The sequence below is a fragment of the Nocardia sp. NPDC051030 genome, from assembly GCF_040683015.1.
Classification (GTDB): domain Bacteria; phylum Actinomycetota; class Actinomycetes; order Mycobacteriales; family Mycobacteriaceae; genus Nocardia.
On record NZ_JBFBCD010000003.1, the window covers coordinates 394,434 to 505,426 of the forward strand.

120 protein-coding genes and 5 tRNA genes (1 of these 125 only partly in view) are annotated in these 110,993 nt (G+C 66.0%); 82 read left to right on the forward strand and 43 right to left on the reverse strand.

From position 1 onward, the window contains the following. The 4 genes from AB0N05_RS10965 to AB0N05_RS10980 form a co-directional block, all read left to right on the forward strand. Window positions 1-640, forward strand: partial view of an Lrp/AsnC family transcriptional regulator gene (locus AB0N05_RS10965; RefSeq protein ID WP_364690742.1) — the 3' portion only. Its footprint begins 416 nt before the window's first position; only the last 640 of its 1,056 coding nucleotides appear in the window; its start codon lies beyond the left edge, outside the window; the stop codon is at window positions 638-640. 39 nt (window positions 641-679) lie between these two features. Beyond that, window positions 680-1,078 carry a hypothetical protein gene (locus AB0N05_RS10970; RefSeq protein WP_364690745.1) on the forward strand — a complete coding sequence of 133 codons (399 nt, stop codon included), beginning with the start codon at window positions 680-682 and terminating at the stop codon, window positions 1,076-1,078. Window positions 1,079-1,186: 108 nt separating this feature from the next. Next, window positions 1,187-1,981, forward strand: coding sequence for a DsbA family protein (locus AB0N05_RS10975; protein ID WP_364690748.1), 795 nt, complete (start codon window positions 1,187-1,189; stop codon window positions 1,979-1,981). Beyond that, window positions 1,978-2,814, forward strand: a complete 837-nt coding sequence (locus AB0N05_RS10980) for a cytochrome c biogenesis CcdA family protein (RefSeq protein ID WP_364690751.1) — start codon at window positions 1,978-1,980, stop codon at window positions 2,812-2,814. Before AB0N05_RS10975 ends, AB0N05_RS10980 begins: the two co-directional genes overlap by 4 nt. Here the strand turns inward: AB0N05_RS10980 and AB0N05_RS10985 are convergent. The 8 genes from AB0N05_RS10985 to tkt form a co-directional block, all read right to left on the reverse strand. Further along, entirely contained in the window at window positions 2,758-3,624 is an 867-nt protein-coding gene (locus AB0N05_RS10985) for a hypothetical protein (protein ID WP_364690754.1), read from the reverse strand. The two genes, AB0N05_RS10980 and AB0N05_RS10985, sit on opposite strands and share 57 nt — an antisense overlap. Before the next feature lie 75 nt (window positions 3,625-3,699). Continuing rightward, a complete protein-coding gene (locus tag AB0N05_RS10990; RefSeq protein WP_364690756.1) occupies window positions 3,700-4,494 on the reverse strand; it encodes a hypothetical protein in 795 nt (264 codons plus the stop codon). Window positions 4,495-4,713: 219 nt separating this feature from the next. Continuing rightward, complete coding sequence (locus tag AB0N05_RS10995; RefSeq protein WP_364690759.1) at window positions 4,714-5,529, reverse strand: methyltransferase domain-containing protein; 816 nt, start codon at window positions 5,527-5,529, stop codon at window positions 4,714-4,716. 162 nt (window positions 5,530-5,691) lie between these two features. Then, window positions 5,692-6,426, reverse strand: a complete 735-nt coding sequence (gene pgl, locus AB0N05_RS11000) for a 6-phosphogluconolactonase (RefSeq protein WP_364690762.1) — start codon at window positions 6,424-6,426, stop codon at window positions 5,692-5,694. Beyond that, a complete protein-coding gene (gene opcA / locus AB0N05_RS11005; RefSeq protein WP_364692286.1) occupies window positions 6,419-7,327 on the reverse strand; it encodes a glucose-6-phosphate dehydrogenase assembly protein OpcA in 909 nt (302 codons plus the stop codon). The genes pgl and opcA overlap by 8 nt, the downstream gene beginning before the upstream one ends. Continuing rightward, complete coding sequence (gene zwf / locus AB0N05_RS11010; RefSeq protein WP_364690765.1) at window positions 7,324-8,856, reverse strand: glucose-6-phosphate dehydrogenase; 1,533 nt, start codon at window positions 8,854-8,856, stop codon at window positions 7,324-7,326. The genes opcA and zwf overlap by 4 nt, the downstream gene beginning before the upstream one ends. A 32-nt stretch (window positions 8,857-8,888) precedes the next feature. Beyond that, window positions 8,889-10,022, reverse strand: a complete 1,134-nt coding sequence (gene tal, locus AB0N05_RS11015) for a transaldolase (RefSeq protein ID WP_364690768.1) — start codon at window positions 10,020-10,022, stop codon at window positions 8,889-8,891. A gap of 5 nt (window positions 10,023-10,027) precedes the next feature. Continuing rightward, window positions 10,028-12,169: a transketolase gene (gene tkt, locus AB0N05_RS11020; RefSeq protein WP_364690771.1), complete on the reverse strand. Its 2,142-nt coding sequence runs from the start codon at window positions 12,167-12,169 to the stop codon at window positions 10,028-10,030. Between the two features lie 492 nt (window positions 12,170-12,661). Here tkt and AB0N05_RS11025 point away from each other — a divergent pair, with 492 nt between their 5' ends. Next, window positions 12,662-13,651: a heme o synthase gene (locus AB0N05_RS11025; protein ID WP_364690774.1), complete on the forward strand. Its 990-nt coding sequence runs from the start codon at window positions 12,662-12,664 to the stop codon at window positions 13,649-13,651. A 120-nt stretch (window positions 13,652-13,771) separates the two neighbouring features. On the opposite strand, the gene AB0N05_RS11030 is transcribed toward AB0N05_RS11025, so the two are convergent. The 4 genes from AB0N05_RS11030 to AB0N05_RS11045 all read right to left on the reverse strand — a co-directional run bounded on the left by AB0N05_RS11030 (window position 13,772) and on the right by AB0N05_RS11045 (window position 19,924). Then, the gene (locus AB0N05_RS11030; protein WP_364690777.1) at window positions 13,772-15,190 is read right to left on the reverse strand and encodes a tetratricopeptide repeat protein; all 1,419 of its coding nucleotides are present in this window, start codon (window positions 15,188-15,190) and stop codon (window positions 13,772-13,774) included. 116 nt (window positions 15,191-15,306) lie between these two features. After that, complete coding sequence (locus AB0N05_RS11035; RefSeq protein ID WP_364690779.1) at window positions 15,307-16,377, reverse strand: YncE family protein; 1,071 nt, start codon at window positions 16,375-16,377, stop codon at window positions 15,307-15,309. Window positions 16,378-16,554: 177 nt separating this feature from the next. Then, window positions 16,555-18,093, reverse strand: coding sequence for an NERD domain-containing protein (locus tag AB0N05_RS11040; RefSeq protein ID WP_364690781.1), 1,539 nt, complete (start codon window positions 18,091-18,093; stop codon window positions 16,555-16,557). Between the two features lie 313 nt (window positions 18,094-18,406). Next, window positions 18,407-19,924 (reverse strand): FAD-dependent monooxygenase, encoded by a 1,518-nt coding sequence (locus AB0N05_RS11045; protein ID WP_364690784.1) that lies wholly within the window; start codon window positions 19,922-19,924, stop codon window positions 18,407-18,409. Window positions 19,925-20,011: 87 nt separating this feature from the next. Here AB0N05_RS11045 and AB0N05_RS11050 point away from each other — a divergent pair, with 87 nt between their 5' ends. Continuing rightward, on the forward strand, window positions 20,012-20,617 hold the full coding sequence (locus AB0N05_RS11050; RefSeq protein ID WP_364690787.1) for a TetR/AcrR family transcriptional regulator: 606 nt from the start codon (window positions 20,012-20,014) through the stop codon (window positions 20,615-20,617). 25 nt (window positions 20,618-20,642) lie between these two features. On the opposite strand, the gene AB0N05_RS11055 is transcribed toward AB0N05_RS11050, so the two are convergent. Then, window positions 20,643-22,502 carry an SEC-C domain-containing protein gene (locus AB0N05_RS11055; RefSeq protein ID WP_364690790.1) on the reverse strand — a complete coding sequence of 620 codons (1,860 nt, stop codon included), beginning with the start codon at window positions 22,500-22,502 and terminating at the stop codon, window positions 20,643-20,645. Between the two features lie 370 nt (window positions 22,503-22,872). After that, the gene (locus AB0N05_RS11060; RefSeq protein ID WP_364690793.1) at window positions 22,873-23,838 is read right to left on the reverse strand and encodes a quinone oxidoreductase; all 966 of its coding nucleotides are present in this window, start codon (window positions 23,836-23,838) and stop codon (window positions 22,873-22,875) included. 81 nt (window positions 23,839-23,919) lie between these two features. Between AB0N05_RS11060 and AB0N05_RS11065 the strand changes: the two genes are divergently transcribed. Beyond that, window positions 23,920-24,270 (forward strand): hypothetical protein, encoded by a 351-nt coding sequence (locus tag AB0N05_RS11065; protein WP_364690796.1) that lies wholly within the window; start codon window positions 23,920-23,922, stop codon window positions 24,268-24,270. A gap of 61 nt (window positions 24,271-24,331) precedes the next feature. After that, complete coding sequence (locus tag AB0N05_RS11070; RefSeq protein ID WP_364690799.1) at window positions 24,332-25,039, forward strand: GntR family transcriptional regulator; 708 nt, start codon at window positions 24,332-24,334, stop codon at window positions 25,037-25,039. An 82-nt stretch (window positions 25,040-25,121) separates the two neighbouring features. Here AB0N05_RS11070 and AB0N05_RS11075 read toward each other — a convergent pair whose 3' ends face one another. Continuing rightward, window positions 25,122-25,571 carry a PTS glucose transporter subunit IIA gene (locus AB0N05_RS11075; protein WP_364690802.1) on the reverse strand — a complete coding sequence of 150 codons (450 nt, stop codon included), beginning with the start codon at window positions 25,569-25,571 and terminating at the stop codon, window positions 25,122-25,124. 5 nt (window positions 25,572-25,576) lie between these two features. Beyond that, entirely contained in the window at window positions 25,577-25,807 is a 231-nt protein-coding gene (locus tag AB0N05_RS11080) for a PTS glucose/sucrose transporter subunit IIB (RefSeq protein ID WP_364690805.1), read from the reverse strand. Window positions 25,808-25,919: 112 nt separating this feature from the next. On the opposite strand from AB0N05_RS11080, the gene AB0N05_RS11085 reads away from it, so the two are divergent. Genes AB0N05_RS11085 through nagB form a run of 5 tightly spaced genes read left to right on the forward strand, consistent with a single transcriptional unit; the run spans window position 25,920 to window position 30,978 of the window. Beyond that, window positions 25,920-27,146 (forward strand): PTS transporter subunit EIIC, encoded by a 1,227-nt coding sequence (locus tag AB0N05_RS11085; RefSeq protein ID WP_364690808.1) that lies wholly within the window; start codon window positions 25,920-25,922, stop codon window positions 27,144-27,146. Then, the gene (locus tag AB0N05_RS11090; RefSeq protein ID WP_364690811.1) at window positions 27,143-27,400 is read left to right on the forward strand and encodes an HPr family phosphocarrier protein; all 258 of its coding nucleotides are present in this window, start codon (window positions 27,143-27,145) and stop codon (window positions 27,398-27,400) included. The genes AB0N05_RS11085 and AB0N05_RS11090 overlap by 4 nt, the downstream gene beginning before the upstream one ends. After that, the gene (gene ptsP, locus AB0N05_RS11095) at window positions 27,390-29,045 is read left to right on the forward strand and encodes a phosphoenolpyruvate--protein phosphotransferase (RefSeq protein WP_364690813.1); all 1,656 of its coding nucleotides are present in this window, start codon (window positions 27,390-27,392) and stop codon (window positions 29,043-29,045) included. Before AB0N05_RS11090 ends, ptsP begins: the two co-directional genes overlap by 11 nt. Further along, a complete protein-coding gene (locus tag AB0N05_RS11100; RefSeq protein WP_364690816.1) occupies window positions 29,042-30,208 on the forward strand; it encodes an amidohydrolase family protein in 1,167 nt (388 codons plus the stop codon). The genes ptsP and AB0N05_RS11100 overlap by 4 nt, the downstream gene beginning before the upstream one ends. After that, window positions 30,196-30,978, forward strand: a complete 783-nt coding sequence (gene nagB, locus AB0N05_RS11105; RefSeq protein ID WP_364690819.1) for a glucosamine-6-phosphate deaminase — start codon at window positions 30,196-30,198, stop codon at window positions 30,976-30,978. Before AB0N05_RS11100 ends, nagB begins: the two co-directional genes overlap by 13 nt. On the opposite strand, the gene AB0N05_RS11110 is transcribed toward nagB, so the two are convergent. Further along, window positions 30,972-31,955: an AraC family transcriptional regulator gene (locus tag AB0N05_RS11110; RefSeq protein WP_364690822.1), complete on the reverse strand. Its 984-nt coding sequence runs from the start codon at window positions 31,953-31,955 to the stop codon at window positions 30,972-30,974. The genes nagB and AB0N05_RS11110 overlap by 7 nt on opposite strands. Window positions 31,956-31,988: 33 nt before the next feature. Here AB0N05_RS11110 and AB0N05_RS11115 point away from each other — a divergent pair, with 33 nt between their 5' ends. From AB0N05_RS11115 to AB0N05_RS11125, 3 genes are all read left to right on the forward strand, one after another. Next, complete coding sequence (locus AB0N05_RS11115) at window positions 31,989-32,360, forward strand: DUF4345 domain-containing protein (RefSeq protein ID WP_364690825.1); 372 nt, start codon at window positions 31,989-31,991, stop codon at window positions 32,358-32,360. A 57-nt stretch (window positions 32,361-32,417) separates the two neighbouring features. After that, the gene (locus AB0N05_RS11120) at window positions 32,418-32,657 is read left to right on the forward strand and encodes a hypothetical protein (protein WP_364690828.1); all 240 of its coding nucleotides are present in this window, start codon (window positions 32,418-32,420) and stop codon (window positions 32,655-32,657) included. 362 nt (window positions 32,658-33,019) lie between these two features. Next, complete coding sequence (locus tag AB0N05_RS11125; protein ID WP_364690831.1) at window positions 33,020-33,241, forward strand: hypothetical protein; 222 nt, start codon at window positions 33,020-33,022, stop codon at window positions 33,239-33,241. Between the two features lie 73 nt (window positions 33,242-33,314). On the opposite strand, the gene AB0N05_RS11130 is transcribed toward AB0N05_RS11125, so the two are convergent. The 5 genes from AB0N05_RS11130 to mptB all read right to left on the reverse strand — a co-directional run bounded on the left by AB0N05_RS11130 (window position 33,315) and on the right by mptB (window position 38,341). Then, window positions 33,315-34,244 (reverse strand): heme A synthase, encoded by a 930-nt coding sequence (locus AB0N05_RS11130; RefSeq protein WP_364692289.1) that lies wholly within the window; start codon window positions 34,242-34,244, stop codon window positions 33,315-33,317. Between the two features lie 121 nt (window positions 34,245-34,365). Continuing rightward, on the reverse strand, window positions 34,366-34,824 hold the full coding sequence (locus AB0N05_RS11135) for a limonene-1,2-epoxide hydrolase family protein (RefSeq protein WP_364690834.1): 459 nt from the start codon (window positions 34,822-34,824) through the stop codon (window positions 34,366-34,368). Between the two features lie 114 nt (window positions 34,825-34,938). Next, window positions 34,939-35,718 (reverse strand): ABC transporter permease, encoded by a 780-nt coding sequence (locus AB0N05_RS11140; protein ID WP_364690836.1) that lies wholly within the window; start codon window positions 35,716-35,718, stop codon window positions 34,939-34,941. Then, window positions 35,715-36,647 carry an ABC transporter ATP-binding protein gene (locus AB0N05_RS11145; RefSeq protein WP_364690839.1) on the reverse strand — a complete coding sequence of 311 codons (933 nt, stop codon included), beginning with the start codon at window positions 36,645-36,647 and terminating at the stop codon, window positions 35,715-35,717. The genes AB0N05_RS11140 and AB0N05_RS11145 overlap by 4 nt, the downstream gene beginning before the upstream one ends. Continuing rightward, on the reverse strand, window positions 36,644-38,341 hold the full coding sequence (mptB, locus tag AB0N05_RS11150) for a polyprenol phosphomannose-dependent alpha 1,6 mannosyltransferase MptB (protein ID WP_364690842.1): 1,698 nt from the start codon (window positions 38,339-38,341) through the stop codon (window positions 36,644-36,646). Before mptB ends, AB0N05_RS11145 begins: the two co-directional genes overlap by 4 nt. A 133-nt stretch (window positions 38,342-38,474) precedes the next feature. On the opposite strand from mptB, the gene AB0N05_RS11155 reads away from it, so the two are divergent. The 5 genes from AB0N05_RS11155 (at window position 38,475) to AB0N05_RS11175 (ending at window position 41,885) form a co-directional block, all read left to right on the forward strand. Next, window positions 38,475-38,930 carry a DUF5990 family protein gene (locus AB0N05_RS11155; protein WP_364690845.1) on the forward strand — a complete coding sequence of 152 codons (456 nt, stop codon included), beginning with the start codon at window positions 38,475-38,477 and terminating at the stop codon, window positions 38,928-38,930. 110 nt (window positions 38,931-39,040) lie between these two features. Then, on the forward strand, window positions 39,041-39,634 hold the full coding sequence (locus AB0N05_RS11160) for a TetR/AcrR family transcriptional regulator (protein WP_364690848.1): 594 nt from the start codon (window positions 39,041-39,043) through the stop codon (window positions 39,632-39,634). Between the two features lie 42 nt (window positions 39,635-39,676). Then, window positions 39,677-40,696 carry an alcohol dehydrogenase catalytic domain-containing protein gene (locus AB0N05_RS11165; RefSeq protein WP_364690850.1) on the forward strand — a complete coding sequence of 340 codons (1,020 nt, stop codon included), beginning with the start codon at window positions 39,677-39,679 and terminating at the stop codon, window positions 40,694-40,696. 95 nt (window positions 40,697-40,791) lie between these two features. Next, window positions 40,792-41,349 carry a TetR/AcrR family transcriptional regulator gene (locus tag AB0N05_RS11170; protein WP_364690853.1) on the forward strand — a complete coding sequence of 186 codons (558 nt, stop codon included), beginning with the start codon at window positions 40,792-40,794 and terminating at the stop codon, window positions 41,347-41,349. After that, a complete protein-coding gene (locus AB0N05_RS11175; protein WP_364690856.1) occupies window positions 41,346-41,885 on the forward strand; it encodes a hypothetical protein in 540 nt (179 codons plus the stop codon). The genes AB0N05_RS11170 and AB0N05_RS11175 overlap by 4 nt, the downstream gene beginning before the upstream one ends. 123 nt (window positions 41,886-42,008) lie before the next feature. Here the strand turns inward: AB0N05_RS11175 and AB0N05_RS11180 are convergent, their stop codons facing one another. Continuing rightward, window positions 42,009-42,851 (reverse strand): NAD(P)H-binding protein, encoded by an 843-nt coding sequence (locus AB0N05_RS11180; protein ID WP_364690859.1) that lies wholly within the window; start codon window positions 42,849-42,851, stop codon window positions 42,009-42,011. A 57-nt stretch (window positions 42,852-42,908) separates the two neighbouring features. Between AB0N05_RS11180 and AB0N05_RS11185 the strand changes: the two genes are divergently transcribed. The 11 genes from AB0N05_RS11185 to AB0N05_RS11235 all read left to right on the forward strand — a co-directional run bounded on the left by AB0N05_RS11185 (window position 42,909) and on the right by AB0N05_RS11235 (window position 52,169). Continuing rightward, complete coding sequence (locus tag AB0N05_RS11185; protein WP_364690862.1) at window positions 42,909-43,478, forward strand: peptide deformylase; 570 nt, start codon at window positions 42,909-42,911, stop codon at window positions 43,476-43,478. Between the two features lie 159 nt (window positions 43,479-43,637). Continuing rightward, window positions 43,638-44,468 carry a metalloregulator ArsR/SmtB family transcription factor gene (locus AB0N05_RS11190; RefSeq protein WP_364690865.1) on the forward strand — a complete coding sequence of 277 codons (831 nt, stop codon included), beginning with the start codon at window positions 43,638-43,640 and terminating at the stop codon, window positions 44,466-44,468. Then, window positions 44,465-45,901 carry a Fe-S cluster assembly protein SufB gene (gene sufB, locus AB0N05_RS11195; RefSeq protein ID WP_364690867.1) on the forward strand — a complete coding sequence of 479 codons (1,437 nt, stop codon included), beginning with the start codon at window positions 44,465-44,467 and terminating at the stop codon, window positions 45,899-45,901. Before AB0N05_RS11190 ends, sufB begins: the two co-directional genes overlap by 4 nt. Next, window positions 45,901-47,079, forward strand: coding sequence for a Fe-S cluster assembly protein SufD (gene sufD / locus AB0N05_RS11200; protein ID WP_364690870.1), 1,179 nt, complete (start codon window positions 45,901-45,903; stop codon window positions 47,077-47,079). Before sufB ends, sufD begins: the two co-directional genes overlap by 1 nt. Before the next feature lie 62 nt (window positions 47,080-47,141). After that, a complete protein-coding gene (sufC, locus tag AB0N05_RS11205) occupies window positions 47,142-47,912 on the forward strand; it encodes a Fe-S cluster assembly ATPase SufC (protein ID WP_364690873.1) in 771 nt (256 codons plus the stop codon). A 10-nt stretch (window positions 47,913-47,922) separates the two neighbouring features. Further along, window positions 47,923-49,176: a cysteine desulfurase gene (locus AB0N05_RS11210; protein ID WP_364690876.1), complete on the forward strand. Its 1,254-nt coding sequence runs from the start codon at window positions 47,923-47,925 to the stop codon at window positions 49,174-49,176. A 3-nt stretch (window positions 49,177-49,179) separates the two neighbouring features. Then, window positions 49,180-49,668 (forward strand): Fe-S cluster assembly sulfur transfer protein SufU, encoded by a 489-nt coding sequence (gene sufU / locus AB0N05_RS11215; RefSeq protein ID WP_364690879.1) that lies wholly within the window; start codon window positions 49,180-49,182, stop codon window positions 49,666-49,668. Next, window positions 49,661-50,038 carry a metal-sulfur cluster assembly factor gene (locus tag AB0N05_RS11220; RefSeq protein ID WP_364690882.1) on the forward strand — a complete coding sequence of 126 codons (378 nt, stop codon included), beginning with the start codon at window positions 49,661-49,663 and terminating at the stop codon, window positions 50,036-50,038. The genes sufU and AB0N05_RS11220 overlap by 8 nt, the downstream gene beginning before the upstream one ends. A gap of 119 nt (window positions 50,039-50,157) precedes the next feature. After that, window positions 50,158-50,820, forward strand: a complete 663-nt coding sequence (gene lexA, locus AB0N05_RS11225) for a transcriptional repressor LexA (RefSeq protein WP_364690885.1) — start codon at window positions 50,158-50,160, stop codon at window positions 50,818-50,820. 98 nt (window positions 50,821-50,918) lie between these two features. Beyond that, the gene (locus AB0N05_RS11230) at window positions 50,919-51,374 is read left to right on the forward strand and encodes a DUF4189 domain-containing protein (RefSeq protein WP_364690888.1); all 456 of its coding nucleotides are present in this window, start codon (window positions 50,919-50,921) and stop codon (window positions 51,372-51,374) included. 171 nt (window positions 51,375-51,545) lie between these two features. Then, entirely contained in the window at window positions 51,546-52,169 is a 624-nt protein-coding gene (locus tag AB0N05_RS11235) for a hypothetical protein (protein ID WP_364690891.1), read from the forward strand. Window positions 52,170-52,230: 61 nt separating this feature from the next. On the opposite strand, the gene AB0N05_RS11240 is transcribed toward AB0N05_RS11235, so the two are convergent. Then, window positions 52,231-52,770, reverse strand: coding sequence for a putative immunity protein (locus AB0N05_RS11240; protein ID WP_364690894.1), 540 nt, complete (start codon window positions 52,768-52,770; stop codon window positions 52,231-52,233). Between the two features lie 81 nt (window positions 52,771-52,851). Between AB0N05_RS11240 and AB0N05_RS11245 the strand changes: the two genes are divergently transcribed. After that, on the forward strand, window positions 52,852-53,595 hold the full coding sequence (locus tag AB0N05_RS11245; RefSeq protein ID WP_364690897.1) for a MerR family transcriptional regulator: 744 nt from the start codon (window positions 52,852-52,854) through the stop codon (window positions 53,593-53,595). Here AB0N05_RS11245 and AB0N05_RS11250 read toward each other — a convergent pair. The 4 genes from AB0N05_RS11250 to AB0N05_RS11265 form a co-directional block, all read right to left on the reverse strand. Then, window positions 53,581-54,057: a hypothetical protein gene (locus tag AB0N05_RS11250; protein ID WP_364690899.1), complete on the reverse strand. Its 477-nt coding sequence runs from the start codon at window positions 54,055-54,057 to the stop codon at window positions 53,581-53,583. The two genes, AB0N05_RS11245 and AB0N05_RS11250, sit on opposite strands and share 15 nt — an antisense overlap. A gap of 36 nt (window positions 54,058-54,093) precedes the next feature. After that, window positions 54,094-54,669, reverse strand: coding sequence for a GNAT family N-acetyltransferase (locus tag AB0N05_RS11255; RefSeq protein WP_364690902.1), 576 nt, complete (start codon window positions 54,667-54,669; stop codon window positions 54,094-54,096). A 74-nt stretch (window positions 54,670-54,743) separates the two neighbouring features. Then, window positions 54,744-55,664 (reverse strand): Ku protein, encoded by a 921-nt coding sequence (locus tag AB0N05_RS11260; protein WP_364690905.1) that lies wholly within the window; start codon window positions 55,662-55,664, stop codon window positions 54,744-54,746. Between the two features lie 442 nt (window positions 55,665-56,106). Next, complete coding sequence (locus AB0N05_RS11265; protein WP_364690908.1) at window positions 56,107-56,700, reverse strand: HD domain-containing protein; 594 nt, start codon at window positions 56,698-56,700, stop codon at window positions 56,107-56,109. A 210-nt stretch (window positions 56,701-56,910) separates the two neighbouring features. Between AB0N05_RS11265 and AB0N05_RS11270 the strand changes: the two genes are divergently transcribed. Beyond that, the gene (locus AB0N05_RS11270; RefSeq protein WP_364690911.1) at window positions 56,911-58,140 is read left to right on the forward strand and encodes a hypothetical protein; all 1,230 of its coding nucleotides are present in this window, start codon (window positions 56,911-56,913) and stop codon (window positions 58,138-58,140) included. A gap of 131 nt (window positions 58,141-58,271) precedes the next feature. On the opposite strand, the gene AB0N05_RS11275 is transcribed toward AB0N05_RS11270, so the two are convergent. Further along, window positions 58,272-58,814 carry a hypothetical protein gene (locus AB0N05_RS11275; RefSeq protein ID WP_364690914.1) on the reverse strand — a complete coding sequence of 181 codons (543 nt, stop codon included), beginning with the start codon at window positions 58,812-58,814 and terminating at the stop codon, window positions 58,272-58,274. 122 nt (window positions 58,815-58,936) lie between these two features. Here AB0N05_RS11275 and AB0N05_RS11280 point away from each other — a divergent pair, with 122 nt between their 5' ends. Next, entirely contained in the window at window positions 58,937-59,296 is a 360-nt protein-coding gene (locus tag AB0N05_RS11280; RefSeq protein ID WP_364690917.1) for a hypothetical protein, read from the forward strand. 94 nt (window positions 59,297-59,390) lie between these two features. Here AB0N05_RS11280 and AB0N05_RS11285 read toward each other — a convergent pair whose 3' ends face one another. After that, window positions 59,391-60,155 carry a hypothetical protein gene (locus AB0N05_RS11285; RefSeq protein WP_364690920.1) on the reverse strand — a complete coding sequence of 255 codons (765 nt, stop codon included), beginning with the start codon at window positions 60,153-60,155 and terminating at the stop codon, window positions 59,391-59,393. A 106-nt stretch (window positions 60,156-60,261) separates the two neighbouring features. On the opposite strand from AB0N05_RS11285, the gene AB0N05_RS11290 reads away from it, so the two are divergent. Both AB0N05_RS11290 and AB0N05_RS11295 read left to right on the forward strand, forming a co-directional pair. Then, window positions 60,262-60,825 (forward strand): hypothetical protein, encoded by a 564-nt coding sequence (locus tag AB0N05_RS11290; RefSeq protein WP_364690923.1) that lies wholly within the window; start codon window positions 60,262-60,264, stop codon window positions 60,823-60,825. Window positions 60,826-60,956: 131 nt separating this feature from the next. Beyond that, window positions 60,957-61,361 (forward strand): hypothetical protein, encoded by a 405-nt coding sequence (locus AB0N05_RS11295; protein WP_364690926.1) that lies wholly within the window; start codon window positions 60,957-60,959, stop codon window positions 61,359-61,361. A 148-nt stretch (window positions 61,362-61,509) separates the two neighbouring features. On the opposite strand, the gene AB0N05_RS11300 is transcribed toward AB0N05_RS11295, so the two are convergent. The 4 genes from AB0N05_RS11300 to AB0N05_RS11315 all read right to left on the reverse strand — a co-directional run bounded on the left by AB0N05_RS11300 (window position 61,510) and on the right by AB0N05_RS11315 (window position 63,841). Next, window positions 61,510-61,782: a hypothetical protein gene (locus AB0N05_RS11300; protein WP_364690929.1), complete on the reverse strand. Its 273-nt coding sequence runs from the start codon at window positions 61,780-61,782 to the stop codon at window positions 61,510-61,512. 39 nt (window positions 61,783-61,821) lie between these two features. Then, window positions 61,822-62,202 carry a hypothetical protein gene (locus AB0N05_RS11305; protein ID WP_364690932.1) on the reverse strand — a complete coding sequence of 127 codons (381 nt, stop codon included), beginning with the start codon at window positions 62,200-62,202 and terminating at the stop codon, window positions 61,822-61,824. A gap of 71 nt (window positions 62,203-62,273) precedes the next feature. Further along, entirely contained in the window at window positions 62,274-62,702 is a 429-nt protein-coding gene (locus AB0N05_RS11310; protein WP_364690935.1) for a DUF4189 domain-containing protein, read from the reverse strand. Window positions 62,703-63,376: 674 nt separating this feature from the next. Beyond that, window positions 63,377-63,841 carry a hypothetical protein gene (locus AB0N05_RS11315; RefSeq protein ID WP_364690937.1) on the reverse strand — a complete coding sequence of 155 codons (465 nt, stop codon included), beginning with the start codon at window positions 63,839-63,841 and terminating at the stop codon, window positions 63,377-63,379. 113 nt (window positions 63,842-63,954) lie between these two features. Between AB0N05_RS11315 and AB0N05_RS11320 the strand changes: the two genes are divergently transcribed. Together AB0N05_RS11320 and AB0N05_RS11325 are read left to right on the forward strand one after the other, a co-directional pair. Then, a complete protein-coding gene (locus AB0N05_RS11320) occupies window positions 63,955-64,314 on the forward strand; it encodes a hypothetical protein (RefSeq protein WP_364690939.1) in 360 nt (119 codons plus the stop codon). A gap of 102 nt (window positions 64,315-64,416) precedes the next feature. Then, window positions 64,417-65,004, forward strand: coding sequence for a hypothetical protein (locus tag AB0N05_RS11325; RefSeq protein WP_364690942.1), 588 nt, complete (start codon window positions 64,417-64,419; stop codon window positions 65,002-65,004). Here the strand turns inward: AB0N05_RS11325 and AB0N05_RS11330 are convergent. Then, window positions 64,991-65,197, reverse strand: coding sequence for a hypothetical protein (locus AB0N05_RS11330; protein WP_364690945.1), 207 nt, complete (start codon window positions 65,195-65,197; stop codon window positions 64,991-64,993). The two genes, AB0N05_RS11325 and AB0N05_RS11330, sit on opposite strands and share 14 nt — an antisense overlap. Window positions 65,198-65,276: 79 nt before the next feature. Between AB0N05_RS11330 and AB0N05_RS11335 the strand changes: the two genes are divergently transcribed. The 10 genes from AB0N05_RS11335 to AB0N05_RS11380 all read left to right on the forward strand — a co-directional run bounded on the left by AB0N05_RS11335 (window position 65,277) and on the right by AB0N05_RS11380 (window position 69,226). Further along, window positions 65,277-65,651: a DUF4333 domain-containing protein gene (locus AB0N05_RS11335; RefSeq protein WP_364690948.1), complete on the forward strand. Its 375-nt coding sequence runs from the start codon at window positions 65,277-65,279 to the stop codon at window positions 65,649-65,651. A 220-nt stretch (window positions 65,652-65,871) separates the two neighbouring features. Beyond that, window positions 65,872-66,354 (forward strand): hypothetical protein, encoded by a 483-nt coding sequence (locus AB0N05_RS11340; RefSeq protein WP_364690951.1) that lies wholly within the window; start codon window positions 65,872-65,874, stop codon window positions 66,352-66,354. A gap of 84 nt (window positions 66,355-66,438) precedes the next feature. Further along, a complete protein-coding gene (locus tag AB0N05_RS11345; RefSeq protein WP_364690953.1) occupies window positions 66,439-67,023 on the forward strand; it encodes a TetR/AcrR family transcriptional regulator in 585 nt (194 codons plus the stop codon). Next, on the forward strand, window positions 67,020-68,234 hold the full coding sequence (locus tag AB0N05_RS11350) for an NADH:flavin oxidoreductase (protein WP_364690956.1): 1,215 nt from the start codon (window positions 67,020-67,022) through the stop codon (window positions 68,232-68,234). Before AB0N05_RS11345 ends, AB0N05_RS11350 begins: the two co-directional genes overlap by 4 nt. A gap of 63 nt (window positions 68,235-68,297) precedes the next feature. Next, window positions 68,298-68,741, forward strand: a complete 444-nt coding sequence (locus AB0N05_RS11355) for a hypothetical protein (RefSeq protein WP_364690959.1) — start codon at window positions 68,298-68,300, stop codon at window positions 68,739-68,741. 82 nt (window positions 68,742-68,823) lie between these two features. Continuing rightward, window positions 68,824-68,907 (forward strand) — tRNA-Ser (locus AB0N05_RS11360). 18 nt (window positions 68,908-68,925) lie between these two features. Next, window positions 68,926-68,999, forward strand: a tRNA-Ile gene (locus AB0N05_RS11365). Window position 69,000: 1 nt separating this feature from the next. Further along, window positions 69,001-69,074, forward strand: a tRNA-Ile gene (locus tag AB0N05_RS11370). A gap of 2 nt (window positions 69,075-69,076) precedes the next feature. Next, window positions 69,077-69,153, forward strand: a tRNA-His gene (locus AB0N05_RS11375). Then, window positions 69,154-69,226, forward strand: a tRNA-Asn gene (locus tag AB0N05_RS11380). It abuts the tRNA gene before it with no gap. 27 nt (window positions 69,227-69,253) lie between these two features. Here the strand turns inward: AB0N05_RS11380 and AB0N05_RS11385 are convergent. Then, window positions 69,254-70,765, reverse strand: a complete 1,512-nt coding sequence (locus AB0N05_RS11385; protein WP_364690962.1) for a PucR family transcriptional regulator ligand-binding domain-containing protein — start codon at window positions 70,763-70,765, stop codon at window positions 69,254-69,256. Between the two features lie 162 nt (window positions 70,766-70,927). Here AB0N05_RS11385 and uraD (AB0N05_RS11390) point away from each other — a divergent pair, with 162 nt between their 5' ends. From uraD (AB0N05_RS11390) to AB0N05_RS11430, 9 genes are all read left to right on the forward strand, one after another. Continuing rightward, window positions 70,928-71,455 (forward strand): 2-oxo-4-hydroxy-4-carboxy-5-ureidoimidazoline decarboxylase, encoded by a 528-nt coding sequence (uraD, locus tag AB0N05_RS11390; protein ID WP_364690965.1) that lies wholly within the window; start codon window positions 70,928-70,930, stop codon window positions 71,453-71,455. Next, complete coding sequence (gene uraH / locus AB0N05_RS11395; protein WP_364690968.1) at window positions 71,452-71,751, forward strand: hydroxyisourate hydrolase; 300 nt, start codon at window positions 71,452-71,454, stop codon at window positions 71,749-71,751. Before uraD (AB0N05_RS11390) ends, uraH (AB0N05_RS11395) begins: the two co-directional genes overlap by 4 nt. A gap of 3 nt (window positions 71,752-71,754) precedes the next feature. Next, window positions 71,755-72,627 (forward strand): factor-independent urate hydroxylase, encoded by an 873-nt coding sequence (gene pucL, locus AB0N05_RS11400; RefSeq protein ID WP_364690970.1) that lies wholly within the window; start codon window positions 71,755-71,757, stop codon window positions 72,625-72,627. 16 nt (window positions 72,628-72,643) lie between these two features. After that, window positions 72,644-73,516: an FAD binding domain-containing protein gene (locus AB0N05_RS11405; protein WP_364690973.1), complete on the forward strand. Its 873-nt coding sequence runs from the start codon at window positions 72,644-72,646 to the stop codon at window positions 73,514-73,516. After that, the gene (locus AB0N05_RS11410; protein WP_364690976.1) at window positions 73,516-74,010 is read left to right on the forward strand and encodes a (2Fe-2S)-binding protein; all 495 of its coding nucleotides are present in this window, start codon (window positions 73,516-73,518) and stop codon (window positions 74,008-74,010) included. Before AB0N05_RS11405 ends, AB0N05_RS11410 begins: the two co-directional genes overlap by 1 nt. Next, window positions 74,007-75,356, forward strand: a complete 1,350-nt coding sequence (locus AB0N05_RS11415) for an 8-oxoguanine deaminase (protein WP_364690979.1) — start codon at window positions 74,007-74,009, stop codon at window positions 75,354-75,356. The genes AB0N05_RS11410 and AB0N05_RS11415 overlap by 4 nt, the downstream gene beginning before the upstream one ends. Continuing rightward, a complete protein-coding gene (locus AB0N05_RS11420; RefSeq protein WP_364690982.1) occupies window positions 75,353-77,686 on the forward strand; it encodes a molybdopterin cofactor-binding domain-containing protein in 2,334 nt (777 codons plus the stop codon). Before AB0N05_RS11415 ends, AB0N05_RS11420 begins: the two co-directional genes overlap by 4 nt. Before the next feature lie 134 nt (window positions 77,687-77,820). Then, the gene (locus AB0N05_RS11425; RefSeq protein ID WP_364690985.1) at window positions 77,821-79,260 is read left to right on the forward strand and encodes an NCS2 family permease; all 1,440 of its coding nucleotides are present in this window, start codon (window positions 77,821-77,823) and stop codon (window positions 79,258-79,260) included. Between the two features lies 1 nt (window position 79,261). After that, a complete protein-coding gene (locus AB0N05_RS11430; protein ID WP_364690988.1) occupies window positions 79,262-80,365 on the forward strand; it encodes an XdhC family protein in 1,104 nt (367 codons plus the stop codon). Window positions 80,366-80,379: 14 nt separating this feature from the next. Here AB0N05_RS11430 and AB0N05_RS11435 read toward each other — a convergent pair whose 3' ends face one another. Beyond that, entirely contained in the window at window positions 80,380-81,141 is a 762-nt protein-coding gene (locus tag AB0N05_RS11435; protein WP_364690991.1) for an IclR family transcriptional regulator, read from the reverse strand. Between the two features lie 25 nt (window positions 81,142-81,166). Here AB0N05_RS11435 and AB0N05_RS11440 point away from each other — a divergent pair, with 25 nt between their 5' ends. From AB0N05_RS11440 to alc, 13 genes are all read left to right on the forward strand, one after another. Beyond that, entirely contained in the window at window positions 81,167-81,463 is a 297-nt protein-coding gene (locus AB0N05_RS11440; protein ID WP_364690994.1) for a thiamine-binding protein, read from the forward strand. Continuing rightward, complete coding sequence (locus tag AB0N05_RS11445) at window positions 81,456-81,851, forward strand: helix-turn-helix domain-containing protein (RefSeq protein WP_364690997.1); 396 nt, start codon at window positions 81,456-81,458, stop codon at window positions 81,849-81,851. Before AB0N05_RS11440 ends, AB0N05_RS11445 begins: the two co-directional genes overlap by 8 nt. Before the next feature lie 191 nt (window positions 81,852-82,042). After that, window positions 82,043-82,540, forward strand: coding sequence for a 2-oxo-4-hydroxy-4-carboxy-5-ureidoimidazoline decarboxylase (uraD, locus tag AB0N05_RS11450; protein WP_364691000.1), 498 nt, complete (start codon window positions 82,043-82,045; stop codon window positions 82,538-82,540). Further along, window positions 82,537-82,872 carry a hydroxyisourate hydrolase gene (gene uraH / locus AB0N05_RS11455; RefSeq protein ID WP_364691003.1) on the forward strand — a complete coding sequence of 112 codons (336 nt, stop codon included), beginning with the start codon at window positions 82,537-82,539 and terminating at the stop codon, window positions 82,870-82,872. The genes uraD (AB0N05_RS11450) and uraH (AB0N05_RS11455) overlap by 4 nt, the downstream gene beginning before the upstream one ends. A gap of 8 nt (window positions 82,873-82,880) precedes the next feature. Beyond that, the gene (gene pucL, locus AB0N05_RS11460) at window positions 82,881-83,786 is read left to right on the forward strand and encodes a factor-independent urate hydroxylase (protein ID WP_364691006.1); all 906 of its coding nucleotides are present in this window, start codon (window positions 82,881-82,883) and stop codon (window positions 83,784-83,786) included. A gap of 18 nt (window positions 83,787-83,804) precedes the next feature. Further along, window positions 83,805-85,202, forward strand: coding sequence for a nucleobase:cation symporter-2 family protein (locus tag AB0N05_RS11465; RefSeq protein ID WP_364691009.1), 1,398 nt, complete (start codon window positions 83,805-83,807; stop codon window positions 85,200-85,202). Between the two features lie 124 nt (window positions 85,203-85,326). Beyond that, entirely contained in the window at window positions 85,327-85,707 is a 381-nt protein-coding gene (locus AB0N05_RS11470; RefSeq protein ID WP_364691012.1) for a gamma-glutamylcyclotransferase, read from the forward strand. Further along, window positions 85,704-86,501: a TIM barrel protein gene (locus AB0N05_RS11475; protein WP_364691016.1), complete on the forward strand. Its 798-nt coding sequence runs from the start codon at window positions 85,704-85,706 to the stop codon at window positions 86,499-86,501. Before AB0N05_RS11470 ends, AB0N05_RS11475 begins: the two co-directional genes overlap by 4 nt. Then, window positions 86,498-87,373, forward strand: a complete 876-nt coding sequence (locus AB0N05_RS11480; RefSeq protein ID WP_364691018.1) for an NAD(P)-binding domain-containing protein — start codon at window positions 86,498-86,500, stop codon at window positions 87,371-87,373. The genes AB0N05_RS11475 and AB0N05_RS11480 overlap by 4 nt, the downstream gene beginning before the upstream one ends. After that, window positions 87,370-87,543: a hypothetical protein gene (locus AB0N05_RS11485; protein ID WP_364691021.1), complete on the forward strand. Its 174-nt coding sequence runs from the start codon at window positions 87,370-87,372 to the stop codon at window positions 87,541-87,543. The genes AB0N05_RS11480 and AB0N05_RS11485 overlap by 4 nt, the downstream gene beginning before the upstream one ends. A gap of 1 nt (window position 87,544) precedes the next feature. Then, a complete protein-coding gene (gene gcl, locus AB0N05_RS11490) occupies window positions 87,545-89,347 on the forward strand; it encodes a glyoxylate carboligase (protein ID WP_364691024.1) in 1,803 nt (600 codons plus the stop codon). Beyond that, the gene (locus AB0N05_RS11495) at window positions 89,344-90,510 is read left to right on the forward strand and encodes a glycerate kinase (protein ID WP_364691027.1); all 1,167 of its coding nucleotides are present in this window, start codon (window positions 89,344-89,346) and stop codon (window positions 90,508-90,510) included. The genes gcl and AB0N05_RS11495 overlap by 4 nt, the downstream gene beginning before the upstream one ends. 20 nt (window positions 90,511-90,530) lie before the next feature. Next, the gene (gene alc, locus AB0N05_RS11500; RefSeq protein WP_364691030.1) at window positions 90,531-91,559 is read left to right on the forward strand and encodes an allantoicase; all 1,029 of its coding nucleotides are present in this window, start codon (window positions 90,531-90,533) and stop codon (window positions 91,557-91,559) included. Between the two features lie 99 nt (window positions 91,560-91,658). Here alc and AB0N05_RS11505 read toward each other — a convergent pair whose 3' ends face one another. Further along, window positions 91,659-92,768, reverse strand: coding sequence for a lycopene cyclase family protein (locus AB0N05_RS11505; protein ID WP_364691033.1), 1,110 nt, complete (start codon window positions 92,766-92,768; stop codon window positions 91,659-91,661). Window positions 92,769-92,859: 91 nt separating this feature from the next. On the opposite strand from AB0N05_RS11505, the gene AB0N05_RS11510 reads away from it, so the two are divergent. Beyond that, window positions 92,860-93,795, forward strand: coding sequence for a hypothetical protein (locus AB0N05_RS11510; RefSeq protein ID WP_364691036.1), 936 nt, complete (start codon window positions 92,860-92,862; stop codon window positions 93,793-93,795). A gap of 69 nt (window positions 93,796-93,864) precedes the next feature. Here the strand turns inward: AB0N05_RS11510 and AB0N05_RS11515 are convergent, their stop codons facing one another. Next, complete coding sequence (locus tag AB0N05_RS11515) at window positions 93,865-94,629, reverse strand: SDR family oxidoreductase (RefSeq protein WP_364691039.1); 765 nt, start codon at window positions 94,627-94,629, stop codon at window positions 93,865-93,867. Window positions 94,630-94,714: 85 nt separating this feature from the next. Between AB0N05_RS11515 and AB0N05_RS11520 the strand changes: the two genes are divergently transcribed. From AB0N05_RS11520 to AB0N05_RS11535, 4 genes are all read left to right on the forward strand, one after another. Beyond that, window positions 94,715-95,344, forward strand: coding sequence for a TetR family transcriptional regulator (locus AB0N05_RS11520; RefSeq protein WP_364691041.1), 630 nt, complete (start codon window positions 94,715-94,717; stop codon window positions 95,342-95,344). Further along, window positions 95,344-96,867, forward strand: coding sequence for a glycosyltransferase family 39 protein (locus AB0N05_RS11525; protein WP_364691044.1), 1,524 nt, complete (start codon window positions 95,344-95,346; stop codon window positions 96,865-96,867). Before AB0N05_RS11520 ends, AB0N05_RS11525 begins: the two co-directional genes overlap by 1 nt. 57 nt (window positions 96,868-96,924) lie before the next feature. Next, complete coding sequence (locus AB0N05_RS11530; RefSeq protein WP_364691047.1) at window positions 96,925-97,746, forward strand: crotonase/enoyl-CoA hydratase family protein; 822 nt, start codon at window positions 96,925-96,927, stop codon at window positions 97,744-97,746. Window positions 97,747-98,121: 375 nt separating this feature from the next. Beyond that, a complete protein-coding gene (locus AB0N05_RS11535; protein ID WP_364691049.1) occupies window positions 98,122-99,456 on the forward strand; it encodes an MFS transporter in 1,335 nt (444 codons plus the stop codon). Here AB0N05_RS11535 and AB0N05_RS11540 read toward each other — a convergent pair. From AB0N05_RS11540 to AB0N05_RS11550, 3 genes are all read right to left on the reverse strand, one after another. Continuing rightward, window positions 99,453-100,370, reverse strand: coding sequence for an alpha/beta hydrolase family protein (locus tag AB0N05_RS11540; protein ID WP_364691052.1), 918 nt, complete (start codon window positions 100,368-100,370; stop codon window positions 99,453-99,455). The genes AB0N05_RS11535 and AB0N05_RS11540 overlap by 4 nt on opposite strands. Before the next feature lie 92 nt (window positions 100,371-100,462). Then, window positions 100,463-101,059 (reverse strand): DUF6875 domain-containing protein, encoded by a 597-nt coding sequence (locus AB0N05_RS11545; RefSeq protein ID WP_364692292.1) that lies wholly within the window; start codon window positions 101,057-101,059, stop codon window positions 100,463-100,465. Window positions 101,060-101,157: 98 nt separating this feature from the next. Further along, the gene (locus AB0N05_RS11550; protein ID WP_364691055.1) at window positions 101,158-105,129 is read right to left on the reverse strand and encodes an amino acid adenylation domain-containing protein; all 3,972 of its coding nucleotides are present in this window, start codon (window positions 105,127-105,129) and stop codon (window positions 101,158-101,160) included. A 361-nt stretch (window positions 105,130-105,490) separates the two neighbouring features. Here AB0N05_RS11550 and AB0N05_RS11555 point away from each other — a divergent pair, with 361 nt between their 5' ends. Continuing rightward, window positions 105,491-105,679, forward strand: coding sequence for a hypothetical protein (locus AB0N05_RS11555; RefSeq protein ID WP_364691058.1), 189 nt, complete (start codon window positions 105,491-105,493; stop codon window positions 105,677-105,679). Between the two features lie 117 nt (window positions 105,680-105,796). Here the strand turns inward: AB0N05_RS11555 and AB0N05_RS11560 are convergent, their stop codons facing one another. Continuing rightward, window positions 105,797-106,126, reverse strand: coding sequence for a hypothetical protein (locus AB0N05_RS11560; RefSeq protein WP_364691061.1), 330 nt, complete (start codon window positions 106,124-106,126; stop codon window positions 105,797-105,799). 217 nt (window positions 106,127-106,343) lie between these two features. Between AB0N05_RS11560 and AB0N05_RS11565 the strand changes: the two genes are divergently transcribed. The 5 genes from AB0N05_RS11565 (at window position 106,344) to AB0N05_RS11585 (ending at window position 110,545) form a co-directional block, all read left to right on the forward strand. Continuing rightward, the gene (locus AB0N05_RS11565) at window positions 106,344-106,853 is read left to right on the forward strand and encodes a DoxX family protein (protein ID WP_364692299.1); all 510 of its coding nucleotides are present in this window, start codon (window positions 106,344-106,346) and stop codon (window positions 106,851-106,853) included. Next, on the forward strand, window positions 106,850-107,536 hold the full coding sequence (locus AB0N05_RS11570) for a DsbA family oxidoreductase (protein WP_364691063.1): 687 nt from the start codon (window positions 106,850-106,852) through the stop codon (window positions 107,534-107,536). Before AB0N05_RS11565 ends, AB0N05_RS11570 begins: the two co-directional genes overlap by 4 nt. 82 nt (window positions 107,537-107,618) lie before the next feature. Continuing rightward, window positions 107,619-108,095, forward strand: coding sequence for a cupin domain-containing protein (locus tag AB0N05_RS11575; RefSeq protein ID WP_364692302.1), 477 nt, complete (start codon window positions 107,619-107,621; stop codon window positions 108,093-108,095). Between the two features lie 46 nt (window positions 108,096-108,141). After that, complete coding sequence (locus AB0N05_RS11580; RefSeq protein WP_364691066.1) at window positions 108,142-109,356, forward strand: hypothetical protein; 1,215 nt, start codon at window positions 108,142-108,144, stop codon at window positions 109,354-109,356. Between the two features lie 64 nt (window positions 109,357-109,420). Further along, window positions 109,421-110,545 (forward strand): TfoX/Sxy family DNA transformation protein, encoded by a 1,125-nt coding sequence (locus AB0N05_RS11585; protein WP_364691069.1) that lies wholly within the window; start codon window positions 109,421-109,423, stop codon window positions 110,543-110,545. Window positions 110,546-110,993: the final 448 nt, after the last annotated feature.

Sequence of the window (110,993 nt, forward strand, 5' to 3'; positions counted from 1 at the left end):
CATCGTCACGCACTGGTTCGCCGAGGGCGGCAGCTGGCGCATCGACGCCCTCGCCCCGGATCAGCGTGACCGCCTGCGCGTCCCGGCCGTCACCGCCGCCGCGGACCGCGATCGCCGCCGCGTCACCGCCCTGGATCGGGCCATGATCGAGCAACTCGCCCGCGATGGCCGCGCCTCCTACAGTGCGGTCGCCGCCGAACTCGGCACCAGCAACTCCACCGTCAAACGCCGCGTCGACGAACTCACCCGTCTCGGCCTGCTGAGCTTCCGCTGCGATTTCGCCCGCCCGCTCGGCGGCTGGCCGGTCGCCGTCACCTACTGGGCGACGGTCCCCACCGCCGCCCTCCCCGAGATCGGATACGCCCTCATCCGGCAGCCGCAGACCCGTAATTGCGCCGCCGTGAGCGGCCCGCACAATCTGGTGATCCAAGCCGGGCTGCACTCGGTCGCCGAGGTCACCCGGTTCGAAAACCAGCTCGTCACACTGCATCCCGAGCTCACCATCGCCGAACGCACCATCACCCTCCGCCATGAGAAGCTGCTCGGCCGAATCCTCGACCGGCACGGCCGATCCCGGGCCGTCGTCCCGCCCGATGTCTGGCACAACGCGGTCCCGGTGAGTCGAGTCGGCAAAAGCTGAGTTACTGCCAAGCGGAATTGATCGGGTAAGGTGCCGGTCGTGACCGCCCTCCCCGACGTGCCGCCGCGACGGCTCCAGCGCCGGAGGGCCTTGGTCGCCGTGGTGCTCGCCCTGCTCGGGCTGGTGGTCGGGATGATCGCCGAGGGCGGTCCGGCGTCGGAGGCATCGGCGACCGGTCAGCCGATCGCCCACGCGGCCTTCGCCGACAAGAGCTCCGTCGGTCAGTCGCCGCGCTGCAATCGAAACGATGGCACCGATGCGGCCGGAGCCGTCGTCCCCGCCATCGCCCCGCGCGAGGGCGGCAATCTGCCCCTGGCCATGCGTGCCGCACAGCTCGAAGCGGACGCGGCGTACTGGACTGTGCCGAACGCGGAAGGGCAGGGTTCGCCGGATCGGCCGCTGTCGGCCCCGCATCTCACCACGGTCCTGCGGATTTAGACGACCCACCGGGACACCCCTCTCGATTTCCAGCACGGTGCCCGGTCTTGTCGTGCCCATCATCCGTAGAGCCATGCCCGCATCACCGGCGGGTGTTCAGGAGTACCCATGTCTCGCCGAGTCGATTCCGCTCGTCCCTCGAAGAAGTCCCGCACCTCGAAAAAGCCCGCCCCGCAGCCGAGTTCACGCCTTCGCAAGGTCCTCGGCGTCCTGGCCCTGGTGGCCGCGGGCGGCTTGCTGCTCACCGCCATCATCCAGATGAACAGCGGCAATGACATCAAATCCGCCACCGGCAAAGAGCCCGCCGCCACCGGCCAGGAGGCGACCTACCGCCAGCTGGCGAAACTGGCCCGCCGCAGCGCGACCGACCCGACGGGCCTCGGCAAGGTCGACGCACCCGTGGTCATGATCGAATACTCCGACTTCCAGTGCCCGTACTGCCGCAAGTTCGGCCTCACCATGGAACCGGACCTGATCGCCAAATACGTCGACACCGGCGTGCTGCGCATCGAATGGCGCAACTTCCCGATCTTCGGCGATGAATCCCAGACCGCCGCCCGGGCGAGCTGGGCGGCCGGGCAGCAGGGCAAGTTCTGGGAAATGCACAAGGCGCTGTTCGAGAACGGCCCTGAGAAGAAGAACACCGGCGTCTTCACACCCGAGCGCATGGCCGAGATCGCCCGGCTGGCGGGCGTCCCGGACCTGAACAAATTCCGCGCAGACCTGGACTCGGACGCCGCGAACAAGGCCCTGGCCGCCGATACCAATGAGGGCTACAACCTCGGAATCACCTCCACCCCGGCCTTTTTGATCAATGGCAGGCCCGTCCTCGGCGCGCAGCCTCTCGACCAGTTCGAGGCCATGATCGAAGCCGCGGAGCAGACCGCGGACCACACCGAATGACCGGCGGCATCAGCTATTTCGCCGCCTTCCTCGGCGGCCTGCTCGCCCTGCTGAGCCCATGCAGCGCACTGCTGCTGCCGAGCTTCTTCGCGTATTCGTTCAGTTCGCACGGAAAGCTGCTGGGACGCACCGGGATCTTCTATCTCGGGCTCGCCACCACATTGGTTCCGCTGGGTGCGGCCGGGTCGTTCGCGGGCCGACTGTTCATCGGCCACCGCGACCTACTGATCGCCATCGGTGGCTGGACCATCATCGTGCTCGGCGTCTTGCAGATCGTGGGCCGCGGTTTCGCGGTCGGCTTCGCACAACGCGCCGCGACCCGGACCGGTCGCCCGGAACAGGCCGGTGCCGTCTACGCGCTGGGCTTGGTCTACGGCCTCGCCGGATTCTGCGCCGGGCCGATCCTCGGCTCGATCCTGACCGTGGCGGCCGTGGGCGGTTCGCCCGTGCAGGGTGGCCTGCTGCTCGCCGTGTACGCGCTGGGCATGTCGGTGCCGCTGTTCGTCCTCGCCTTGCTGTGGGACAGATTCGATCTCGGCAAGAAGCGCTGGCTGCGCGGCCGGTCGATCAGTGTCGGCCGCTTCGAATTGCACACCACCTCACTGATTTCCGGCCTTTTCTTCATCCTGCTGGGCGCACTCTTCCTGATCTATGACGGCGCGTCCGCCCTGCCCGGATTCATCGGCACCGATACCGAATTCGAGCTGGAGAACAAGGTGAAGGCACTCGGCGACGCCGTCTCCAACACCACGGTGCTGCTCCTGGGCGGTGTGGGTCTACTCGCCGGGGCGGCGTGGTGGCTGTTCCGCGGTGAGCGGGATCGCACGCGCTGACGAGGTGAGCCGGGCTACAGCTCGGCTCACCACGGTGGGCCGCAGCTGCGCATGTGTCAGCCGCACATCCGCATAGCGGAACAGGCCATCCTCGAGCAGGGTGTTGAGCCGGGGCTCGGCGAGCAGCTCCGCCGAAACTCGGTACAGCCGAGTCACTTTCGGCAGCAGAAGACCGTAATCGATCAGGCGTGCCAGTCGGCCCTCGGTCGCGAGGATCTCCGCCAGCGGCACCCGGCTCAGCGGATAGACCATGGGAAACGCATTGTGCAGGTCGAGGAAGACCCGCACGGATCGGCCGCGCGGGTCGGCAACTCGCGGACCCAGCGGGGCGAATCGGCCGACCGCGATCCTCGGCTGTTCGGCCAGCAGATGCGTGAACAGAACCCGGGACAGCGTGACATTCATGAGGAAGCGCTCGGACTCCTCCTCGGCGGCGGCCAGATGTTCGCTGTCGAGGTAACCGGAGACGACGCTGCGATTGTGGGCGCGATACCAGGTGCGCGGTGAGGGGGCTGCCAGGAAGTCCCGCCAGAACACCGCCCCGGTGGACGGTGTCTCGTTCTCGGCCGCCTCGGTTCCGGCCTCCAGCTTGTCCATCAACAGCCGATCATTGACCGCCTGCCACCACGGGCTGCCGGACACCGGATGCATGACGCCCCGGTCGATTTCCCACCGCAGAAAGGTCGCCTCGGCCCGCCCGAACTCCCGCAGATGCGGCGGATAGAACTTCAGCGCCAGCGCCACCCGCGCGTCCGGATCCTCCCGCACGGTCTCCACCTGCTGCCGCGCCCATTCCCGTACCGAACCCACAGCCGATGACTCTACGACAGTCGTAGCGGTCAGGTGATTCGTGGAAAATCGGTGGGCGCGGCCCGGATTCGGCCGTCAGTAGTTGGCGTTCAAGTAGTCGGCGGCGTGGGTCGTCCACAGCACGCCGGTGCCCGGCATCTCGTGACCCGAGTAGCGGACGTGCTCGCCGTCCGGCCAGGGTGTGAGGTAGCCGAGCAGACCGCGCACCGCGGCCGCGTACCGGTCGATATTCGCGACCGGGTCCGCGAGCAGGAACTCCAGGAGCTCATGGAACAGCAGCGGCGTGAGATCTCCGATGCGCGCACCCTCCACCAGGGAAAACGGTGAAATCCCGGCGTCGATGAGGCGCAGCGGCGAATTCCCGGGGGAGGAGGTGATGATGTCGTTCGGATTCGCGTACTCGCGCACATCCACTCCGGCAGGCCACAGCCCGCGCTCACGATGCAGCCCGTAAGTGTCGCTCGGGCACAGGTTCCCGACCGACTGTCCGCGCCGCCGCATGGGATTGGCGATATTGACGATGAAGGCGATTTCGAGTGGCGACCCGTCGAGATTGGTGTACCGCCCGGCCCGGACTCCCTCGAGAATCGTGCTCGCCACGATCCCGCCCAGCGAATAGCTCAGCAGCGCACACACATTCGGCGAATCCTGGATGGCCTGCACTCCCGCTGCGATGCCCCGCCGCACCGAGGTGTCCAGCGACGGTCCCCAGAGATCCGGAGTCGGCCCAATGGACGCGGGCCAATCCGGTTCCCACAGATTGAATTTATCGGTGTCGAGAAGCTTGGCAACATCACGGAGCATCCCCGCCGGTGTTCCATCGCTATTGCGCTGCTCCCCGGTCCCGCGCAAGGTGACGATATCGATCATGGCTTTCCCCTCGCCGCCGAGCCTTTCGGCGCTCGAAAGGCCAGGTTAGAGCCGTGCGCACCGCGATTCGCGAGTAGTGCACTACCCGATCGGGGAAGTAGCCGTCGGTCGCAATCACGGCGACTAAGGCCGAAAGTCCTTCGCCACCAGCGCCGTCTACGGCCAGGACGGCCGCCTGCTGGGCCGCTCCGAGCAAATCTGGATCCGCATCAACTGAGGTCAGTTCGCGGGATTGTGCGCCACGACGGCGAACATGGTCACCGAGAAGTGGTAGTCGCCGGTCGCGATGCCATGCTCGAGCTCGCCGACAATCTGGTCACGCTGGGCCTCGGTGATCACCCCCTCCTCCACGTTTCCTTCGAGGAAGATCGTGAACATCGGCATGATCGCCTCGGGGCTCCAGATGACGGCTTCGGATCCGATGTCGTCGATAATGAACCCGGCCTCGGTCAGCAATCCGCGCAATCGTCTGCCGGAGTTGCGATTCGGGCTCGCCGATTCCATCTGCCGCTGGAGGATGGCGACAATGTCCGGGTCGCCGGGATGAGTGATCGAGGTCGACCAGTCGCTGTCGATCAACACCACGCGCCCGCCCGGCTTCAGCACCCGGGCGAGTTCGGTGGTCGCCTTCTCCGGATCATCCAGGTGCTGGTAGACCCGTTCGCATCGGGCCACGTCGATCACGGCATCGCCCAGCGGCAGCGCATACGAGGTGCCTTCGACGAACTCCGCCGACGTCCCCGCGGCCCGCTCCCGCGCGATCGCGAGCATCGTGGGATTGGGGTCCACACCCATGGCCCGCCCGGTCACGCCGACCAGCTCCGCGAAGGCAACCACCTCGGACCCGGTCCCCGACCCGATGTCCAGCGCGCTCTCACCCGGTTGTACCGCCAGCGCATCCAGGGCCCATCGGCGCATCCGCACCACGCCCGGTAAGGCGGCCTGCATATCCAGGACCTGGGTGATGAACCCGTGATCGGCCGTATGCACCTGATCGACGTGGAAGGTCGGAACACCCTGCTGCTGCTCACTCACGCGGCCTCCTAGGCCTGCCGAAGAAGAAGGCTATCCCTCATCCTTTGTACTCCGAGTGGATGTCTGGCCGACCCCACAGACGCTTCTGGGTCCTTGCTCGTCCGATTGGATGAGCAAGGACCCAGAAGGTGTGCGAAGTCAGGGCGTGCCCTACGACCCGACTCAGCGGGGGAGATCGGTGGCGGCTGTTTCGTCGAGCAGCCAGGTGGTGGACTCGGTGCCGATGGCACCGGCCGCCGGGATATCCAGGGGGGATGCGCCATTGAGGGCCGCGGCCACCGCGGCCGCCTTGGCCTCGCCCGAGACGATGAGCATGACGTGGCGCGAGCGGCGGATGGCCGGGAGCGTCAGGGTGATGCGGACGGCCGGGGGCTTGGGCGAATGTGTTTCCGCCACAACGAGTTCGTGTTCCTCACGGGTGGCGTCCGTGTGCGGGAACAGGGAGTTGATGTGGCCTTCGCCGCCCATGCCGAGCAGGTGCAGGTCGAAGGAGCCGTGTTCGGCCAGGTAGGCGTGGACGGCGGCGGAGTACTCGCCTGCGGCCTCGAGCGGGTCCGGGTAGTCGCCACTCGACGTCTCGGTCGGGTGTACCCGGGCGGGGTCGACCGGGACGTGGTCGAGCAGGGCCTGACGGGCCTGGAGCTCATTGCGCTCCGGGTCGCCGGTGGGGACGAAACGCTCATCGCCCCAGAAGATGTCGAGGTTGGACCAGTCGATATCGCCGGGGGCCTTGCGGACCAGTTCGAGCAGGGCGATGCCGGTGCCGCCGCCGGTCAGGACCACCGAGGCGGAGCCGCGCAGGCGCTGCGCCTCGACCACCTGGGCGACGAAGCGGGCGGCCGCGGCGGCGACGAGATCGTCTGTGGTGGCGAAGGTTTCGACGGAGGGCTTACTCATAGGTCACCCTTTCGATTCCGGTGAGGGCCTCGGCGTAGATATCGTCGGCATCGAGGTGGCGCAGTTCCTCGGCCAGGCAGTCGCGAGTCTCGCGGCGGGCCAGGGCGAATCGCTGATCGGGCTCACCGGTGCGGGTCAGCGTGGCGGTCCGGCCGTGCTGCGGGCGGGCGATCGAGATTGACACCGAGGAGCGGTGCATCTCCACCTTGAGCTCACCGGTGCGGCGCACCACGGGGCAGTCGAGGCGGGCGGCCAGCCATCCCGCCAGCATGTCCAGTGCGGGTTCGTCGCGCAGACCCGAAACCGTCACGGAGTCAACGGCTTCGAACGGGGCCTCATCGAGCGCGGCGGCGAGCAGGGCACGCCAGTACGTGATGCGGCTCCACGCCAGATCGGTGTCACCGGTGGCGTAGGAGTTACGGCGCTTCTTGATGGTCGCCTGCGGGTCCGAGGCGAAGGTCGCATCGGTGATGCGGCGAGTCGCCAAGCGCCCCACCGAATCCTTGGACGGGAAGTCCGGGGCCCCACGCGGCCACCAGGCCACCACGGGGGTGTCCGGCAGCAGGAAGGGAATCACCACACTGCTCTCGTGCGCCACCAGATCGCCTTGCAGCCGAAGCACTATCACCTCGGCCGCCCCGGCATCGCCGCCGACGCGGATCTGCGCATCCAGGCGCGTCGGGACGGTCCGGTCGCCGCGAGCCAGCACTATCACACGGCAGGGGTGTTCCCGGCTGGCGTCATTGGCGGCGTCGATGGCGTCCTCGGCCTCGGAGCTGTCCAGGGTGCACACCACCAGGGTGAGCACCCGCCCCATGGTGACCACGCCATTGCTTTCCCGAAGCTGCACAAGGCGTTTCGATACCTCGCGGGTATCGGTATCGGGCATGTCGATGATCACGGTCGCCGCCATTCCCGCCCGCTGCGCGCGAGCATCTCGTCGGCGGATTCCGGACCCCACATACCGGCCTCATACGGGTCGGGTTTACCGGTCGCCGCCCAGTGTTCGAGCGCGGGATCGAGGATGCGCCAGGACAATTCGACCTCCTCGTTGACCGGGAACAGGGACGGGACGCCGAGCAGCACATCGAGGATGAGCCGTTCGTACGCCTCGGGGGAGTCCTCGGTGAAGGCCTCGCCGTAGCTGAAATCCATATTCACATCACGCACTTCCATGCTGGACCCGGGCACCTTGGACCCGAATCGCATGGTGATGCCCTCATCCGGCTGTACGCGGACAACCAGCGCGTTCTGACCGAGCTCCTCGGTCATGGTCTGGTCGAACGGCAGATGCGGGGCGCGCTTGAACACGACCGCGATCTCGGTGACGCGGCGGCCCAGGCGTTTTCCGGTGCGCAGATAGAACGGCACACCCGCCCAGCGCCGCGTCTCCACGGCCAGGGTGATGGCGGCATAGGTCTCGGTGCGCGAATTCGGGTCGAAGCCCTCCTCCTGCGCCAGCCCGACGACCGGTTCGCTGCCCTGCCACCCGGCGGTGTACTGGCCGCGCGCGGTGGTCTCATCCAGGGGTGCAACAAGTTTGGTCGCCGAGAGCACCTTGATCTTCTCGATCTGGAGCTGCTTGGGCTGGAAGCTGACCGGTTCTTCCATCGCCGTCAGCGCCAGCAGCTGCAGCAGATGGTTCTGGATGACGTCGCGGGCCGCGCCGATGCCGTCGTAATAGCCTGCGCGACCACCCAATCCGATGTCCTCGGCCATGGTGATCTGCACGTGGTCGACGTAGTTGGCATTCCAGATCGGATCCCACAGCTGGTTCGCGAAGCGCAGCGCCAGAATGTTCTGCACCGTCTCCTTGCCCAAATAGTGGTCGATGCGGAATACCGACTGCTCCGGGAACACGCCATTCACCAGGGCATTGAGTTCCTGGGCGCTCTGGAGATCGTGTCCGAACGGCTTCTCGATGACCACGCGCCGCCACGGCTTGGGCTGCCCGGCCGAGGAATTCGGCTGTGCCAGACCGTTCTTGGAGAGCTGATCCAGCACCACCGGGAACTCGGTCGGCGGAATCGCCAGGTAGAAGGCGTGATTGCCGCCGGTGCCGCGGTCGCGGTCCAGATCCTTGAGGGTGGTGGCGAGCCGGTGGAAGCCGTCATCGTCCTCGAAAGTGCCTTGAACGAAACGCAATCCGTCCTTGAGCTGCTGCCACACCTCCTCACGGAACGGCGTGCGCGCCGAGGAGGTCACCGAATCGTGCACGATCTCGGCGAACTGCTCGTCGGTCATCCCGCGCCGCGCGAAACCGATCAGGGCGAACCCGGGGGGCAGCAACCCCCGGTTCGCCAGATCGTAGATGGCCGGCAGCAGTTTGCGCCGCGACAGGTCACCGGTTACTCCGAATATCACCATGCTGCACGGTCCAGCGATACGAGGAACCCGGCTGTCCCGCCCATCGCGGAGCGGGTTCCTCATCGTGACCGTCGTCGCCGCGCCGGTTGCCACCGTCAGTTCCCTCCCGCGCCCTCGAGCGTCTGGGCGGTGGCCTCGAGCAGTTCCTGCCAGGAGGTCACGAACTTGTCGACGCCCTCGGTCTCGAGCACCTGGAACACGTCGGCCAGATCGATGCCGACCGCGGTGAGCTGGTCGAAGATCTCCTGCGCCGCCGCGGCGGTGCCCGACATGGTGTCGCCGGTGATCTCGGCGTGATCGGCGGCGGCCTCGAGGGTCTTCTCCGGCAGCGTGTTCACCGTATTCGGGGCGACCAGCTCGGTGACGTACATGGTGTCCGGGTAGTCCGGGTTCTTCACACCGGTCGAGGCCCACAGCGGACGCTGCAGGTTCGCGCCACCGGATGCCTTGAGCCCCGCGAACACCGAAGTGTGCGCACCGCCGTCGAATACGTCCTGGTAGGCCGCGTAGGCCAAGCGCGCGTTGGCGATTCCGGCCTTGCCGCGCAGTGCCAGCGCCGCATCGGTGCCGATGGCCTCTAGGCGCTTGTCGATCTCGCTGTCCACGCGGGACACGAAGAACGAAGCGACGGAATGGATCTTGGCCAGATCGTGCCCGGCGACCTGCGCATTGCGCAGCCCGTCCAGGTAGGCGCCCATGACCGCGATGTGCCGCTGCACCGAGAAGATCAGCGTCACGTTCACGCTGATGCCCTCGGCGATGGTCCGGGTGATGGCCGGGAGACCGGCCTCGGTGGCCGGAATCTTGATCAGCAGGTTGGGCCGGTCCACGATCTTCCACAGCTCGATCGCCTGCGCGACCGTGCCGTCGGTGTCGAAGGCCAGGCGCGGGTCGACCTCGATGGAGACGCGGCCGTCGACGCCCTTGGAGGCGGCGAACACGTCGGCGAACAGGTCGCAGGCCGCGCGCACGTCATCGGTGGTGATGGTGCGGATCGCGGAATCCACGTCGGCGCCGCGGGCCGCGAGCTCGCGGACCTGCTCGTCGTATTCGTGGCCCTTGGCCAGTGCGCCTTGGAAAATGGTCGGGTTGGTGGTGACACCGACGACGCTGCGGGTGTCGATCAGGTCCTGCAAGTTGCCGGACTTGATGCGACCGCGCGACAGATCGTCGAGCCACACCGAGACCCCGGCGGCGCTGAGCGCCGCCAGGTTGGTGTTCTGGGTCATGATGCTTATCCCTTCACCTTGTCGAGCGAGCGGGTGGCCGCCTCGACGACGGCCTCAGCGGTGATGCCGAATTCGCGGAACAGCGTCTTGAAGTCGGCCGAGGCACCGAAATGCTCGATCGAGACGATCTCACCGGCATCGCCGACGAACCGGTACCACGGCATCGCGATCCCGGCCTCCACCACGACCCGCGCCTTGACCGACGGCGGCAGCACCTGATCGCGGTAGGACTGATCCTGTGCGTCGAACCACTCCACGCACGGCATGGACACCACGCGGGCGCCGATGCCCTGTTCCTCGAGCGTAGCGCGCGCATTGACCGCGAGCTGAAGCTCCGAACCGGTGGCGATCAGGATCACCTGCGGTGTGGCGGTGGAGGATTCGGCCAGGACGTAACCGCCCTTGGCGACGCCCTCGTAGCTGGAGCCCTCTTGGATCGGCAGATCCTGGCGGGTCAGGGCCAGCGCGGACGGGCCGTCCTGATGCGGGGCCTCGGACACCAGGAAGTGCGAATGCCGTTCGGCGGAATCGCGTTCCAGGATGGCGCGCCAGGCGTAGGAGGTCTCATTGGCGTCACCCGGGCGGATGACATTGAGGCCCGGGATGGCGCGGAGCGCGGCGAGGTGCTCGATCGGCTGGTGGGTCGGGCCGTCCTCGCCGAGGCCGATGGAGTCGTGGGTCCACACGTAGGTGACCGGGGTGCGCATGAGCGCGCCCAGACGCACCGACGGGCGCATGTAATCGGAGAACACCAGGAAGGTGCCGCCGTACGGACGCGTCGGGCCGTGCAGCGCAATGCCGTTCAGGATCGCGCCCATGGCGTGCTCACGCACACCGAAGTGCAGGGTGCGGCCGAACGGGTTGGCCTTCCACGCACCGGTCGAGATGGATTCCGGGCCGAAGCTCAGCGCGCCCGGGATGGTGGTGTTGTTGGACTCCGCGAGGTCGGCCGAGCCGCCCCACAGTTCCGGCAGCACCGGGCCCAGGGCGGCGAGCACCGCGCCCGACGCCTTGCGGGTGGCCATGCCCTTGGGGTCGGCGGCCCAGGTCGGCAGGGCCTCGGCCCAGCCCTCGGGCAGGCGACGCTCCTGCATGCGATCGAAGAGCGCCTTGTTCTCCGGGTGGGCGGCGGTCCAGGCGGCGAACTGCTCGTCCCACGCCTTGTGCGCCTCCGCGCCACGGGCCAGCGCCTGACGGGTGTGCTTGATGACGTCGTCGGCGACGTCGAAGCTCTTCTCGGGATCGAAGCCGAGGATCTTCTTGACCCCGGCGACCTCGTCCTTGCCCAGCGCGGAACCGTGCGCAGCGCCGGTGTTCATCTTGGACGGGGCCGGGTACGCGATGATGGTGCGCAGCACGATGATCGACGGCTTGTCGGTCACCGCCTTGGCGGCCTCGATCGCGGCCTCGATAGCGACGACGTCCTCGCCGCCCTCGACCGTCTGCACATGCCAGCCGTAGGCGCGGTAGCGCGCGGCGGTGTCCTCGGTGAGGGCGATGCGGGTGTCGTCCTCGATGGAGATGCGGTTGTCGTCGTAGAAGACGACCAGGTTGCCCAGCTGCTGGGTGCCCGCGAGCGAGGACGCCTCGGAGGTCACGCCCTCCTCGATGTCACCGTCGGAGGCGATCACGTAGATGAAGTGGTCGAACGGGCTCTGACCCGGAGCCGCTTCCGGATCCCACAGGCCACGCTCGCGTCGCGACGCCATCGCCATGCCGACCGCCGAGGCCAGGCCCTGACCCAGCGGGCCGGTGGTGATCTCGACGCCGGCGGTGTGCCGGTACTCCGGGTGACCCGGGGTGAGCGAACCCCACTTGCGCAGGTTCTCCAGATCGCCCAGCTCCAGGCCGAAACCGGCCAGGTACAGCTGGATGTACAGGGTCAGGCTCGAGTGACCGCAGGACAGGACGAACCGGTCGCGGCCCACCCATTCCGGATCGGCCGGGTCGTGCCGCATGGCGCGCTGAAACAGCGTGTACGCCAAGGGCGACAGGCTCATCGCGGTACCAGGATGTCCGTTTCCGGCGTTCTGCACCGCATCCGCGGCGAGCACCCGACCGGTGTTCACGGCTCTGGTGTCCAGATCCGACCAATCGGCTGGGTAGTTCGGCTGAGTGAGGGCGCGGATGTCGTCTGTGACTGACACGACCGAGGTTCTCCTGACCTTCTCGTCAACGGCTTGGGTTGTCGGCGGCTTGGCTGGCGGGGTGTGACGCGAGGTGCCCCCAAAGGTCTTGCAGAAGACACCGAAGGTCTTGCAAGAGAACCGCAGGCGCACCGGTCTACCCACCACCCTAAAGGTGGGCGATTCGGCGGGATGCGGGAACCCGTCTTCACCGGGGCTCGTGTCGGATGTCGTACGGGCGCGCGACCTGTTCGTGATGCCTGCGCGGGCGAGTCGCGAACCGGTCTCACCGCGCCCGGGGATCGATGCCGCCGCACATCGCGGGCGAGTGTTGCCGCACACAATCGCCGGGTCTTCCTGCGCGCCATGGGTGGACCTGGGCGGGAGCACGGTGTCCGTGGGTCTACCATGCTCTGTAGTAGTGGCTGCGCCGCCGGTCTGTGCGAAGGGCACGGCAGAGCGCGCTGCAAGTCCAGACCAGGATCAGAAATGCACGGCGTGCGAGGAGAAACAGTGCGGATTGGGCAACAGCCGGGTGGCGCTCACGGCTCCTCCGGGACGGTGCTGGCCGACCGCATCACGGGCAGTGGACCGCTATCCACCGGAGTCAGGCGGGTGCTCGCCTACATCGCGCTCACCAAGCCGCGCGTGATCGAGCTCTTGCTCGTCGCCACCATTCCGACCATGCTGCTGGCCGACCGCGGCCACGCCGACCTCGGCCTCATTCTCGCCACGCTGTTCGGCGGTTGGATGGGTGCGGCGAGCGCGAACACGCTCAACTGTGTCGCCGACGCCGATATCGACAAGGTCATGAAGCGGACCTCCAAGCGTCCGCTCGCGCGCGAGGCCGTGCCCACCCGCAATGCCGCCATCTTCGGCATCGCCCTCGGCCTGGCCTCCTTCGCCTGGCTGTGGTGGCAGGCCAACCTGCTCAGCGGCGTACTGGTCGTGGCGACCATCCTCTTCTACGTCTTCGTCTACACCCTCGGCCTCAAGCGCCGCACCTCCCAGAACGTGGTCTGGGGCGGCGCCGCCGGCTGCATGCCCGCACTGGTCGGCTGGTCCGCCGTCACCGGCAATATCGCCTGGCCCGCCGTCGTCCTGTTCCTGGTCATCTTCTTCTGGACCCCGCCCCACACATGGGCCCTCGCCATGCGCTACAAGGAGGACTACAAGGCCGCGGGCGTCCCCATGCTCCCGGTAGTAGCCACCGAGCAGGTAGTAACCAAACAAATCGTCATCTACACCTGGCTCACAGTCCTCGCCACCTTCGCCCTGGCCCCCGCAGCCGGTGTCATCTACGCCGCCACAGTTCTCGTGGCAGGCGCCTGGTTCCTCCTCATGGCCCACCAGCTCTACTCCGGCGTCCGCCGAGGCGAATCCGTCAAGCCCCTCCGCCTCTTCCTCCAGTCCAACAACTACCTCGCCGTAGTCTTCTGTGGCCTCGCCGTCGACTCGGTCCTCGGCTGGAACACCTTGGGCAGCACCCTCTTCGGCTGGTAATCTCACCCCGATCCCCCCGAAACCGCCGCCGAGCCGAATGGCCCAGCGGCGGTTTCGCATTCAGCGGGTGAGGTGCAGGCAGAGGGCGGGGCCGAGCTGGCCGCTGTTCATGGTGGAGGACTAGCCCGGCTCGTGGCCGAGCGCTACGGCGCGTGCGTGCCATTCGGCGGCGTCGTCTCGGCCTTGTTCGCCGAGCAGTGTCGCGAGTTTGCAGATGGCGAACTCGTTTCCGGCCTCCGCGCCGTTGCGCCACCAGGTTTCCGCCTCGGCGAGGTCGCCGTGGTCGGCGCGGAGTTGGGCGTAGGCGTTCATCGATGGCGGGTGCCCGTTCATCGCGGCTTCGAGCTGCCATTGTTCGGCTTCTGCGCAGTCGCCTCGCTTGGTCAACAGCTCGCCCAAGCCGTACATGGCGGTGAGATGGCCGCCTTCGGCGGCACGGCGGTACAACTGTTCGGCTTCCTCGGTGTCACCCCGATCGTCGCAGATCGCTGCCAAGTTGGTCATGCCGAAGAGGCTGCCCGCCGCCGCTGCCGCCCGGTAGAGGGACTCGGCTTCGGCATTGTCGCCGCGCTTGCGGTGCAGCGCACCGAGACTGTTCAGGGCTTCGATGTTCCCGGCCTCGATTGCCTTGCGGTACAACTGTTCGGCTTCCTCGGTGTCACCCCGATCGTCGCAGATCGCTGCCAAGTTGGCCATGCCGAAGAGGCTGCCCTCCGCCGCTGCCGCCCGGTAGAGGGACTCGGCTTCGGCATTGTCGCCGCGCTTGCGGTGCAGCACACCGAGACTGTTCAGCGCTTCGATGTTCCCAGCCTCGATTGCCCTGCGGTACCACGATTCCGCCTCGTCGTCGGGCCGGTTCACCGCCAGATTGGACATTGCCGTGGCGTCGCCGCCCGCTGCGGCGCGCAACCACCACTCGCGGGCCTCCTCGCTCTCACCCCGTTCATGGAGCAGGGTTCCCAAATTGAGTGCCGCCGGGACAGAGCCTTGTTCGGCGGCCTTGCGATACCAAGGCTCGGCTTCCTGAAGTTCGCCGCGCCCACTGAGCATCAGGCCCAGGTTGTAGACAGAGGCGGTGTCGCCGGTTTCGGCGGCTCGCCGCTTCCAGAGGAGTGTCTCCTCGGCATCGCCGTCGCGGGCGCTGAGCGCGTTGGCGACGCCGACAGCGGCATTCGCGAGCCCGGACTCCGCGGCCTGCCGGAACCATGGCTCGGACTCTTCGAGGTCGCCGCGATCCTGAAGCAGTACAGCAAGATTGAGCGCACCCTCCGGCTGGCCCGCCTCCGCCGCCTTCCGGTACCACTCCTCGCTTCCGCCCGCGTCACCGCGTTTCGCGAGCAGCAAAGCTAGGTTGAACATTCCGGGCGGATAGCCACCTTCAGCGGATTGCCGATACCACTCCTCGGCCTTGCCGGTCTTGCCCCGCCGCAGATAGAGGTCCCCGAGCGTGCCCATGGCCTTGGGATCGCGCTTGTCCATAGCGGCCCAGGCGATCTCGAAGCCGCGCTTCTGAGAGGCCAACCACACGTTGGGTTTCATAACTCTCCCATCCCGACCAGGGAGCTAGACGCTACTGAGTCGCCCTCCGGTCCTCAAGGCCCCAATATTGGTGGGCCGCATGCACGTGCGCTGAACGGCCTGCGCGAGGGTCTCCGCTATATGGGTGTGAGGATTTCGATGGTCCGGGAGGACTCGCCGTTCTCTACATAAACCTCGTGGGTTGTGGTGTCCACGGCAATTCCCCCGGTCCAGCTGCCGCCGCTGGGCTCCTTCACAGTGAGGCGTGAGGCCGTGACCTTGCGGGTTCTCGTGTCGATCATCGTGATGCTGCCGAACCCACCGGAGGTGAGGAACACCGTGTGTGTGGCGGGATCGACCGCCGCCGCGTACGAAGCTTCCCGTCCCAGCGAAATGCTGCCCACTGTGTAGGTCGTGGTGTCGATGAACGTCACAGCCGATTTCCCGAACAGGTCGGTGATGTAGGCCGTGTGTGTCTCGGGGTCGATGGCCAGGCCGCTCGGATCTCCGATCAGCGGGACCATGGCGTTCAATGCGAAGCTTGCCGGGTCGAACTCCGACACGTTGCGCTCGGTGGCAACCCACAGGTGATGGTTGCCGGGGTCGACCGCCAGCGCTGCGGGCTTGCCATGGACGGGGATCGTGGCCACGACCGTGTTGCTGCGGGTGTCGATCGCAGTGATGGTCTGGAGGTAGTCGGCGGCCACGTAGACGGTGTGATGCTCGGAATCGACTGCGACGGCACTGTGGTGGAAGGCGTCGGCGGTGCGGATTCGTGCGGTCACCGTATTGGTCATCGGGTCGATGACCGACAGATCCCCGCTCGGGCCCGCGTCGATGAGGTACACCAGGTGCGTGGCCGGGTCGACGGCGATCGACTGGGGACCGTGCACGAATACGCCGTCGACAGGGATGGAGGCCGTGACCGTCTGGGTGCGGGTATCGAGGACGGTCACGGTGACGGGGTAGGGAGGAAGGCTGGGGTCCTCCGTGGCGACATAGGCCTTGTGCAGGCCGGAATCGATTGCGACGCTTCGCGGTCCGTAGCCGACCTGCACGCCTCCGCGGCTGCGATAAGGGCCGACACCGAGATCGTCGAACATCCGGTTGGTCGCCGGGTCGGTGGTGGTGGGGAGGGTTGTCGGTGAGGCCGTCGTAACCTCCGTCGGTGACGCACAGCCACCGACCGCGACCGCCATGACCGACACAAGGCCGATCCCCCCGAAAAGCCTTGCCTTGAAGCACATTCGCTGCGGTCTTTCGTAATTCACGATGTGACGGATAAGGCCACTCGTGCTCCCCCATGGAAGCTGTTGCGCGAGAGCCGGACAGCCACGCTCGCAGAGAAGCTATCGCCTAACCGCTGCAGGTGGCAAAGCTGCGGCTCAGCCGGGGCAGGGGGCCAGGGGGAAACAGGCGGGGGCCGGGGTGGTCAGGGGGAACATTGGGGTTGAGGTGGTCGGAGTTGGGCGGACCTTGGTGGTTTGGGTTGCGGGGTGCTGGTTGTCGTTGGTGTTTTCGCCACTGCGACCTGCGCACATGACTGCGACCAGGAGCAGCACGAGGATCAGTACCAGGCCACCGAGAATGCTGAGGTCTCGGCGTGGGCGCTTCCTCTTGGGGATCTGCGTGCCGGGCTGTTGATCGGGCCAGACGGGGAAGCCAGGAGCGGCCGGTTGGGTGGGGGCGGCGGAATAGGCGGCCTGAGGGCTGGATTCGGGGGTGGGGCCGGACGGGCGGGGCGCGCCACCCTGCATTGGTTGCGGACCTGGGGGTGACATGGGCGGTCGCTGGCCTTGGGCAAAGGCGGCGGGTTGCTGACCGCCCTGGCCCGGACCGCTCTGCCCCGGACCCGGACCGCCTTGTCCTTGACCGGATTGCCCTGGCCCGCCTTGTCCTTGACCGGATTGCCCTGGCCCGCCTTGTCCTTGACCGGATTGCGCTGGGCTGCCTTGCCCCGGACCGTACTGCCCCGGACCGGGTTGCTGTGTGCGCGATGCCGGGGGCTGGGCTGGTTGCTGCGGTGGTTCGGAACCCCCGGTGACCGCACGGTATGCCGCGGCGGCAGCCGCCGCGGCGGAGGCTCCAGCGGCCGCCATGCCGAGCCGGGAGGGACGTCCCCCGGATGGAACCTGTTGTGCGGCCGGAGTATCGCGCCCCGGCGTGCCGGGGCTGCCCGCGCCTCCGGTTTCGGTGCCGCCCACTCCCGTCGAAGCGGTCGCACCGGCAGGCGCGGAAGAAGCATCGGACGGCACCGGAACCGAAGGAACGACCACGGTGGGCGCGGCCGAGAGGGGCGGCGGCGAGTCGCGCCCCGACTCGGGCGGCGGAAAGCCCTCGGAGATGAGGTCGGAATAGCTTGCGGCGGCGGCGAATCCGAGCGCACCGAGCGCCTGCCCGACCTGCGCGGCATCCCACGCGGGTTCGGCTCCTTCGGCCAGCGAGGTGAAGTAGGAGCGCAGCGAGGACGGCCCGTCACCAATGAGCACGTCGATCCCCGGCGGCAGCGCACCCTTCTCCAGCTTGACCCGGCTGCCCAGCTGCGGAACCAGCAGCACCAGTCCGCTGACCGGCACCCGTTCCCGCCCGGGCGCGGACCGAAGCTGCTGCGCCAATTCGACGGTCTGCTGGCGCACCCGCTCGAGCGGATTGACATCCCCATCGATCGGCGCAGGCCGCCCATCGACGGTCCACGGCTCATCCTGAGCGCAGGCGAGGGTCCCGTTCACCCGCTCGGTGAACCCGTGCACCGCCACCACCACACAGGTCTGCGGCGTCCACACCACGACGTCGGCATCCTGGCACTGCACCACCGCGATCCCGGGCACCGCATGCGGCCCGCTCCACGACTTGAGCCAGTTCACGACGGTGCGTTCGGTGCTCGACAGCCGCGACGGGTCGTCGTTGCGGACCTTCACCAACATTCCTGGACCACCCTCTGACCGAATGCTTCTACTTGCCAGCCGCCCGACCAGGCACCGCGACCACCTTACGGCGTCGCCCGGCCCGGTCGCGGTGAATCGTCTTGCGCGGCAGCAAGATCATTCTGCATGGTCCGGCCCGTCAGCGCGCAGAGGCAACCTTACGACCTTCCGCCCGTGATCGCGGCACGGTCACCGGCCGACTCCGCCACTCGGCATCGGCGGCGACCGTCAGCGTCGGCAGTTGCCGACCACCGCGCCGAGCAGAGTCCACGCCGCGTTGTCGAACATCTGCCCACCTGCTTTCCCTGCGAGCCTATCGGCTCGGATGAGTGGCGATATCGACAGCCAACGCTCCGACATAGCCGTCGGGACGGACGAGAGCGTGTCCGGAATCGGTGACGCCGTAGGCGTGGAAGGCATGACCTTCGATGTCGATCACGATGTCGTGGTCGAGCGTGCCCGATATCGGTGCGGTGGAGTGGTTGTCGGGTATCAGTACCGAAACGATCCGCGTGGAAACGGATGGCCCGGTGATTTCGGGAGTGGGCGCGTCGCCGAAGACGAGCAGGGTGGCGTGGGGGCCGCGGAACAGGTCGAAGAGGGTGGTCGCGCCGTCGGCGGTGGAGAGTGGCGCATCGGGTGCGCGATCACCGGCGTGTAGCCGTCCGTCATGTGACGGGTCGCTCGGGTTGTGTAGGAGCAGGTTTCGGTAGCTGATGTCGAGTTGTTGGGTGCCTTCGCGATTCATGGCGTCTGCGTCACCCTGGACGGTCTTGTCGAGCAGATCGGAACTGAGGCCCAGGACGCGGGCGGCGACGGTGCGGCGTTCGGTTTCGTAGGTGTCAAGCAGGGATTCGGTGTCGGGGTTCGGGTTGCGTAGTGCGGCTTCGAGTTTCCAGCCGAGGTTGTAGGCGTCCTGGACGCCGGTGTTCATGCCCTGGCCGCCGGTCGGGGGATGGACGTGTGCGGCGTCACCGGCCAGGAAGACGCGACCGGCCCGGAAATGTTCGGCCAGGCGGATATTGGGCCGCCAGACTGTTGACCAGGTGAGGTCGCTGAGGACGATGTCGGTGCGTTGGGACCGTGTATTGACGATGGCTTGCAGGCTCGCGAGATCGGTCCCGGAGTCCTCCGCGAGGGGTGCCATAAACTGGAATTTCCGGTCGTGGGGGAGGGGCGTCATGGCGAAACCATCCATGGGGGCGTCGGGTTCGGCGAACCAGTAGCCGTGGGTGTGGTCGAGCGAGTCGACGCGCACATCGCCCAGCAGCATGCGGATCGATTCGTCGGTGGTGCCTTCGAAGGCGATGCCGAGCGCCTTGCGGACCGTGCTGCGGCCGCCGTCCGCGCCGACCAGATAGTCCGCTCGTACGGTCTCTAGGGTGCCGACGTGCGACAGCGTGGCGGTTACGCCCTGCTCGTCCGCGTTGAAATCGACCAGCGCCGTGGACAGTTCGACCCGCACCCCGAACTCTGCCAGTCGATCCCGCAGGATCCGCTCGGTATCGGACTGCCCGAGCACCCAGGGATTGGGGTGGGGGACATCAGGAGTCGGCTCCCGCCACTCGGTCATGCGCCGATGCATGACGAACTCCCCGCCCAGATACACGCGCATGAGCGCTTGCGGCGTCCCGGCGTCGAGGACCGCGTCGAGCACGCCGAGGTCGCCGAAAACCTCGAGGGTGCGCGGCTGGATGCCGTCACCCCGGGATCCGTCGAAGAACTTCTCGGCCTTGTCGACAATGCGCACGGCGACGCCACGCCGAGCCAGATCGATGCCCAGGGTGAGCCCGGTGGGACCGGCTCCGGCAATCAGTACCTGCGGTTTCATGACAACTCCCAAATATGAATCAAGATTCAGTGAAGATGGATTCAGTATTCTGAGTGGTACCGTCCGCTGTCAAGGAGGTAGTGGAAATTGGCCGGACGTCGCCAGGAGAAGTCGGCAGAGACCGAGCAGGCCCTCAAGGCCGCCGCGCGGACCTTGTTCGCCGAGCGTGGCTACCTGAACACCAAGATCACCGACATCACCGCGGCCGCCGGACGCGCCGCCGGCTCCTTCTACAACCACTTCGCGAGCAAGGAAGAACTCCTTCAGTCGCTACTGAAAGACCTTGCCGACGAAAGCGACACGGACACCGAGGACCCCGCGCACAACCCCGACTTCACCCACCCGGACGCCGTGCGATTCCACATCGAGAGCTACTGGACCTTCGCACGCCGCAATTCCTCGGTCATGCGCGCCGTCGAGCAGGCAGCCCTCGTGAACGAGGAATTCGCCCACATCGCCGCACGATTCGGTGCCGAACAGCGCGAGAGCATCGCAGACCACCTCGACGGCTTCCCCGCCGCCGGGCTGAAGCTGCCCAGCACCCGCGACGCCAGCCTGGCCATGACGTTCCTGGTGACCAGCGCGCTATTACGGGCCGTCGAGGAAGGCACAGTCGAACTCACCGACCAGGAAGCCGTCACGGGCCTCACCCGCTTCATCTACCGTGGCCTCACCGGCCGCGACATCGACTGACGGGCGGATGGTCTGCCGCGCTGAGTCACTCCGCGGTGCTGAGGAATTCGATGATCTCGCCGCCGTCGGTATCGGAATCGAGTAGCTCCACCAGCTGATCGCTCTTCGCCGGTGAGACCGGCTCCAGCGGGCCGGTGAAGAGCATGTGCTCACCGACCGGGACCAGGTGCGCGCAATAGGATGCGCCCAATTGCACCGAACCCGCTGCGGCGGCGGGGACTTCGTGCCGTTCCCCGGAGCGGAGGTCGCGTAGTACGACGGTGTCGCCCGAACCGATCGCCTCGATGGCGAATACCGATCGTGGTGCGCGCTGCCAGCCCTGGGCGAGCAGTAGATCCGCTTCCGGAAGTAGCTCACCGCGCCGCTCCAGGAAGTCGTCGAAGCCGCCGCATTCGAACAGCATCACATCCATGACCAGTGGATCATCCAGTGCCGCAACCAACTCCGCATCGGTGGCGTCAGGCCCGGCACGCCATGCGGCGAGATCCGCACGGATCGGCCACAAGTCGAGCTGATCACAATGCGTGACCGCCTTGAGATAGAGCAGTTGGGCTCGGTCGAGGATCGACAGATCGGTCTTGCCGAGGTGGCAGTTCTTGTATTTGCGGCCCGATCCGCACCAGCACCGGTCATTGCGGCCCAGATCGGGATGCTCATCCGGCATGGCGGCGCGGATGAGCGCGTAGGCCTGCGTAAGCGGCCCCTCCTCGGTGCGATCCAGGAGGGAGATTGCCCGGGACAGGTCGCCGCGATCAATGGCGTAGCGGGCCAAATCCATGGTGGCGGGCTCCCACAGCGGATCGGCGGTGGTGGCATCCTCCAAATGCCGTTCGGCATCGGACAGCAGATCGGCCTGCTCGGCGGCCTTGCCTGCCAGCCAGTGCGCCGCGGCGGTCAGCGCCCGTGGATTGTTGCGCAGCAGATACTTCGCGGCCGCCAAGGCCGCCGTGGCGTCGAAATCCGGGTCCGCGCTGGCCTCTTCGAAGGCCGCCGTCGCGGCCTCGGGCTTGGCGAGTGCGGACAGCACCGTCGGATTCGACTCGGAGAGAAAATCTTCGCGTCGCCCCGGCGGCATATTGCCGAGCACCCGGACCAGCAGCCCGAAGGTCCAGACCGCGCGGGCCTGCTCACCATCGAGCTCATACCGCTCGGTTATGAGATGCATGGCCGTCTCGGCATCGAAGGCGTCCCAGTCGAAACCCGCACGCGCGACATGGATTCCGCGCACGGTGAACCCCGCGGCCGACAGCAGCTCACTGACCGGCGGCGCCGCCGCGGTGAATAACGCCGGATCGGCGAACATCAACCCCCAAACGAGCTCGTCCACCTCCAACGCGGAATCGGCGGGCACGTGCGCTGTCAGCCCAGCGGCCAGATCGGGTACCACCACCGTCTCGCCGACCACCCGCAGGCGCGGCGCACCCGCCACGATCTCCACCCCGATGAGCGTCCCGGGCGGGAACTCCGCCAATGCGCTGGGCTCCATGATCAGGACTTCGTCGATGTCATTGTCCAGCCCGAGACTGTCGACGATCTCCGCTTCCGGATCAGCGAACCCGGCCCGCGCCCCACCCAATCCCTCGATGGTCTCCGCATCCGTGAACAGCATCGCCCCCAGATCCGTGCCTACCGCGATCGCCCCCGAAGCGATCTCGGTCGCACTCAACCGATGCGTCAGCACTCGTCCCTCGATCAGCTCGTCCAGCGCAATGCTCCGCCCATCCGGCAGCATCCCCAACGCCGGATTCGCGCACCCCTCCAGCAGATCCCAAGCCTGCTCCCGATCGAGCCCCTGGCTGACAAGCAGCTCCGCCCACTCCTCCACGAGAAGCGGCCCATGGATGCGCAGAAGCTCGAACGCCCGATCCGACAATGAGTTGGCCACGCCACCGACGGTAGTTCCCACCCGCCGCCCCGCATACCCATTGCCCCTTGAAGACACAACCTTCGCACCGCTCCAGCACTCGGGCGTGTCCGCGCGGACCGCCGAGGCTGCCCGCGGCTCGAATGGTGATGCCGCGCCGGACTCAGCCGATGCGGACGCGCTTGGCTCCGCACCGCCGATAACCAGCCGAGGGAGCTGTGGTGGCGCGCCAACGCCCGAATTCCCGCCACCACAGCTCCCTCGGTGTGCTCGCTCTACCCGGGAGGAGGGGGCGTCGTCGCGAGATGAGAATGAACGGCGCGACCGAATTGCACAGCTGCACCACGCTATTGGGCTTGCGGGGTGAACCGCGCCCGCGCGGGGGTGATGGTCAGGGGAGTAGGACGATGGAGCCGGTTGTCTTGCGGGCCTCCAGGTCTCGGTGTGCCTGCTCGGCCTGGGACAGGGGGTAGGTTGCGCCGATGCGCAGGTTGAGGGTGCCGTCGGCGATGGCGTTCAGGATGTCGCCTGCGCGCCACAGCAATTCGGCGCGGTCGCGGGTGTAGTGGACCAGGGTCGGTCGGGTGACGAACAGGGAGCCTGCCGAGTTGAGGCGCTGCAAGTCGAAGGGCGGTACGGGACCGCTGGCCGCGCCGAAGAGTGCGAGCATGCCGCGTACCCGCAGCGAGGCGAGACTGGCCTCGAAGGTGGCCGCGCCGACGCCGTCGTAGGCGGCCGCGGCGCCCACTCCGTCGGTGAGTTCCTTTACGCGCGAAGGGATGTCGTCTTCGTAGCGGAGCACCTCGGTGGCGCCCGCCGCGCGCGAGAGCTTCTCCTTGTCCTCGGAGGACACGGTGGTGATCACCCGCACGCCACGCGCGGCGAGCAGCTGGGTGAGAATCAGCCCGACTCCGCCCGCACCGGCATGCACGAGCACCGCTTCGCCGGGCTCCGGCTTGTAGATGGATTCGATCAGGTAATGCGCCGTCATGCCCTGCAGCAGTGCGGAAGCCGCCACCGGCGCGTCCACTCCGGCGGGCACCGGAATCGCCACGGCGGCGCGCACCGCGACCTTCTCGGCGTAACTGCCCGGCGCCGCGGCCCAAGCCACTCGATCGCCGACCTTGAACTCGCTCACATCCGCGGCGACCGCGGTCACCACGCCGGTGCCCTCCGCGCCCGGAATGTAGGGCACGGCCTGCGGATATCGCCCGGTCCGAATGTAGGTGTCGATGAAGTTCACGCCGATGGCCTCGGTCTCCACCAATAACTGCCCGGCCTCGATCCGCGGGTCCGGCACCTCGGCCGATCGCAGGACCTCGGGACCGCCGTGCTCGGAAACCTGGATGGCGCGCATGACTCCGTTTCTACACCCGCCGTGCTGTGAGGTACGCGGCGGCTCATGGACTCTGAATTACGCGTGGGTAAACTGCTCCGCATGAGCGCTACCGCTGCCCCGGCACCCGTCAAGCTGTCGCCGTCCGTCGTGGATTCCGTCAAGGGATTCGTGGCCGAGCACGGTGGTTCGGCCACCGCGGTGTTGCAGCCCATCGGCCGCCTCGGCGTCCGCGTCACCCTGGTCGGCGAGGACGGCGTTCTCGGCGATCGCGTTGTCGGTGATCTGGAGTCGGCCAAGTCCCTGGTCGAGACCGTCGACGGTCTGACCGAGGCCGACGAGTGGAATCGCGAGCTGGTCAACAAGGTCACCCCGCGCAAGGGCCACTGGGCCAAGATGGCCGGTTGGGTCGCGGGTCAGAAGCGATTCCCCAAGGCGCGCAACGAAAAGTAGGCCGCCATGATCCCGCGGCACGCGGGGGCCAATACAACCAGAGGACGATGTGTCGGCGCGTGTGACGAAACAGGCCCAGCTGCGTTCCGCGCTGTCCACCCTGTGCGCGCAGCTACGCCCGGGTGAGATGCTGCCCAGCGAACGCCAGTTGTGCGATGACTACCGAGTCAGCCGCATGACGGTGCGAGAGGTGCTGGGCCAGCTCGAATCCGAGGGCGTCATCACCCGAATCCCCGGCAAGGGGACCTTCGTGGCCGAGCGGGTGGCGCGCTCACGCCTGCACATGGCCTCGTTCAGCGACGATATGCGCCGCCTGGGCCGCACGCCGAGCACCGTGGTGCTGCACACCGATCACGCCGTGCCGCCGCCCGCGTCCACTGCCGCGCTGGGTCTGTCCGCGAACGATAAGGCCTATCACCTGGTCCGCCTGCGATTGGCCGATGGTTTGCCGATCTCCATCGATGATGGCTGGTATCGGGCCGATCTGCTTCCCGGCCTGCTGGATCAAGACCTGACCCAGTCCCTCTACGGCCTGCTGGCCGGAAAATACGCCTGCCCCATCGACCGCGCCGATCAGACCGTGCGCGCCGTCGCCGCCGATGAGCGGGGTGCGGGCTGGCTGGGCACCGATACCGGTTCTCCGCTACTGGCTTTCGACCGCCAGTCCTATTCGCGGGATCGTTGCGTGGAGCACTGCCAGTCCTGGTACCGCGCCGACCGATACCAGGTCTATATGACGGTATCGGCCGACAGCGGCCAGAATCTGTGAGCCGCGGCCGGATTCGCTGAGCCGCGGCCGAAATCATTGAGCCGCAGCCCTGTTCATCGAACGGGCTGCGGCTGATCGGGCGTCAGATCGAGTAGAGGACCGCGCCCGTGGTGACCGCTCCGGTCACCGGATGTTGCGCCGACCCCGGCGCGGTGTCCATGACGACCACCGGCACCGCGGCGCTGAGCCCCAGTCGGCGAATGGCGTTGGGGGAGAAGGTGACCAGTGCGTCACCGGCATTCACCTTCTGACCTTCGACGGCCTTGACCTGGAACAGGTCCGGCTTGCCGACGGTATCGATGCCGATGTGCAGCAGCACGCCCACCCCGTCATCGGACAGGATGATCGCGGCGTGTGGGTGCAGCTTCACGATGGCACCCGCGATGGGGGCGACCACGGTGATTTGCTCATCGGTGTCCGCGGGCTCGATGGCGACGCCGGAGCCCACCATTTCGCCGGCGAAGACCGGGTCGGGCACCTCGGACAGGGGCATGGCGCGGCCATCGAGGGGTGCGAGAATCTCGGTGCTCATGGGCTTCAGAGGAGATCGTTGATGTCTTCGGCGAGGGCGTCGGCGGTCGGCCCGACGACAACCTGCACCGCATTGCCGGCCTTGAGGACGCCGTGCGCACCGGCGGCCTTCAAGTCCCCTTCCTTGACCAGTCCTGCGTCCTTCACCTCACAGCGCAGGCGCGTGATACAGCCTTCTACCTCGACAATGTTGTCGAGACCGCCTAGGCCCGCGACGATTTGATCGACTTTCGACATAATTCCTCCGTGCGTGTCGAGTGGACAAAACTGGTTATAACCAGTATTACTCTGGTTATAACCAGTCACCTTACATCCGGGTGACGCTATTCACAGACTGAGGACCACCGCTATGGCCGATGTAGCCGCGCAGAGCGAGCGCAAGAAAATCGACCTCTCCGGATTGCAGAAGCTCGGCCGCAGCTTGATGCTGCCGATTGCCACGCTACCTGCCGCCGGTTTGCTACTTCGGCTAGGCCAGGACGACATGCTCGGCCGCTGGTCCGCGCTGTCGACCGTGGCCAATGTGCTGGCCAATGCGGGCGGCGCGCTGATCGACAATCTGCCGCTGCTGTTCGCGGTCGGCATCGCGATCGGCTGGGCCAAGAAGTCCGACGGATCCACCGCCCTGGCCGCCGTCGTCGGCTACCTGGCGCTCGGGGGCGTCTTCAAGGCCATGTCCCCGGTCGTGTTGGAGGGCAAGGTCGATTCCAAAGGCGCACAAGCGCTGGTGAACTTCGGCGTCCTCGGCGGCATCGTCATGGGCATCACCGCCGCGATGCTGTGGACGCGCTTCCATCGCACCCAGCTGCCCGACTATCTGGGCTTCTTCTCCGGACGCCGCATGGTCCCGATCCTGACCGCCTGCGCGGCCGTGGTCATCGGTGTCGCCATGTCGTTCATCTACCCCGCCTTCAACTCCGGCCTGACCTGGCTCGGCGAGACCGTGGCCGACAACACCGTGGTCGGTGGTGGCATCTTCGGTATGGCCAACCGCCTGCTGCTGCCGCTGGGCCTGCACCACATCCTGAACTCGATGGTCTGGTTCGTCCTCGGCGACTACAACGGCGTGCACGGCGACATCCCGCGCTTCCTGGCCGGTGACCCGTCCGCCGGAACCTTCATGACCGGCTTCTTCCCGATCATGATGTTCGGCCTGCCCGCCGCGGCCCTGGCCATCTGGCGCAATGCGAAGCCGGAGAACCGCAAGATGATCGGCGGCATCATGCTGTCGACCGGCCTGACCGCCTTCGTCACCGGTATCACCGAGCCGCTCGAGTTCGCCTTCATCTTCGTGGCCTGGCCGCTGCTGCTCATCCACGCGTTCTTCACCGGCACCGCGCTGGCGCTGACCAATGCGTTGGGCATCCACGATGGCTTCACCTTCTCCGCGGGCGCCATCGACTATCTGCTGAACTTCGGTAAGGCCACCCACCCGCTGCTGCTGATTCTGGTCGGACTCGGCTATGCGGCCCTGTACTACTTCACCTTCAGTTTCATCATCAAACGGTGGAACCTGAAGACACCCGGTCGTGAAGACGAATCCGAAGAGCTCGAGAAGGAGAACACCGCACAATGATCACCCGTACCGCCGTCGTCGCCTCCCAGTCCGGACTGCACGCGCGACCCGCCGCGTTGTTTGCCAAGGCTGCCGGTGAATCGGCTGTGCCCGTGCAGATTTCGGTGGACGGCAAGGCTCCTGTCGCCGCCAACAGCCTGCTTCAGGTGATGACCCTGGGCGTGAAGCAGGGCGACACCGTCACCCTGCACGCCGAGGACGAGGCGGTGCTGGACAAGCTGGTCTCGATGTTGGAGACCGATCTTGACGCGTGAGATTCGCGGCGTCGCCGCCGCTCCGGGAGTGGCCGTCGGGCCGGTGAAATGGCTGGCGTCCGCGCCGGTCACCAGCCCGACCGACACCCCCGGTAGCGACGTCGACGCCGAAATCACCCGTGTCGAAACGGCTTTCGAGGCCGTCGCCGGTCGCTACAGTGCCATGGCGCTGGACGCCAAGGGTCCGGCGGCCGACATTCTGTTCATGACCTCGGCGCTGGCCGCCGATCCGGCCCTGCTCGACCAGGTGCGCGCGGGGATCCGTGCCGGCGGACCCACCGCGCACTCGGTCACCGAGGCGGTGACTCACTTCAGTGAGCAGCTGGCCGCGCTCGGCGGCATGATGGCCGAGCGGGCCTCGGATCTGCGCGATGTCGGGCAGCGGGTCGTGGCCGAGCTGCTCGGCGTGGATCCGCCCGGAATCCCGGACAGCGCAGCGCCTTTCGTGCTCGCCGCGCAGGATCTGGCACCCGCCGATACGGCGACGCTGGATCCGGCGAAGGTGGTCGGGCTGCTCACCGTGGCGGGCGGGCCGACCTCGCATACCGCGATTCTGGCCAAGGCGCTGGGCATTCCCGCCGTGGTGGCCTGCCCGGGCGCGGTCGATATCGCCGAGGACACCGACGTGGTGCTCGACGGCTCCAGTGGCACAGTCGAAATCGAGCCGGACGCCCCGCGTCGCGAGGCAGTCCTCGCCGCGCGGGCACGGCAGGCGGACGCGCCCACCGGGCCCGGCCGCACCTCCGACGGGCATGCGGTGCCGCTGCTGGCCAATGTGGGCAGCGCGGCCGACGCACAGCTCGCGGTCGAACTCGGTGCCGAGGGCGTGGGCCTGTTCCGCACGGAATTCCTTTTCCTGGGCCGCAAGTCGGCTCCGACCATCGCGGATCAGACGGCGCAGTACTCCGAGATCTTCCGGATCATGGGGGACCGGCCCGTCACCGTCCGCACCCTGGACGCGGGCTCGGACAAGCCGCTGCCGTTCCTGAATCTGCCGGAGGAAGAGAATCCCGCGCTCGGCGTGCGCGGGCTGCGGTTGAGCAGCGTCGATGAGGGGGCGCTGCTCGACCAACTCTCCGCCATCGAGGCCGCGGCGCAGGCCACCGGCACGCCGGTGCAGGTGATGGCTCCCATGGTCGGCACCGTCGAGGAGGCGAACTACTTCGTCACTCGCGCGCGCGAGGCCGGGGTCAAGACCGCGGGCGTAATGGTCGAGATTCCCGCTGCCGCAATCCGTTCCGAGCAGCTCGGGGCGGAGGTGGAGTTCTTCTCCATCGGCACCAATGATCTGTCGCAGTACCTGTTCGGCGCGGATCGCATGTCCTCTTCGCTGGCGGCGCTGCACAATCCGTGGCAGCCCGCGCTGGCGGCGACGATCGCCATGGTGATCGCCGGGGCGAGCAAGCACGGGGTGAAGGTCGGGGTCTGCGGCGAATCGGCGTCGAATCCGGAATTCGCTTGTGTGCTGGTCGGTCTCGGAGTGCAGACGCTGTCCATGGCTCCCCGGTCGATTGCCGGGGTGCGGGCGCAGCTCGCCGAGGTCACTCTCGAACAGTGCAAGGCCGCGGCCGCCGCGGTGCTCGCGGCCCGCACGGCCGAGGACGCTGCCACGGCAGCACGCTCCGCTCTGGGGCGAGATAGGTGAGAACGACGCTACGCGGGCGAGTCGTCACCCTCACGGAGGCGGGCGAACTCGCTGACGGAGTCGTGTCATTCGACGGACCCAGGCTCGACTATGTCGGTCCGGCAACCGGATTCGACGGTGAGCTACCGGCATTGCCGGAGGAGCCGCCGGTGATCCTGCCGGGACTCATCGACGTGCACTGCCACGGCGGGGGCGGTTTCGGGTTCCCCGAAACCGATGTCGACGGCGTGATCGTGGCCGCGAACTTTCATCGTGGCCGCGGCACCACCACACTGGTGGCCTCGCTGGTATCGGCGACCGAAGCCGAATTGCGGGAGCGCATAGACATTCTCGGCAAGGCCATCGATGACGGTCTGCTGGCGGGCATTCATCTGGAGGGTCCGTTCATCAGCGAACATCGCAGGGGCGCACACAATCCCGACCGGATTGTGCCCGGCGACCCAGCCATGCTGGAGCGGCTCCTGGATCACGCCGCCGGTCGTATCGTGTCGGTGACCCTCGCGCCGGAGACCGAGCGCTTCGATGAACTCGCCGATGTGCTCGCCGACGCCAATGTGGTGCTGTCCCTGGGGCATACCGTCGCCGACTACGACCGTTCGGTGCATGCCATCCGCCGGGGCCGCCGGGTGTCCATCACCCACCTGTTCAATGCCATGCCCGAGCTCGCGCACCGTGATGCCAATTTCCTCACCGCCGCCATGGCCGCCGCCGGACGCGGCGATGTGGTGGCCGAGGTCATCGGGGACGGCGTGCATCTCGCGGACGGCGTGGTGCGCATGGTGTTCGACACCATCGGACCGGACAATCTCGCCCTGATCACCGACGCCATGGCCGCCGCGGGCGAGCCGGACGGCCGCTACCACCTCGGCAGCCTGGATGTCGTGGTCAAGGACGGCGTCTCCCGCATCTATGATCCGGACGGCGAAGGTGCCATCGCGGGTGGCACCGCGTCGGCCTCGGACGTGCTGCGGCGTACCGTCTTCCATGCGGGGGTTGATCTGACCGCGGCGGCCACCGCGGCCGCGGCCACCCCCGCCCGACTGCTCGGCCGCGCCGATCGGGTCGGTGCGCTTCAGCCCGGCATGCAAGCGGATGTGCTCGTCACCGACCCTCAATTGAACCCACTGACCGTGTACAAGGATGGAACCCCATGGAACTCGTGATCACCGATAGCGCGGCCGACGCCGGGGTACTGGCGGGCCGCATCATGGCCGACCATGTGCGCCGCGGGGCCCGCGCCATCGGCCTGGCCACCGGTTCCTCCCCGCTCGGGGCCTACCGGGAACTCATTCGCCAGCACCGCGAGGAAGGCCTCAGCTTCGCGGGCGTGCAGACCTACAACCTGGACGAATACATCGGCCTCCCGGCCAGGCATCCCCAGTCCTACAGCCAGTTCATCCGCGACGAATTCACCTCCCACGTCGACCTGAACGACGCCGACGTGCACGGACCCGACGGCAATGCCGCCGACATCCCCGCCGCCGCAGCCGATTACGAGCGCCAGATCGCCGCGAACGGCCCGATCTCCGTCCAGATCCTCGGAATCGGCGCGAACGGCCACCTCGGCTTCAATGAACCCGGCTCGTCCCTGCGCTCCCGCACCCGCGTCAAGACGCTGACCCCGAAGACTCGCGAAGACAACGCCCGCTTCTTCGAGGACGACCTCTCGCAGGTCCCCACCCACGTCCTCACCCAGGGCCTGGGCACCATCAGCGATGCCGACCACCTCCTCATGATCGCCACCGGCGATGGCAAAGCCGATGCGGTCGCGGCAGCGGTCGAAGGCCCGGTCTCCGCCTTCTGCCCGGCGTCCATCCTCCAGATGCACCCGCACGTCACGGTTATCGTCGACCCGGCCGCCGCCGCGAACCTCAAGGCCGTCGACTACTACCGCTTCGCGGTGGAGAACAAGCCCTCCTGGCAGAGCTACTGACTGTCGCTGTCCTGCACCCGGATTCGGAGCCCATTCTCCAGTAACCGAGTCGCGGACAGTCCGAATGTGGTCCGAAACCGGTCGGAAAGATGTGACGGACTGGCGAACCCGGCCTCGACCGCGACGGTGGTCAGACTTTTCCCCGCCTCCAACAGTGCCGCCGCGTGCATGAGCCGAACCCACAACCGATAACGCCGCAAGCTGGTGCCCGCATCCTGCCGAAACAGGTGCAGGAAACGAGATTCCGACAGCCCGACCCGGGCGGCAAGCTCACGAGCAGTGAACGCCCCGCCCGGGTCGTCCCGTATCCACCGAGTGGCATCCGCGACCCGCGGATCGCTGGCGTGCGGGAAAGCTGGTGCAGCGCAGTCGATCCACTGCCGGGCGGAATCATCGAGATGGTCCGGAATCGCTGAATCACCGTGTCCCGGGGTGTTTTCGGCGGATTGGGTCGCGCTGCGTGAACCGTTTCGTGGCGGGGCGATCTCTCTGGAATCGGTCGCAGTCCGCGAAGTGCCGCGCCCGGGAGTGGCGTCAGGGGATCGGATTTCATTCGGTGAACCGCCTACCGGTGCGGTCGCCGGAGTGCTGCCCGTGAGCAGCGAGCCGCCGAGTGCGCGCAAACGGTTCTCGTCCTTGTGTGCCGCGCCGATCGGACCGGCCCAGTGGAACATCCGCTTGCGGCAGGATTCGGCGCGCTGCGCGGCCGGGTCGAGGTAGCAGAAGATCATCCGTCCGCCGCCGCTGATCAGCTGATGGGTGGTCCGTGGCGGAATCAGCGCACTGCCTGTGACCAGCGGTTCCGCCCCGGCAACCCGCACGGTGAAGGGTTGGTCGACGCCGACCGCGAGGCACCACACCGACCCCGAATGCGGCGCGAGATCCAGCGAAACTCCGGCATAGAGCGCGTGTCCCGGCCACAGCCACACCGTCGGATAGCAGGTTTGTGGAAGCGTGCGCACCGAGCCGTCCGCCATGCTGACCTCCTCATTCGAAAGGGAGACGACACTTTGGCCACCATCACCCCCGCCATCATCGCCGTATTCTTCCTCGGCATGGGCGGCTATGCCCTCGCCGCCCCGCAGACAATGCTGCTGCCCTTCGGTATTCGCGCCGATAATCCCAACGCCCGCTCCGAGATTCGAGCCGTCTACGGCGGATTCGGCCTCGCCATCGCGGCCATCCTGATCGTCGCCGCCACCCACACCGGCGAACTCCGCACCGGCATCCTGCTGACCGTAGCCGCCGCCCTCACCGGCATGGCGGTCGGCCGCATCATCGCCGCGGTCCTCGGCGATCGAACCGCCTTCTACCCGAACTGGTTCTACTGCCTGGTGGAAGCCGCTGCTGCTGCCGCCCTGTTCGTAGCAGCGGCCGCCTGATCTCTCGCCCGGACGAGTCACCGAGCGCGCTCCGCCAATCCGTCGATAATGATCGGTATGGCCGAGCGCAAAGCAAGCCGAACAGCGGTCCTGGTCTGTCAGGCCCGAGCCGTGGCCGACGGGCGGCTGGCCGCAGGCCGCTTCACCGAGCCCATCGCCATCGAACTCCTGACAGAAGCCGAGCGAATTCCGGTGGAACAGGCCCGTGCGGACACTGAACCCCGAGCATTCGTAGAACGCATGGAATACGAAATGCTTTCCGCCACAGCAGAAGTAATGGCTGCCGCACAGTCATGATCGACGATGCGATCCGCTCGGCAGCCACCGCTTCATACTCACCTACGGAACCGTTCAGAGAACGTGTAAAACCGTGCTCTGAGTCGCCGAATTGCTCCGACGGCGTTGGCCCGAGCCCGAGGGTGCGGGTCTTCCCGTGGCAGTACCCACGCCCGAACAAGTCGGGTCTTACCAGGTTTCCAGCGGGCATTTTTACCGTCCCGACGCAACTCGCCGCGGACGCCGAACTCAGTCAATCACTCAGACGCAGCTTGGTTTTCGCCACATCCCGCCGCACAGCCTAGCGCGATATGACTCGGAACGACGCAGAATAGGGAACAGTTCGGAACTCCCTCCCGCCTGTCAGCCCTGGGCCGAAAGCCATGCACACCTTCCTGACCGCCGCCCGCCGCCAAAACCCCCTGGCCCACGAGCCCCAACGCTCCACCTGGCGCCCTCACCAATGGCAATCCCTACTGGCCGACAACGGTTTCGCCATAACCAACGACCAAGACCTCTTCACCTCCGCGCGAGCCCTGAACATCCCAGCCCGCCGGTCCGGATTCCTGACCCTCAGCCGCGTCCTGGTAGCAGATCGCCCCTAACTCCGGTCGAGGGTGCACTGGTGCAGGCGACACGCCGCGAAGGCCCTGCATCGTTGCACCCTCGTGGTGTGCGTCAGGCGGTTTGGGGGACCGGCTTGGTGAGAGCGGGGATCGGTTCGCGGGTGCGGAGGGCGGCCCAGAGGGCGGCGGTGGCGGCTACGCAGGCTGCCGCGCCGCCGACGTGGATGGCTACCAAAGCGCCGGGGACGTCGGTGAAGTATTGGACGAGGCCGACGAGAGCCTGGCTGCATACCAGGGCGATGAGGACGATGAGGCGGAGGCGGATTGCTCGGGTCATGCCTACCGCGGCGAGGCCGCAGGCCAGGCCGATCAGGAGGGCCAGATAGGCGACCAGGAGTTCGCCGTGCAGGTGGACCAGGGTGGTGATTTCGACCTGGAGGCGTTCGACCGGCTTCTCGACGCTCTTGTCGCCCGCGTGCGGGCCCGCGCCGGTGACCAGGGTGCCCGCCACGAGGGTCGCGCTCAGGGCGACTGCGCTGAATATGGTGAGCAGGCGGAGTGGCTTGGGGGCCTGCACGGTGGGGATGCCGTCGTCCGGTTCGCTGACCTTGGCGTACATCACCGCGGCCACCCACACCATGAGCATCGAGGCCAGCAGGTGTACGGAGACCGTCCACCACAGCAGGCCGGTGCGGACGGTGATGCCGCCGATGACGGCTTGCAGGACGGTGCCGCCGGGCATGAGCCACGCGTAGATCTGGACTTCGCGGCGGCGGTGCGCGCGGGTCACGGCGATCACGATGGCGGCCGCGGCGAGCGTCACCACGAAAGTCAGCATGCGATTGCTGAATTCGACGATCTGGTGCAGCACCGGCACCTCGGCGACGGTCACCGGCGTGAAGCTGCCGGGGAAGCACTGCGGCCAAGTGGGGCAGCCGAGGCCCGAGGAGGTCACTCGCACAATGGCACCCGTGACCGAGATACCGGCCTGGGTGAGGACCACCACGAAGGCGATCAAGCGCTGCACCCGGAGGGAAGGCATCGGGAACAGATCGGCAAATCGCTGGAAGGCGCGAGACAGCACGCGTCGATGGTAGCGGGACGGCATTCGCCCCGATCACCCGCCCTACTACGACGTGTCGTGGGTTACCCCGCGGGTAGTCCTACACGAGCCCGGTGGCGTCGAAAACCCAGGACATATCGGCGGCCGCGAAGTCCGCGAGCCACGTCGCGGGAGCATGCGCGGCCAGTGCGCTCATATCCCAGTAGTCCTTCCAGAGCGTGATCTTGGCGTCCTGCACCCGGTGCACCGTCACGAACTTCAAGATCGCGGATTCCCCGCTCACCCAATGCCATTCCTCATGGTGCTCGTACATGACGTCGACGCCATTCTCGAGAATCAGCCCATCGAAGTTGGCATACGAGGCGAGCGGCTCCAACCCGATCCGCAACCGCTTGACGATGTCCCCGGGACCTCGCGCCGCCGCCGCGGGCCCCACCGGCACGTCGAGATAAATACAGTCCTCGGCCAGAAAGTCCCCCACGGCTTCCCAGTCCCGGCGGGACAACGCCCGCCACATGCCGAGCACCGGCTCGGTAACCAGCGATTGATCGGCAGCCATCGGCGATCACCCTTCCAAGCAGCGGAGCCGGAATCCCGGCCCCACTAGCCAGAAACCATGATTCCGCCGATGTCGGAAGCACCGGTCCCGAAGAGTGGCAGCGCCTTCCGTGACTCAGTCGAAGCGGAAGAAGCGGGTGGCGAGCCAGCCGCTGAGGCTGCCCCAGGCGGCGAGGACGGCGATGCCGTACCAGTCGATGCTGGTGCGGAGGGCCTGGTCCAGGCATTCGGCGAGCGCGCCGGAGGGGATGGTCCGGGCGATCAGACTCACGGCGGTGGGAAGGTCGTCGATCATGACGAGGCTAGCGGTGCCGAGCATGATGAACCAGAGGATATTCGCCAGGGCCAGAACGATTTCGGCCTTGAGGGTGCCACCCAGGAGCAATCCCAGCGCCGCGAAAGTCGCCGTGCCCAATGCGATCACGACCGCCCCGAGCGCAAGCCCGGTCACCGATGGCCGCCAGCCGAGGGCAATACCGATGGCTCCCAGCAGGATCGACTGCAGGACAACCACGATCAGCACGGCCGAGCACTTGCCTGCGACAATGCCCCAACGGGGGAGTGGTGTCGCCCCAAGACGTTTCAGCGCCCCATACCGCCGGTCGAACCCGACCGCGATGGCCTGCCCGGTGAACGCGGTGGACATGACCGCCACCATCATGACCGCGGGCACGACCCGATCCACGCGATGCTCGCCGAGCCCGCTCACCGGCAGCAGCGTCAAACCGATCAGCAGCGTGATCGGAATGAACATGGTCAGCAACAGCTGTTCCCCATTGCGCAGCAACAGAATCAACTCGAGCCGAGTCTGCGCCGCCAGCATCTTGCCCCGGGTGGTGGGCTGCGGTGCGGGCGCGAAGGTGCCGGGCGCGAAGCGGTTGTGGATCTCGGTCATCCGCGGATTTCCCGTCCGGTCAGTTCGAGGAACACGTCTTCCAGACGGCGCTGGTCGATGCGAATATCGGTGGGCAGCACATCGATTCGCGCGCACCAGGCGGTCATGGTGGCCAGCACCTGCGGGGTGATATCGCCGCGCAGCAGGTACGAGCCGGGCGAAGTCTCCTTCGGTGTGAATCCTTCCGGCAGTGCCGATTCCAGCAGCGACAGGTCGAGATTCGGTGGCGCGGTGAATGCGAGGCGGCCCTCGGCCCCGTGCGAGGTGACCTCGCTGGGCGTGCCCTGGGCGACGACTTGACCGTGGTCGATGATCACCAGTTGATCGGCGAGCTGCTCGGCCTCATCCATCATGTGCGTGGTCATCAGCACGCTCACTCCGTCGCGCCGCAGCGCGTCGATGAGCTCCCACACCAGATGCCGTGCCTGCGCGTCCAATCCGGCCGTCGGCTCATCCAGGAATACGATCTCGGGCCGCCCGACCAGCGCACAGGCCAGTGCGAGCCGCTGCTGCTGCCCGCCCGACAATCGCCGATACGGCGTCTTCCGCGCCTCACGCAGCCCGAGCGTATCGAGCAGCCACTGCGGGTCCAGGGGATCCGCGGAGTACGACGCGACCAGATCCAGCATCTCCCCGGCCCGAGACCCGGGATACGCCCCGCCGCCCTGCAGCATCACGCCGATGCGCGGTCGTAGCCGGTCGGAATCGGCGATCGGGTCCAGGCCCAGCACCCGCACGCTCCCGGCATCCGGGACCACGAACCCCTCGCACATTTCGGTGGTGGTGGTCTTGCCCGCGCCATTGGGGCCGAGCAGCGCCAGCACCTGTGCACGTTCGAGTTCGAAGCTGATGCCGTCGACCGCGGTGGTCTCGCCGTAGCGTTTCACGACGCCGTCGACACGTACGGCGGGTCCGGAAGCTGCGGTCACGAAGAGACACCGTAAGGCGTGGCCTGTTGTGACTGAGCCGACACCCCCGGCTGATTGCGCCATGGCAGCACATTTCGGGTGAGGAAGATCAACAGCAGCGCCACGATGACCACCGCGACCGCCGACTCCACGATCTGGAAGACATAGAAGTCCGCGCCGCGCGGCATGAGAATCACGCTCACCACCGCGGAGAACGCGATGGCGGGCACCCGGAAGGCGGGCCGGTTCGCCCACGCCGCCAGCGGCACGATCGCCCACAGCAGATACCACGGCTGCACCACGGGGAAAAGCAGCACGATCGCACCCAGCGAGACGCCCATCGCGCCGACCGGATGCAGTCGCCCGGTCCACGTGGCCACCAGCATGCGCAGCGTCACGAAGCCCGAGATCACCTCCGCGATGGGCCGGGTGATGCCGAGCAGCGCCGTGGTGTGGTCACCGAGTCCCAGCAGCACTCCGCCGAATCCGGCGATGATGCCGAGCGCGGTCGGCACCGACATCCAACTGCGCACGGTGGTGGCCGCACCCAGCGTGTGCACCCAGCCGAAGCCGAGCCCACTGGCCGCACTGATGGACAGTGTCGTCAACACGGCGATCACGCCCAGGAGCGCGCCCGCCAACAGCACGGACCGCAGTCCGCGGCCCCACCGTTTTGCGAGCGCCATACCCACGAACCCGAGCGCGATAATCGAAATAATCTTGATCGACGAGGACATCGTGACCACGACAGCCCCGAAGATCAGCAGCCCCCACGCTTTTCGATCGAACGGATGCGCATTCGTCAACCCGGGGGACTCGATTCCCCGCAGGCAGAACTCCACGCCCGCCAGCATCAGGCCGAGCATGAGCGCGTCATTGTGCACGCCGCCGACCAGATGGAACAGCACGAGCGGATTGGCCGCACCCAGCCACAACGCACTCACCGGAGCGACGCCACAGCGCACCGACAGCCGCGGCAGCGCCCACACGATCAATGCCACGCCGCCCAAGGCCAGCGCCCGGTGCATCCACACCCCGGCAATGATGTTGTCCCCGGTCAATTCCGCGATCCCGCGACCCATCCAGAGGAACAGCGGCCCATACGGCGCGGGCGTCTCGCGCCAGATATTCGGCACATTATTGGTCAGCACATTGTTGAGCCCGAGCCCATCGGCGGGCCCCACCGCATACGGATCCAGCCCCCGCGCCGCGATCTCGCTCTGCGCGAGATACGAGTACACGTCATTGCTGAACATGGGCGGCGCGACACTGAGCGGAATGATCCACAGCAGCAGCGTCCGATCCAGCTGCGAGCGCGTCAGCCGATGCAGGGGATTCCCGCCCCACCCGCCGACCGCGAACCGCCCCAGCAGCAGCCAGGCCATCACCACCAGGACCGTGCCGATCATGCACATGGCCAGCGTCGAAGTGTGCGCCCGGGCGAAAAACCCGAGCACCCGCATCCCCGACGTCGGATTCTGATGAACAGGCTGCGCGCCCACCCCGAGCGCCGCGATCGCCATGATCACCGCACCGGTAGCGCCCAGCAGCCGAATGCGCATCAGCTGAAGCGTTTCCCGCCGATCCAGCCCCGGCGCATCGGCTTCGGTGCCGTGCAGCACGGCAATGGTGTGGTCGGCGGCCGGAACGTCCAGGCCGAGTGCCCGGCGTCCTATTTCGATAACTCTGCGCCGCGCGCCCTCCACTACCGCCACAGCCACCAACCCTAGTAGGGCCACCGGCTCCGGACTCGGATCGCATGGCCGAATCCGGTGGAACTGGGCTGAACGCCTTGTCGGAAGGGATGCGAACGGCGACTGTGTCGGTGCCGAATGCGAGCATGGGCGAGTGCTGTTGCGCATCGAGGGCCACAATCTGCCCGGGGCGACGTGTCCGCCGTCGCCCGATTTGCCCGGGTACGCGAACATTCATGTCGGTGTGCAGCGCAAGGACCGGCCGGGGGAGTTGCTCGAGCTACAGCGTGGGGACGCTGCATCCGTGGCGTGGTCGTTGGAGTGCAAGGCCGTTGAAGGCCCGGCGGGGTTGACGTTGCGCGGCCCTTACATTCAGAACCGGGGCGGGTCTTTCGTGTACCTGTCCTGGGGTGAAGTCGACGCCGAGGGCGGATTTCATATGTTCCGCCGCGCGAAGCTCTGGTTGGATGCCGTCGATCCGGACGTCATGGCTGCCGCCATCGATGCCGGGATGCTGGTCGCGCGCCTCGATATGACCGATGTCAAGGGCAATCCGGTGTGTGCGAGTCTGCGTCCGCCTCGACTCGAATTGAGCGTTCCGGCACCGTAGGTGGCAGTCTGCGCGAAATTGCATACCGTGCAATCGCTTTGGCGGCATTCATCTGCGATTCTCAGCCGATTCGCGCTGTCGGTGTCGTACCCGGCTCATACGCTGGATCAATGGTTTCCGACTCCAAGCGGCGAATCGAGGTGGCCGCGGCCGGGTTATTGGCCCGGCACGGCTATCACGGGTTCGGCCTGAAGAAGCTCAGCGAGGCGGCGGGTCTGCCGTACGGCTCTATCTATCACCACTTTCCGGGTGGGAAGGAGGAGATCGCGGTCTCGGCCATTACCGGCACCGGAATGCTGGTGGGGCGCATGATCCGTCAGGCTCCCGGGGATGTGTTCGGCACGGCGGCAACCCTGTTCGACTTCATGGGCGCGAAGCTCGAGCAGTCGGACTGGACCGAGGGCTGCACGGTGGGCACGCCCGCGCTCGACGGCGGCAGCGATGTCGAATCAGTGCGCACCGCATGCGTTTCGGCATTCGATGCAATGGCGCAGGGTTTCGCGGAGCTACTGGCCGATCTGGGAATGCCGATGGGGGAGGCGCACGAATTGGCCACCACGATGGTCGCGGCCTACGAGGGCGCCACCCTCCTCGCCCGGGTGCGCCGCTCCGATGAACCGCTGCACACCGTCTCCACCGCCATGGCCCGGCTGATCCGCCTGAGTCTCGCGGAACTCGAAGTCGCCGAAGTCAAATCACCCTAGGGTGGGTTGATTTAGAAAGAACGTTCTAGCAATCATCGAGAGATGAAGCGACTGATGCTGGACGGTCCCGGCGCGCTGCACTGGGAAGACTGCCCCGAACCCACCCTCGACGCTCCGGACCAAGCCCTGGTCCGCCCGGTGGCCGTGGCCACCTGCGATATCGACCCCGCGGTCCTCCAAGGCCGCTTCCCACTCGCGGGCCCCTACCCATTCGGCCACGAGGGCGTCGCCGAGGTGGTGACCGTCGGCGAGGATGTCCGCACCGTCGCCCCGGGCGACAAAGTCGTCGTCCCCTTTCAAATCTCGTGCGGATCCTGCCACTCCTGCCTGCGCGGCCGCACCGGCAACTGCACCTCGCACCCCCTCATGTCCACCTTCGGCCTCGGTCCCATGGGCGGTCTCGACTGGGGTGGTCTCTGGGCCGACCTCACCCGAATCCCGCACGCCGACGCCATGCTCGTCCCGCTCCCGCCCGGCGTGGACCCGGTCGCCGTGGCCAGCGCCAGCGACAATATCCCCGACGCCTACCGCGCCGTCGCCCCGCAACTGGAAGCCGACCCGAACGCCGAAGTCCTGGTGCTGGGCGGCCCCGCCGCCCCCTCGATCGGCCTCTACGCGGCCGGTCTCGCCGTGGCCCTGGGCTCGGCACGCATCGTCTACCTCGACACCGACCCCGAAAGGCTGGCCATCGCAGCCAAACTCGGCGCGGACCCCATCGAAGGCACCGCCGACACCCGAGTCGGCCGCTTCCCCATCACGGTCGAAGCCACCGGCGGTCCCAAGGCCTTGGTCGCCGCCATCAATGCCACCGCCAATGACGGCTGGTGCACCAGCGTCAGCGTCCAAGTCCAGGACGTCTCCCTCCCACTCCTCGGAATGTATTCACGCTGCTGCACTTTCCATACCGGCCGCGCCCACGCCCGCCCCGACATCCCGCACGTCCTCGACCTGGTCGCCGCCGGCCGCTTCGACCCCGCCGCGGTCACCACCCGCACCGTCTCCTTCGAGGATTCCGTCGAGGCTCTCCTGGAAGCACCCATGAAGCTGGTCGCCGTCCGCTGACCGAAGTCGCATGGCGTCCAATCGCTTTCGCTCTTGCTTGGCGCGGCGTCACACTCCTATTATGACTGAACAGTCAGTCATAATAGGAGTACTGGATGTCCCCGAAGAAAGTCGACAAAGACGCGCGGCGACAAGAGATCCTGGACGCGGCGGTCCGAGTCTTCGCCCGAAAGGGCTTCGCCGCCTCCCGAATCGACGATGTCGCCACAGAGGCGGGAATCGCCAAAGGCAGCGTCTATCTCTACTTCGACAGCCGAAACGCCCTCCTGGACGCCGCTTTCGAGAAGTACGACGCCGACTCCCGGGTCATCGTCCAGCGCGCCCTGGACGGGGAAGCCCCACCCCTGGACCGCTTTTCCGACCTGGTTCGCGGCACCCTCGAACTCCTCGCCGACACCCCGGACCACGCCCGAATCCTGCTGGACCTGTGGTCCACCGACTACATGAAGCAGGTCTACCGCCAGAACCGCCAGGCGATCACCCTGCTGCTCAAGGAAATCCGCCCCGACCTCGGTGAACCCCACGCCACGGTGGTAGTCGGCGTCATCGAGGGCGTCCTACTCCAATGGCTCGTGGACCCCGAACTCCCGATAGCCGAACTCTCCCAGCCCATCCTGGACGTCTGCATCAACGGCCTGAAGGAGCGCCGATGAATACCCGCACCCTCGGCGACGTCCTGATCGCCCCCGGCGCCACCCCCGGCGAACAACTCCTCGGCTACGGCACCGCCCTGGCCGGAAGCGCCCTCGCCGTCGCCTTGGCCATCCACGCCGACCTCTCGATACTGGCAACGATCGTCATTGCCTTCGTCGCCTTCGACCTGTGCGGCGGCGCGGTGGTGAACGCCACCACCTCCGCGAAACGCCACTTCCACCGCCCGGGCCAAACTGCCTGGCACCACTTGGCTTTCGTCGCCATTCACGTCCAGCCGTTCCTGCTGGCCCTGTTCGTCCCCGATTTCGGCTGGTACCGCGCAGCCGCCGTCTACGGCCTCGCTCTTACCGGAGCGATCGCAATACTCGCCGCTCCCGCCGCACTCCGCCGCCCGCTGGCCTTCGCCTGGGTGACCCTCGCACTCCTGCTCCCGCTGGGCATCCCGGCCGTCTTGGCCTGGGTCGCCCCAATCCTGCTGATCAAGCTGCTACTTGCCCACTTGCAGCCTGTGGATGGTGGCAACTCGATCGGGTAATCGGTGTCCGGCGCGCGCCGAACCGGTTTTTTCATGCACTACCAGCCCAAAATTGGCGGTTTCCTGATGAATTCGAGGCAGTAGTGCATGAAGAGACCGGTTCTTTCGCCGCGAGCAACCAGGTCAGCCGAAATCTGCGGCGTGCGCTCCAGCCCAATCCCGGAAATCCCGCGCCGGGGACCCGGTGAACTCTTCGACGGTGCCGGTGACCAGATCCGAGCGTGGACGGCCCGCGGCCGTCGCCAGCAAGGCCTCCACCAGCGCGGGCGGTCGGCCATCGGCGAGCATTCGGTCGCGTGCCACGTCGAGGGGCATTGCTTCGAAGGCCAGCGGGCGGCCGATCGCCTGGCCGATGGCGTGAACTTGATCGCTGCGGCTTACCACGCGCGGGCCGGTGACGATGTATTGCCTTCCAGCGTGCAAGTTCTCGGTCAACAGCCGCGCCGCGACGGCCGCGATATCGTCCTCATGAACCACCGCAGTCGGAGCGATCTCCGGCCCGCGCACAATGCCGGTCGCACGGATCTGCCCCGCCCAGCCGAGAGCGTTGGAGGCGATCGTGTCGGCGCGCAGGATCGTCCACTCCAGCCCGGACCGCTTGATCAGCTCCTCCATGTCGGCGTGCAGCTGAGGGATCGGATCTGTCTGCGGCCCAGCATCGTTCACGGCCGAAGACGAGAGGTAGACGACTCGGCGAACGCGTGTGGCGAGGGCCTTCAGTACGGCCGGGGCCGCCTCGGTGGTCAGGAATGGCCAGACCAAGAAGACGGTATCGATTCCCGCAGCGGCGGATTCGAGGGAAGCCGGATCGGTCAGATCTCCGCCTGTGACCTCGACACTCGCGGGGAATCCGGTGATCCGGGCATCACGGACAAGGGCACGGACTTCGGTTCCGGCGGATGCCAGCCGGGCGACGACGTGGCGGCCGACATTTCCGGTGGCGCCGGTGACTAGAACTCTGCTCACCCACCCAGCAACCTGTAGCCGCGCGAACGAATTCCGCCATTGCCTATTCTCTTTCGAATGGCTGTCCGACCAATACTCATCGCCGGTGACCCTCGTCTGTCCACCCCGGCTACCCCCGTCACCGCCTTCGACGACGAGCTGGCCGCTTTCGTGGAGGACCTGTTCGAGACCAATACCGCCGCGCGCGGGGCCGGGCTGGCGGCGAACCAGATCGGTGATCCGCGCTCAGTTTTCGTCTATGACCTGCGAGATCAGAACGAGCGCCATCGCGGCTACGTGGTGAATCCGGTGCTGGAGACCTCCGAGATCCCGGAGACCATGCCCGATCCGGACGACGATGTGGAGGGCTGCCTGTCGGTGCCGGGAGAGTGGTTCCCGACCGGTCGCGCGGACTGGGCCAAGGTGAGCGGCGTGGACGCGCACGGCGAACCGGTGTCTGTCGAGGGAACCGGATACCTGGCCCGCTGCCTGCAACACGAGACCGATCACCTGCGAGGGCATCTCTATCTGGATCGTCTGATCGGCCGCAATCAGCGCGCCGCGAAGAAGATGATCAAGGCCCGCGAGTGGACGATCCCGGGCAATTCCTGGATGCCGGGAGAGGTCATCGACCCCTTCCACGGTTAGATCGAAGCAGCGGTCGCGGGTGTCCGTGACCGCTTTTTCGTGCGTTCTGCTTGCGTAATTCGCCCCCAGGCGATCGAGATCAGAGTGCCGCAGGTCACACCTGATCGCATCGCCGCAGGTCGGGCCGAAGTAGTCAGGCGACCCTTACTGGAACCCGGAATGGAATTCCGTCACACTTGTGTTGTGAAAACCGTGGGTTTGCGGAACGCGAAAGCGGAGACCGGGCGCCAGGATGGCGCCCGGCCTGTTGTTGCGCCCGCACCCGCGGGCGAGGGCCACACCCGCGAAGCCGTGGTGAAGCTCCTGCTGGAGGAAGGTCCGATCACCGCGACCGCCATCGGTACGCGGCTCGGCCTGAGCCCGGCCGGGGTGCGCCGCCACCTCGACGCCCTCATCGAATCCGGTGAGGCGCGCGCCGCCCGGTCCGCCCCCTGGCAGCAGAAGGGCCGCGGTCGTCCCGCCAAGCAGTTCCAGTTGACGGCCACCGGCCGCGGCAAATTGGGCCATGCCTACGATGACCTCGCCGGCGCCGCCATGCGCCAGCTGCGTGAGATCGGCGGAGACAAGGCCATCGTCGATTTCGCGCGCAAGCGGGTCGCCACGATCGTCACCGGCATCGGCCGTCTCGATCGGCCCGCGCCGGAACAGGTGACGGACAAGGCGGAGGAGATCGCGGAGGCCTTCACCGACGCCGGTTTCGCCGCCTCCACCCGGAAAGTCGGTGCGGGAGTTCAGATCTGCCAGCACCACTGCCCGGTATCGCACGTCGCCGAGGAATTCCCGGAGCTGTGCGCCGCCGAGCTGGAGGCCTTCCGGGAGCTGCTCGGCACGCATGTGCAGCGCCTGGCGACCATCGCCAACGGTGATTGCGCCTGCACCACACATGTACCCCTCATATTGACTGTTCCCCCCAAATCGAAGACCGCACAAAACCCCGTTGCCCAGCCCGCAACGACTTCTACACACGACTCCGGAAGGAGTGCCGAATGACGACGACCACCGACCAGGTGCAGCCGCTCACCCAAGAGGAGACCATTGCCTCTATCGGGACGTATGGGTACGGCTGGGCCGATAAAGATGTCGCCGGTGCCAGTGCCAAGCGCGGCCTGTCCGAGGAGGTCGTTCGTGACATCTCGGCGAAGAAGAGCGAGCCCGAGTGGATGCTCGACTTCCGGCTGAAGGCGCTGCGCATCTTCGAGAAGAAGCCGATGCCGAGCTGGGGTTCGGACCTCGAAGGCATTCACTTCGACAACATCAAGTACTTCGTGCGCTCCAGCGAGAAGCAGGCCGCCACGTGGGAAGACCTGCCCGAGGACATCAAGAACACCTACGACAAGCTGGGCATCCCCGAGGCGGAGAAGCAGCGTCTGGTGTCCGGTGTCGCGGCGCAGTACGAGTCCGAGGTCGTCTACCACTCGATCCGTGAGGATCTCGAGAAGCAGGGCGTCATCTTCCTGGACACCGATACGGCGCTCAAGGAGCACCCGGAGCTGTTCCAGCAGTACTTCGGTTCGGTCATCCCGTCGGGCGACAACAAGTTCTCCGCGCTGAACTCGGCCACCTGGTCCGGTGGCTCGTTCATCTACGTGCCGAAGGGCGTGCACGTGGATATCCCGCTGCAGGCCTACTTCCGGATCAATACCGAGAACATGGGTCAGTTCGAGCGCACCCTGATCATCGTCGACGAGGATGCCTACGTGCATTACGTCGAGGGTTGCACCGCGCCGATCTACAGCTCGGATTCGCTGCACTCCGCGGTCGTGGAGATCATCGTGAAGAAGGGTGGCCGCTGCCGGTACACCACGATTCAGAACTGGTCGAACAACGTCTACAACCTGGTCACCAAGCGGGCCAAGGCCGAGGCGGGCGCGACCATGGAATGGGTCGACGGCAATATCGGTTCCAAGGTCACGATGAAGTATCCGGCCGTGTGGATGACCGGTGAGTACGCCAAGGGCGAGGTGCTCTCCATCGCGTTCGCGGGTGAGGGCCAGCACCAGGACACCGGTGCCAAGATGCTGCACCTGGCGCCGCACACCTCGTCGAACATCATCTCGAAGTCGGTGGCGCGTGGCGGCGGTCGTGCCTCGTACCGTGGCCTGGTTCAGGTCAACAAGGGTGCGTACGGCTCCAAGTCGACCGTGAAGTGCGATGCGCTGCTGGTGGACAACATCTCTCGCTCGGACACCTACCCGTACGTCGATATCCGCGAGGACGACGTGACGATGGGTCACGAGGCGACCGTGTCGAAGGTGTCCGCGGATCAGCTGTTCTACCTGATGAGCCGCGGTATGACCGAGGACGAGGCCATGGCGATGGTGGTGCGCGGCTTCGTGGAGCCGATCGCCAAGGAACTGCCCATGGAGTACGCCCTCGAGCTGAACCGCCTGATCGAGCTGCAAATGGAAGGAGCCGTCGGCTGATGACGGTCGAGAACGTTGTCGCTGCGGCGGAAGCTCGCACTCCGGCAATCAACAAGGGTGAGGTCTTCGCCTCGTTCGACGTGGACGCCTTCGAGGTGCCCTCGGCGCACGACGAGGCGTGGCGCTTCACCCCGCTGCGCCGGCTGCGTGGCCTGCACGACGGCACCGCCGTGCGGGACGGGCAGCCGGTCGTGGAGGTGAGCTCCGTCGAGGGCGTCACCGTCGAGACCGTCGACCGCACCGACGCCCGCCTGGGTGTCGCCGGTACCCCGACCGATCGTGTTGCCGCACAGGCATACTCGGGCTTCGAGCAGGCGACCATCGTGTCCGTCGGCGCGGAAACCGAACTGGCCGAGGCGGTTACGCTCACGGTCACCGGTCCGGGTGAGGGCAAGACCGCCTACGGGCACACCCAGATCCGGCTCGGCAATTTCGCCGTCGCCAATGTGGTCATCGATCAGCGCGGCAGCGGAACCTACGCGGAGAACGTGGAATTCGTGCTCGGCGACAGCGCCAAGCTGAATGTCATCGTCATCCAGGACTGGGCCGACGATGCCGTGCACGCCACCGCGCATCACGCCAAGCTGGGACGCGACGCCACCCTGCGGCACACCAATGTCACCCTCGGTGGCGATGTGGTGCGCCTGACCGCGACCGTGCGCTACGACGGTCCGGGCGGCGATGCCGAACTGCTCGGCGTGTACTTCGCCGATGACGGTCAGCACTTCGAGCAGCGTCTGCTGATCGATCACGCGGTCCCGAACTGCAAGTCGAACGTGCTGTACAAGGGTGCGCTGCAGGGCGATCCGACCTCGAAGAAGCCCGACGCGCGCACCGTATGGGTGGGCGATGTGCTCATTCGCGCCGCAGCCGAGGGCACCGAAACCTACGAGGCCAACCGCAACCTGGTGCTCACCGATGGCGCGCGCGCCGACTCGGTGCCGAACCTGGAGATCGAGACCGGCGAGATCGTGGGTGCCGGACATGCCTCGGCCACCGGTCGTTTCGACGATGAGCAGCTGTTCTACCTGCGCTCGCGCGGTATTTCGGAGGAGGTGGCGCGCCGGCTGGTCGTGCGTGGCTTCTTCTTCGAGATCATTCAGAAGATCACGGTCCCCGAGGTTCGGGAGCGGCTCGAGGCGGCCATCGAGGCCGAACTCGCCGCTGTCGGAGTTTAGCGGCCCGCCGCTGTCGGCGTCTGACAACAACTTTCCCTCCCCGCCAAAGGAATTCGAATTCGATGACCACCCTGGAAATCAAGGACCTGCACGTCGAGGTCGCCAACCCGGACGAGTCCGCCGAGCCCATCAAGATCCTCAAGGGCGTGAACCTGACCGTGCGCTCGGGCGAGACGCACGCGATCATGGGCCCCAACGGCTCCGGCAAGTCGACCCTGTCGTACGCCATCGCCGGTCACCCCAAGTACACCGTGACCTCCGGCTCGATCACCCTCGACGGTGAAGACGTGCTGGCGATGACGGTGGACGAGCGGGCGCGTGCGGGCCTGTTCCTGGCCATGCAGTACCCGGTCGAGGTTCCGGGCGTCTCGGTCTCGAACTTCCTGCGCACCGCCGCCACCGCCGTTCGCGGCGAGGCACCCAAGCTGCGCACCTGGGTCAAGGAACTCAAGGAGTCCATGGCCGAGCTCGAGATCGAGCCGACCTTCGTCGAGCGCTCGGTGAACGAGGGCTTCTCCGGCGGCGAGAAGAAGCGCCAGGAGATCCTGCAACTGGGTCTGCTCAAGCCGAAGATCGCCATCCTCGACGAGACCGACTCCGGCCTGGACGTCGACGCGCTGCGCATCGTCTCCGAGGGCGTCAACAAGTACAAGGAGCGGGAGAACGGCGGAATTCTGCTGATCACCCACTACACCCGCATCCTGCGCTACATCGAACCGGACTTCGTGCACGTGTTCGTGAACGGCCGCATCGTCGCCGAGGGCGGCAAGGAACTGGCCGACGAACTCGACTCGAACGGCTACGTGCGCTTCACCTCCGCTGCTGCTGTTTAGGAGCTAGGACATGACCACTACGGTGCCCGCCTTGGACGTCGCTCGAATTCGAGCCGACTTCCCGATCCTCAGTCGCACTGTGCGCGACGGTAAACCCCTGGTCTATTTGGACTCGGGTGCCACCGCGCAGCGACCTACGGAGGTGCTGGAGGCGGAACGCAATTTCCTGATCCAGCACAATGCGGCGGTGCATCGTGGTGCTCATCAGCTGGCCGAAGAGGCCACCGACGCCTACGAGGACGCACGCGCCGATATCGCTCGCTTCGTCGGCGTGAACGCGAACGAGATCGTGTTCACCAAGAACGCCACCGAATCGCTGAACCTGGTGGCGTACGCCTTCGGTGACGACCGGTTCCCGTTCCATGTCGGCCCGGGCGACGAGATCGTGATCACCGAGCTGGAGCATCACGCGAATCTCGTTCCGTGGCAGGAGCTTGCACGCCGGACCGGAGCGACGCTCAAGTGGTACGGCATGACCGACGACGGTCGGATCGATCTCGATTCGCTCGAATTGTCGTCCGCCACCAAGGTTGTCGCGTTCACCCATCAATCCAACGTGACGGGTGCGGTCTCCCCGGTCGCTGAATTGGTGCGCCGGGCAAAGGAAGTCGGCGCGCTGACGGTACTGGACGCCTGCCAGTCGGTGCCGCACATGACGGTGAACTTCCGTGAGCTGGGTGTCGACTTCGCGGCCTTCTCCGGGCACAAGATGTTCGGCCCCTCCGGGGTCGGGGTGCTATACGGCCGCTACGCGCTGCTCGAGGACACTCCGCCGTTCATCACCGGCGGCTCCATGATCGAGACCGTCACCATGGAGAAGACCACCTACGCTCCGCCGCCTCAGCGGTTCGAGGCCGGGTCGCAGATGATCTCGCAGGTCGTCGGATTGGGTGCGGCCGTGCGGTATCTCGATCGCATCGGCATGGAAGCCATTGCCGTGCACGAGCATTCGCTGACGGGTGCGGCCCTGGAGGGCCTCGCCAAGATCGACGGTGTGCGCATCGTCGGTCCGATCGAGAATGTGGATCGCGGTGGCGCGGTGTCCTTCCTGGTGGACGGCATCCACGCCCACGATGTGGGCCAGATCCTGGACGACGAGGGCGTCGCCGTGCGCGTCGGGCACCACTGCGCATGGCCACTCATGCGACGCCTCGGCATCCCCGCGACGGTGCGCGCCTCCTTCGCCGTCTACAACACCCTCGATGAGGTGGACGCGCTGCTGGCCGCGGTGCGGAAGGCTCAGAGCTTCTTCGGAGTTGCATAAATCATGCGCATGGAGCAGATGTACCAGGAAGTGATCCTGGACCACTACAAGCACCCGCACCACCGAGGGCTGCGCGAGCCGTTCGGCGCGGAAGTGCACCACGTCAACCCCACCTGCGGTGACGAGGTGACGCTGCGCGTGCAGCTCGACGACAATGGTGATGTGGTCGACGTTTCCTACGACGGCCAGGGCTGCTCCATCAGCCAGGCCTCGACTTCGGTGCTGACCGATCAGGTGATCGGCCTGCCCTTGCAGCAGGCGCTCAAGGTGGTCGAATCGTTCGACGAGATGGTCACCAGTCGCGGCACGATCGAGGGCGATGAGGACGTGATCGGCGACGGCATCGCCTTCGTCGGCGTCTCGAAGTATCCGGCGCGCGTGAAGTGCGCCCTGCTGGGCTGGATGGCGTTCAAGGACGCCGTCGTCCAGATAGCCTCCGCACAGGAGACCAAGGCCGCCATGACCAACGGGGAGACCAAGACCGATGAGTGACACCACCGAAACCCAGACCGAGCCGACCGGCACCGAGGTCGAGCCCTCCGCCGAGGACATCAAATTCCTCGAGGACCTCGAAGAGGCCATGCGCGACGTCGTCGACCCGGAACTCGGCATCAATGTCGTCGACCTCGGCCTCGTCTACGGCATGACCGTCACCGACGGCATCTGCAAGCTCGACATGACCCTCACCTCTCCGGCCTGCCCCCTCACCGACGTGATCGAGGACCAGTCCCGCAACGCCCTGGTCCGCAGCGGCCTGGTCGAAGACCTCCAGATCAACTGGGTCTGGATGCCGCCGTGGGGCCCGGACAAGATCACCGAAGACGGCCGGGAACAGCTGCGCGCCTTGGGCTTCACGGTCTAACGCGCCCCGCGCGAACGAACTCCCACAGCACGGACCGACACCGCACAGGTGTCGGTCCGTGCTGTTACTGCGCGATGTCGTACCGGGGTAGGAGGGCGAGCGCGCCGTAGGATGCGCGGGTGACCGGATACGACGACTTCGATGGGTTCGAGCATCTCGATACCTCTTCTCTGCCGCCGCGGCAGCAGGACATTCTGTGCAGCATTCGGGATTGGGTGCAGCGGCATGGGTATTCGCCGAGTACTCGGGAGATCGGGGACGCGGTGGGGCTGCGGTCGGCTTCCTCGGTATCCAAGCATTTGAAGGCGCTCGAGGAACGTGGATTTCTGAAACGGAGTGAATCGGTTACGCGGCCGATGGATGTGCGGCTGTTTCTGAAGACGAGTGCGCCTCGGGAGCGGGCGGGGGATTCGGTGGCGGTGCCGGTGGTCGGCGATATCGCGGCCGGTGCGCCGATTCTGGCGGAGGAGCACACCGATGATGTGCTCTCGCTGCCTCGGGAGCTGGTGGGGCGGGGGACCGTGTTCGGGCTGCGGGTGCGCGGTGACTCCATGGTGGACGCCGCTATTTGCGATGGTGACATCGTGGTGGTGCGGCAGGAGAGTGAGGCGCACTCCGGGGAGATCGTGGCCGCCATGATCGACGGGGAGGCCACCGTGAAGGTCTATCGCCGGCGCAATGGGCATGTGTATCTCGAACCCCGCAATCCGGCCTACGACGTCATCGATGGCGATAAAGCGGTGGTACTGGGCAAAGTGGTGTCCGTGATGCGCCGCATGTGAGCGCTTACCAAAGCGGAATGACCAGTACCGATTGGACAATGGCGATGGGCTCGACCATGATTCGTCCCGTTATCACTATTCATCACCGGGAGTATCGAATGTCGTTGCTGCGCAAGGCCGGTATGGGCCTCGCCATCACGTCGATGGCCGCGATGGGTGCTGTGGCCGCCGGACCTGCCAATGCTGCAGAGGGCGATCCGGGGTTCAAAGCAGCCTCTGGGGATCTGTACGGCGCTTTGGCGCTGTCTCGGAGCACCGGAAATGTCGCATATGCCGTTAATTACGGTAGCTGGGACGGCGCCGACAATGCCGCCGTCGCCAAGTGCGGTAATGGTGACTGCCAGGTAGTGGTGCACTTCGCCAATGCCTGCGGCACCGTCGCACAGGGCGCCGACACCCGCTTCGGCTGGGCGTGGGCTCCCACCAAGACCGAGTCCGAGACCGCAGCCGTGGACGCGCTGGGCACGAGTGCCCCGTCGTTCCCGGACTCCGGCTCGAGCTCGCCGCGTAAGGCGAAGGTCATCCTCTCCGCCTGCACCGATAACGCGCACTGACCCACCCTCGCGGGCGGGACAGCGATCCCGGTCGGCGTCGAGTGGACTCGGGAGCCTCAGGGCTCCCGGCGTCCGCCCGGCATCGGCCGGGATTTTCGCATTTGCGCGGGTTTATGTTTGCTCCAGCCCATTTCCCAGCAACATACCTACCTGTCCGGAGATGATTTCGTGGTGGACGACATCACCTACGAGGACACCCGGTTCGCATTGCATGCGGCCGCGGAACTGCTGATCGCGGGCCCGCAGTACCGCCGGTTCGGCAGCATTCGCATGCGCATCGTGCTGGGTGGTTTCAGCGGGATCAAGTGGCCGGTGTCGGTGACCGGGGCGGATCTGGTGTGGCCGGACGGGCGGACCCGGCTGCACGGGACCTATCACGACCTGGCGCGCGGGGCCGGGTTCGAGGCGGACGCGCCGCCGGATGGGCTCTACAGCGACGGGACGCGGATGGATCCCGACGAGCCGTTCACCGTCGATGCCGAGGTGGCTGCCTCGGTGCATGACTGGTTCGCGGTGGGGGACACCGCATTACGCCGCTTCGCCGAAGAGCAGCCGGTGTTGTGGCCGGAGCACTTCGATCTGTCGGTGGCCATCGACGAGGTGAATTACGGTGTGTCGCCGGGGGATTGGGATAATCCGCAGCCGTATGCGTATGTCGGGCCGTGGACTCGGCGGCGGGGGGAGTTCTGGAACGCGCCGTTCGGGGCCATGCGGCCGCGTGCGGAGGTGGCCACGGTGGCGGGTCTGTTGGAGTTCTTCCGGGAGGGGAAAGCGCGAGCGGCGGTGGATGACTGACACGCGGGGGCAAGCGGGCGCGTGGGGGCATGCGGGGTCGCGGGGGCATGCGGGTTCGGTGTCAGGCGCGCAGGGCGGCGTCGAGCCGGTAATAGAGCGTGACCTGGGGGCTTCGGCCGGGGGTGCGGGGAGGGAATCGCCGCAGGACTTCGCGAACCGTCGGTGACGCGTGCTCGATCGCCCAGCGGATCTCAACTTCGGCGGCATCGGGGTCATTGCCCGCAGCCAACTCTCGGGCCTGTGCCGCATAGACCGCCGACCCGAGAATGTGTTTCGACTGGTGCGGGGTGGCCAAGGAGTGGAGGTAGGGCGTCGCCACCGAGAGATGTGCGGCGCGCGCGGCGGCGGTGGCACTCGGATCGGCCACCTCGCGCGCGGCCGCGAAAGCCGCCCACGCGAGCGAGCGGTGCTCGGCGGTTCGCTTGCCATCGAGGGCGAACGCCCGAGCTCCCTCGATTGCCGCACGCGGACGGGTGTCGGCGGGAGCCTTCGCCTCGAACAGCGGCAACACCCGTTCGGCGCAATCCGCAGTCCATTGTGTGAGAAGGCGACGGTCCTCGTCGCTCAGCGCTATTTCCATGGCTGTCATTTCCTGGCTCATGTGTCTCAATCGTATCGTTGATAGCACGGTTGAGACTTTTCATGGAATTGTCGTCAAAACATCGAGTAAAGTCTCAAAGCAGTGATCACATTGCGCCCGGCCGACCTTGCACGCGAGCACGGCCTCTCGACTCAGGCGGTGCGCAATTACGAGCGGGACGGGTTCATCCCGCCCGCCGCGCGCACCGAGAGCGGCTATCGGATCTATGCCGAGGTGCATGTGGCAGCGCTTCGTACTTTCCTCGCGCTCATTCCGGCCTACGGGCACTCGGCCGCGGGGCGGATCATGAACGCGGTTCACCAGGACGAACTCGATGCCGCCCTGACGATCATCGACCGTGGTCATGCCCAGTTGCTCAGCGATCGGGAAACTCTCGAGGGGGTGCGCAAGGCCGTGCTGCACCTGACGGGGGAGTCCGAGACCGCGCCGGGCCGACCCGAGGTTCGTGATAGTCGAACCATCGGCGAACTCGCCCGCAGGCTTCGGGTCACGCAGGCCACCCTGCGCAACTGGGAAGGCGCGGGAATCCTTGTCCCCGAACGTGACCCGGAAACCGGCTACCGCGTGTTCGGTGCGAGCGATATTCGTGATGCCGAGCTCGCCCATCTACTCAGGCGAGGCGGCTATCCGTTGGACCACATATCCACTGTGGTCCAACGGATTCGAACAGCCGGGGGCACGGACCCGCTCGCCCAGGCCCTGAACGAGTGGCAACGAAACCTCACCGCGCAGGGGCTGGCCATGCTCGAGGCGGCCACTCGGCTCGATCGGTATGTGCGCCTGCGCAATCCCGGCGTCGCGGATGTCGGCTCAGTGCGTGGGTAGCCGATCGGTGGATCCGGCGGCAAGCGCCGCTTCGACATTGCCGATGCCGGATCGCACGGTTGCGCCGTAGCCGTCGTCCGCGAGCACGTCGAGGCGCTCGCGCGCGGCGTCCAGGTGTCGGTGTGCGGTATCGAACGCACCCAGGCGACGGTAGTTGTCGGCCAGGTTCAGGTGTAGCGACGGGTAGAACCCGCGCACACTGAGCGATGAATCCTGTTGCTGGGCACGCTCGTCGGTGAGGACATCGGCGGCATCGAGGGCGCGTAGATCCCAGGTCAGGGCATCCGCCGCATGATCGTGCAGATCCGCCATGAAGTGCGCGAGCGAGACCCGGTGCAGCGGATCACCGCCGACGCCGATCGAACTCCACAGTGCGGTGAGGGCTTCCCGGGCCAGTTCGGGATTCCCTTGCCGCCCAAGAGTTACCGCGTCATTGATGGCGATCATGGTGGCATCTGTCATGGCGCACACCGTAGACCCGGGGTCCGACAGGTTTCGCTACTCCGCAGGTGGACGGTTCCGCTGTCCGCCGCGTCCTTCACCGGCTATGCGCCCCTTACGAATCAGATCGCGCTTGGTGCCGGGCGGGAGGGTGACCTGATCGCTGTCGGTCTGCGCGAGTGCCTCATCGGGATTGGGGCGGACGAACAGGGTGACGGTGGTGCCTTCGGTGAAACCATTGCGGCGCATCATGGCCGCCGACGCGGTGTTGTGGTTCTCCACATCGGTGACGATCCGGCGCGCACCGCTCTTGAAGAGCGTGTCGCAGCACGCGGTCATGAGCCGTCCCGCGACGCCGCGGCCCTGCATATCCGGTGACACCGCGATCCACTCGATATAGGCCCAGTCCTCGCGAAGCTCGAATTCCATGGACCCGAGGACGAACCCGACCACCCGGTCGGAGTCCACCGCGACCCAGCAGGAGCGGCTGGAGCTGTCCAGGTGCTCGGCCACCGAGGTGAGCGACCACGAGGTGTAGGGCTTGGCGGTGGTATCGAATGCTTCATATCCCAGATCGAGCACCTGGCGCAGGTGGCCGAGCCCCATCGGGACGATGGCTATCGCGGGTTCCATACCCGACAGTTTGCCAGGCGGATGCCTTTACGCCGTGACCCGGCGGGTATCGGCGCGGGGCCGGGCACGTGGTATCACGCGCCCTTGCGAGTTTGCTTCGCGGGAGCCTTTTTCGCGGCCTTCTTGGCGGGCTTGGCCTCGGCCTTTGCCGCCGGGGTCGCTTTCGTCGCCTTCGCTGCCTTGGCGGCGGGCGCGGCTTTCTTCGCACCGCCTCGGCCGGAGGCTTCGAGGCTGCGTTGCAGGGCGGCGACCAGGTCGACCACCTCGGCATCCATTTCCGGTGCGGCGGCCTCCGGGGCGCGGGTGACCTTGCTGCTGCCGCTGGCAATGGCTTCATCGAGGAGTTTCTTCAACTCGATCTGATATTCGTCCACGTACAGCCCCGGATCGAAATCATCCGAGAGCGTGTCCACCAGCGTCTCGGCCATCTTCAATTCCTGCGGCTTCGGCTTGGAGACCCCCTCGAGCTTGTCGAATGCCACCGCCCGCACCTCATCCGGCCACAGCAGCGTCTGCAAGACCAGCACCCCATCGCGCACGCGCAGCGCCCCGAGCCGAGTCTTCTGCCGCAACGTGAAATGCACCAGCGCAACCCGATCAACCTCTTCGAGGGTCTTCGCAAGCAGCACATACGCCTTCGGCGTAGTCGAATCCGGCTCGAGGTAATAGCTCTTCTCATACAGAATCGGATCGATCTGCTCCGACGGCACGAACTGCAACACCGGAATCTCATGCTTCTCCGCCGCCGGCAGCTTCGAGAAATCCTCGTCCGTCAAAATCACCCGATCCCCATCAGGCGACTCATAAGCCTTATCGATCTCCGAATACTGCACAGGCTGCCCATCCACCGTGCAGATCCGCTCATACCTGATCCGCCCCCCATCCACCCCATGCACCTGATGAAACTTGATGTCATGGTCCTCGGTAGCCGTGTAGACCTTCACCGGCACATTGACCAGCCCGAACGCGATGGAGCCCTTCCAAATGGACCGCATTGTCCGATCCTACGACGGACGGGCGTTCCCGGCGGGTTACGCACCGCCGACCTGCGATTTCGGATGGCTGCGGGTTGTTGGCAGTGGTTGGTAGTTGTCGTCTGACGGCCTCGGCACGGCCCGGATACTCATTGGATCGCGGTGGCTATCCAGATCGGTCTTCTTCTCACCGACAGGAGTGGTGGAAGGGTCCGGGATTCGTTCTGGCTGCAGGGTGTGCCCGTAGGCTAAGTACCTCGCTGGGACTGTATGTATGGCCAGCCGACCAGGTCACCGACACCGCCGCTACCAATGTGAGGGGGAATCGTGTTCAGCCAATTCGATCCAAATCCGTCGCCTCGACAAATAGTGCGTTGACAGTCTGTCCCCAACGGCGTCCGCACAGTATGTATTGAGCATGATTCAAAGCGGCCAGGTATCAGCAGATCGCTTGCAGCACAGGCTATGTCGCGATCGGGTAAGCGGCTTGGAAGGCCAACCGCTGGTCGGCGTCAGCCGCGATCCTGTCGAGTTCCTCATCCAGCGTCATGAAGACCTGCCAAGGTTCCTGCCTGCTGATCGCGGCCAAGCGCTGGACGATGAGCTGTTCGAGCTCGGGAACCCGTTTTGCCTTCCAGATTTTGTCGGCAAGACTGACCAGCAGGTCTTCGATCTCGATGTCGGATTCCGTCCATGCGGCGTGAGTTCGTGCGAACCGGGCCTTGCTTTCCTGCACTCCACGATCGAGCAGGAGCTGGTAACCGTCGGCTTCGTGCGCTGAGCCGGGGCCGGACAGTTCGGCAGGATGGAGAACCTTCCCGATGTCGTGGGTGGCCGCACCGTACAGCACCGAATCGGCGTCGAACTGCACCGTGTCGAAGGTGGTCTTCAGCCAGTCGACCAGCTGGCAGGCCACATCGTGGACCGCTCGCAAGTGTGCGGCCAGCCGCGGCGGAGCATCCAGCGCCCGCAGGACTTCCGCAGCATCCTCGGGCAGCGGTCGCAACGGCAGCTCGGTGTGGTCGGTCAATGCATGCTCGAGCACCGCTGAGGTCATTCGGCCACGGTAATCCCCACACGATCGGATACGCCGAACCCACGCGAGCGCACTACTTTACCGCTGACTGCGCTGACCAGTTCGAGCCACTCGGAGGTGGTCGGTTATGGCGCGCAGCGGTTCCGCCCGGATCGTGCCGCTCGGCAGGGCTTGTCGGTGCGGCACGGTAGCGTGCTTTACGTTCGATGGAGAGTTTTGGGGGAGTTCACGATGGGGTTTACTTCGAATTGGTTGTTGTTCCGCGGATCGACGCCCGAAGCGGTGTATCACGCGCTCAACGTGCAGCCGAGCGGGATTCGCACGGATTGGCCGCAGGAACCTCTGGCCGCGGCCATGTTTACGGACGGTTCGTTACTGGTGGTGGAGAGCTCGTCCGAGGAAAGCCCGGAGGGCACTTGGGATTTGGCAATGCTGTCGGGTGATTGTGAAGTCATTGCCGCCGGAGAGATCGACGGAGCAGGTCACAGCGAGGTGGCGGTGTGGCGGTACGGCCGAAAGGTCTGGAGCGTGACTTCACCCTATGAGGAAGACTCACCCACGCTTGTCGGTGACGTGCCCGCGGATGTCGTCGCGGGATTGCAATACGTTCGGACGCAAGCCATGGCGGACGAGGACTGGGATCCGGACGACACCATCGACTACTTCAACCCGATCCTGAATCTGGCCGAGCATCTGACGGGCTACGTCTGCGGTAACGGTGCGCAGAGTTCGGGATTGGAGCACTTCGAGATCCTCGAATCGACCGGTGAAGCGCACATCGCGGCGACATTTCCGGCCGCGTTGACGGAAGCCTTGGCTACCAGAGGTTTTCGCCTGGAATATCCAGCTGAGGATCGCAAGAAGAGCTACATCGTCGACGTCTACGCTGCGGACGGCCCGCTTACCGGGCTGACGGCCGCTGTGGAGATAACCCTGAAACGTGGTCGATACGGCGGCGTCGTAGTCGGCGGTGGAGTGTCGATCCGGTCGGCAGCTGCGGCCGAACTCAACGCAGGACTACCCGAGGAGGCGTTGGCCGACGGTTGGGAATCAGCCGACCGCGGCCAGATCGAGACGTCACCTTTTGACCGGTCCCCACATCCCGCCTACTGGGACACCTTCTGCATGCGAGAGGCCGATGACATCGAGCGTGGGGTGCAATGGGTTTTGAAGTATCTCGACGGTCCGATGGCGGTATGGTTCGCCGAGCGCGACAGCGTCGGGAAACTCGCCGTCCATGCGAAACAACCGCATTGGATAAGCAAACGTTTCCACCCAGTGAAGTTCCGCGCCACTGTCGCATTCTTCGCGGCGCACGGCCATTTCAAGCAGGCGGCGGAACTCGTCGGGTGGTACCTCGAGCGCGACGGGTACGACTCTGATTCGTTCGAGCGCGCCACAGCATTCGACGCGGCGATGCGCGAACGCTTTCCGGAGTACGCAGCGGAACGGCGAGACTAGCTCCAGCCGATCGGTATCCAACCATCCGCGAAGCAAGACGCCGATGGGCCGTGGCGATACCCACTTGCCGATCTTGCGGCAAGAACGCAGTATCCGTTCATGCCTGACCGTGCCGACCTAACAACCGAGCTTCAGTTGTGGAGAGGGTATTGGAGGTACTCGGCCGATGGAGTACCGAATTCGAGCTGGTTCTCGTCGAGCCCGTTGCTGATCGTCACCCGGTTCTCGGCGAATACGAAAGTGACCGCGACCATGCCTGCGGCGAAATCGGCTTGTCGACTTGTCCATTCGAGCAAGTCGATCGCGACCAGCGGCTGGCCTTCGAGTGCGGTCAACGCGGGGATGGCGTCGGATCGCCAGGCCAGATGGAAGGCGTGGATCTCTGGATCGTTGTCCTCGGGGTCGGACCACGAGCGCTGCCGAAGGGGATTGACCTGGCTCCAGGTGATCGAAAGCTCGTCGAACTTCTGATGGGTGATCTCAACCTGTTCGCCATCGAAATCCAGCAATACCGGGCAGTCGGCGAACCACTCGTCGTCTTGGTCCCAGACCAGCCAGGTTCTCGACAAGCGTTTGCCAATCAATCGGCCCAGCCGTTGTCCGTGCGCGGACTCGATGGTGGCGCGCCCTGAGAGCCACTGTGGTTGGTATCCATCGATGCCGTAGTAGGACACCGCACGATTATCGACCGCGGGTGGCCGCCGATGAGCAAGCACAACGAACTATGGGGCGTGTCTTCGCCGATCAATCAGCTAGGAACGACACGATGGGCGACACCATCTGAGAGGAGTGCATCGTGTACCGGGATTTCGTTGTGCCCGATGAGGACGAGTTCATGCAGGAGTTGGGGATTGAGCTCATGGCGGCGGACTCCGCCGGTAGTGAGACGGTGCGGCTCGTGCGGCTCGATCTCGGCTCCGATGATCACGTGGTGTTCTCGTTCGACGTCATGGGTATGTCGGTTCGCTTCCGTCGGGTCACCCGCGGCACGGTCGTGACTGACATATTTCGGGAAGCAGCCACTCGGCTTTCGATCGGATGGGTCGGTGAATCACGACGGTTCGTCACCGAGTTCAACACGGATTCACTTGCGGGCAGGCTCGAGATCACGGTCGGCGAATCCGTGGACATCCTCGATCAAATGCTGTTCGTCTGAGCCTGAGGCCCGGGAGGCTGAAGCCAGCGGCCGGAGCGGAGCTGAGGGATTATCCCCGAAGCTTCGCGCTGGCAAAGGTCCGCCTGCTAGGTGCTCAGGCAACGGCCTTGCCCAGCCAATGATAGGCGTGGGGATCGAGCGGCTTGCCGATGATCGCGGAGACCGGCTCGAGGTGTGGTGGCTTGATCCATACCCCCACCGAACGCGGCTCCGGATTGCCTGCGATGGCGAGGATTCGGGGGATCAGTTCGTCAGGGATCTGCGATATCTGACGGTTGATGGTCTCGCTGTTGATCGTTCCGTCCGCGGTATAGGAACTGGTCATCTCCCAGACGAATGGAGCATCGATGGGTTGCTGCCCAAGATCGCACAAGCGGCATCCGAACTCGCCCTGAAAGATCGCGTGCCGCATACACATCTCGAGAAGATACGGCTTCGGCGCGATGGTCCAGTCACCGATGCCGGAGTCGATCATCGGACTTGCGTAATATGTGGTGAGCATCTGCATGAACGTGCCGAGTTTGTAGTCGATCGATGGGGTGTAGTGCAGTTTCTCCCAACCTGTCCGGTGGATCGCGCGGTCGAGCAAAACGATGAAGAAGTCTTGCTCAGCCTGGTGGTCCTGCGTCCATGGAAGCTCCGCCAGGTCGAACCCACCCATTCCGATGGCATATCGCACCAGGTCGCAGAAATGCAGCACCAGGTTCTGCTGCCACACCGTTCGGGCCACCGAAGAACCCGCCAGTGCCATCACGTCGCAGAACACGTCGGTGCCGCCGTTGGTCATGTAGACGTCCAGGCCAATCGAGTCCGCACTGAAATGGTTGCCCACCGCCTCGACCTTAATGGTGCGGTCCATACGTCAGCCGCGATTACGTTTTAGGAGCGTACGAGCGCCTCGCCGACCAGGTGTAGCTGACCATGGCTATCTTTTGGGGATGGAAATAAGACCGCCTGGTCTGTGGATGGAGCGGCTGCGAGAGCTGCGCTTTGCGCCCTTGTGGGTGATCGCTCTTGGGGTGGGTGCCGCACTGTTCGGGTTCGCGGCGCTGACCGGGTTCAGTTACTTCGGTGTCCTGTTGGCAGCCAGCTGCACGCCAGCTTTCACAATGGGTATCGCGGGGGAGCGCAGACGGTACGGCGGACTCGAGCAGATGCGCCAGTTCTACGACGCTCTGTATTTCAGGCAGTTACCTGTTCTGGCCACAGCGGAGGATGCCATTCGCTGGCACCGTTTGATCATCAACGAGCGCACCCGCCGCCGCGCCGCCTCGGCGATGTCCTGGTTCTACGTGGTGCTCGCCGTACTCTGCCTGATCCTTCCCGTACTGGTCGCTGTGGCCGACCCCGATAACGCGCTCGGGGGCGGTCTCGGCATGCCCGCTGTCGGAGTAATCGTCATTGCCGCTGTCGCCTGGGTCCGGTTCGCTACCCCGCGTGTGCTGGCCGCGCTCGATGCGTTGGCCCAGCAGGGAACCGAACGCGGATATGGCTATTGGCTGACCGCTGGCTGGCCGTCTCGGTTCTGAACCCCAAACGAGCGCGCTACTGCCCTTTGCGCTGTTCGCGTCGGCCGCGGCACCCGGCGGCGAACACGCTGGAAATGTTCGGATCCGTGTGGTGAGGTCAGGACCATCTCGCAGTGTGGTTGTGTATTCGAGTGAGTTTGACTGTCCATACCTTCCTGCCCAGCCCAGCGGACAGCCGCGACGTCGTGGGTCAGGTGCTCGATACCCCGGAGCGCATCAGTAACTCTGCGGGCTTCGAGAGTTGGCGTACCGAGGTGTGGGGTTCGGAGGCGATGCGTTCGCTGGGCGCCCGGTTCTTTCCGGTCCTGGCTGATCCCTCCAGGCCGCGCGCGGACCTCATCGTGATGCCCGAGGAGATCCCCGCGCTTCTGGGGGAATGCCGAATGGTCCGTGAATGGCTGGTCGAGGTCGTTCCGCAGGATCCCGATGAAGCAGTGTTCGCGCGTCTCGCGCTCGGAATCTTGGACCGTTTGGCGAATATCGAGATCGCCGCTGGCCGAGCGCTGGGTGTGGGTGGTGGCGTGCTCATCTGGTAGTCGGTGAGCTTCTAGTCGAACGTACTGATCCGCTGCGGGTCTCGCGGCTCGGAGCTGCCATACGGGAGGACCGGAAGGTCAACGGGCCGTTGGATTTCGAGTCGGTCCCCCACGCCAGGAGCCATCCGGATGTTGCACCAACTCGGTGTCACCGGAGCGAGGTGAGCATCTGGTTCAGTTCGTCGTCGGTGAGTGTGCCGCCTTGCCCGAGACCCACCCAGTCATGCGCTTGCTTGAGATCCCGCAGGGTGGGCGTATCGAAGGCAAGGAACATACAGCTGATGCATTGGAACGAAAGGTTGCCCACGCTCCCGAGCTCTCGCACCAACCAGGTTGCCACTTCAGCTGGTGTGTCTCCCCGCTGGGCCCGTGATCGCAGCTCGCGGACGATGGTTTCCCCGTCGCTCGTCACGATGATCACCCCTCCTGGTTGCGTCGGCGATTACCTCCTGGGAACTGGTCAGGACACGCGGATGCAGGAGCTGCCGGTGTTCGAGCCGTCGCCGACGACTTGGAACGGGATGCCTCTGCCGCTGGCGAGTCCGCCGGGTTCGATTTGGATGGCGGCGATCATATGTTCGCCTTTCGAACCCGGAGTCCAAGGGGTGGTCACGGTATGGGTGTCAGGGTGGTAGTCGCCGAATCCCGGGATTTGGCGGGCGTTGTCGTAGAAGGTCACCGCTCCGGGAACATACGGCGGGGTGGTGACATCGGCGGCAATGGTGTAGCTGCAGCCGGTCAGTATGCCTTCCGGGCCGGCGATCACCCGGATGCCGGTCAGTTCGGCGGCGGCCGTCGGTGCCGTGAAGGTCGAGAGCGTCACGATCGCGGCCGGGATCATTGCGGTGGAGCATATTCGGGCTGCTCGGATGATCATGAGAAGCTCCGCCTGTTCTTCGGTGACAGGGTGGGTCAGCCGACGTTGACGGTACATTCGGTGTGCGCAACCGAGGCGGGTGGGTTGCCCGCGCTCATGGACACCAGATCGGGTGGGCCGAAGGCGTCGATCGCGGCGCGTTCGGCGTCCGCGCGGGTGTTTCCGACCCCGCCGAGCAGTCGGTGATCGCGCTGGGCGATGGATCCGCAGCCGTCGACGAACCGGGCCAGTACGGAGCAGTTTGCGGTCTGGCAGTGCCCTAGTGCCGCGCCATCGGCGTCGGCCCAGCTGGGATAGTTGACCGCCCACATGACCTGAAACTGGTCTCCGAGATCCTCGACGGCCAGGGACCCGTAGTACCGGCCGTCCGAACTCGGCCCGGCGGCAACCACACCGACGCCAGGGCCACCCGCCATGATTGCCGCGCATGCAAGGATACCGAAAGCCTTGTGCACCAGTGCCATTGCCGTCTCCTCCTGGTGGAGATCTGATCCTTGGCCGATCGCGGTCGAGCGACCGGATCTGTCGATGCTCTGATTCACGAGTTCTCGCGCCGACGACGAGGGAACCGCCGTGACGGACGCGACCGCAAGCCGCCTGGTCGGCGGTCGAACAACAAGGTAGCTATCGGATAGCTAAGCGCTCACATGTCGCATACGCTCCGGAATCGCATAACGATCTTGAATCGTTCCCAATGCATATACCCTGGCTCGCCACCATCGTCCGTGGCTGCAGGTCTGCCAAGAAATGGCCACACACAGCGCTAGGGCTGCCCCACAGCCCTGAATCGGCAATACACAGATCTTGGCCAGGGGAATCTCTCAGCTATCGTGAGTTGGCCTCGTATTACGAGCGTTCCGGTTCACCCTGCGTCAGGTCACCCAAGGACGGATGTGCGGATGGAGCGACTGCGAGAGCTGCCCTTCGCCCCGTAATGGTTAGTCGCGGCCCTGACGTTCATGGCGACGTGGGGATTCACAGCGATAAGCGGCTACGCCCGGTACGGCATCCCGTTTGCTGGTCAGCACGCTCAGCGGCTAGCGCGCATTCACCAGCGGATTCAACATGAATACGGCTGTCCGATGGTGAGGCTGTTGCCGTATCTCCGTGCGGTTCCCTGCTGAGCCAGCGTGCGCGCCTATGCGGACGTCACCGAGGGCGCAAGACGCCGTGCCCAGACCTCGCGGATCGCCACGGCCGCCAGGATTACCAACACAGCAGGAACCGGCTGGACGACGAAACTCCAGTGCCCGCGTGGCATTGCGGCCCAAATCAATGCTGCCGTCACGAACGGCACGGCCACAGTGATGATTCCGGCGGCCACCCGTCGCACTGCGACCGCCTCGGCCAGCGCTGCGAGAACCAGCAGGCAAAACGCGACGAAGGTCATGCCCGGGGTGATATCGAATCCGTCCGACGGAAGGTAGTCCACGTACCTTCGGGGCGCGCCCAGCGTGGGTCCATGAACAATCCATCCGGCATCGTCCTGACCGACATCGCCGAACCAGGCGATACCCCCTGCCACCATAGTGGCCGCGATGAACACCCACCAGAACACGTAACCGCAGGTACGTCCTACGCGAAAGAGCTGGTAGCGAGTCATACACGGCAACCTAGAGCATCCACTCCGCCTACAGCTTTCTGTCGGGGGCTCGCGCATGTCGCGTGTTTCGGTGATCCCGCGATCTTCAATCCGATCCCCGCATACTGACGGCCATGGACACCACTTCCTCTAGCGCTGGGCGGGAGCCCCTGGACGACTCGCTGGTTGCCCTGCGCAATAACGTGTACGGCAAGGTCGAAAGCGCTCCGAGGCCGGCTACGCTGGGGCGGAACTTCGCCGAATCAGGCTGGAAGGTCCGCAAGTCGTCGATCACCGACTACGAGATCGAATGCGGCTGGGCCGCAATTGAGTTCGCCTGCGATGGCGAGGTCGCGGTCATCAGTTTCGCAGGTGTCGTCGAACCGAACCGGGTGCCCGAGTTGATCGCGGTGCTGAGCGGTATGGGTGCGTTCAGCACGATCGAGCTGTATGGCTCCGACGGGCGAACACTGCTCCGCCGATACACATCCTGAATTGCCGCTGACCGCGCGGATCGGATCGCCAAGGCTGGGCCGCCGAACACGCCGCCATGACGAATATCCTTAGGGCCCACGACATGCCGATAGGCTCGCCGGATGGCCATCGATGCCAGCTACCAGGCGCTTCCGTACGGGCCGTTGATCGAGCGCGCGATGCATGACCAGAACACCGCCGAGGCCTTGCAGTTCTTCGACACGTTGGCGACGGTCGACATCGCATTGACTCCCTATCGCGACGATCCGCTCTGGCTCGAACTCGCGCCGATCGCGCGGCAACTGGCCAGCGAACGCCCGGGGCTGCTGGAGCGAGCCCTTGTGACCCGTTCATGGGACGCCGCCTACTGGATGCTGGCACCGAATCGTCGAGCACAAGCCGACAGAAACCCAGACGGGCTCGCCGAGATCGCCGTGTTCGGTGCCGAACAGTACCCCTGTAAAGCGGTTGCCACCCAAGGCATCCCGTACCGTCTCGTCCGGCCGGACACAGCGGCGGCGGTCGCCCACTACATCGAGAACATGCTCGCCGGCGCCCCGGCACTGTTCGATGTACAGGCCATGGAAGCAGCGCAGGTCTACAAGCTTCCTCACGACCGCGACGACGTTCTGAACCTCCTCGACGACTACGCGCGTTTGTATCGGCAGGCCGCAGAAATGGACGAATGGGTTCTCGTCACACGCGACTGAACACGTCCAGGAAACGCACTACATTGCCGCCAGGCGTGCGGTTTGCCGTGGCGGGCAAACAGATTTCCGGCGCGCTGTTCATATAGGTCAGCGCGAAGTCGTGCAGGATGAGGACGTCGCGCTGACGCAAGAGTTCGCGCGGATTTCCGCCGAGCACCTGGCTCTGTGCCGGTCCTCCGCAGACGAGGTCCACCGATTGTGCTCGTTCGACGATGCACCCGCATCGGACTACCGAGACTTGGACTGGGCCCCGCGCTCTACAATCCAAGATCATGATCCCGACCTCGCCCCGAGGATGGTTCGCAACGGCGCTGACCACAGGATTTGCGGTGCTCCAGGTGGCCGTAGGAACGGCGGCGCACGCCGATCTGCACCCGGCCATCGATATGGTCCCCACCCAACCATTAATCGTCCACCCCATCGCGGCTGATGTCCTCAACCCCACCGCCGTCGAGCGAGGAATTACCCAGATTCTCATCGACAGTTATGGCATCCAGAACGTGTCGAACGTCCGATGCCCGTCCCCGATGGAAGTCGTTCCCGGCGCGACCTACACGTGCGCGCTCGAAATCAGTGGCGAGGCTAAGACCGTCACGATCAAGGTCACAGACCTTGACGGAACCTACGAAGTCGGCCGACCCACGTAGGACCAGGCGGGCAACGGCCACGATCGCCGTTCTGATCGTTGTGTTGGCGGTGCTCACATGGAATGCACGCGGTTCTACGACCGGTTTCTGACGCAGGCATTTCCAGTTGCCGTTCGCATTTACCTCGCATGGATTTCCTGGCCATTCGATGGGTGAAAGCAGATCGGGCGGGAGGGGAGGATTAGCTCGCGCCCGGTTCGAGAATTCATGGAGGGATCCTTTGAGCAGCACCGTCAAACACGCCGAGACAAGTGATCGGGTCGTTCGTATCGGTTGGGTGTTGTTTGGCTTGTGTATGGGCGGATTCGTGCTGGTGACGTATGCGCGATTCTCCGACCTGACGTTGCTGGAATCGCTCACCGCTCATACCGTGGTGACGGTCGTGACCGGAGTTCTCGCGGTCGCGGTCGCTGCGCTCTCCGGGTACCTTGCGTGGGGCGCGAAGATGACTCGCTTCCCGGCGGGCGTCGTCTCGTTGGCGGCTGCTCTGTCGATCTTGTGGCAGCCGGTGAAGCTGTACTGCATCCGTTTTCGCCCTCCTCTGCGGTACGAGAACGGTGTGCTGCTCAACAGGAGGGATGCGGTATTCAACTACCCGCTTGCCGCCGCCTACGCCCTCGACTGGCTGCTGTGGTTGTTGTGCGCGTTGGCGGGGGCTGTCGTGTGCTATTTGCTCGCGCGCCCGCGCCGTGGCGTCCGATAGCTGGTGAGCCCTCGTCACCGCTCGAGTCCCTCCCGTTTCAATCAGTGATTGAAACAGTGTTTGAGGTGTGGTTCACTGGCCGGGATGAGTGAGAAGGCTTCGGCGGCAACGGGTACGCGGGAACGGCTGCTGGCGGCCGCGGAACGGCTGTTGCTGACTGAGCGGTATGAGGATGTTTCGGTGCGGGGGATCTGTGCTGCGGCCGGAGCGAATGCGGCGGCGGTGCACTATCACTTCGGGTCGAAGGAGGCGCTGGTCTCGGCGTTGATCGAGGATCGGCTGGGGCCGTTGTGGGCTGGTCGGTTGGCGGTGGTCAGTGCCGAGCGGGAGTCGGTGGGTGCGGTGGTGGATGCGGTGATCGAGCCGTTTCTCGCGCTGGCCGACGATCCGGTGGGGCGGTTGCATCTGCGGTTGCTGGCCCAGCTCATGCATGGGCGGCAGCCGATGATTTGGAATCACCGGTGGTTTCGGATGGAGTCCTGGGTTGCCTTGCTGCCTGAGCTGAGCGAGGCGGAGAGCAGGCGGCGCTGGATGCTGGCGTTCGACCTCATCATCATGCGGTTCGGCGCGGCGAGCGCTACCGAGCATGGGATGTCGGCGCAATCGGTCGATACGCTGCGCGATTTCGTGGTGGCCGGATTGGCCGCGCCGGTGAAGGAGAAGAAATGACCGACGTATTCGCTCCGGCCCGGTTGGGTCCGCTCACGCTGCGCAATCGGGTGATCAAGGCCGCGACCTTCGAAGGCCGCACTCCCGACGCGGTGGTGACGGATGAGCTGATCGCGTTCCATCGGGAGGTGGCCGCGGGCGGCGTGGGTATGACGACCGTCGCCTACTGCGCCACCTCGCCGGGTGGCCGGACGGACCGGCATCAGATCTGGATGCGTCCGGAAGCCGTTGCGGGACTACGGAAGTTGACCGATGCGGTGCACGCCGAGGGTGCGGCGGCGAGCGCGCAGATCGGGCATGCCGGACCGGTGGCCAATGCCGCCTCGAACCGGGCGCCCGCACTCGCGCCGAGCCGGTTGTTCAGTCCGCTGGGGATGCGTTTCTTGCAGGTCCCGGACGCGGCCGGGCTTCGGCAGATCGTCGCCGACCACGCCACTGCCGCGCGCCTGGCGGGGGAATCAGGATTCGACGCCGTGGAAATCCACTTCGGGCACAACTATCTGGTCAGCTCATTCCTGAGCCCGCTGCTGAACCGGCGGACCGACGAGTATGGCGGATCGCTGGTGAAGCGGGCGCGGCTGGCTCGTGAAATCGCCTGTGCCGTAAGGGAAGCTGTGGGGGACCGAGTGGCTGTCACCGCCAAGCTCAATATGGACGACGGCGTCCGCGGCGGGCTCACCGTGCCGGATGCGGTGCGGGTGGCGGCGTTGCTGGAATCCGACGGGGCGCTGGACGCGCTGGAATTGACCGCGGGCAGTTCGCTGCTCAACCCCATGCTGTACTTCCACGGCGATGCGCCACGGCGCGAGTTCGCGAAGGTGATGCCCACGCCGGTGCGGTGGGGGTTCCGGCTTGGCGGCCGAATCTTCCTGCGGGAGTACCCGTATCGGGAGGCCTACCTGCTCGAGCGCGCCCGCCAGTTCCGCCGCGAACTGTCGATGCCGCTGATCCTCTTGGGCGGCATCACCAACCTGGACACCATGCGGCTGGCCAGGACCGAGGGATTCGAATTCGTCGCCATGGGGCGTGCGCTGCTGCGAGAACCGAATCTCTTGCGCCGCATACAATCCGATCCGGAGTTCCGATCGGCCTGCGTGCACTGCAATGCGTGCATGCCGACCATTTTCAGCGGCACCCGTTGCGTGCTGCGCCTGGACCGCAAGCACGACGAGATCGCCGATCCGAGCGCGGTGCGGGTCGTCGCCGAATAGATCTCTTGCGGTTTGCTGGATTTCGAGGTGCAAGCCGACAGTTATCGCCTAGTGTCGATTGTCATGAGGTACGCCGCATTGGCGATGCTCGGCTGCACCGCCCTGTCCGGAGCGTGGATTCTCGGCGCCTGGTTGACGAAGGATGAGGTCCGCCGCGCCCGCGTGCGCCATGGCCGTCACCGTCGCCTACCACCCGCACTCGTCTTCGGGCATGTCACTCTCGCCCTCGTAACCGCCAGTGCGTGGACAACATTCGTGGTGGTGGGCAATCACGACATGGCCACGGCCGCCGTCGTACTGCTCACCGCGACAGCAATCCTCGGTGTCACGATGCTCATCCGCTGGATGCCCACCTACCGATCCCTCTCCGCATCCGGAAAAGGCCCCGGAGCAGCTCATCGAGTAGCCCGAGAAGCGAACCTCCCCATCCGCGTCGTCATCACTCATGGTTGCTTCGCCGTCTCCACCGCAACCACCGCGCTACTGGTCGTGATCGCCAACCGCTGACTCACGCGCGAAAAATGAATTGCACGTCCGTCCCGCCCCTGCGAATCTTGATTCACCGCAGATTCTTCGGATTCTCGGAAATGGAAGGTTCCGGCCTGTGGAGGCCAGCCGGTCTTGAAAACCGGAGGGGCGTTTCGGCGTTGGAGTTCGACTCTTCAACCTTCCGCGAGGATTTCCCTCACATAGCGGTGTAGCGCAGCCAGGAAGCGCAGCGGACTCATGATCCGAAGGCCGCCGGTTCGAATCCGGCCACCGCCACGCCTTTGTAGCTCAGTGGTATAGAGCACCGACCTGATAAGTCGGGGGCCGGAAGTTCAATTCTTCCCAAAGGCACGGTGGTCGAAGCCGAAGTGGCCGAGGCACCGGTTTGTGATACCGGAGGAAGCGGGTTCAAGCCCCGTCGACCACCCCATGGCTCGTAGCTCAGTCGGTAGAGCGCCCGCCCGTTAAGCGGACAGTCGCAGGTTCGACCCCTGCCGAGCCAGCAAGTGGAATCGCCGATCCGCTGAATGTCAGCGGAGGGCTAGGGCTAGGAAGAAGTCGACTCGGTCTTCTAGGCGGGAGAGGTCTCGGCCGGTTAGTTCTTCGATGCGTTGGACTCGGTAGCGGAGGGTGTTTACGTGTAGGTGGAGGATTTCGGCGCATTTGGACCAGGAGCCTGAGACCTGCAAGAAGGTTTCGAGGGTGTGGACCAGGTCTGCTCGGTTGTCTTTGTCGTAGGTGCTCAACGGGTCCAGGAGGCGGACTCGGAACATGCGGCGGACTTCGTCGGGGACGCTGGCCAGGAGGAGCATGTGGGTGGCTAGCTCGTCGTGGCGGACGATGCTGGTGGGCTGGTTGCGTTCGGCGGCCATGCGGCGGGCGTAGCGGGCTTCTTCTACTGCGCCTCGGAGACCTTCGCCGTCTACTGCGCCGCTGATGCCTACTGAGAGGCGGGTGCCTTGGAGGCCGGGTTCGAGGGCTTCGATGGCTCGGTGGATGCGGTCGTCGAGGAGGGTGTCGTCGGCCAGGGCTACCAGGGCTATGGCTTCGCCGTCCACGACTCCGGCGGCTGGGCTTCTGCCGTAAAGGATTTCGCGGAGGACGGCGCGTAGTTCGCCGGGGCGGACGGTGCCGGAGTCGGCGGTGGCGGCGACCGCGAGGTAGCGGTCGGAGAGGTGGAGGCCGGTCAGTTCCAGGCGGGAGACTATTTCGGCTGGTTTGGCGTCGGAGACGATGAGCTCGATTAGTTCTTGTGCCAGACGGCCTTCCGCGCTTTGGCGGTCGTCGTGCCAGGTGCGTTCGAGGGAGACGACCGCGCCTAGTTCGCCGGCGAGGGCTCGGCGCTCTTCGGGCCATTCCTTGTAGTTGCTCTCGAAGACCAGGAACCAGTCGGCGACTCGGGAGGTGCTGTCCGCGTCGACGGCGAAGAGGGAAAACCTTGTGCCGCTGTGGGTTAGGACGTGGGGGAGGCGGGCGGCGGAGAGAATCGCGGTGCGGACCGCGTCGGGGAGGGTGGGGGTGGCGGGGCCCGCGACCACGCGGCCGGTGGAGGACACCACCCAGCAGGGGGTGCCGAGATTGCGGTGGATGAGCTCGAGGACCGAGTCGAGGCCGCCGCCGGAGACGAGTTGGCGGTGGCGGTCCAGGATGGCGGTCAGATCCGCGGCCCGTCCGGTCGACAATTTCCGGTTGACCTGCTCGGTTACAGTGGCGAAGGCGACCTGTTCGGGTACCCGGAACAGCGGGATGCGATGCCGGCGACAGGCGTCGACGACGTCGTCGGGTGAATCGCCGTAGCGGGCGTCACCGGCGGCCAAGCCCGCGACCTTGGCTTTTGCCAGCGCGGACACGAAGGTTTCGCTATCGGCGGGTTTGCGCCGCCACTGCATACCGGTCAGCACGAGTTCACCGCCGGAGAGATAACGACCGGGGTCGAGCATGTCGGTGGTGACGACCCAGCGGACGAAGCGTTCCAGCTCGTCCTCACCGGTGACGAGCTCCAGGCCCAGGTCCGTCATATCGAGCAGAGAGCGCAACCGCATGATTGCTGAGGCTAACAGCCGATGACCGCAGGGTTACCAGCCTTGGATGTATATACAAAACGACCGCTGTGAAGCAGGCCACATCTTCGGAGGTCTCGTACCTGACGCCGCAGCTCCCCGGGGGGTTGACTGGTCCCAGCACGAGAAACGGATGGAGGTCGGATGTCGAGTCGCCTGGATTGGCTGGGGTCGCTGCCCTTGGAAGAGGCCGCGGCGCAATTGCTGACCTGCTGCGCATCGCGGCGGTGGGCGCGGAAGATGGTCGCGAACAGGCCGTATATGAACGAGGCGAGTCTGGTCGAGGCCGCGGTGTCTGGTGTTCGTGAACTCGACTGGGCCGATATCGAGGAAGCGCTCGAGGCGCATCCGCGCATCGGTGAGCGCACCGCGGCGAAGGCGGCTCCCTCCGCTGACGCCGAGCGTGAGGCGCAGTGGTCGCGGGAGGAACAGTCCGGTGCGGACGACGCCGACGCGGCCGTACTGGCCGAGCTGGCCGCCCGCAATGTCGCTTACGAGCAACATTTCGGCCACGTCTTCCTGATCCGCGCCACCGGCCGCAGCGCCGTCGAGATGCTCTCGGAACTGCACCGCCGGTTGCACAACTCGGTCGAGGACGAGCATGAGGTCGTCCGCGACGAACTCGCCGACATCACCGGCCTGCGCATCCGCAAACTCCTGGAGCAGCCATGAGCCTGTCGACCCACGTGCTGAACGCCGCGACCGGTCGCCCGGCCGCCGGAATGGCCGTCCGCCTGGAAGACGCCGACGGAAAAACCTTGGCGCAGCACGACACCGACGCCGACGGCCGCATCAAAGACCTGCCCGCCCCCGCGGCGGGAGTGCACCGGCTGACCTTCGACACCAGCGAGGTCAGCCCGTTCTACCCCTCGGTGACCATCGAATTCACGGTCACCGATCCGGCGGAGCACTATCACGTGCCGCTCCTGCTGAGCCCCTATTCCTACTCCACCTATCGAGGTAGCTGAACCATGTCGATCAAGCTCGGTCCCAACCGATACGGAAAGGCTGAGGTCCGCGTCGTGCGTGTCACCAAGACCAGCACGAAGCATCAGCTGCGGGACCTGAATGTCAGCGTGGCGCTGTCCGGAGACATGGAGGAAGTCCACCTCACCGGCGACAATGCGGCGATCCTGCCGACCGATACGCAGAAGAACACGGTCTACGCCTTCGCCAAGCAGCACGGCATCGCCTCGCCGGAGGATTTCGGTCTGGTGCTGGCTCGCCACTTCGTCGATTCGCAGCCGAGCATCGGGCACGCCCGGGTGGAGCTCGAGGAGTACGAGTGGGAGCGCAATATCGTCGGCCTGAACAGCCACCCGCACTCGTTCGTCCGCAATGGCCGCGAAACCCGCACCGCCACCGTGCATTACGACGGCAACCGGGCCTGGGTGGTCTCGGGTCTGAAGGACCTGGTGGTCCTGAACACGACGGGCTCGGAGTTCCACGGTTTCATCAAGGACCGCTACACCACCCTGCGCGAGACCCGCGATCGCGTGCTGGCCACCGAGGTGACCGCCCAGTGGCGGCACTCCGGTGACACCGGCGAATGGGACAAGTCCTACGAGATCGTCAAGCGCTGCCTGCTCCAGGCCTTCGCCGACACCCACAGCCTCTCGCTGCAGCAGACCCTGTACGAGATGGGTGAACGCGTGCTCGAGACCTGCCCCGAGATCGCCGAGGTCAAGCTGACTCTGCCGAACAAGCATCACTTCGAGGTGGACCTGTCGCCGTTCGGCATGGTCAATGACAACGAGGTGTTCTTCGCGGCAGACCGCCCGTACGGGCTCATCGAAGGCACGGTGGTGCGTGAAGTTCCCGCCGCCGGCCCGGCCTGGACCTGAAATCGGGAGTGACGCAATGGATTTCCTACGACCAGAATCCTGGGCCGACGCGCTCGCGCTGAAGGCGGAACGCCAGGACGCCGTCCCCATTCAGGGCGGCACCGACATCATGGTTGAGCTCAACTTCGACCGGGGCCGCCCCGCGTCCCTGCTCGATCTCAACCCGTGCCGGGAACTGTTCCAGATCGAAGAGGCCGCCGACGGCCGCCTGCGCATCGGCTCGGGCGTCCCGTACGTGCGGATCATTCGCAAGCTGGGCGACAAGCTGCCGGGCCTCGCCCAGGCGTCGCGGACGGTCGGTTCGCCGCAGATCCGCAATCGCGGCACGGTGGGCGGCAACCTCGGCGGAGCTTCCCCCGCCGGGGACGCCCACCCCGCCCTGCTGGCCGCGAACGCCGTCATCGAGGTGGAGTCTTCCGCTCGTGGCAGCCGCATGATCCCGATCGACGATTTCTACGTCTGGGTCAAGAAGAACGCCCTGGAACCCGATGAACTGATTCGCGCCATCTGGCTCGAGCCCGCCCCCGGGCCGCAGTACTTCTCCAAGGTCGGCACCCGCAATGCCATGGTCATCGCGGTCTGCTCGTTCTCGGTGGCCCTGGATCCGCGTACCCGCACCGCGGGAACCGGCATCGGCTCGGCCGGTCCGACCCCGCTGCGGGCCGTCGAGGCGCAGGACTTCCTGGCCGAATACCTGCCGTGGGACAACCCGGCCCCGCTCGGCGACAAGCTGCTGCACGACTTCGGTGCGCTCGTCGCCTCCGCCGCCAAGCCCATCGACGATGTGCGCGGCACCGCCGACTACCGCAAGCACGCGCTGTCGGTCATGGCTCGCCGGACCCTGACCTGGGCCTGGAACGACTTCACCGCAGAGAGGAGGGCGGCCTGATGCGCATCAACTGCACCATCAATGGTTCCCCGGAGACCGTCGACGACGTCTGGGAGGGGGAGAGCCTGCTCTACTTCCTCCGCGAGCGAGTCGGCCTGCCCGGTTCCAAGAACGCCTGCGAACAAGGCGAATGCGGTTCCTGCACCGTGTATTTGGACGGCACCCCCGTCTGCGCCTGCCTGGTCGCGGCGGGTCAGGTCGTCGACCGCTCGGTCCGCACCGTGGAGGGCCTAGCCCAGGGTGAGCGCCTCGATCCCATGCAGCAGGCCTTCGTCGAGGCCGGCGCGGTCCAGTGTGGTTTCTGCACACCGGGTCTCATCGTGCAGGCGCACGACCTGATCGAGCGCAATCCCGATCCCTCCGATGTCGAGATCCGTGAGGCGCTCGCCGGAAACCTGTGTCGCTGTACCGGTTACGAGAAGATCCTGGATGCCGTGCGCAGCGCCGCCGAAACCAAGCGCGCCGCGGCAGACGGAAAGGGTGCTCCCGCATGAGCAAGACAGTTATCGAAAACGCTTACATCGCACCCGTTGTGGGCGATGAGATCCCGAACGGCTACCTCGTCATCGACAATGGCCGGATCGAAAGCCTCGGTGCCGGACCGGCACCGACGGTGGTGGGTGCGCAACGCCTCAACGCCGCCGGTTGCCTGGTGACCCCGGGCCTGGTGAACACCCACCACCACCTCTACCAGTGGGCCACCCAGGGCCTGTACCAGGATTCGACCCTGTTCGAATGGCTGACCGGGCTGTACCGGACCTGGGCTCGCATGGACGCGGATGTCGTATACGGCGCTGCCACAGCCGGTTTGGGCTGGCTGGCGCTGACCGGCTGCACCACCTCCAGCGATCACCATTACATCTTCCCGAAGGGTCGCGGCGACCTGTTCGACGCCGAGATCCGCGCCGCCTCCGAGGTGGGCCTGCGCTTCCACCCGTGCCGCGGTTCGATGGACCGTGGCCAGGCCGACGGCGGCCTGCCGCCGGACGAGGTGGTCGAGACCCGCGACGAGATCCTCGCGCACACCGCCGAGGTCATCGACAAGTACCACGATCCGTCGTTCGACTCCATGCTGCGCGTGGCCGTCGCCCCCTGCTCGCCGTTCTCGGTGAGCGAGGGCCTCATGATCGACGCCGCCTCGCTGGCCCGCACCAAGGGCGTGCGCCTGCACACCCACCTCGCCGAGACTCTGGACGAGGAAGAGCACTGCATCGAGCAGATGGGTTGTACGCCCGTCGAATACATGGAGAAGCTCGGCTGGCTCGGTGACGATGTGTGGTTCGCCCACGCCGTGCACCTGCACGACTCCGATATCCGCCGCTTCGCCGACACCGGCACCGGTTCCGCGCACTGCCCGAGCTCCAATGCTCGCCTCGGCGCGGGTATCGCCCGCGTGGTGGACCTGCTCGCCGCCGGCGCACCCGTCGGCCTCGGCGTGGACGGCGCGGCCTCTAGCGAATTGACCTCCATGGCAGGCGAAATGCGCCAGGCCATGCTGTTCCAGCGCGCCGTGAAGGGCCCCACCGCCCTCACGGCCCGCCAGGCCCTGGAAATGGGCACCCTCGGCGGCGCCCGAAACCTGGGCCGCCAGAACGAGATCGGGTCCCTCGAGCCCGGCAAGCTGGCCGATATCGCCATCTGGCGGGTCGACGGCTTCCGCGCCGCGGTCGAGGATCCGGTGTGCGCCTTGGTGTTCGGCCCCACCCCGCCCCTGGCCCGGCTGCTCGTCGGCGGCCGCACCGTGGTCGAGAACGATGAATTGCGCACCCTGCCGCACGACATGGTCGGGCAGGCCGGCGTGCTGGCCCGCAAGCGGCTGCTTCAGCAGGAGTCCCGATGACCACCACACCCACCACTCGTTTCCCCGGCGAGGTCGTCGCACCCGGTAAGGGCGGCGTCGGCGAGAGCCCGCTGCGCCCCGACGGTCTGCTGAAGGTGAAGGGCGAGTTCGCCTACTCCTCCGACCTGTGGATGGACGGAATGCTGTGGGGCGCGACCCTGCGCAGCCCGCATCCGCGCGCCATCATCAAGAGCATCAATCTCGCTCCGACGCTGGCCATGAGCGGTGTGCATGCCGTCCTCACCCATGAGGACGTGCCCGGTCGCAAGATGTTCGGCCTGGACCACACTTGGGATCAGCCGGTGCTGGCCATCGGCGAGGTGCGTCACCACGGTGAGCCCATCGCGCTGGTCGCCGCCGATCACCCCGAGATCGCTCGTCGCGCCATCATGGCCATCGAGATCGATTGGGAGGTACTGGAACCCATCATCGATCCGATGGCGGTGATCAGTGCCCCGAAGAAGCTCGCCGTGCAGGAGCGCGGCGGTATCGCCCGCCACCAGCCGGTGCGCGTCGGCGATATTACGGTCGGCCGCGAGATGGCCACCGTGGTGGTCGAGGAGGAATTCGAGGTTGGCATTCAGGACCAGGCCTTCCTGGGTCCCGAATCCGGCATGGTGATTCCGGCCGAGGACGGCGGTCTCGACTTCTACGTGGCCACCCAGTGGATGCATAACGACCTGTCGCAGATCGGGCCCTGCCTGGGCTTGGCCGACGATCAGATCCGCATGACCATGGCCGGTGTCGGCGGCGCGTTCGGTGGCCGCGAGGACCTGTCCATGCAGATTCACGCGGGCATGCTGGCCATGCGCACCGGTAAGCCGATCAAGATGGTGTACAACCGCGAGGAGTCCTTCTTCGGGCATGTGCACCGGCATCCGGCGAAGATGTTCTACGAGTACGGTGCGAACGCGTCCGGAAAGCTCACCTACGCAAAGGTTGTCATCGTCCTCGACGGCGGCGCGTACACCTCGGCGACGCTGAACGTCACCGGTAACGCGTCCTCCCTCGCGGTGGGCCCGTACGAGATTCCGCATCTCGAGATCGACGCCTACGGTGTCTACACCAATAACCCGCCGTGCGGCGCGATGCGCGGATTCGGTGCTGTGCAAGCGTGTTTCGCGCACGAGTCCATGATGGACAAGGTCGCGGCGAAGCTCGGCATGGATCCGGTGACCTTCCGGCAGCTCAATGTCGTCTCGCAGGGTTCGAAGCTGGCCACCGGACAGGTGGTGCACGCGCCGACCCCGTTGGTGGAGATGCTCGACTCGCTGCGTGAGATGCCGCTGCCGGACGCGGTCGACAACACCGACATCCGCAATCTGCCCGGCGGTGCGTCCCAGACCACCCACGGCGAGGGCGTGGTGCGCGGCATCGGCTACGGCGTCGGCATCAAGAACATCTGCTTCTCCGAGGGTTTCGACGACTTGTCGACCGCGCGAGTGCGTTTGGAGGTCATCGGCGGCGAACCCGTGGCGCTGGTGCACACCGCCGCCGCGGAGGTCGGGCAGGGTCTGGTCACCGTCGAGGCGCAGATCGCCCGCACCGAACTCGGCATCGAACGGGTGGTCATCCACCCGGCCGATAATGGCGTGGGCGACTCCGGCTCTTCGTCGGCCTCGCGGCAGACGTACATGACCGGCGGTGCCGTGAAGGCGGCCTGCGAGGCGGTGCGTCAGCGCGTACTCGGTCTCGCGCAGGGCAAGCACGGCGCACACCGTGGGCTTCAGCTCATCGGCGGCAAGGTCGTCACCGCACACGGTGAAGTCCTGGACTCCATCATCGACGTGCTCGGCGACGAGATCGTCGAGGAGACCCGCGAATTCCATCACGTTCCGACCACCGGCATGGATCCCGTGACCGGCCAGGGCAATAGCCATACCCAGCTCGCCGTCTGCGTGCACCGCGCCGTGGTGGATGTCGACACCGAGCTCGGATTGGTGAAAGTCGTTGCCCTGGACGCGGTTCAGGATGTCGGCAAGATCATGAACCGCCTGTCCCTAGAGGGCCAGATCCACGGCGGTTCGGTACAGGGCCTGGGTCTGGCAGTAATGGAGGAAATACAGGTCCTGAACGGCAAGGTCCGTAACCCGTCCTTCACGGACTATCTCATTCCTACGATTCTAGATACACCCCCGCAGCGGTTGGAGATCCTCGAAAACGCCGATCCGCATGCCCCTTACGGGCTGCGCGGCGCGGGCGAGCCGCCCACGCTCTCCTCCACGCCCGCGATCGCCGCAGCGATTCGCGACGCCTGCCGCAATAGGGGCGGCACCGGGAATATCACCCGAGTGCCGGTGCGACCGGAAGACATCATCCGGAGCAGTTGATCAACAGGGGCAGACCGCCTCCGTGCCCGATGTGGTGGGCACGGAGCGGTAGGGACTCCACAACAGCACACCGAATCCGCGGTCCGGGGTTTCTCCCCGGAACGTAGGGCGGCTACGCCCCGAGGAGGGCAGCCATGACGCAAACTCAGTCCCCAGCCACCACTCTCGCTCCCGGGAAACCCCCGGTACTTGACCGGTTCTTCCGGATCAGCGAGCGCCGCTCCACCGTGAGCCGCGAAATTCGTGGCGGCATCACCACTTTCGTGGCGATGGCTTATGTGATTCTTCTAGTGCCGCTGATTCTAGGCGGCGTCACCGACATCGACGGTAATCACCTGAGCATCGCCCAGCTCACCACCGCCACGGCCTTCTCGGCCGGATTGTCCACCATCCTAATGGGTTTGGTCGGCAACGTTCCACTCGCCCTCGCCGCGGGCCTCGGCGTGGTGCCGGTGGTCGCCTTCCAGGCGGCCCCGCACATGACCTGGCCGCAGGCGCTCGGCCTGGTCGTGCTGATGGGCGTGATCATCGTGATCATGGCCGCCACCGGCCTGCGAACGCTGATCATCAATGCCATTCCGCTGGCGCTCAAGAATGCGATCGGCGTCGGGATCGGCATGTTCATCGCCATGATCGGGCTGGTCTCCAGCGGCGTGGTGGGTCACGGTTCGGCCAGCGGCCCGCCGGTTACCCTCGGCGTGGACGGCCATCTCTCGGGTTGGCCCGTAGTGATCTTCGCGGTCGGCCTGCTGCTCATGATCGGGCTCTACGTCCGCAAGGTGCCGGGCGCGATCCTGATCAGCATCGTCGTCGCGACGCTGCTCGGCATTGTGGTCAATGCGATCGCGACCATCGACCCCAAGTCTTGGGGAACTGTCGTTCCGAAGGCTCCCGAATCGCTTTTCGCCTCACCGGATTTCGGGCTGATGGGCCATATCGACCTGCTCGGCGGGTTCGCCCGGGCCGGTGGCCTGGCCGCCTCTGTGGTGCTGTTCACCCTGGTCTTGACCGGCTTCTTCGACGCCATGGGCACCGTCTTCGGTGTCTGTGACGAGGCCGGGCTGGTCAACGAGAAGGGCGTCGTGCCCGGTATCGGGAAGATCCTGACCGTCGACGGCGTCGCCCAGATCATCGGCGGAGCCAGCGGCAGCGCGGGCAGCACGGTGTACGTGGAGTCGGCTACGGGCGTCGGTGAGGGGGCCCGTACCGGACTTACGAGTGTGGTGACCGGTGGATTGTTCTGCCTGGCAGTGTTTTTCACCCCGCTCGCCGCGGTGGTGCCGATCCAGGCGGCGGCTCCGGCCCTGGTCCTGGTCGGCGCGCTGATGATGACCCAGGCCCGCAAGATCGACTGGAACGATCTCGAGGTCGCCGTCCCGGCCTTCATCACCATCGTGCTCATGCCCTTCACCTACTCGATCACCAATGGTGTCGGCGCGGGCCTCATCGCGTACGTGGTGATCAAGGCGGCGCGTGGCAAGTTCCGCGAGATCCATTGGCTGGTGGCCGTGGTGAGCGTCGTGTTCGCCGCCTACTTCGGCATCAACGCCATCGAACTGGCCCTGGGAGGCTGATATGCGCGACATCGCGGCACAACTCTTGGAATGGCATGACGCGCAGCAGGATTACGCGATTGCCTCGATCATCGGAATCGGCGGCAGTGCGCCCCGCCCGGTGGGCGCTGCGCTGGCGGTGAACGCCGACGGCGTGGTCGTCGGGAGCATTTCCGGCGGATGTGTGGAGGGTGCGGTCTATGAGCTGTGCCGCGAGTCGCTGCGTACCGGAGAAGCACTCCGGGAGTCCTTCGGCTATAGCGATGCCGACGCCTTCGCGGTCGGATTGACCTGCGGCGGCACCATTTCGGTCTTCGTGCAGCCGGTGACGGCCGCCAATCGCCCCGCTTTCGAGGCGATGCTGCGGTCCGTCGAACCGGTGACGCTGGTCCGGGACCTGCGCACCGGAGCGGCGGCGGCACTGGGCTCCTGGTCCGCGATCGGCGCGACCTTCGACGAGAGGGTGACGGCCGAGGCCCGTGCCATGCTCGACGCAGGTGCGACCGGTGTGCGGACCATCGGATGCGATGACAGCGAAGTTGAGGTCTTCGTCGAATCGCATGTCCCACCGCCGCGCATGATCGTGTTCGGCGCAATCGATTTCGCGGCCGCGGTCGCGCGGATCGGCAAGTTCCTCGGCTATCACGTCACGGTCTGCGATGCCCGCCCGGTCTTCGCGACCCGGGCTCGCTTCCCGGAGGCCGACGATGTGGTGGTGGAGTGGCCGGACAAGTATCTGGCCTGCACCCGCACCGATGCCCGGACCGTGCTGTGCGTGCTCACCCACGACGCCAAATTCGATGTGCCGCTTCTGGAAGTGGCGCTGAGACTGCCGGTGGCGTTCGTGGGAGCCATGGGCTCGCGCCGCACCCATGAGGACCGGCTCGCCCGCTTGCGGGCGGTCGGCCTCACGGAATCCGAGCTGGCGCAGTTGCGTTCGCCGATCGGCCTGGATCTGGGCGGGCGCACCGCCGAGGAGACGGCGGTATCCATTGCCGCCGAGATCATCGCGGTGCGCCGCGGCGGCTCCGGGCTTCCGCTCGGGACGAGCGCGGGACCGATCCACCGGGACTCCGTGCCGGTGCCCGATCTACAGGTTCCGGACTCGCTCGAACTGGTGAATTAGCCCGGAACGCCCGCTCAGCGCAGATCGGCCGACAGCTCCCGGCCGATCTGCGCGAGCAGCGGTGCGGCGCGTTCGATGAGATCCTCGGTCATCCGGCCCACCGGACCCGATATCGAAATCGCCAGCCGCGCAGGCGCATCCGGCACCGAGACCGCCACACATCGCACGCCCAGCTCCTGCTCACCGTCATCCATCGCATAGCCGGTGGTTGCGGTGAGCTCGAGCTGGCGTGCGAATTCTTGTGGGTCGGTGACGGTGTGATCGGTGTAGCGTGGCATCCCGGTGCGTTGCAAGAGGTCTCGCACCTGCTCCGCGGGCATCTCGGCCAGGATGGCCTTGCCCACGGCGGTGCAGTGCGGCAGCACGCGCCGCCCCACCTCGGTGAACATCCGCATGGAATGCCGCGACGGCGCCTGGGCGACATAGACGATCCGGTCGCCGTCCAGCATCGCCATATTCGCCGATTCGCCCAACTCGTCCACCAGCCGCGCCAGATGCGGCCGCGCCTGCGTGCTGAGCATGCGCGCCGCGCTCTCGCCCAGCTTGATCAGCTTGGGCCCCAGCACATACTGACGCGAAGGATCCTGATGCATGTACCCGAGATCGACCAGCGTGCGTACGAGACGGTGAATCGTGGGTAGCGGCAACCCGGATTCGGCCGCCAGCTGCGACACCCCCATGGTGCCGCCGTGTTCGGCCATCGTCTCCAGCAGTCCGAATGCCCGCTCGATGGACTGGACGCCGCCCGATCGGCCGCCTGATGCGCTCGCTGTCACTGACCCGCCTAGTCGAAGTTTCCGGATGGCGGAAGTTTACCGGGTCAATGCCGACATCCGCCGCGCTAGTCTGATGGCCATGCGGCTGCGCGCGGAATTCACCACCGAACCCTTCCATGGCGAGGGGGATCCGCCGCCGCATGCCACCGAGACCCTGTCTCTTCTCGAGAAGTCCGGTCTGACATGTGAATTCGGCCCCCTGGGCACCGAGGTGTCGGGTCCGGGGGATGTACTGCTGCCCGCCCTCGAGGAGGTGCTGTCGGTGGCGTTCGCGCACGGCGCGTCGCGGGTGACTTTGCAGGTCGAGCGGGTCGATGAGTGAGCGCGCCGCGCTGGATACCACGCATCCGGTGCTGGTGACGCTGCATCCGCTACTCGAGCGGATCGGTGGCCGGTTGGTACCGGCGGATCAATGTTTGCCCGACGATGTCCCATTGGTCTGGGAGGGCGCGACCCTCGCGGCGGTGCGGCTGTCCGGTGCGGAACCCGAGGCCGAATCCGAGAGCGGTATCGCGGGGTTGCTGTCCGAGGTCGCGGCCGAATTCGGCATCCCTCTGGCGGAGCTGCCGCGTGCGGAGAAGCAGCGTGCGGTGCGTTTGCTCGAGGAGCGCGGCGCGTTCAGTTACCGGAAATCGGCCGAGACGGTGGCCGAGGCGCTGGGCGTCACGCGGTTCACGGTCTACAACTACCTCAACCGAGCTCGTTCCTGACCTGACGGTCCTGATTTCTCCCCCGAATCCCGCTGCCATGCAGCGGGATTCGTCGTTTCCAGTGCAGGTCAGAGGTGTCGGGCGCAGACTGCTCAACAGAAATTTCAACAAACTGTTGACGATCCTTCGTGACCTGTGACACTATTTCGTTATTCGGAATATCACTTCCGCAATGCGAGAAAGTGCTGGATATGGTCACTGTCGAAGACTTCAACAGGATGAAGGGCGGCCTGCTCCGCCAGACCCTGCTGGACTGCTGCGATGCGCCCGAATGGGCCGACGCGCTCCTGGATTCCCGGCCCTACCCGGACCTGGTCGCCCTGCTGGCGACGGCCGACAAGCTGGCGCACGAGTTCACCCCCGCCGATATCGAGCGGGCGCTGACGGCGCATCCGCGCATCGGCGAACAAGCCAATGGCACCGGCCTCAGCGCCAACTGGTCGCGTGAGGAGCAGTCCGGCGTCGACTCCGATGTGGAGACGGTCGCAGCCCTGCACTCGGCGAATCGCCTGTACGAGAAGCGGTTCGGCCGGGTGTTCCTGATCTGCGCCACGGGCCTCACGACCTCGGAGATCCTCGCGGCCCTGCTGCTGCGCCTGGGCAATGACGACGAGACCGAGGCGACCGTGGTCGCCACCGAGCTCCGCAAGATCGCCATGCTGCGGCTCCAGCGGCTGATCGTCGCATGAGCGCGATCACCACCCACGTGCTCGACACCGCGTTGGGGCGACCCGCGGCCGGAGTTCCGGTGCGGCTGGAGCGAATCGGCGACACCACGCCGCAGTCGCTCGCCGAATCGGTCACCGACGCCGACGGCCGCATTCGCGAACTGGGTCCGGAATCGCTCGAGCCCGGCAGCTACCGCCTCGTTTTCGACGTCGCGCACTACGCCGCCGCCACCGGACAGGACTACTTCCTGTCCGCCGTCGACATCAGCTTCACCCCCACCGAGGGCCGCGCGCACTACCACGTGCCGCTGCTGCTCAGCCCATTCGCCTGTTCCGCTTATCGAGGGAGTTGATCTTTTCCGTGGCCATCCAGCTTGGACAGAATCAGTACGGCAAGGCCGAGAATCGGGTTGTGCGCGTCTATCGCGACACCGATCGGCACACCATCCGGGACCTGAATGTCTCCTCGGCGCTGCGCGGCCGGTTCGAGGACGCGCACATCACCGGTGATCAGAAGGACATTCTGCCCACCGATACGCAGAAGAACACCGCCTTCTCCTTCGCCAAGGAGAAGGGCATCCGCTCGATCGAGGAGTTCGGCCTGACGCTGGCCGACCACTTCATCTCGCGCTGCCCCGGTGCGGATGGCGCGCGGATCGCGGTCGAGGAGTACGCCTGGGATCGGATCCCGGTCGATGGTGTGGGACATGACTTTTCGTTCGTGCAGGCCGGTGGGGGCATTCGCTCGACCGTCATCAATATGGACGGTTACGGCGACGACCGTCGCACCCATGTGGTGACCGGCATCCGGGACCTGGTGCTGCTCAAGTCCACCGGGTCGGAGTTCCACGGGTTCTTCGAGGACAAGTACACGACCCTGCAGCCGACCAAGGACCGCATCATGGCCACCTCGCTGGTGGCGCGGTGGCGCTACGACGGCACCGATGTGGACTGGGACAAGTCCTACGCCTCGATCCGTTCCACCCTGCTGCGCCAGTTCGCCGTGGTGCATTCGCTGGCCTTGCAGCAGACCCTCTACAGCATGGGCCGCGCGGTGCTCGAACAGCATCGGGAGGTCGCCGAGATCAAGTTCTCCGCGCCGAACCGGCACCACTTCCTGGTTGATCTGAGCCCGTTCCACGTGGAGAACCCGGGCGAGGTGTTCATCGCTGCCGACCGCCCCTACGGCCTGATCGAGGCGAGTCTGCACCGCGACGACGCCACCCCCGCCGGCAATGCCTGGCTCGGGGTACCGGCGTTCTGTTGAGGAGAGGCTGAGGACGCCATGGAACTACAAGGGCAACAACGACATACGCGGCCCGAGGACGAGCGGTACCCGGCCTTACAGCTGGCGGCCTACGGCACCCAGCACATTCTCACCATGTACGGCGGGGTCATCGCGCCGCCCCTGATCGTGGGCGGTGCGGCCGGGCTCTCGGCGGCCGATATGGCACTGCTGGTCACCGCTGGACTGTTCGTCTCGGGCTTGGCTACCCTGTTGCAGACCCTCGGCCTCGCCCGGGTCGGCAGCAGATTGCCTATCGTGCAAGGTGTTTCGTTCGCCAGCGTCTCGACGATGGTGTCCATCACCCAGAGTGACGGGCTGCCGTCGGTCTACGGGGCGATCATCGTCGCCGGTGTGATCGGGCTACTGCTGTCGTCATTCTTCGCGCACTTGGTGCGACTGTTCCCGGCCGTGGTGACCGGCACGATCATCACCACGATCGGTCTGTCGCTGCTGCCGGTGGCACTGCGCTGGGCCATGGGCAATGACGCGAAACAACCCGGCTACGGGTCGATGGCCAATATCGGATTCGCGGGCCTGACACTGCTGGTCATCCTGGTGATCAGCCGGGTGTTCCAGGGCGCGATCTCACGACTGTCGATTCTCATCGGCCTGGTCGTGGGAACCGTGGTCGCCGCACTCGCGGGCCGCACCGACTTCTCCGGGGTCGGGCACGCGAAACTGGTGGCGTTGCCGCCGATCCTGCCGCAGGGGTCACCGACCTTCCATGCCGGGGCGATCGTGGCCATGACCATCGTGATTCTGGTGATCATGACCGAGACGACCGCCGACATTCTGGCGATCGGCGAGATCGTGGGCACCGAGGTCGACTCCAAGCGGGTGGCGGCCGGACTGCGGGCCGATATGGCCTCGACGACCGTGGCACCGCTGTTCGGGACCTTCCCGTGCAGTGCCTTCGCGCAGAACGTGGGCCTGGTGGCGTTGACCGGCATCAAGAGCCGGTTCGTCGTCGCCACCGGCGGTCTGGTGCTGGTGCTGCTGGGCCTGGTGCCGGTGATCGGCGCGGTCGTGGCCGCGATTCCGTATCCGGTGCTCGGCGGCGCGGCCGTCGTCCTGTTCGGATCCGTTGCGGCAAGCGGCATTCGGACCCTCGCAAGGGTCAATTATCAGGACAACCTCAACATGGTGATCGTGGGTGTGGCGCTGACATTCGGCCTCATTCCGATTGCGGCGCCGACATTCTGGGACGCGTTCCCGGAATGGATCGGAGTCATCATGCACTCCGGTATCAGCGCCACCGCCGTCGTGGCCATTGTGCTCAATGTGCTGTTCAACGAAATCTCCATAGGCAATCGCTCTGGTGCCTCCGTCTTCGCCGCCGCGGCGGACGAACGCGACGGTCTGGGCGAGCGCCTCGACGATGACATCCGGGATTGATCTCCGGCCTGGATGAATCTACGAAATCGGGACCGAATCGAACCGACGTTTGGTGCTGATCTCGGATATCGCAGCCGGTGTGACCGGCGACATAATTTCGGCAACGGGGAGGAAGGAACCTGCAATGCCTCTCATCTTTCTCAATGGCGGTGCCATGCGTGGCGGACCGCTCAACCATCTCCTGGCGGGCGCACCGTTCGCGGGTGAAGTGAAAACCTCGGCGCAATACCGGTTCTATTCGGTAGGCGACCGTTTCCCGGGGCTGCACCCGGTATCGGACGGCGGCGCGCATGTCGCGGGCGAGCTGTTCGATGTGCCGATGGACGTGCTGCGTACCAGCCTGCTCCCGGCCGAGCCGCCGGAGCTGGAACTGGGCGTGATCGAACTCGACGATCACCGGTCGGTGCTCTCCATGGTGCTGCGCCGCCCGCCCGTCTCGTACCCCCAGCTGGTCGACATCACCGAATTCGGCAGCTGGACCTCGTATCGCGAAGGAAACCGATGAAATACACGGCCGGGGGCGCGCCCCGGAAATTCGATGTGAACTGCTCGATTCTCTTCACCGATCTTCCTTTGCTGGAACGACCGGCCGCCGCCAAGGCCGCCGGATTCGACGCGGTGGAATTCTGGTGGCCCTTCGGAGAAGATCCGACACCGGCCGACAAGGATATCGACGCGTTCGTCTCCGCCATCGACAATGCGGGCGTCGAGCTCATCGGTTTGAACTTCATCGATCTCATTCCGACCGGGCGCGGGCTGGTTTCGGTGCCGGGGGAGGAGACGCGATTCCGTGACAATATCGATGTCGCCATCGGCATTGCCGAGCGCACGGGATGCAAGGCGCTGAACGCGCTGTACGGCAATCGGATTGCCGGTGAGCACGCGCAGCGCCAGGACGAGCTGGCGCTGGAAAACCTGCGCCTGGCCGCCAAGGCCGCGCAGCGCATCGATGCGATCGTGTTGCTCGAGGCGCTCAATGCGTATGAGTCGCCGGACTACCCGATCGTGTCGGCCGCGCACGCCATCAAGATCATCGAAGAGGTCGGCGAGCCGAACCTGCGCTTCCTGTGCGACCTTTACCACCTGGCGCGCATGGACGAGAACCTGACCGGCGTGATCGACACCTGGGCCCGCTACATCGGCCACGTGCAGATCGCCGATTCCCCCGGGCGCGGACGCCCCGGCACCGGCGCGCTCGACTTCGACGCGCTCTACGCCGCGCTCGACGAGAGCGGCTACGAGGGCTATATCGGCCTGGAATACAAAGACCCCGAACTGGATTGGGAGTGGATCAAGTGAGCAAGATCGGTTTCGTCGGCCTCGGAATCATGGGCGGCCCCATGGCGGGTCACCTGGTCAAGGCCGGTCACGACGTCACGGGTTTCGACCTTTCCCCCACCGGCCTGGAGAAGCTGAAGGCCGCGGGTGGCGCGACCGCCGCGAGTGCGGCGGAAGCGGTGCGCGACAAGGACATCGTGATCACCATGCTGCCGCAGGACGAGCATGTGGAGGCGGTCTTCGCCGACGTGCTCGAGAATGCCGCGCCGGGCACCCTGTACATCGATTTCTCCACCATCACCCCGAAGACCTCGCGGTGGACCGCCACCGAGGGCGCGAAGAAGAACCTGCGGGTCCTGGACGCTCCCGTGTCCGGCGGTGAGCCGGGCGCGATCAATGCCGCACTGTCGATCATGGTCGGCGGCTCCGAGGCCGACTTCGACGCCGCCACAGCGGTTTTCGAGGCCGTGGGCAAGACCTTCGCGCTGGTCGGGCCGAACGGTGCGGGCCAGGTCGTGAAGGCCGCCAATCAGCTCGTGGTCGGCGGCACCTACGCCCTGATCGCGGAGGCCATCCTGCTCATGGAGAACCTGGGCGCGGACGCCGAGGCGGGCCTGGACGTGCTGGCCGGTGGCCTCGCGGGCAGCAAGATCCTCGAGCTCAAGCGCAAGTCCATGCTGGAGCGCAGCTTCGCGCCGGGCTTCCGGATCGACCTGCACCACAAGGACATGGGCATCATCCTGCAGGCCGCCCGTGACGCCGAGGTGGCGATCCCCATGGGCGCGCTCATCGCGCAGCTCATCGCCGCGGCCCGCGCCATGGGCCACGGCTCGCTCGACCACTCCGCGCTGCTGCTGGTCACCGAGGCGCTGGCGGGCAAGGGTAAGGCATGACGACCGCCGAAGCGCAGGTGGAGGCGCAGCACCGCGAGTGCTCCGCCGGGCTGCCCAGCGGCTGGACGGTGGATCGATTCACCGTCACCAGCCGCTCTGGCCGCCCGCTCATCGCACCGGTCGGCCGCTGGATGGCCGAACCGCTGGTCGACTCACTGAAGGGGGCCTGATATGGCTCGGATGCGCGCCGTCGACGCGGCCGTTCTGATTCTCGAAAAAGAAGGCGCGACACAGGCTTTCGGCCTGCCCGGCGCGGCCATCAACCCCTTCTACAGTGCCATGCGGGCGCACGGCGGCATCCGCCACGTGCTCGCCCGGCACGTGGAGGCGGCCTCGCACATGGCCGAGGGCTACACCCGCGCCAAGCCCGGCAATATCGGTATCTGCATCGGCACGTCCGGTCCGGCGGGCACCGATATGATCACCGGCCTGTACTCGGCCAGCGCGGATTCCATTCCGATCCTGTGCATTACGGGTCAGGCCCCGGTGGCCAAGCTGCACAAGGAAGACTTCCAGGCCGTCGATATCGCCTCGATCGCCGCACCGGTCAGCAAGTGGGCCGTCACGGTGATGGAACCGGCTCAGGTGCCGGGCAGCTTCCAGAAGGCGTTCCAGCTCATGCGATCCGGGCGTCCGGGTCCGGTACTCATCGACCTGCCGATCGATGTGCAGCTCGCCGAGATCGAGTTCGATATCGAGACCTATGTGCCGCTCGAGGTGCACAAGCCCGCCGCTACCCGCGCGCAGGCCGAGAAGGTCCTGGACATGCTGCTGGCGGCCGAGCGCCCGCTGATCGTGGCGGGCGGCGGAATCGTCAATGCCGTCGCGGATGACCTGCTGCGCGAATTCGCCGAGCTGACCGGCGTTCCCGTGGTGCCGACGCTCATGGGCTGGGGCACGATTCCCGATGATCACCCGCTGCACGCGGGCATGGTCGGCTTGCAGACCTCGCACCGCTACGGCAATGCGACGCTGCTGGAGTCGGATTTCGTGCTGGGTATCGGTAACCGGTGGGCCAATCGGCACACCGGCGGCACCGAGACCTACACCAAGGGACGGAAATTCGTCCACGTCGATATCGAGCCCACCCAGATCGGCCGCGTGTTCTCGCCCGACTACGGGATCGTGTCCGACGCGGGTGCCGCACTGGTCGCCTTCCTCGAGGTCGCGCACGACCTGGCCCGCGAGGGCAAGCTGCCGGACCGTAGCGAGTGGGCCGCCACGGTGCGCGATCGCAAGCGAACCATGTTGCGCAAGACCGACTTCGACACGGTGCCGATCAAGCCGCAGCGGGTCTACCAGGAGATGAACAAGGCGTTCGGGCCCGACGTCCGCTACGTCACCACCATCGGCCTGTCGCAGATCCAGGCGGCGCAGATGCTGCACGTGTACCACCCGCGGCATTGGATCAATGCCGGTCAGGCCGGGCCGCTGGGCTGGACCCTGCCCGCCGCGCTGGGTGTGGCCACCGCCGATCCGGACTCCACCGTGGTCGCGCTGTCGGGTGACTACGACTTCCAGTTCCTGATCGAGGAATTGGCCGTCGGCGCACAGTTCAATATCCCGTACATCCATGTGGTGGTGAACAATTCGTATCTGGGCCTGATCCGTCAGGCGCAGCGCGCGTTCGACATGGACTACTACGTGCAGCTGTCCTTCGAGAACATCAACAGCCCCGAGGTTGGCGGCTACGGTGTGGACCACCTGAAGGTGGCGGAAGGGCTGGGCTGCAAGGCGATTCGGGTGACCGAGCCGGACAAGATCGGCTCGGCGTTCGATCAGGCCAAGCAGTTGATGGCCGAACACCGGGTGCCGGTGCTCGTCGAGGTCATTCTCGAACGCGTCACCAATGTGTCGATGGGTCTCGAGATCGACAGCGTGAACGAGTTCGAGGATCTGGCCGAGTCCTTCGAGGACGCGCCCACCGCCATCGCTGCCCAGCCGCAATTCGAATCGGTGGGGAGCGCACGGTGATTCGGGTGCGCGGCGGTAGTCGCAAGGGGTGGCAGGAAGGACATGTGATCGTCGCCCCCGACAAGTTCAAGGGCTCGCTCACCGCCCCGGAGGTCGCCGCGCACCTCGCCGCCGGTCTCCGGCAGGCCCGCCCGGACGTCCCCGTGGTGACGGTCCCCGTTGCCGACGGCGGGGACGGCACCGTGGACGCACTGGTCGCCTCCGGGTATGCCCGGCTACAGACCGGCGTCACCGGGCCGGTCGGGAATCGAGTGGCCGCCTCGTTCGCGATGAGGGACGAGACGGCCGTCATCGAATTGGCCGAAGCCTCCGGGCTGCGGCGATTGCCCGACCGGCCCACTCCCGAGACAGCGCTCACCGCAACGAGTTTCGGCACCGGGGAGCTGATTCGCACCGCCGTGCAGGGTGGCGCGCGCCAGATCATCCTCGGTTTGGGCGGCAGTGCCTGCACCGATGGCGGCGCGGGCATGTTGAGCGCGATGGGCGCACGCCTGCTCGACGCGGACGGGGAGGCGCTGCCTCCCGGCGGCGCGGCGCTGCGGCGGCTGGACCGGATCGATATCAGCGACATGATCCGGGTTCCAGTCACCGTGGCCTCCGATGTCGACAATCCGTTGCTGGGTCAGCGCGGTGCGGCGGCTGTGTACGGACCCCAAAAGGGTGCTGGCCCAGCTGAAGTCGCGGACCTCGAGCGGGGCCTGACCCGGTTCGCCGATATCACTCGGCGTGATCTGGGTATCGACCTGGGCGGGCGGCCGGGTGCGGGTGCCGCGGGTGGGGTGGGCTTCGCCGCCCTGACCTACCTCGGCGCTCGCATCCGTCCCGGTATAGAGCTCATTCTCGAGCAGCTGGATTTCGATCGGATGCTCGCCGGTGCGCGCATGGTCATCACCGGTGAGGGTTCGCTGGATGAGCAAACCCTGCACGGCAAGGCCCCGATCGGCGTCGCCCGGGCCGCGATCCGCGCCGAGGTGCCGGTGATCGCGGCCTCCGGTCAGCGCCTGCTGACCCGATCCATGCTGCGCCGCTTCGGTATCGAGGACGCCTTCGCCCTCACCGATATCGAATCCGATCCCGAGGTCTGCATCGCCGAGGCCGGACCGCTCTTGGAACGGCTCGCCGTGCGGATCGCCGAGTCCCGCCTCGACCGGCAAATGTCCTGAAACTACGAGTGAGAGAAGCCATGTCGGATTTCACCACCCTCCCGGACCTCGCCCTGCGCACCAATCGCGCGGGCGTCATCGCCGCCAGCGACGAATCCTTCGAAGAGCGCGAGAACCTCATCCACCCGTGGGCTCCGCGCTTCTCGCCGGAAACCTTCGGCCCGAAGGGGCAGGAATACGACGGCTGGGAAACTCGCCGTCGCCGCAATGACCCCGGCAATGACTGGGCGATCATCCGGTTGGGTATGTCCGGCATCATTCGCGGCATCGTCATCGATACGGCGTGGTTCAAGGGCAACTACCCGCCCTTCATCTCCGTGGAGGCGACTCGCGTGGCGGGGTATCCGTCACCGGCGCAACTGGATTCGGCGGAGTGGGTCGATATCGTGCCCCGCAGCGCGGTCGGTGGCGACGCCAAGCACGAATTCCCGGTCTCGGACGAGAACATCTACACCCACGTCCGCCTCAATATCCACCCCGATGGCGGCGTTGCCCGCATTCGTGTCCACGGTGAGGTGGCCCCCGATCCCACCCTGCTCACCGGTCTGACCGTCGATCTGGCGGCGCTGGAGCACGGTGCCCGAGCCGTGGCCTGCTCCAACATGTTCTATTCGGCGCCGGACAATATGCTGGCCCCCGGCTTGGCTCGCAATCAAGCCGAAGGCTGGGAGACCGGTCGCCGCCGCGATGACGGCAATGACTGGGCGGTCATCCGCTTGGCCGCGCAGGGTGTCCCGGAGTTGATCGAAATCGACACCACCAACCTGCTTTTCAATGCGCCCGCCGAAGTCCGTGTGCGCGCGATCGATCACTGGTCCGATGAACCGCTGCCCGACGCCGAGTCGGACGCCTGGTTCGATCTCCTCCCCACCACTCCGGTCCAGCCGGACACCCCGCACCGCTTCCGCCTCACCTCCGAGGCGAAGCGCCCTGCCACCCATATCCGCCTCGACATCTATCCCGACGGCGGCATCGCCCGACTCCGGCTTTTGGGTTCCCTGACCCCTGCCAGCGAGCAAGCCCTCAACTCTCACTGGGGCGCAATCTAAACCGCTCGCCGACTTCACCCACCTTTCCTGATCCTCGCTCATCCCATTCTGTGGGCGAGGGGAGGGAAAGGTGGGTGAAGTCGTTGGGGCTGTGTGTCGCTACGACTTTCGTGGGATTGCGACTGCGCCGAGTAGGGGGCGGCGCAGTCGCCAGGGGAGAGCTGCGAAGAGGGCGGCCATGGCGGTGGTGGTGCCTGGCAGATCGTCGCGGCCGGAGAGGTAGGCGCGCTGCGATGTGGCCGGGAGGGTGAAGAAGGCGTCGAAGAACGCGGGCACCTCGTGGGGAGGCAGCGCGAGAAGGGCTCGTAGCCCGGCCATTCGGAGGAAGTGAACGGACCTCGCGGAGGCGGGCCAGATCGAGTCTCCGGCGGCTACGGTGTCGGCCAGGCGTAGGGACGTCGCGAGGCTGTAGCCGGTGGCGGGGTGCATGAGTGCGCCTGCGGCTCCGAAGGTTCGAGGGCTCGGGCGGCCGCCGTGGACAGGGAAACGCACTCGTTCGATCTGTTCGGTGCCGGTGAGAGCGATTCCGCGGGAACGCAATCGGTGCTCGAGACGGGCGCGCAGGACCGTGGTGTCGAGGGCGGGGCGACCGGCGAGGCAGGTCTCCTCGAGGAGGACTGTGTCGTCGTTGAGGGGGACGGCGTACAGAAATGACGGGGGCTCAGCGGGATTCGCGCCATTGTCGGGTCGCCAATCCATGAAGAGGATGTCGGATTCGGGCCAGAGCTTGCGGTCCACCATGACACCGAAGGCGGTTTGCTCGGCGAGGGCGGGGGAGCGGGGGACGCCTCGGGCATCGACGACTCTTCCGGCGGGGAGGGTGGGGCCGGATTCGAGCCGGACCGACGGGAGGTCATTGCCCTGAGTGCCGAATCGGGTGGGGATCGAGATCTCGGCGACCCGATCGCGAATGATGCGCGCGCCGTGGAGTTCCAGTGAATCTTGCAGCGTCGCGGTGTCGAATACCACGTAGCGACGGTCCAATTCGATGCGGCGCGTGGTCCAGGCGATGGGGTGGTCGGTGGAGGTGGCGAGAGTGTGGTGCGGGAGCCAGTCCGGGAGTTCGTCCGCCCAGGCCGCGTAGGTGGCGGACCAGCGGCGTTCGGGGTGGGGATCGACCACGGTGACCGCCTGCCCCTGGGCCAGGGCGCGGTGCGCGAGTGCCCGTCCGGCGGGGCCCGAGCCGCAAATGAGAAGATCGGAGGTCACACCGTGATTGGATCATGAACGCTGATCGCCATACGCTTCGGTAACAAGATCGGGCCGGGGAGGGCTCGGCACGGCGCGAAAGGTTGAGCACATGACTTACCCACCCGGACCGCCGTCGGGGCCAGGGTTCGGCGGCGATCCCAATGCCCACGGGCAGCAACCGCAGGAGAACCCGGCCTGGTGGGACCAGCCCGCCACCCCGCAGGGGCAGCCGGTGTGGCCGCAGCAGCAGCCCGTGGATCCCACGTGGCAGCAGCAGGGCGCGCAGCCCGGTTGGCAGCAGCCCGTGGATCAGGGGGCTTGGCAGGGGCAGCCGCAGCAGAATTGGGGTGGCCAGCCCGGGTATCCGCAGCAGCCCGGGTATCCGCCGCCACCGAAATCGAATACCGGACTGATCGTGGGCATTGTGCTCGGTGTGGTCGCGGTGCTGGCCGTCGCGGTGGGTGCGATCGTGTTCGTCACCCGCGGGGACGATTCATCGCAGGCCGGTGGGACGTCGACGACCACCACGACCACGACCACCACCGAGACCACCACGACACGCCCGCCCACGACGACCAAGGCCGCACCGGCCGGTAAGAAGTTCACCTACACCGAATACGGCCAGCCCTGGAACTTCCGCCTCGGTGACGTTGCCCTGCAAGCCGACTGGGTGGAGGGCCACGACTACCCCAGCTGCAGTCAGCTGGAAAAGGGCGGAAAGCTCACCGGCCTAGGCTGCCAATACGCCTCCGAACTGGTCTGGAAGGCCGAGAACGGCGGAGTCATGCTGACCCAGCTGATCTTCACCATGTCCGATGAGGCCAAGGCGACCGCTGCGGACGGCAAATTCGACGACGGCGACCTCAAGTTCCCCGACGGCAGCTACATCAACGACTGGGAAACCGGCAAGTGGCGCGACGGCAGCCAAAGCCAATTCCTGGTCGTCACCCTCGCGACGGCCACCGCCGCCGTCGACACCGAAACCGTCGAGAAGTACCTGCGCTACCGCCACAGCGACACGCTCGGCGCGCTCGTCTTCCGCTGAACGACACACGCCCGGCATCCGGCTGGAACCAGCCGGATGCCGGGCGTGATCGAAAAGTGATGTGCCGGTTCAGATTCCACCGGTGGCGAGCAGTCCGCCATCCACACGAATGGTGGTACCGGTGATCCACGAGGACTCGCTCGAAGCGAGGAACCCGATCAGCGACGCCACATCCTCGGGCGTCCCCAGCCGCTTCATCGGATAGACCGCCGCGGCAGCCTCCTCATCCGCCGAATACAGTGCATCCGCGAACTTGGTCTTGATCACGCCCGGTGCCACCGCATTGACCCGAATCTTCGGCCCCAGTTGCCAGGCCAGCTCCTCGGTGAGCCGAATCAGCGCCGCCTTGGAAGCACCGTAAGCCGCGATGACGCCGGTGGACCGCAGCCCCGCCACGCTGGCCACATTCACCACCGCGCCCCCGTGCTCACCCATCCAAGCCTTGTACGCCTCTTGCACATACCCCAGCGCCGCAACGACATTCACGTCGAAGATCTTCCGTACCGCATCCAGGTCCGCCTCCATCAGCGAGCCGTACACCGGATTGATCCCCGTATTGTTGACCAGCACATCCAGCGACCCGAACCGCGCGACAGCCGCCCCCACCTGTTCGGCCCGAGCGTCGGCATCCCCGGAATTACCGGCAACGGCGACAACCTCCCCCTGATACCCCAACGCCCGCAGCTCCCCAGCCGCCTGCTCCAACGGCTCCAGCTTCCGCGCCGTCACCACCACATTGGCCCCACGCCGCAGCAGCTCCGCCGCTACCCCGTAACCAATACCCCGGCTCGCCCCGGTAACCAGCGCGGTCTTCCCCAACAGCTCATCGCTCATGTGACGGCACGTTACGTCAGTCATGTGATCTGGGTGAATTCGCCCCGGTCTTCCTTCCACGGTCCGAATGTCCTAAAATCTGGCCGTGCGGTCAGAAAATGAACCAGTCGGTCAGCAACGGTCGTTCATCGAGGAGGCGCGGCGGAGGCAGATCATCGCCGCGGCCGTCGAGGTGATCGCCGAGATCGGTTACGGCAATGCGTCATTGGCCCGCATCGCCAAGCAGGCGGGGATCTCCAAGGGGGTCATCTCCTACCACTTCGACGGTAAAGACGACCTGATGAACCAGTTGGTCATTCAGTTGTATGTTTCCGGCGCCGAGTCCATGACGCCGGTTATCGCCCAAGCCGAAGGGTGGCGCGGAAAGGTGCTGGCGTACATCGAATCCAATCTCGACTTCGTGTACGCCAATCGGGCCTACGTGGCGGCCATGACCGATGTGGTCTTCAATCTGCGTGACGCTGACGGGAAGCTGCGCTTCGCGACGTCCGAGGGCGCTGACGAGATTCTCGGTCCATTGGCGGACCTGCTGCGAGAAGGGCAGCGAGCGGGCGACTTCGGTGACTTCGACCCGCTGCTCATGGCCAAATCCATTCGCGACGCCATCGACGGAACCGCAAGTCGGGCGGTCGGTGAACCGGACTTCGACGTGCGCAAGTATGCGGCACACGTGTGCCGAATCTTTGATATCGCAACGAGAAAGCAGGGGGAGTAGTGACCGGTACGTTGCGGACACAGGCAGTGCGGCAGGATTCACCGGCCGGGCTGCAGCCCTTCGCATGGGGCTGGGTGACGGCCATTGCCGGGGTGGGTGGGCTGGCGCTGCTGGCCACCCTCGGGCAGTACGGATTCTTCGGTGACGAACTGTATTTCGTCTCGGCGGGGCATCGTCTCGCGGTGAGCTATGCCGATCAGGGGCCGCTGGTACCCGCCATCGCCTGGCTGACGGACCTGATCGCGCCCGGATCGATGGTGGCACTGCGCATTCCGTCGTTGCTGATCACCGTCGCCGCCGTGTTGGTGAGTGCGCTGATCGCCCGGGAGTTCGGTGGATCGCGGGGCGCTCAGGCGCTGACCGCCGGCGCCTACGTCACCTCACCGTTTCTTCTGGTGCAGGGAACTCAACTGTCCACCAACGCAATTGATACGGGGCTGTGGGTATTCATCAGCTGGCTGGTCATCCGCTGGGTGCGTACCCGGCACGACGGGCTGTTGCTGGGGGCGGCCGCGTTGACCGCGGTCGATATGCAGGTGAAGTGGCTGATCCCCTTCTTCTGGGTCGCGGTCGTCGTCGGCGTGCTCTGGTTCGGCCCGCGGGAAATGCTGCGGCGCCCGATGCTATGGGCCGGTGGGGCAGGCGTTTTCGCCCTGATGGTGCCGAGCCTGATCTGGCAGGCCCGGCGCGACTGGCCGCAGCTCGGTATGGGTGCGCAGGTCGCGGCCGAGCAGGACGGTGTCGGCGGACGGGCCATGTTCGTGCCGATGGCAATCGGTTCGGCGGGTGTCCTCGGCGCAGTGCTGGTGCTCGCCGGGATTTGGGCGCTGCTGCGGTTGCCCGCGCTGCGGGCGTATCGGTTCTTCGGCGTCGTCCCGCTGCTGGTGACGGTGGCCTTCGTGATCACCGATGGCCGACCGTATTACGTGGTCGGCTGCTACGGCGCGGTGATGGCGGCCGGGGCGGTGTTCGCTACCCGTAAGGTTGCGGGCTGGCGTAAGTGGGCGGGTGTGGCGCTGGTGCTGGTCTCGGTCGTCGCGGTGGTGGCGGTAATGCCGTGGACACCGGCTGCGAAGCTGCAACCTGCCGCGTCGGAGCAGGATGCGTGGGCACAGCTCAGCGTGTACGGGCGCTTCGGCTGGGGTGAACTCGCGCAGGCAACGCGTTCGGCGTACCTGGAATTGCCCGAATCCGAGCGGGCCGTCGCGGTGGTGATCGCCGACTCCTACTGGCAGGCAAGCGCTTTGGATCTGGACCGGGACCGGTACGGACTGCCGCCGGTGTACAGCCCCAATCGCGGTTTCGGCTACTTCGGCACCCCGCCGGACAGTGCGACAACCGTCCTCTGGGTAGGCGGTGACGGCACCGTGCCCCGCGCACGCTGTACCGACGTCACCGCTGTCGGTCGCGCCGATGCGCGACTGGGCATTCCGGGCGTCACCCGCGATATCACCCTCTGGCGCTGTGACCGCCCACGCGCGCCGTGGTCGAGCGAGTGGCCGAGCATGTTGAGCCTGGGCTGAATCCCGTCGGTACGCCGACCATTGAAGTATACCGATTGGTCTACTAGGCTCGGGTGCGTGACCACCGCGACTGTCCTTACCGAACGTGCCGGGCACGTCCTGACGATTACCTTGAATCGTCCGGAGAAGCTCAATGCCTTCGACTTTCCGATGATGCGTGGATTGGCCGAGGCGTACACCGAGCTCGCGAATGACAAGGACCTGCGGGTCGGGGTGCTGCGAGCGAACGGCAGTTACTTCACCAGCGGACTCGATCTCGGTGCGCTGGCACCGAAGCTGCCACTGGAGATTTTGTCGCAGCTCAACCCCTTCCCGTTCGATCTGGTGAAGGGGTTGGTGCCCAAGGGAGGAATCGACCCGTGGGGTGTGGGTGCGCCGCTGTGCCCGAAACCGGTGGTGACCGCTGTCGAGGGGCGCTGCTTCACGCTCGGTATCGAACTGCTGCTGGCGGCCAGCATCAATGTCGCTGACACTTCGGCAACCTTCACGCAGTACGAGGTCAGTCGCGGGCTGTTCCCGTTCGGCGGCGGCACGGTGCGCTGGCCGCTGGCAGTCGGCACGCACAATGCCAACCGCTGGACTCTGACCGGCGACGATTTCCCTGCGGCGGAAGCCCACCGCATCGGCCTGGTCCAGGAACTCACCGAACCCGGTCAGGCGGTGGCCAAGGCCCACGAGATCGCCGAAACCATTGCCCGCCAAGCCCCTTTGGGTGTGCAAACGGTGCTGCGGAATGGCCGGCTCGCGCAGGACAAGGGTGCTGCCAAGGCAATCGGCAAGGTGCGCATGGAATTCGCCCGCATCTTGATGAGCAAGGACCTCCGGCGCGGCTTCCAAGCCTTCAAGAATCGTGAGGAAGCCCGCTTCGAAGGAAACTGACGTAACGCTCAGGGTGATGGCATGCGAGTTCCGGTGTGCACATAGGGGGCGATCCCCGGCCGCGACTCCGCCACGGTGCCCGCGTCGCATCCCATGACATGACGAGCGACAGGGCTCATCGGCGATTCGGATCGGAGCTGCCCCATGGGGGCATGCCGTGGTCGTCGCTGGATCACGGTCATTCGGGTGTGCTGCCGTTATGCTGGCGCAATCGACTCTCCGCAGAGGTTCGGGAAATCCGCCGCCGGCGGGCGGGACAGTGTCGCGGTAAGCCGCGATTCGGCCCGATGGGGCGTCGGCGGTACTGAGATCGCGGGCGATCGGGGGGCCGGGGGTTCGGGGGCGTGGCTGTCTTTTGTTGGTTGCCTGATCGCCGTGTTCATGCAGATGATCGATGGAACCATCGTGATCACCGCGCTGCCCAGTATCACCGCGGAACTGGCGGTGTCGCGGCAAGCGCAGTTGCTGGTGGTGTCGGGGTACTCCCTGGCTTTCGCCTGTACCTTGCTCACTGCGGCTCGTATAGGTGAGCTGGTGGGGCGGCGCAGCATGTTCCTCGCCTCGGTGGCGGTGTTCACCGCGGCGTCGGCATGGTGTGGAATGTCTGGCAGCGCAGGCGAACTCGTGGCGGCGCGGGTGGTGCAGGGCGGCGCTGCGGCCGGGATGACGGCGCAGACCATTGCCATTGTCGCGGCGAGTTTTCCGCGGGAGCGGCACCAGCAGGTGTTCGCGATCTATGGCGCGGTGGCCGGGTTCGCCGGAATGCTGGGACCGATAGCCGGTGGGGCGCTCGTCACGGCGGACCTGTTCGGGCTGGGTTGGCATGCGGTGTTCCTGATCAATGTGCCGCTTGGGCTGATCACGTTCGCGCTGGCGCTGCGGTATCTGCACCTCGGCCGTCCGGCGCAGCGGGAACGGCTCGATCTCGGTGGAGCCTTGTTGTCCACTGTGGGCCTGTTCGCACTTCTCTACGCTCTCACCGATATCCAGCAGAACGGCTGGCGGACTGGGTCTTTCGCGATGATTGCCGCGGCCGTCGTCTGCACGGCGGTTTTCTTCGTCCAGCAGTCTCGCGCGGCGCGGCGCGGCCGGAACCCGCTGGTGCGGTTCGACCTGTTCACCGATCGGCGTTTCGCCATCGGGTCCATCCTGGTGGCCGTGTTCTTCGGCATGTTCACCGCTTTCGTGTTCGCGGTGTCCATCACGCTGCAGGACGAGCTGGGGTTCTCGGCTTGGCGCACCGGTCTGTTGATGACGCCCTTCGCGGTCGGTGCCTGTGTGGGCGCGCTGGCCTCGCCGATGCTGGTGCGGCGCTTCGGAGTTCGCACCCTGACAGTCGGGATCACCGCGTTCGGCGCGTGTGTCGCCGTCGGGGCCGTCTATCTCCACCTGATCGAGGGGGCCGTGTCCGTGCCTCTGGTCATCGGGCCCGTCTTCCTGGCGGGTCTGAGCGTCGGAATGTTTTGCGTGCCATTACAACCCATCATGCTGTCCGGCCTGGACCAACGTCGGATGGACGCGGCGTCGGGCATGGTGCCGACCGTCGAGCAGCTCGGCAACGCCTTGGGCCTGGCGCTGCTGAGTGCGGTGTTCTTCCGTGAACATACGGTGGCCGGAAGCGTCACCATGTTCGCGGCGATCGCGGTGGTGGCGTTCGGCACGGCCGTGCTGACGTTCGCGTTGCCCGAAGCGGCGGACAACGCGCGCTAGACCCCGAGGGCGGCGGCGAACAACGGCCATGAATTGTGCAGATCGTCCTGCCAGTATGGCCAGGCATGGGTGCCGTCGCGGCGCACGACAGTAGCCGGGATACCGAGACCGGCCAGTCGATCGGTCAGTTCCGCGGTGCAGCCGCTCACCACCGACTCCATGCTGCCGCCGATCAGCATGCGGTCCGCCAATCGCCCCGCATCGCCGCCGATCGACGGGTCGGTGAGCGTGTCGTGCACACCGGCCGCGCCATTGCCGGTCGATATGTACAGCGCTAGGCCACGCAGCCGATCGGCATTGAGGACCGGATCGTGCGCGGCCCACGCCGGGCTACCGGCCGCGCCCCACATATTGCCCGCGTTCGCGCCGTACAACTGCAATTGCGAATACACGTAGGCACTGGCGACCGGATCACTGGTTTTCGGGCATCCGCTGAATGCGCCCACCGCCTGATACCGGCCCGGTGCCTCGATCGCGAGATTCAATGCCGAGGTTGCCGACATCGATGTTCCCGCAACGGCATTGCGGCCGGTCATGCCGAAATGGCTCTCCAGCAGCGGAGGTAGTTCATCGATCAGGAAGGTGGACCACCGGTTGCGGCCGAGCACCGGGTCATCGGTCAGCCAATCGGTGTAATAGGAGGCGCGCCCGCCGATCGGCTGGATCACATTGACCGGTTTGTCGGCGAAGAACTGCGCGACATCGGTCCGACTGGTCCAGGGACCACCCGATTCCCCGCCGTCGACCGCATTGAGCAGATACAGCGCCGGTGCGGGCCCGTCCGGGTGCGAAACCCACACCGGAATCGCCCTGTTCATGGCAGCGGAAAAGACGACGACCTCGTATTGGCGACCACCGAGCGGACGTACCCCGAGTATCGAGGAACCCGGATCGGCGGCAACAGGAATGGGCAACGTAACAGCGAATGCAGCGAGCAAGACGATCAGACAGCGCAGTATCCGATGCATAGGGACAGTATTCCCCGGTCAAGCCGATAATCTCGTGATCAACGGGCGTGTTCATCGGCGGAATGTACTCGCAACGAGGTTATTTCACCCGCCTCAGGCCCGTCGACCAGCATCTTCTCGGCAATTGCCCACCGCAGCGCCTGCGGCAGATCCGGTGCCACCTGCGTGAAGTACGCGTACAGCCAATCGGACCGGGAGACCAGAAACGGGAAGTCGGTGCTCATCATGGGACGCAGCACCAGCATCGGCAGCGGAGCGTCCAGCGGATGGAACGCGCGGTTCCACAGTCCCGGAACAGTGCAGCCCGGATAGAACTGACCGAGCATCAGCCCCTGGGTTACCGCCTGGGTTTTGTGCGCCCGGTGCGCGGCATCGATCAGTTCGTAGCGTGTCAGTTCCGGAAAGATCGTGACCAATGTGGAACGCCTTGCCTCCGTGGGATTCTCGTGCAGCAACCGGCGGTACACCTCGAAGGCGTCGTCGATGACCTCGTGCATCCGCGCCATCGGCAATGTGTCACCGCCGACAGCGGATCCAGCCCAGACGAGGTGACGGGTGGCACTGTTCCGTATGAACGGGCACACCGGTCCCGGCCGTCCCAACTCCGGATGCGGCCGAGTCAGATGATCGGTCATCCACCGCAACAGCACACCCGCCTCCGGTCCCTGTCCGGCCCACTGCCCAGGGTCCGCATACACATTCCACCAGCGCACCCCTGAGCGCGGCCCGGTCCTCACCGGACGTCCCCGGCGTCCAGATGGGCGGCCAGCAGCGGGCCGAGGATCGGGACCACGTCGGCATTGCAGAATTGCGCATGAGTGGCCTCGACCGGGTGCTCGATGAGTTCACCGGTGATGTACGGCCGCCACATCTGCGCGCCGACACTTTCGGTCACCCCGCGAGTGGCCGAGAAGTACAGCAGATCACCGTCGAAGACGCCGGGGCGGCAGCCGTGCGACAGGCGCACACCGTCGGCGTAGCCGCGATGCAGTCGAGTCAACTGCTCCGCGGTGAGACCAGTACCGAAAGATGCTTCAGCGGAAGCTAATTCGATGGCCGCTTCTTCGGCGGTGACGTCGGGGAGCGCATCCGCGTCCTCGGGTTCGTCCCCGAGCAGGTGGGTGAGCAGATCACGCATCCGGGGCAGCGGTGGTGGCGGCATATCGTCGGGGAAGACGACACTGTCGAGCATTGCCAGCGTCGCGACCCGCGCGCCGCGTGCGGCCAGCCGGACAGCGATGGCATGCGCGATCTGCCCTCCCAGCGACCAGCCCAGCAGATGATAGGGACCATCGGGCTGCACCCGCAGGATCTCCTCGGCATAGCCGGCGGCCAGGTCGTCGAGAGTGGCTCCGGATCGCGGCGCACCCGTCAGCGTCAAAGCCTGTAGGCCGTATACCGGTCGATCGGTGACCTGCTGGGCCAGGCCCGCGTAGCACCAGGCCAGCGGGACGGCGGAATGCACACAGAACAGCGGCGGACGGAAACCGTTGCGCCGCAGCGTGAGTACCACGCCGAGGGCGTCCTCGGCCGCGGCGGCGTCGTTGTCGGCCAATCGGGCAGCCAGTTCCCGCACGGTCGGCGCGGAATAGAGCCAGCGCACCGTCACCGGAAGTCCGGTGGCGGAGGCCAACTCGGCCGACAATGCCACGCCCAGTAGCGAATTGCCCCCCACCTCGAAGAAATCGTCGTCGAGGCCCACCCGCGGCGTCTCGGTGAGCACGGCGAAGCGGTCGGCGACCAGGCGTTGCAACTCCGACTCGGGGGCACGATAGGGACGCTGCACGGCCGGCGGCCGCGGCAGTGCGGCGCGATCGATCTTGCCGTGCGTGGTGACCGGAAGCCGGTCCAGCTCGACCAATTGCGCGGGTACGAGCGCGGCGGGCAACAGTTCACGCAAACGCCGAATGAGAGCGGTGTGGTCCGGTTGATCGCCTTGTGCCGCAGTGAAATATCCGATCAGTCGCGTGCCACCCGGACCCTCGTGCACGGCAACGACGGCGTGCGACACCTCCGGCAGGGTCATCAACGCGGCCTCCACCTCGCCCGGTTCGGTGCGGCGGCCGAGCACGCTCAACTGGTCGTCGGCGCGGTCCAGGAATTCCAGGGTGCCGTCGGCCGCCGAACGTACGAGATCACCGGTGCGGTAGAGGCGTTCGCCCGTCCCGAATGGATCGGCGACGAAACGTTCGGCAGTGGCGGCCGGTCGGCCGTGGTAGCCCTGCGCCACACCCGCACCGCCCAGGTACAACTCGCCCGCACCACACGGCGGTGCCGGGCGCAGTAGAGTGTCGAGAATCAGCGCCCGCACACCGGGCAGCGGCGGCCCGATCGACACCGGTCCGCCGGGCATCAACGCGGCGGATTGTGTTGCCATCACGGTGGTTTCGGTGGGTCCGTAAGCGTTGAAGAGTCGCAGCGCCGGGGCCCAGCGCCGGATCAGATCGGCGGGGCAGGATTCGCCGCCGACCACCGCGACCTCCAGCGCCGGCACCTGCTCCGGCATCAAGGTCGCCAATACTGCGGGGGTGGTGAGGAAATGGGTGATCGCCGCGACATTGAGCAGATCGGCCAGCCGGGCTCCGGCCACTACCGACGGGGGCTCGACGATGAGCGTGGCCCCGGCGGCGAATGTCGCCAGCAGTTCCAGCAGATGCGCATCGAAAGACGGGGCATGCGCGTGCAGGACGCGCGAATTCTTGCCCACCCCATAGTGTTCGACAATGTAGTCGGTGAGCGGACCGAGACCGCGATGTGTGACGACCACACCCTTCGGGGTGCCGGTGGTGCCCGAGGTGTAGATGAGATACGCCGGATGGCCGGGGTGCAGCGGACGGATCCGGTCGGCGTCGCGGATCGGTTCCGCGGAGCGCTGCCGCACCCGCGCGAGGGTGCTCGGGTCGTCCAGTACCAGCCACCCCGGTTCGGTTGGCAGGCCATCTTGTACGGACCTCACGGTCATGCCCCGGCACGCACCGGAGTTCGCGGCGACTGTTGCCGAACGGCGGACCGGGTCGACCGGATCTATCGGCACGAAGGCCGCACCGGCCTTGGTCACCGCCCATACCGCCAGCACCGACTCGGCCGAACGCGGGACCGCCAGCAGTACGAATGTGCCCGGGCCCGCCCCCGATTCGATCAGCTCGCGCGCCCACTGTGAGGACATCCGATCCAGCTCGGGATACGTCCAGGCACGGGAACCGTCCTGAACCGCAACAGGTTCGGTCTCTTTCCGGGTATCCGGGGCCGGAAGGACGGCGCTATCGTCGCCAGTCAGGCTGGTGCGCAGCAGATCCGGCAGTAGCCGGTCGGCTCTCGTCACCACCGGGACCGGCGTGACAGGGCCAGGATCCAGGGTGCGTACCCGTCGTTGCGGATCGGCGAGGAAGCCGTCGAAGTAGTCCAGAAAGCGCTGGTAATGCGCGGCGAGAGTCGCTGTGGAATACAGCTCCGAATTGCCCTGCATGCCAATGGTGACCGCGCGGTCGTCCGGACCCAGTTGATAGCCGTTGACCAGTAGATCCTCCACCGGCCCCAGCGCCAGCAGGTGCACGTGTGCGGTCAGCGGTCCCATACTCAGCGGCTGGACGGCTCCGAGCATGTTCACGACCGGACCGAAACCTCCTCGCGCGGTGTGGCTTTCACCCCGGTCACGCTGGATGTCCTCGTAGCGGTAGCGCTGATGTCGTAGCGCGCCGACCACGCGGGCACGCACCTGTTCGACTATCCCCGCCACCGTGGCGTCACGAAAACCCCGCAGCCGCAAGGGAACAACATTGGATATCGACCCCGCGGATCGACGCAATGCCGCTGTCGGCCGTGCCGCCACCGGTAGTGACAGCAGGATCTCCTCCCCGCCGGTCATGGCGGCCAGATAGCAGGCGAACGCCGCGATGGTCAACTCCGGCAATGTGTATCCGTAGCGTTGCCGCCACGCGGCCAGGCGATCGGCGGTACGCGGCGGCACGGTGTCGGCCACCTGGTGCGGCGGCTGCGGCAGGCCTCCCTGCCATCCGGCCAGCCGGACCGGCTCGGGCATCCCCGCCAGTTGTTCCGCCCAATATTCGCCATCGGCCCGCGCCCGTGCCGAGTCGGAGTAGGCGCGCTCCTCGTCCAGCAGTTCGGCGATCGTCAGTGGGCTACGCGACGCGGTACCCGGCGCGCCGCCGACGGCACCTGCGCCGACTGCCTGATCTCCGATACCTGTTGCAGCACCATATAACTCGACGGTTCGGCGCAACACCACGGCCGCACCGATGCCGTCGAGCACGATGTGATGGCTGCGCAGGTACAGCAGATGATGGTCTTGCCCCACCCGAAAGACGGTGGCCGCGGTCAGCCGATCGGTGAGCAGATTCAGGGGCGAACGATGGTCACGCTCCATCCACTGCAGCGCGACCGCGGCAGCGCCGGTCCGGCCGGTGAGATCCTCGAATTCCATCGACGCGAAAGCGTCAGGGTCCACAAACTGCTCTGGATAGCCATCGGCCAGCCGGAAGCGCACGTGCGGTGACTGTAGTTCCCACGCGGCGTGCGCGGCACACTCCCGAATTAGGTCCACACGCAGCGGACCATGCAATTCAACATACAAGGCGACGGTATTCGGAACCTCGGGATACAACTGCTGAGCAACCCACCAGCGCATCTGCGCCGCAGACAAGGGAAGCCCATCGCCCACAGGGTCGTCGGCCGCTCGAACCCGCACGGCAGACCATGACAATGGATGTCCGTCGGCCCGCGCCAAACGCGCCTCCTCCCGCTCCGAACAGCATCGATCGAACCGTCAATCGGACCATACTGCATCCCACCGTGCCGTGAGCGGAGGAACTGCCGCCACGACCCCGGCACTTCCGATCACGCCTCGGTCGGCCCTCATGGAGGCATCAACCGTGGCGCGGGATTCATCCGCACCACCCGAGCATGTCCACAGCAAACTAACCCGTGCGGGCCGAACACAGTCCGCGGGAGTGTGTGAGGCTCGGGTCGCAAGAACTGGCCCATCTTGGCGAGCCGGGCACCGGCGGTCGTTGTCTCAGCCGTAAGCATCAGGGAGATGATGCATTCGCGTGTGCCGGTACCGGAAGCCATTCAACGAGATCCTGACCGCCCTCGGCACGGTCACCATCCCCGACCTGCCCACACTGGACCCGACCCTGAACCTCGACCCGTCCAGATGCGAGGGCGTCTACGAGCGCCCCGGCGCACGCTACGAGGTATCGGCGAAGGCAGAAAGCTGTACCTGCCCCTGGTCCTAGACCCGGTGCAGGCAGAGTTCCTACAGGAACCTGCCGATTGCACCCACGGCTGAATCACCTTTGAATCTAGCGGCTGTGGTCCGGTGGCGGAAATGTCGAGCGCGGCCCCCTGTTTCGTCAGCAATGGTGTTCGACAAAAAGCATGCGACGGTCTGGTTCCGCGCGGAACTCATGGGCGAGATACCGCCCTGTTGCCCAGTCTCCGCCGGGCCCCATATAGCCGACCTTGACCTTGTCCCAGAGCGTCGAGCGTTCGTCGTCGGTCACGAGTCGAGGATGCATACCGCCGCTCTCGCCGAGCACGATAGTGGCTGCGCTGTCATTGATCAGTCGTCGAACGATGCGAAGATCGATCCGCTTCCGCTGAAGTTGCCAGGTGGTGCCGTCATCGTCCAGCAGGGACACGGGTCGTGGTAGCCGGTCGGGATTCGTCGGAAATTCCTGCATGGGAGAAGTATTCGCTTCTCATCGAACGGTGTCAGCAGGTTTTGCGGTGAGGTGAGCTGGTCGTTCGGTGGACGTTCAGTGATCGTTGAGTCATGTGCCCGAAGGTTTGCCGGGTGCGGGAAAAGCCGCACTCATCGTGGACAGGAAGGGGCACGACTCGAATGGACAGGGCACGATCAACCACCTCGCCGCCCGCGCGAACCGGCGGGCACGAGCTGTGAACTCTTGTGATTTCGCGGTGCTGATAGTGCGGCTCGCGTTGGGCGGCATGCTGGCCGCACACGGCTACCACAAGATCTTCCTTGGCGGTGGGCTGGTGGGTAATGGCCGATGGTTCGAGCAATTGGGGATGCGGCCGGGATGGCTGCATGTGCGATTCGCCGCGGCCAGTGAGATCGCGGCCGGAGTCGCCATGGCCGCGGGGCTGTTCACCGCGGCTGCGGCCGCGGTGTTCGTCGCACTGATGCTCGTCGCGTTCTGGACGGTGCACCGTCGCAATGGGTTCTTCATCATGACGTCGGGGTGGGAGTACAACCTCCTCATCGCGGTGACCGCAGTCGGCATCGCGGGCCTGGGCGCGGGACGTCTCAGTATCGAACGGGTCCTGTTCGGGCACAACGTAATCGACGGCTGGGTTGGGATAGTCGTCGCGGCCGGACTGGGAATCGCCGGTGGTGCTGCACAATTGGTGCTGTTCTATCGGCCTGCCCGCATGGTGGCCGCATGAGGGTGGAGATCGTCAGCGATATCTCGTGTCCCTGGTGTTATGTCGCGAAGACACGTTTCCGCAGGGCGTTGGACGCCTACGCCGGTGCCGCCGGGGTGGTCGTGGAATTGCTTCCGTACCAATTGAATCCGGCAATGTCGCTGGAACCGCAACCGCTGCTCGATTACTACACCGAGCGCTATGGGCCCGAGTTCAGTGACGATCACCTGCGGGTCGAGGAGATCGGGGCCGCCGAGGGGATCGAGTTCGATATGCGGCGGGCGCTGGCGGTAAATACCTTCGATGCCCACCGCCTGGTGTGGCTGGCGGGCCGCGACGGTGGCCCGGACCTGCAGTGGGCCGTCGATGACGCGTTGATGCGGGCCTATTTCCGCGATGGCGGAAACGTCGCGGATCTGGACACCCTCGCCGACATCGCAGGTGGGGCCGGGATGGATCGCGCCCGAGTGCGTGCCGCGCTGGCAAGCCCCGCCGGTCGCGCCGAGGTCCAGGCCGCGATCCGCCGATCCGCCGATCGAAAGATCAACGCCGTGCCGACCTTCGTCTTCGACACCCGCCTCGCACTGCGAGGCGCCCAATCGGTGGATGCCTTCGCCCGGGTCTTCGAACAACTCCGCGCCATCGAGCTATTGGTTCCCGACGACCCCACCGACAACTGCAAGGACGGTAACTGTGTCTTCTGAAAGTCCGATGGCACGGAACCATCCGGTGAAGCACACCGCCGTACCGCCGTTCACGGTCGTACAACCCGGTGCGGGCCGCCACATTCCGATCCCCGGGTTCGGTGCCGACTTCAAATTCGACAGCCAACTCACCGACGAGGCCGTGTCGATCGTGGAGCACCCCTTCGCGGTCGGGCAGATCACGCCGCCACATATGCATTCCCGCGAGGACGAGTACTCCCTCGTGCTCGAGGGGGAGATCGGGTTTCGTTCCGATGATGACGAAACCGTGCTCGGGCCCGGCGGTTACGTGCTCAAACCCCGAGGGCAGATGCACGCCATGTGGAACGCCGGGCAGGTCCCGGGCCGGATCGTGGAGATCATCGTCCCCGGCGGCTTCGAACGGTATTTCGCCGATCTCGGCGAGCTGCTGGCGGTCGAGCAGACCGACCCTGCCGTCTATGACGCCCTGGCTGCTCGTTACGGGCTGATTTACGGCCACCCCGACTGGCTCGACGACGTCATCGCCCGTTACAACCTCAACCCGCCCACCCACGGCACCGCCACTGCACACCCCTGAACATATGTCCCGCAACGAATTTCGCGATGTCGAAAGGACTACCTCAATGACCGTGGCCGTGACCACGCCCGACGAACTGCGCTCAGCACTCGAGCGCGGTGACCGCGAGATCGCCGTGCAGGGACGGCTCACCGGATTGCCCGGCTTCACTGTAGCTCCGGGTGTGAGGCTGATCGGAGACGCCGAACTCGTCTTCGCCGACGGCCACGACGGGGTGCGGATCACCGCCGAGAACTACCTGCAAGGGCTACGGATCACTGTGAGCGATCCGACCCGGCGCGCAGTGCACAACGACACCGGCCAGACCGATCTCGGGCGGATGGTCATGACCGGCCTCACCACCAACGGGAGAGTGCAGATCGTGGCCGCGGACGCTCTACGCACCGGGCATCTCGAAGTCGGCGGGCTCGATATCGAAGCCGCCGACGCCCGTACCGCCGAGCCCCGGCCCTCCGGCTTCAATGTCGATGTGCGCCAAGGCGCATTCACCCTCTACAACCAGCAACGGGACCGAACCTCCTTGCTCACCGCCGATCTCACCGGGATCGTCGTGGGGCGGGAGAACAATCCCGTGCGCGGTAGCGGCGTCTTCGTTTCCGGCACACCGGGCGGCGGCCGGATCAGCGGAACCCGGCTGCACACCGGGGCGGTCTACACCGACGGTGGAATCGAGCCCGGCACAGCGGGACAGATCACCGGTGGTGTCTTCATCGGGTACGCCGACTTCACCCAGGTCATCAACGAGGGACCGGTAACCACATACGGTGCCAACGACATGGCCCTCGACCTGTGGGGCGATGTCGATGAGTGGACCGCCCACGCGCCCGTGACCACGCACGGCCCCAGCGGCATCGGATTCGTGAACTTCGGCAGTATCGACACGCTGCGCTGTCTGGCACCGATCATCACCACCGGGACCGGGGCGCGCGGATTCAACCTCTACGACGGAACCATCGGCACCGCCGAATTCGCATCCATCACCACCCATGCAGACGCCGCCGTCGGCATTCAACTCTCTCGGCCGATGGGTGATCTGATCATTCATGGTGGTATCGAAACCCATGGCGGCATAGGTCAATCGCTGGTCAAAGGTGAGATCGTCACCTTGTCCGCGGTCGCGCTCAGCGTCAAAGCGGGCGCACACGTGCGGCACTTGCGAGTGGATGGTGGCCTGCGCGTGCACGGCATGGGCGTCATTCCGATCGAAATCGCCGGAGCAATCGACGAATTGACTATCCGAGGCGGCATCCACCCGGCCTGACGGCACGTCGGGACCGCGGAAATTCGCTTGCCCGTATGGATCCGGAGCGGTGTCATGTAGTGCGATGAAGCAGCAACGCCCGGCCACGGCCAGATCCGTCACCGACGGCCTCAAACTGCACCGACACCTGGTGCGGTCGCCCGGTCGTGTCCACACGGTGATCACCTTGCGTCCCGGTACCGCCGCTCGTTTCAGCACGAACTACTACCACGGCACCTGGCATGTGTTGTCCGACGATCATGGTGCGCGTCTGCTGGCGCGATTGTTGTGGGGGCTGTCCTATCAGGCTCGTCCGGGCACGGTCATCCTCATCGATCGACCGTTCCTCACCCCGACGCCGTTCGACGCCGACCCGGCCGATCCCATTGTCCTGGTGCCCGGTTGGTGCACCCCGTTTGACAATCGGGCGGCCAGTGAGCTGAAACGTCAACTGCCCCTGGCATCTTCGGACGGCACGGTGCGCTGGCACACCTTCGGCCTGGACCGGACGTCGAAACCTGAGGCACGGCAGAGCTGGTGGGATCATTACCGCCACTGGGGCGACGAGGGCAGCGTCAGTCGCCGTAGCGGCCTGCTCGTTTTCGCCCCCGCCACCGCCGAGGCGTGCCGCGCCTGGGCGCTGAGCACAGCCCATCTCGATACGTCGGGCCCGTACGGCACCGATCACGTCGAGCTCGGCTCCTGGGAGCGCGGTCTTGACGGTGAAATCCAAGTCTTCCGGCGATTTCGGCCGATGGTGAACGTGGCGGGCCAGGCTCGTGCGCAGGTGCTGTCTCTCCGCGACGCTCCGACCGACCCCGCCACCTTGCGCCCGGCCATCTGGCACGAAGCCGAAAAGGTCAGGGGCGACGCCCATCTGAGAATTCGCGAATGGAGCGGCAGCCGCTACGAGCTCGGCCGGGCCGCCGCCGTCATGCTCGACCACGCAGAGGTGTCCACCCTCGACGATCTCGCAGACCTCGGCGCGGTCCAGGCGTACCGCCGCATGCGCGACGCTGAGGTCAAGGGCCTGAACCTCGAGATGTTGTGGGCGATGGAGGGCGCACTCACCTATCGCGACCGTCGCAGTGTCGATGCGGACCGTCGCCGCGAACTCCTCGCCGAACTCGGCCCGGAGCCCGCACGACAGCCGCGCCGCCGACACCGTTATCGAGCCCCCATCCGCCCTACCCCCGGTCAGCGTCTCTGACCTCCGGGCAACCGGTGTATTGATTCTTCTTCGGAATGCGCTCATTGGACACCATAAACAATGCCCTTACATACATAATTGCTGATCGGTCATGTTAAATGAACTCATGACAGATCTCGCACGCACACTCCAAGAGGCGTACGACCGTCACGAACACCACCCCGATTGTTGGGAAAAAGTCGCTGCTGCCGCCCGGACTCATTTGCGTCTCGGACTCGATGGCGGCCCCACCCTGCCGATCTGGAAATTCGATGCAAGTGGGCCGAGTTGGTTAGCGGAATGGCCATGTAACGGCAAGTGCGATATTTACCGCCTCGATCACGAGATTCACTCCTCACGCGGGTGTTATTGGATTTCCCTGCAAGGTGACGACGGTCGTTGCAGCAGCACGAGCGTAGGTTCCCTCGAAGAGGCGAAGGCGGTAGCGGGACGCTGGGCGCTCGAGCGC

Coding starts and splice junctions, on each gene's coding strand:
- gcl (WP_364691024.1), top strand. CDS start 87,545: ATGGCTCGGATGCGCGCCGTCGACGCGGCCGTTCTGATTCTCGAAAAA.
- AB0N05_RS11470 (WP_364691012.1), top strand. CDS start 85,327: ATGCCTCTCATCTTTCTCAATGGCGGTGCCATGCGTGGCGGACCGCTC.
- AB0N05_RS11335 (WP_364690948.1), top strand. CDS start 65,277: ATGATCCCGACCTCGCCCCGAGGATGGTTCGCAACGGCGCTGACCACA.
- AB0N05_RS11465 (WP_364691009.1), top strand. CDS start 83,805: ATGGAACTACAAGGGCAACAACGACATACGCGGCCCGAGGACGAGCGG.
- AB0N05_RS11345 (WP_364690953.1), top strand. CDS start 66,439: ATGAGTGAGAAGGCTTCGGCGGCAACGGGTACGCGGGAACGGCTGCTG.
- AB0N05_RS11090 (WP_364690811.1), top strand. CDS start 27,143: ATGATCACCCGTACCGCCGTCGTCGCCTCCCAGTCCGGACTGCACGCG.
- sufC (WP_364690873.1), top strand. CDS start 47,142: ATGACCACCCTGGAAATCAAGGACCTGCACGTCGAGGTCGCCAACCCG.
- sufB (WP_364690867.1), top strand. CDS start 44,465: ATGACGACGACCACCGACCAGGTGCAGCCGCTCACCCAAGAGGAGACC.
- AB0N05_RS11135 (WP_364690834.1), bottom strand. CDS start 34,824: ATGGCTGCCGATCAATCGCTGGTTACCGAGCCGGTGCTCGGCATGTGG.
- pucL (WP_364690970.1), top strand. CDS start 71,755: ATGTCGATCAAGCTCGGTCCCAACCGATACGGAAAGGCTGAGGTCCGC.
- sufU (WP_364690879.1), top strand. CDS start 49,180: ATGCGCATGGAGCAGATGTACCAGGAAGTGATCCTGGACCACTACAAG.
- AB0N05_RS11040 (WP_364690781.1), bottom strand. CDS start 18,093: ATGTTGGTGAAGGTCCGCAACGACGACCCGTCGCGGCTGTCGAGCACC.
- AB0N05_RS11290 (WP_364690923.1), top strand. CDS start 60,262: ATGGAGCGGCTGCGAGAGCTGCGCTTTGCGCCCTTGTGGGTGATCGCT.
- AB0N05_RS11230 (WP_364690888.1), top strand. CDS start 50,919: ATGTCGTTGCTGCGCAAGGCCGGTATGGGCCTCGCCATCACGTCGATG.
- AB0N05_RS11425 (WP_364690985.1), top strand. CDS start 77,821: ATGACGCAAACTCAGTCCCCAGCCACCACTCTCGCTCCCGGGAAACCC.
- AB0N05_RS11305 (WP_364690932.1), bottom strand. CDS start 62,202: ATGATCCCGGCCGCGATCGTGACGCTCTCGACCTTCACGGCACCGACG.
- AB0N05_RS11110 (WP_364690822.1), bottom strand. CDS start 31,955: ATGGCGGACGGCTCGGTGCGCACGCTTCCACAAACCTGCTATCCGACG.
- uraH (WP_364690968.1), top strand. CDS start 71,452: ATGAGCCTGTCGACCCACGTGCTGAACGCCGCGACCGGTCGCCCGGCC.
- AB0N05_RS11270 (WP_364690911.1), top strand. CDS start 56,911: ATGGGGTTTACTTCGAATTGGTTGTTGTTCCGCGGATCGACGCCCGAA.
- AB0N05_RS10980 (WP_364690751.1), top strand. CDS start 1,978: ATGACCGGCGGCATCAGCTATTTCGCCGCCTTCCTCGGCGGCCTGCTC.
- AB0N05_RS11160 (WP_364690848.1), top strand. CDS start 39,041: ATGGTTTCCGACTCCAAGCGGCGAATCGAGGTGGCCGCGGCCGGGTTA.
- AB0N05_RS11285 (WP_364690920.1), bottom strand. CDS start 60,155: ATGGACCGCACCATTAAGGTCGAGGCGGTGGGCAACCATTTCAGTGCG.
- uraH (WP_364691003.1), top strand. CDS start 82,537: ATGAGCGCGATCACCACCCACGTGCTCGACACCGCGTTGGGGCGACCC.
- nagB (WP_364690819.1), top strand. CDS start 30,196: ATGGAACTCGTGATCACCGATAGCGCGGCCGACGCCGGGGTACTGGCG.
- AB0N05_RS11175 (WP_364690856.1), top strand. CDS start 41,346: ATGAATACCCGCACCCTCGGCGACGTCCTGATCGCCCCCGGCGCCACC.
- AB0N05_RS11240 (WP_364690894.1), bottom strand. CDS start 52,770: ATGAGCCAGGAAATGACAGCCATGGAAATAGCGCTGAGCGACGAGGAC.
- AB0N05_RS11475 (WP_364691016.1), top strand. CDS start 85,704: ATGAAATACACGGCCGGGGGCGCGCCCCGGAAATTCGATGTGAACTGC.
- AB0N05_RS11030 (WP_364690777.1), bottom strand. CDS start 15,190: ATGAAACCCAACGTGTGGTTGGCCTCTCAGAAGCGCGGCTTCGAGATC.
- AB0N05_RS11325 (WP_364690942.1), top strand. CDS start 64,417: ATGGCCATCGATGCCAGCTACCAGGCGCTTCCGTACGGGCCGTTGATC.
- AB0N05_RS11420 (WP_364690982.1), top strand. CDS start 75,353: ATGACCACCACACCCACCACTCGTTTCCCCGGCGAGGTCGTCGCACCC.
- AB0N05_RS11580 (WP_364691066.1), top strand. CDS start 108,142: ATGACCGTGGCCGTGACCACGCCCGACGAACTGCGCTCAGCACTCGAG.
- AB0N05_RS11075 (WP_364690802.1), bottom strand. CDS start 25,571: ATGAGCACCGAGATTCTCGCACCCCTCGATGGCCGCGCCATGCCCCTG.
- AB0N05_RS11560 (WP_364691061.1), bottom strand. CDS start 106,126: ATGCAGGAATTTCCGACGAATCCCGACCGGCTACCACGACCCGTGTCC.
- AB0N05_RS11130 (WP_364692289.1), bottom strand. CDS start 34,244: ATGCCTTCCCTCCGGGTGCAGCGCTTGATCGCCTTCGTGGTGGTCCTC.
- AB0N05_RS11310 (WP_364690935.1), bottom strand. CDS start 62,702: ATGGCACTGGTGCACAAGGCTTTCGGTATCCTTGCATGCGCGGCAATC.
- uraD (WP_364690965.1), top strand. CDS start 70,928: ATGTCGAGTCGCCTGGATTGGCTGGGGTCGCTGCCCTTGGAAGAGGCC.
- AB0N05_RS11385 (WP_364690962.1), bottom strand. CDS start 70,765: ATGCGGTTGCGCTCTCTGCTCGATATGACGGACCTGGGCCTGGAGCTC.
- AB0N05_RS11485 (WP_364691021.1), top strand. CDS start 87,370: ATGACGACCGCCGAAGCGCAGGTGGAGGCGCAGCACCGCGAGTGCTCC.
- AB0N05_RS11515 (WP_364691039.1), bottom strand. CDS start 94,629: ATGAGCGATGAGCTGTTGGGGAAGACCGCGCTGGTTACCGGGGCGAGC.
- alc (WP_364691030.1), top strand. CDS start 90,531: ATGTCGGATTTCACCACCCTCCCGGACCTCGCCCTGCGCACCAATCGC.
- AB0N05_RS11165 (WP_364690850.1), top strand. CDS start 39,677: ATGAAGCGACTGATGCTGGACGGTCCCGGCGCGCTGCACTGGGAAGAC.
- AB0N05_RS11260 (WP_364690905.1), bottom strand. CDS start 55,664: ATGCGGTCCATTTGGAAGGGCTCCATCGCGTTCGGGCTGGTCAATGTG.
- AB0N05_RS11140 (WP_364690836.1), bottom strand. CDS start 35,718: ATGACCGAGATCCACAACCGCTTCGCGCCCGGCACCTTCGCGCCCGCA.
- AB0N05_RS11255 (WP_364690902.1), bottom strand. CDS start 54,669: ATGGAACCCGCGATAGCCATCGTCCCGATGGGGCTCGGCCACCTGCGC.
- tal (WP_364690768.1), bottom strand. CDS start 10,022: ATGACCCAGAACACCAACCTGGCGGCGCTCAGCGCCGCCGGGGTCTCG.
- AB0N05_RS10990 (WP_364690756.1), bottom strand. CDS start 4,494: ATGATCGATATCGTCACCTTGCGCGGGACCGGGGAGCAGCGCAATAGC.
- AB0N05_RS11350 (WP_364690956.1), top strand. CDS start 67,020: ATGACCGACGTATTCGCTCCGGCCCGGTTGGGTCCGCTCACGCTGCGC.
- AB0N05_RS11125 (WP_364690831.1), top strand. CDS start 33,020: ATGCACACCTTCCTGACCGCCGCCCGCCGCCAAAACCCCCTGGCCCAC.
- AB0N05_RS11265 (WP_364690908.1), bottom strand. CDS start 56,700: ATGACCTCAGCGGTGCTCGAGCATGCATTGACCGACCACACCGAGCTG.
- AB0N05_RS11315 (WP_364690937.1), bottom strand. CDS start 63,841: ATGACTCGCTACCAGCTCTTTCGCGTAGGACGTACCTGCGGTTACGTG.
- AB0N05_RS11065 (WP_364690796.1), top strand. CDS start 23,920: ATGAGCGCTACCGCTGCCCCGGCACCCGTCAAGCTGTCGCCGTCCGTC.
- AB0N05_RS11080 (WP_364690805.1), bottom strand. CDS start 25,807: ATGTCGAAAGTCGATCAAATCGTCGCGGGCCTAGGCGGTCTCGACAAC.
- AB0N05_RS11355 (WP_364690959.1), top strand. CDS start 68,298: ATGAGGTACGCCGCATTGGCGATGCTCGGCTGCACCGCCCTGTCCGGA.
- AB0N05_RS11170 (WP_364690853.1), top strand. CDS start 40,792: ATGTCCCCGAAGAAAGTCGACAAAGACGCGCGGCGACAAGAGATCCTG.
- AB0N05_RS11440 (WP_364690994.1), top strand. CDS start 81,167: ATGGCGGAAGTTTACCGGGTCAATGCCGACATCCGCCGCGCTAGTCTG.
- AB0N05_RS11190 (WP_364690865.1), top strand. CDS start 43,638: ATGGAATTCCGTCACACTTGTGTTGTGAAAACCGTGGGTTTGCGGAAC.
- AB0N05_RS11585 (WP_364691069.1), top strand. CDS start 109,421: ATGAAGCAGCAACGCCCGGCCACGGCCAGATCCGTCACCGACGGCCTC.
- AB0N05_RS11045 (WP_364690784.1), bottom strand. CDS start 19,924: ATGAAACCGCAGGTACTGATTGCCGGAGCCGGTCCCACCGGGCTCACC.
- AB0N05_RS11185 (WP_364690862.1), top strand. CDS start 42,909: ATGGCTGTCCGACCAATACTCATCGCCGGTGACCCTCGTCTGTCCACC.
- AB0N05_RS11120 (WP_364690828.1), top strand. CDS start 32,418: ATGGCCGAGCGCAAAGCAAGCCGAACAGCGGTCCTGGTCTGTCAGGCC.
- AB0N05_RS11320 (WP_364690939.1), top strand. CDS start 63,955: ATGGACACCACTTCCTCTAGCGCTGGGCGGGAGCCCCTGGACGACTCG.
- AB0N05_RS11085 (WP_364690808.1), top strand. CDS start 25,920: ATGGCCGATGTAGCCGCGCAGAGCGAGCGCAAGAAAATCGACCTCTCC.
- AB0N05_RS10975 (WP_364690748.1), top strand. CDS start 1,187: ATGTCTCGCCGAGTCGATTCCGCTCGTCCCTCGAAGAAGTCCCGCACC.
- AB0N05_RS11510 (WP_364691036.1), top strand. CDS start 92,860: ATGACTTACCCACCCGGACCGCCGTCGGGGCCAGGGTTCGGCGGCGAT.
- uraD (WP_364691000.1), top strand. CDS start 82,043: ATGGTCACTGTCGAAGACTTCAACAGGATGAAGGGCGGCCTGCTCCGC.
- AB0N05_RS11410 (WP_364690976.1), top strand. CDS start 73,516: ATGCGCATCAACTGCACCATCAATGGTTCCCCGGAGACCGTCGACGAC.
- AB0N05_RS11060 (WP_364690793.1), bottom strand. CDS start 23,838: ATGCGCGCCATCCAGGTTTCCGAGCACGGCGGTCCCGAGGTCCTGCGA.
- AB0N05_RS11415 (WP_364690979.1), top strand. CDS start 74,007: ATGAGCAAGACAGTTATCGAAAACGCTTACATCGCACCCGTTGTGGGC.
- AB0N05_RS11545 (WP_364692292.1), bottom strand. CDS start 101,059: ATGACCGATCATCTGACTCGGCCGCATCCGGAGTTGGGACGGCCGGGA.
- AB0N05_RS11220 (WP_364690882.1), top strand. CDS start 49,661: ATGAGTGACACCACCGAAACCCAGACCGAGCCGACCGGCACCGAGGTC.
- AB0N05_RS11445 (WP_364690997.1), top strand. CDS start 81,456: ATGAGTGAGCGCGCCGCGCTGGATACCACGCATCCGGTGCTGGTGACG.
- AB0N05_RS11250 (WP_364690899.1), bottom strand. CDS start 54,057: ATGACAGATGCCACCATGATCGCCATCAATGACGCGGTAACTCTTGGG.
- AB0N05_RS11430 (WP_364690988.1), top strand. CDS start 79,262: ATGCGCGACATCGCGGCACAACTCTTGGAATGGCATGACGCGCAGCAG.
- AB0N05_RS11405 (WP_364690973.1), top strand. CDS start 72,644: ATGGATTTCCTACGACCAGAATCCTGGGCCGACGCGCTCGCGCTGAAG.
- pgl (WP_364690762.1), bottom strand. CDS start 6,426: ATGAGTAAGCCCTCCGTCGAAACCTTCGCCACCACAGACGATCTCGTC.
- AB0N05_RS11570 (WP_364691063.1), top strand. CDS start 106,850: ATGAGGGTGGAGATCGTCAGCGATATCTCGTGTCCCTGGTGTTATGTC.
- AB0N05_RS11210 (WP_364690876.1), top strand. CDS start 47,923: ATGACCACTACGGTGCCCGCCTTGGACGTCGCTCGAATTCGAGCCGAC.
- sufD (WP_364690870.1), top strand. CDS start 45,901: ATGACGGTCGAGAACGTTGTCGCTGCGGCGGAAGCTCGCACTCCGGCA.
- zwf (WP_364690765.1), bottom strand. CDS start 8,856: ATGAGGAACCCGCTCCGCGATGGGCGGGACAGCCGGGTTCCTCGTATC.